Origin of the sequence: Roseburia intestinalis L1-82 (assembly GCF_900537995.1) — a bacterium.
Classification (GTDB): domain Bacteria; phylum Bacillota; class Clostridia; order Lachnospirales; family Lachnospiraceae; genus Roseburia; species Roseburia intestinalis.
The window spans coordinates 3,306,863-3,422,205 of sequence record NZ_LR027880.1 but is presented as its reverse complement, the minus strand read 5'-3'; the positions used below and the strand labels follow the sequence as shown (position 1 = coordinate 3,422,205).

88 protein-coding genes, 3 tRNA genes, 2 pseudogenes, 1 riboswitch and 1 other annotated feature (2 of these 95 running past the window's edge) are annotated in these 115,343 nt (G+C 43.3%); of the genes and pseudogenes, 78 read left to right on the top strand and 15 right to left on the bottom strand.

Annotated features, from left to right (window positions below):
• Nucleotides 1–580 carry the final stretch of a permease prefix domain 1-containing protein gene (locus RIL182_RS16055; RefSeq protein WP_242655469.1) on the top strand. It extends 743 nt beyond the left edge of the window, so 580 of the gene's 1,323 nt are visible here — the last part of the coding sequence; its start codon lies off the left edge, out of view; the stop codon is at nt 578–580.
• A gap of 27 nt (nt 581–607) precedes the next feature.
• Nucleotides 608–1,618 carry a dipeptidase gene (locus tag RIL182_RS16050; RefSeq protein ID WP_006855827.1) on the top strand — a complete coding sequence of 337 codons (1,011 nt, stop codon included), beginning with the start codon at nt 608–610 and terminating at the stop codon, nt 1,616–1,618.
• 146 nt (nt 1,619–1,764) lie between these two features.
• Here RIL182_RS16050 and RIL182_RS16045 read toward each other — a convergent pair whose 3' ends face one another.
• On the bottom strand, nt 1,765–2,784 hold the full coding sequence (locus RIL182_RS16045) for a sugar kinase (RefSeq protein ID WP_006855826.1): 1,020 nt from the start codon (nt 2,782–2,784) through the stop codon (nt 1,765–1,767).
• Nucleotides 2,785–3,132: 348 nt separating this feature from the next.
• On the opposite strand from RIL182_RS16045, the gene RIL182_RS16040 reads away from it, so the two are divergent.
• From RIL182_RS16040 to RIL182_RS16025, 4 genes are all read left to right on the top strand, one after another.
• Entirely contained in the window at nt 3,133–4,158 is a 1,026-nt protein-coding gene (locus RIL182_RS16040) for a sugar kinase (RefSeq protein ID WP_006855825.1), read from the top strand.
• A 222-nt stretch (nt 4,159–4,380) separates the two neighbouring features.
• The gene (locus RIL182_RS16035) at nt 4,381–5,193 is read left to right on the top strand and encodes a tyrosine-type recombinase/integrase (RefSeq protein WP_006855823.1); all 813 of its coding nucleotides are present in this window, start codon (nt 4,381–4,383) and stop codon (nt 5,191–5,193) included.
• A 137-nt stretch (nt 5,194–5,330) separates the two neighbouring features.
• Complete coding sequence (locus RIL182_RS16030; protein WP_006855822.1) at nt 5,331–9,116, top strand: Ig-like domain-containing protein; 3,786 nt, start codon at nt 5,331–5,333, stop codon at nt 9,114–9,116.
• 296 nt (nt 9,117–9,412) lie between these two features.
• Entirely contained in the window at nt 9,413–9,910 is a 498-nt protein-coding gene (locus RIL182_RS16025; RefSeq protein WP_015559818.1) for a CarD family transcriptional regulator, read from the top strand.
• A gap of 137 nt (nt 9,911–10,047) precedes the next feature.
• Here the strand turns inward: RIL182_RS16025 and RIL182_RS16020 are convergent, their stop codons facing one another.
• The 5 genes from RIL182_RS16020 to RIL182_RS16000 form a co-directional block, all read right to left on the bottom strand.
• Complete coding sequence (locus tag RIL182_RS16020) at nt 10,048–11,304, bottom strand: DUF4317 domain-containing protein (RefSeq protein ID WP_006855820.1); 1,257 nt, start codon at nt 11,302–11,304, stop codon at nt 10,048–10,050.
• A gap of 114 nt (nt 11,305–11,418) precedes the next feature.
• Nucleotides 11,419–12,216 (bottom strand): GDSL-type esterase/lipase family protein, encoded by a 798-nt coding sequence (locus tag RIL182_RS16015; RefSeq protein WP_243128702.1) that lies wholly within the window; start codon nt 12,214–12,216, stop codon nt 11,419–11,421.
• Between the two features lie 54 nt (nt 12,217–12,270).
• Entirely contained in the window at nt 12,271–13,623 is a 1,353-nt protein-coding gene (locus RIL182_RS16010) for an MBOAT family O-acyltransferase (RefSeq protein WP_006855818.1), read from the bottom strand.
• A 29-nt stretch (nt 13,624–13,652) separates the two neighbouring features.
• The gene (locus RIL182_RS16005; RefSeq protein WP_006855817.1) at nt 13,653–14,561 is read right to left on the bottom strand and encodes an RsiV family protein; all 909 of its coding nucleotides are present in this window, start codon (nt 14,559–14,561) and stop codon (nt 13,653–13,655) included.
• Complete coding sequence (locus RIL182_RS16000; RefSeq protein WP_022112532.1) at nt 14,558–15,067, bottom strand: RNA polymerase sigma factor; 510 nt, start codon at nt 15,065–15,067, stop codon at nt 14,558–14,560. Before RIL182_RS16000 ends, RIL182_RS16005 begins: the two co-directional genes overlap by 4 nt.
• Nucleotides 15,068–15,485: 418 nt before the next feature.
• Between RIL182_RS16000 and RIL182_RS15995 the strand changes: the two genes are divergently transcribed.
• From RIL182_RS15995 to RIL182_RS15935, 14 genes and pseudogenes are all read left to right on the top strand, one after another.
• The gene (locus tag RIL182_RS15995; protein WP_044998615.1) at nt 15,486–15,977 is read left to right on the top strand and encodes a GNAT family N-acetyltransferase; all 492 of its coding nucleotides are present in this window, start codon (nt 15,486–15,488) and stop codon (nt 15,975–15,977) included.
• A gap of 20 nt (nt 15,978–15,997) precedes the next feature.
• Nucleotides 15,998–17,176 (top strand): tetratricopeptide repeat protein, encoded by a 1,179-nt coding sequence (locus RIL182_RS15990; protein WP_006855812.1) that lies wholly within the window; start codon nt 15,998–16,000, stop codon nt 17,174–17,176.
• A 26-nt stretch (nt 17,177–17,202) separates the two neighbouring features.
• Nucleotides 17,203–18,447 (top strand): GTPase HflX, encoded by a 1,245-nt coding sequence (hflX, locus tag RIL182_RS15985; protein ID WP_006855811.1) that lies wholly within the window; start codon nt 17,203–17,205, stop codon nt 18,445–18,447.
• Nucleotides 18,448–18,560: 113 nt separating this feature from the next.
• Nucleotides 18,561–19,886 (top strand): dihydroorotase, encoded by a 1,326-nt coding sequence (locus RIL182_RS15980; RefSeq protein WP_006855810.1) that lies wholly within the window; start codon nt 18,561–18,563, stop codon nt 19,884–19,886.
• 29 nt (nt 19,887–19,915) lie between these two features.
• A complete protein-coding gene (locus tag RIL182_RS15975) occupies nt 19,916–20,692 on the top strand; it encodes a dihydroorotate dehydrogenase electron transfer subunit (protein ID WP_006855809.1) in 777 nt (258 codons plus the stop codon).
• Nucleotides 20,692–21,600: a dihydroorotate dehydrogenase gene (locus RIL182_RS15970; protein WP_006855808.1), complete on the top strand. Its 909-nt coding sequence runs from the start codon at nt 20,692–20,694 to the stop codon at nt 21,598–21,600. Before RIL182_RS15975 ends, RIL182_RS15970 begins: the two co-directional genes overlap by 1 nt.
• A gap of 20 nt (nt 21,601–21,620) precedes the next feature.
• Nucleotides 21,621–23,864 (top strand): DUF5722 domain-containing protein, encoded by a 2,244-nt coding sequence (locus RIL182_RS15965; protein WP_006855807.1) that lies wholly within the window; start codon nt 21,621–21,623, stop codon nt 23,862–23,864.
• Between the two features lie 24 nt (nt 23,865–23,888).
• Complete coding sequence (locus RIL182_RS15960; RefSeq protein ID WP_006855806.1) at nt 23,889–24,851, top strand: GNAT family N-acetyltransferase; 963 nt, start codon at nt 23,889–23,891, stop codon at nt 24,849–24,851.
• 81 nt (nt 24,852–24,932) lie between these two features.
• Nucleotides 24,933–27,245: a RelA/SpoT family protein gene (locus RIL182_RS15955; protein ID WP_134523412.1), complete on the top strand. Its 2,313-nt coding sequence runs from the start codon at nt 24,933–24,935 to the stop codon at nt 27,243–27,245.
• 104 nt (nt 27,246–27,349) lie between these two features.
• Nucleotides 27,350–27,979, top strand: a complete 630-nt coding sequence (locus tag RIL182_RS15950) for an MBL fold metallo-hydrolase (protein WP_006855803.1) — start codon at nt 27,350–27,352, stop codon at nt 27,977–27,979.
• 15 nt (nt 27,980–27,994) lie between these two features.
• Entirely contained in the window at nt 27,995–29,515 is a 1,521-nt protein-coding gene (hemZ, locus tag RIL182_RS15945) for a coproporphyrinogen dehydrogenase HemZ (protein WP_022112608.1), read from the top strand.
• Nucleotides 29,516–29,779: 264 nt separating this feature from the next.
• A pseudogene (locus RIL182_RS21375) lies at nt 29,780–29,896 on the top strand (DUF6075 family protein); the annotation flags it as partial.
• 72 nt (nt 29,897–29,968) lie between these two features.
• Nucleotides 29,969–30,139: pseudogene (locus RIL182_RS22200) on the top strand (IS256 family transposase); the annotation flags it as partial.
• 278 nt (nt 30,140–30,417) lie between these two features.
• Nucleotides 30,418–31,314, top strand: coding sequence for a helix-turn-helix domain-containing protein (locus tag RIL182_RS15935; protein WP_006855799.1), 897 nt, complete (start codon nt 30,418–30,420; stop codon nt 31,312–31,314).
• A 72-nt stretch (nt 31,315–31,386) separates the two neighbouring features.
• On the opposite strand, the gene RIL182_RS15930 is transcribed toward RIL182_RS15935, so the two are convergent.
• Nucleotides 31,387–32,250: an AraC family transcriptional regulator gene (locus RIL182_RS15930; RefSeq protein ID WP_015559873.1), complete on the bottom strand. Its 864-nt coding sequence runs from the start codon at nt 32,248–32,250 to the stop codon at nt 31,387–31,389.
• A gap of 199 nt (nt 32,251–32,449) precedes the next feature.
• Here RIL182_RS15930 and RIL182_RS15925 point away from each other — a divergent pair, with 199 nt between their 5' ends.
• The 3 genes from RIL182_RS15925 to RIL182_RS15915 all read left to right on the top strand — a co-directional run bounded on the left by RIL182_RS15925 (nt 32,450) and on the right by RIL182_RS15915 (nt 38,117).
• Complete coding sequence (locus tag RIL182_RS15925; protein WP_006855797.1) at nt 32,450–35,488, top strand: glycoside hydrolase family 2 TIM barrel-domain containing protein; 3,039 nt, start codon at nt 32,450–32,452, stop codon at nt 35,486–35,488.
• A gap of 167 nt (nt 35,489–35,655) precedes the next feature.
• Complete coding sequence (locus tag RIL182_RS15920) at nt 35,656–37,053, top strand: MFS transporter (RefSeq protein WP_006855796.1); 1,398 nt, start codon at nt 35,656–35,658, stop codon at nt 37,051–37,053.
• A 263-nt stretch (nt 37,054–37,316) separates the two neighbouring features.
• Nucleotides 37,317–38,117 (top strand): AraC family transcriptional regulator, encoded by an 801-nt coding sequence (locus RIL182_RS15915; protein WP_015559876.1) that lies wholly within the window; start codon nt 37,317–37,319, stop codon nt 38,115–38,117.
• An 84-nt stretch (nt 38,118–38,201) separates the two neighbouring features.
• Here the strand turns inward: RIL182_RS15915 and RIL182_RS22350 are convergent, their stop codons facing one another.
• A complete protein-coding gene (locus RIL182_RS22350; protein ID WP_006855794.1) occupies nt 38,202–38,360 on the bottom strand; it encodes a helix-turn-helix domain-containing protein in 159 nt (52 codons plus the stop codon).
• Between the two features lie 373 nt (nt 38,361–38,733).
• Nucleotides 38,734–40,461 carry an IS1634 family transposase gene (locus RIL182_RS15905; RefSeq protein ID WP_055195878.1) on the bottom strand — a complete coding sequence of 576 codons (1,728 nt, stop codon included), beginning with the start codon at nt 40,459–40,461 and terminating at the stop codon, nt 38,734–38,736.
• Between the two features lie 293 nt (nt 40,462–40,754).
• On the opposite strand from RIL182_RS15905, the gene hisS reads away from it, so the two are divergent.
• From hisS to RIL182_RS21460, 9 genes are all read left to right on the top strand, one after another.
• Nucleotides 40,755–42,005 (top strand): histidine--tRNA ligase, encoded by a 1,251-nt coding sequence (gene hisS, locus RIL182_RS15900; RefSeq protein WP_006855790.1) that lies wholly within the window; start codon nt 40,755–40,757, stop codon nt 42,003–42,005.
• 76 nt (nt 42,006–42,081) lie between these two features.
• A complete protein-coding gene (gene aspS / locus RIL182_RS15895) occupies nt 42,082–43,875 on the top strand; it encodes an aspartate--tRNA ligase (protein WP_006855789.1) in 1,794 nt (597 codons plus the stop codon).
• A 62-nt stretch (nt 43,876–43,937) separates the two neighbouring features.
• Complete coding sequence (locus tag RIL182_RS15890) at nt 43,938–46,262, top strand: family 78 glycoside hydrolase catalytic domain (RefSeq protein WP_006855788.1); 2,325 nt, start codon at nt 43,938–43,940, stop codon at nt 46,260–46,262.
• Nucleotides 46,234–47,421: a glycoside hydrolase family 88 protein gene (locus tag RIL182_RS15885; RefSeq protein ID WP_006855787.1), complete on the top strand. Its 1,188-nt coding sequence runs from the start codon at nt 46,234–46,236 to the stop codon at nt 47,419–47,421. The genes RIL182_RS15890 and RIL182_RS15885 overlap by 29 nt, the downstream gene beginning before the upstream one ends.
• A 10-nt stretch (nt 47,422–47,431) precedes the next feature.
• On the top strand, nt 47,432–48,355 hold the full coding sequence (locus RIL182_RS15880; RefSeq protein WP_006855786.1) for an AraC family transcriptional regulator: 924 nt from the start codon (nt 47,432–47,434) through the stop codon (nt 48,353–48,355).
• A 116-nt stretch (nt 48,356–48,471) separates the two neighbouring features.
• A complete protein-coding gene (locus RIL182_RS15875) occupies nt 48,472–50,925 on the top strand; it encodes a glycoside hydrolase family 2 TIM barrel-domain containing protein (RefSeq protein ID WP_134523409.1) in 2,454 nt (817 codons plus the stop codon).
• Nucleotides 50,906–52,270, top strand: coding sequence for an MATE family efflux transporter (locus tag RIL182_RS15870; protein WP_055193425.1), 1,365 nt, complete (start codon nt 50,906–50,908; stop codon nt 52,268–52,270). Before RIL182_RS15875 ends, RIL182_RS15870 begins: the two co-directional genes overlap by 20 nt.
• A gap of 82 nt (nt 52,271–52,352) precedes the next feature.
• A complete protein-coding gene (locus tag RIL182_RS15865) occupies nt 52,353–53,384 on the top strand; it encodes a LacI family DNA-binding transcriptional regulator (RefSeq protein WP_006855782.1) in 1,032 nt (343 codons plus the stop codon).
• Between the two features lie 200 nt (nt 53,385–53,584).
• Nucleotides 53,585–54,244 carry a hypothetical protein gene (locus tag RIL182_RS21460; protein ID WP_006855781.1) on the top strand — a complete coding sequence of 220 codons (660 nt, stop codon included), beginning with the start codon at nt 53,585–53,587 and terminating at the stop codon, nt 54,242–54,244.
• A gap of 22 nt (nt 54,245–54,266) precedes the next feature.
• On the opposite strand, the gene RIL182_RS15855 is transcribed toward RIL182_RS21460, so the two are convergent.
• Together RIL182_RS15855 and RIL182_RS15850 are read right to left on the bottom strand one after the other, a co-directional pair.
• The gene (locus RIL182_RS15855; protein WP_134523031.1) at nt 54,267–54,938 is read right to left on the bottom strand and encodes an IS630 family transposase; all 672 of its coding nucleotides are present in this window, start codon (nt 54,936–54,938) and stop codon (nt 54,267–54,269) included.
• Complete coding sequence (locus RIL182_RS15850) at nt 54,908–55,417, bottom strand: helix-turn-helix domain-containing protein (RefSeq protein WP_006855777.1); 510 nt, start codon at nt 55,415–55,417, stop codon at nt 54,908–54,910. The genes RIL182_RS15855 and RIL182_RS15850 overlap by 31 nt, the downstream gene beginning before the upstream one ends.
• Before the next feature lie 97 nt (nt 55,418–55,514).
• Here RIL182_RS15850 and RIL182_RS15845 point away from each other — a divergent pair, with 97 nt between their 5' ends.
• The 7 genes from RIL182_RS15845 to RIL182_RS15815 all read left to right on the top strand — a co-directional run bounded on the left by RIL182_RS15845 (nt 55,515) and on the right by RIL182_RS15815 (nt 65,273).
• Nucleotides 55,515–55,985, top strand: coding sequence for a carbohydrate ABC transporter permease (locus RIL182_RS15845; RefSeq protein ID WP_006855776.1), 471 nt, complete (start codon nt 55,515–55,517; stop codon nt 55,983–55,985).
• A gap of 18 nt (nt 55,986–56,003) precedes the next feature.
• Nucleotides 56,004–56,909 (top strand): carbohydrate ABC transporter permease, encoded by a 906-nt coding sequence (locus tag RIL182_RS15840; protein ID WP_006855775.1) that lies wholly within the window; start codon nt 56,004–56,006, stop codon nt 56,907–56,909.
• Nucleotides 56,910–57,013: 104 nt separating this feature from the next.
• Complete coding sequence (locus RIL182_RS15835) at nt 57,014–58,663, top strand: ABC transporter substrate-binding protein (protein WP_006855774.1); 1,650 nt, start codon at nt 57,014–57,016, stop codon at nt 58,661–58,663.
• Nucleotides 58,664–58,795: 132 nt separating this feature from the next.
• A complete protein-coding gene (locus tag RIL182_RS15830; protein ID WP_015521234.1) occupies nt 58,796–60,541 on the top strand; it encodes a glycoside hydrolase family 35 protein in 1,746 nt (581 codons plus the stop codon).
• Between the two features lie 44 nt (nt 60,542–60,585).
• Nucleotides 60,586–61,494 (top strand): glycoside hydrolase family 43 protein, encoded by a 909-nt coding sequence (locus RIL182_RS15825; protein ID WP_242655467.1) that lies wholly within the window; start codon nt 60,586–60,588, stop codon nt 61,492–61,494.
• A 1-nt stretch (nt 61,495) separates the two neighbouring features.
• On the top strand, nt 61,496–63,298 hold the full coding sequence (uidA, locus tag RIL182_RS15820) for a beta-glucuronidase (protein ID WP_006855771.1): 1,803 nt from the start codon (nt 61,496–61,498) through the stop codon (nt 63,296–63,298).
• 43 nt (nt 63,299–63,341) lie between these two features.
• The gene (locus tag RIL182_RS15815; protein ID WP_022112189.1) at nt 63,342–65,273 is read left to right on the top strand and encodes a glycoside hydrolase family 127 protein; all 1,932 of its coding nucleotides are present in this window, start codon (nt 63,342–63,344) and stop codon (nt 65,271–65,273) included.
• A gap of 9 nt (nt 65,274–65,282) precedes the next feature.
• On the opposite strand, the gene RIL182_RS15810 is transcribed toward RIL182_RS15815, so the two are convergent.
• Nucleotides 65,283–66,596, bottom strand: a complete 1,314-nt coding sequence (locus tag RIL182_RS15810; protein ID WP_006855768.1) for a glycoside hydrolase family 27 protein — start codon at nt 66,594–66,596, stop codon at nt 65,283–65,285.
• A gap of 190 nt (nt 66,597–66,786) precedes the next feature.
• Here RIL182_RS15810 and RIL182_RS15805 point away from each other — a divergent pair, with 190 nt between their 5' ends.
• From RIL182_RS15805 to RIL182_RS15715, 18 genes are all read left to right on the top strand, one after another.
• Nucleotides 66,787–67,362: a hypothetical protein gene (locus RIL182_RS15805; RefSeq protein WP_006855766.1), complete on the top strand. Its 576-nt coding sequence runs from the start codon at nt 66,787–66,789 to the stop codon at nt 67,360–67,362.
• Between the two features lie 107 nt (nt 67,363–67,469).
• Nucleotides 67,470–68,168 (top strand): response regulator transcription factor, encoded by a 699-nt coding sequence (locus tag RIL182_RS15800; RefSeq protein ID WP_022112191.1) that lies wholly within the window; start codon nt 67,470–67,472, stop codon nt 68,166–68,168.
• On the top strand, nt 68,168–69,715 hold the full coding sequence (locus tag RIL182_RS15795) for a sensor histidine kinase (protein ID WP_006855763.1): 1,548 nt from the start codon (nt 68,168–68,170) through the stop codon (nt 69,713–69,715). The genes RIL182_RS15800 and RIL182_RS15795 overlap by 1 nt, the downstream gene beginning before the upstream one ends.
• Before the next feature lie 119 nt (nt 69,716–69,834).
• Nucleotides 69,835–70,548, top strand: coding sequence for a hypothetical protein (locus RIL182_RS15790; protein ID WP_015521252.1), 714 nt, complete (start codon nt 69,835–69,837; stop codon nt 70,546–70,548).
• A 94-nt stretch (nt 70,549–70,642) separates the two neighbouring features.
• Nucleotides 70,643–71,551, top strand: a complete 909-nt coding sequence (locus RIL182_RS15785; protein WP_006855761.1) for a chemotaxis protein — start codon at nt 70,643–70,645, stop codon at nt 71,549–71,551.
• Nucleotides 71,552–71,624: 73 nt separating this feature from the next.
• Nucleotides 71,625–73,046: a hypothetical protein gene (locus RIL182_RS15780; RefSeq protein WP_006855760.1), complete on the top strand. Its 1,422-nt coding sequence runs from the start codon at nt 71,625–71,627 to the stop codon at nt 73,044–73,046.
• 2 nt (nt 73,047–73,048) lie between these two features.
• A complete protein-coding gene (gene hisH / locus RIL182_RS15775) occupies nt 73,049–73,654 on the top strand; it encodes an imidazole glycerol phosphate synthase subunit HisH (RefSeq protein WP_006855759.1) in 606 nt (201 codons plus the stop codon).
• Nucleotides 73,655–73,669: 15 nt separating this feature from the next.
• Nucleotides 73,670–74,431, top strand: coding sequence for an imidazole glycerol phosphate synthase subunit HisF (gene hisF, locus RIL182_RS15770; protein WP_006855758.1), 762 nt, complete (start codon nt 73,670–73,672; stop codon nt 74,429–74,431).
• A gap of 16 nt (nt 74,432–74,447) precedes the next feature.
• On the top strand, nt 74,448–75,125 hold the full coding sequence (locus tag RIL182_RS15765; RefSeq protein WP_006855757.1) for a uracil-DNA glycosylase: 678 nt from the start codon (nt 74,448–74,450) through the stop codon (nt 75,123–75,125).
• A 357-nt stretch (nt 75,126–75,482) separates the two neighbouring features.
• Nucleotides 75,483–76,274: a flagellar filament capping protein FliD gene (gene fliD / locus RIL182_RS15760; protein WP_242655466.1), complete on the top strand. Its 792-nt coding sequence runs from the start codon at nt 75,483–75,485 to the stop codon at nt 76,272–76,274.
• A gap of 287 nt (nt 76,275–76,561) precedes the next feature.
• Nucleotides 76,562–77,641: a tRNA 2-thiouridine(34) synthase MnmA gene (gene mnmA / locus RIL182_RS15755; RefSeq protein WP_044998573.1), complete on the top strand. Its 1,080-nt coding sequence runs from the start codon at nt 76,562–76,564 to the stop codon at nt 77,639–77,641.
• A 92-nt stretch (nt 77,642–77,733) separates the two neighbouring features.
• A complete protein-coding gene (locus RIL182_RS15750) occupies nt 77,734–80,184 on the top strand; it encodes a homocysteine S-methyltransferase family protein (protein WP_006855754.1) in 2,451 nt (816 codons plus the stop codon).
• 189 nt (nt 80,185–80,373) lie between these two features.
• Nucleotides 80,374–80,446, top strand: a tRNA-Val gene (locus tag RIL182_RS15745).
• 32 nt (nt 80,447–80,478) lie between these two features.
• A tRNA-Met gene (locus tag RIL182_RS15740) sits at nt 80,479–80,552 on the top strand.
• A gap of 130 nt (nt 80,553–80,682) precedes the next feature.
• Nucleotides 80,683–82,005, top strand: coding sequence for a ComEC/Rec2 family competence protein (locus tag RIL182_RS15735; RefSeq protein WP_044998571.1), 1,323 nt, complete (start codon nt 80,683–80,685; stop codon nt 82,003–82,005).
• A gap of 28 nt (nt 82,006–82,033) precedes the next feature.
• On the top strand, nt 82,034–82,579 hold the full coding sequence (ispF, locus tag RIL182_RS15730) for a 2-C-methyl-D-erythritol 2,4-cyclodiphosphate synthase (protein ID WP_006855752.1): 546 nt from the start codon (nt 82,034–82,036) through the stop codon (nt 82,577–82,579).
• Nucleotides 82,580–82,808: 229 nt separating this feature from the next.
• Nucleotides 82,809–84,002, top strand: a complete 1,194-nt coding sequence (locus RIL182_RS15720) for a transposase (RefSeq protein WP_243128698.1) — start codon at nt 82,809–82,811, stop codon at nt 84,000–84,002.
• A 314-nt stretch (nt 84,003–84,316) separates the two neighbouring features.
• A complete protein-coding gene (locus tag RIL182_RS15715; RefSeq protein ID WP_242655623.1) occupies nt 84,317–87,253 on the top strand; it encodes a fibronectin type III domain-containing protein in 2,937 nt (978 codons plus the stop codon).
• Nucleotides 87,254–87,326: 73 nt separating this feature from the next.
• Here the strand turns inward: RIL182_RS15715 and RIL182_RS15710 are convergent, their stop codons facing one another.
• Entirely contained in the window at nt 87,327–88,190 is an 864-nt protein-coding gene (locus RIL182_RS15710) for a GGDEF domain-containing protein (protein WP_242655622.1), read from the bottom strand.
• Between the two features lie 9 nt (nt 88,191–88,199).
• Complete coding sequence (locus RIL182_RS21785; protein WP_006858563.1) at nt 88,200–88,634, bottom strand: response regulator; 435 nt, start codon at nt 88,632–88,634, stop codon at nt 88,200–88,202.
• A gap of 184 nt (nt 88,635–88,818) precedes the next feature.
• Nucleotides 88,819–89,052: a binding site (T-box leader), on the top strand.
• An 85-nt stretch (nt 89,053–89,137) separates the two neighbouring features.
• Between RIL182_RS21785 and epsC the strand changes: the two genes are divergently transcribed.
• The 8 genes from epsC to RIL182_RS15670 all read left to right on the top strand — a co-directional run bounded on the left by epsC (nt 89,138) and on the right by RIL182_RS15670 (nt 96,892).
• Complete coding sequence (gene epsC, locus RIL182_RS15705) at nt 89,138–89,818, top strand: serine O-acetyltransferase EpsC (protein ID WP_172606748.1); 681 nt, start codon at nt 89,138–89,140, stop codon at nt 89,816–89,818.
• A gap of 90 nt (nt 89,819–89,908) precedes the next feature.
• Nucleotides 89,909–91,324: a cysteine--tRNA ligase gene (gene cysS, locus RIL182_RS15700; RefSeq protein WP_006858562.1), complete on the top strand. Its 1,416-nt coding sequence runs from the start codon at nt 89,909–89,911 to the stop codon at nt 91,322–91,324.
• A 16-nt stretch (nt 91,325–91,340) separates the two neighbouring features.
• Nucleotides 91,341–91,775, top strand: a complete 435-nt coding sequence (locus RIL182_RS15695; RefSeq protein WP_015521263.1) for a Mini-ribonuclease 3 — start codon at nt 91,341–91,343, stop codon at nt 91,773–91,775.
• A 12-nt stretch (nt 91,776–91,787) separates the two neighbouring features.
• The gene (gene rlmB / locus RIL182_RS15690) at nt 91,788–92,528 is read left to right on the top strand and encodes a 23S rRNA (guanosine(2251)-2'-O)-methyltransferase RlmB (RefSeq protein ID WP_006858561.1); all 741 of its coding nucleotides are present in this window, start codon (nt 91,788–91,790) and stop codon (nt 92,526–92,528) included.
• 137 nt (nt 92,529–92,665) lie between these two features.
• Entirely contained in the window at nt 92,666–93,292 is a 627-nt protein-coding gene (locus RIL182_RS15685) for a sigma-70 family RNA polymerase sigma factor (protein WP_006858560.1), read from the top strand.
• Between the two features lie 281 nt (nt 93,293–93,573).
• Nucleotides 93,574–93,697, top strand: a riboswitch (TPP riboswitch).
• A gap of 101 nt (nt 93,698–93,798) precedes the next feature.
• Complete coding sequence (gene thiC, locus RIL182_RS15680) at nt 93,799–95,103, top strand: phosphomethylpyrimidine synthase ThiC (protein WP_044999448.1); 1,305 nt, start codon at nt 93,799–93,801, stop codon at nt 95,101–95,103.
• Nucleotides 95,104–95,168: 65 nt separating this feature from the next.
• A complete protein-coding gene (locus RIL182_RS15675) occupies nt 95,169–96,548 on the top strand; it encodes a PIN domain-containing protein (RefSeq protein ID WP_006858559.1) in 1,380 nt (459 codons plus the stop codon).
• Nucleotides 96,549–96,819: 271 nt separating this feature from the next.
• Nucleotides 96,820–96,892 (top strand) — tRNA-Thr (locus tag RIL182_RS15670).
• Nucleotides 96,893–96,924: 32 nt separating this feature from the next.
• Here the strand turns inward: RIL182_RS15670 and RIL182_RS15665 are convergent.
• Nucleotides 96,925–97,068 carry a hypothetical protein gene (locus RIL182_RS15665; protein WP_015559901.1) on the bottom strand — a complete coding sequence of 48 codons (144 nt, stop codon included), beginning with the start codon at nt 97,066–97,068 and terminating at the stop codon, nt 96,925–96,927.
• Nucleotides 97,069–97,318: 250 nt separating this feature from the next.
• Between RIL182_RS15665 and RIL182_RS15660 the strand changes: the two genes are divergently transcribed.
• From RIL182_RS15660 to RIL182_RS15605, 13 genes are all read left to right on the top strand, one after another.
• Nucleotides 97,319–99,325, top strand: a complete 2,007-nt coding sequence (locus tag RIL182_RS15660) for an LTA synthase family protein (protein WP_006858558.1) — start codon at nt 97,319–97,321, stop codon at nt 99,323–99,325.
• A 26-nt stretch (nt 99,326–99,351) separates the two neighbouring features.
• Entirely contained in the window at nt 99,352–101,892 is a 2,541-nt protein-coding gene (locus tag RIL182_RS15655; RefSeq protein WP_243128701.1) for a YfhO family protein, read from the top strand.
• 61 nt (nt 101,893–101,953) lie between these two features.
• Nucleotides 101,954–102,418, top strand: coding sequence for an acyl-CoA thioesterase (locus RIL182_RS15650; RefSeq protein ID WP_006858578.1), 465 nt, complete (start codon nt 101,954–101,956; stop codon nt 102,416–102,418).
• Nucleotides 102,419–102,465: 47 nt separating this feature from the next.
• Nucleotides 102,466–104,256, top strand: coding sequence for an aminopeptidase P family protein (locus RIL182_RS15645; protein ID WP_006858556.1), 1,791 nt, complete (start codon nt 102,466–102,468; stop codon nt 104,254–104,256).
• Between the two features lie 21 nt (nt 104,257–104,277).
• Entirely contained in the window at nt 104,278–107,058 is a 2,781-nt protein-coding gene (polA, locus tag RIL182_RS15640) for a DNA polymerase I (protein WP_044999447.1), read from the top strand.
• Nucleotides 107,045–107,755 carry a dephospho-CoA kinase gene (gene coaE / locus RIL182_RS21780; RefSeq protein ID WP_006858555.1) on the top strand — a complete coding sequence of 237 codons (711 nt, stop codon included), beginning with the start codon at nt 107,045–107,047 and terminating at the stop codon, nt 107,753–107,755. Before polA ends, coaE begins: the two co-directional genes overlap by 14 nt.
• 12 nt (nt 107,756–107,767) lie before the next feature.
• On the top strand, nt 107,768–110,155 hold the full coding sequence (locus RIL182_RS15635) for a cell division protein FtsA (protein WP_006858554.1): 2,388 nt from the start codon (nt 107,768–107,770) through the stop codon (nt 110,153–110,155).
• Nucleotides 110,156–110,159: 4 nt separating this feature from the next.
• Nucleotides 110,160–110,957, top strand: a complete 798-nt coding sequence (locus RIL182_RS15630; protein WP_015521272.1) for an MBL fold metallo-hydrolase — start codon at nt 110,160–110,162, stop codon at nt 110,955–110,957.
• 205 nt (nt 110,958–111,162) lie between these two features.
• Entirely contained in the window at nt 111,163–111,447 is a 285-nt protein-coding gene (locus tag RIL182_RS15625) for an ACT domain-containing protein (protein ID WP_006858553.1), read from the top strand.
• A 14-nt stretch (nt 111,448–111,461) separates the two neighbouring features.
• Nucleotides 111,462–112,826: a PFL family protein gene (locus RIL182_RS15620; RefSeq protein ID WP_006858552.1), complete on the top strand. Its 1,365-nt coding sequence runs from the start codon at nt 111,462–111,464 to the stop codon at nt 112,824–112,826.
• A gap of 48 nt (nt 112,827–112,874) precedes the next feature.
• Nucleotides 112,875–114,068 carry a glycosyltransferase family protein gene (locus tag RIL182_RS15615; protein ID WP_243128700.1) on the top strand — a complete coding sequence of 398 codons (1,194 nt, stop codon included), beginning with the start codon at nt 112,875–112,877 and terminating at the stop codon, nt 114,066–114,068.
• A 207-nt stretch (nt 114,069–114,275) separates the two neighbouring features.
• Nucleotides 114,276–114,989 carry an IMP cyclohydrolase gene (locus RIL182_RS15610; RefSeq protein ID WP_015559910.1) on the top strand — a complete coding sequence of 238 codons (714 nt, stop codon included), beginning with the start codon at nt 114,276–114,278 and terminating at the stop codon, nt 114,987–114,989.
• Between the two features lie 47 nt (nt 114,990–115,036).
• Nucleotides 115,037–115,343, top strand: the 5' portion of a protein-coding gene (locus tag RIL182_RS15605) for a phosphoribosylaminoimidazolecarboxamide formyltransferase (RefSeq protein ID WP_260048031.1). 899 nt of this gene lie beyond the right edge of the window; 307 of the gene's 1,206 nt are visible here — the first part of the coding sequence; the start codon lies at nt 115,037–115,039; its stop codon lies off the right edge, out of view.

The window sequence follows — 115,343 nt, the reverse complement described above, 5'->3', positions numbered from 1 at the left end:
GAAAAAATACCTTGTAGAGCTGGCATTGCTTGTGGCTGGTATTCTGGGGGCTGGTGTGGCTTTCTTTTATAAGTATACGTTTCTGCCAAGCGGCTATGTGCTCGCCAGGCTTACGCATACAGGTGAATTTGGATATCAGAACAGAATGATAAAAGATGCAGTTGCTCGATACAGCCTGTTTGGAAACCGGACATTTCTGATGCAGGGGACAGGATCGGACGGCGAATATCTGCTGGGAAATATATTTTGTTATTTTGGGATCATAGCAGGTGTTCTTGTCGTTGCAGCATTTGTGTGGTTTTTGATCCATGCGCTGCGTCAGTCTCTACTACAGGGCAACCGGATGGGCTTTCTGTTGGGGATGGCGTGCAGTATCGGGTTGATCGTGCGTGTGATGGTAATTTATATTATGGTAAATTTTGGATATGGCGTAATTTATACAGTGGCAGTTCCTTTTTTTTCCACAAATGTGATCTTAGCGGCAGTCAACGGGATTTACGTCGGGTTGCTATTTTGTGTGCTGCGGAATAAAATGATATTAAAAGAACCGCGCAGCGAAAAGAAAAATGCGACGGTTTAAAGATCAGAAAGAAAGGGTATATCCGACATGAATTACATCGATATGCATTGCGATACGTTAGCGAAGGCAGCCGCACAGCAAAAAAAGACGGCAGGGGAACTAAGAAACACGATGGTGGATGCGAAAAGACTGCACCAGTGTGGCGCAAAGGCACAGTTTTTTGCCATGTTTTTACAGCAGAAAAGAGAAGAAAACTGGAGTGATCCGGGACTGGCATATACGGAAAAAAATAATCTCTGGTATACCGATGCAGAGATCCGGAAACAGATGCAGGATATGTACGAAGTATACCAAAATACCATGGAAACCTGTTCGGACATTATTGCACCGGCTTATAACTACGAAGGATTACAGTGCAACTGGCGGCAGGGAAAAGTTTCTGCCTTTCTGACTGTTGAAAACGGATGTATTGTGGATGGAAAAATGGAACGGATCGATAAGCTTTATCAGATGGGAGTCCGGCTGATTACGCTGACCTGGAATGATGATAACTGTTTCGGTCATCCGCATGCAAAAGAGGCAGAACGGATGCAGCTTGGACTGACACCGTTTGGCAGGAAAGCTGTTACATATATGGCAGAGCGTGGAATCCTTGTGGATGTGTCCCATTTGTCCGATGGTGGTTTTTATGATGTGGCAGAACTTGTGAGGGGCCCGTTTGTGGCATCACACTCAAACTGCAGGGAACTTGCTCCTGCAACGAGAAATCTGACGGATGATATGATACGGGTATTAGCGGAACATGGTGGTGTGGCGGGGCTTAATTTTTATCCACCGTTTTTAAATACAGATCCTGTGGATAAAGTGAGCCGGATCGAAACAATGTGTGAACATGTAAAGCGTCTGGTCAATGTTGGCGGGATTGAGTGTGTCGGAATCGGGACGGATTTTGATGGGATTGAGGGAAAATTTGAGATCGCTGACTGCACGGATATGAAAAAATTATTTGATGCACTGCAGAAAACAGGGTTCAGTGAGGATGCACTCGAAAAGATCGCATACAAAAATGTGGAGCGTGTGATCCGTGAAGTGATGTGAGAAAATGTAAAGATGTTGACACCAAATAGTGCATACAAACTTCAACATCTTGTAATGAAATAACAAACCGGAATATCCAGGGAAAACTGATATGGATATTCCGATTTTTTAATTCACGACAATAGAATGTTCATAGAGCGTGCATTCTATCGGTTCATCTCCGAATGATACCCCGTATTTTTGTGTTCTGCAATAATACTGTCGATCTCCTCAAGGTCGGTCGTGATCATATCTCCGATGACACTGTGCTTGATCGCTGCCATGGCATTTCCATATTCTAATGCTTTTCTGCAGTCCTTGTGTTTTAAGTAGCCGTAGAGAGCACCGGAAACATAGGCGTCACCGCTTCCGATACGGTCGACCACATCAATGTTGTTGTATGGTTCCTCGCGGTAGTAAGAATCATTTTTTGCAGAATAGATAATGGAAGTAAAATTGTGTTTCTTTGGAGTGATGACCGTGCGCTCTGTGGAGGCAACCACAGAGATAGGATATTCCTCGCAGAAAGACTTCTGGATTTCCTCGATCGTGCCTGTTTTGCCGAAAGTCAGGCGTGCGGTATCTTCGGAGCAGAAGAAGATATCTACATAAGGAAGAATCTGCTCGATGCAGGCTCTTGCCTCCTCGCCGGTCCAGAGATTGGCACGGTAGTTGACATCAAAAGAGATCAGGGTTCCCTGCTCTTTGAATTTGCGGATACATTCGATCGCAAATTTCTGTGCGTTGCCGCCAAGACCTAAGGTGATCCCACTGGTGTGGAACAGGCGTGTGTTATAAAACATGGTTTCCGGCACATCTTTGATGTCTATGTTATTGATGGAAGAATGTTTCCTGTCGTAGACGACACGCGGTTTGCGCGGATAGGAACCATATTCGTAATAGTAAACACCGATGCGGCTGTCATCTGCAGTGTCGGAGATCAGGTAATTTTCACTGACGCGGGAAGCGTTCATCTGGTTTTTGATGAATGCGGCGAGCAGATTGTTAGGAATCTTAGAGATCATTGCTGTCTTTAAGCCGAGTTGTCCGATCTCGGAAGCGATATTTAACTCGGCACCTCCTAAATGTTTCATTAAAGTATCGCCCTGTGCAAGACGTCCGTTGATCGGGGTGGAAAGACGAAGCAGAATCTCTCCTAATGTGATGACATCATATTTGCGGTCCATGGAAAATCCTCCTTAAAAATAGATAGTGTGATATATATGTATGCCTGATTTACGACAAAACATTTTGAAAAACATAAATCAGTGTTATCATATCCAATGGTTTCATATTACAAAACTAAGTTCTATATTATGAACCAATACATATGTATTATATAACATATTTCAAAAATAAAAAAGAGATAATTGCAAATATTTCACAATTTTTTTGAACCAAAATAACAGAACCTATAAAAATTGCATTAAAGTAAAAACATGTTTGACATTCTGTTTTTCGGTGTTATAATAAAAATATAAATTTTGAAACGCAGTTTCACAATGTGAAACATTATTTTTAGGAGGATTAAAATCATGGCAAAGAAAGTTGTTACATTTGGTGAGATCATGCTTCGTCTTGCACCGGAAGGATATTATCGTTTTGTACAGGCTACATCCTACGGCGCAACATACGGCGGAGGAGAGGCTAACGTTGCAGTTTCCTTAGCAAACTATGGTATGGATGCAAGCTTTGTTACAAAGCTTCCGGCACATGAGATCGGACAGGCTGGAGTGAATGCGTTAAGACAGTATGGTGTTGACACATCTGACATCGTTCGCGGTGGTGACCGTGTTGGTATCTACTTCTTGGAGAAGGGCGCAAGCCAGAGACCATCCAAAGTTGTATATGACCGTGCAGGTTCTTCCATTGCAACAGCTACAACAGCTGATTTTGACTGGGATAAAATTTTCGACGGTGCAGACTGGTTCCACTTTACCGGAATTACACCGGCACTTGGCGATAATGTGGCAGCAATCTGCTTAGAGGCATGTAAAGCTGCAAAAGCAAAAGGAATCACTGTAAGCTGCGACTTAAACTACCGTAATAAATTATGGTCCAAAGAAAAAGCAGGCCAGGTTATGGGTGAACTTTGCAAATATGTAGACGTATGTATCTCCAACGAGGAAGATGCAAACGACGTATTCGGTATCAAGTCTGAAGGTACAGAGGTAACTGCAGGCGAGTTAAATAAAGAAGGATACAAAGAGGTTGCACAGAAATTAACAGACCGTTTCGGATTCAAGAAAGTTGCAATCACATTAAGAACATCTATCTCTGCAAATGATAACCGTTGGGCAGCAATGCTTTACGAGGATGGACAGAGCTACTTCTCCAAAGAGTATTTAATGCACATCGTTGACCGTGTTGGTGGCGGTGATTCTTTCGGCGGCGGATTAATTTACGCATGCTTAAACGATTATGCTCCACAGGATACCATCGAGTTCGCAGTAGCAGCAAGCTGTCTGAAACATTCCGTAGAAGGTGACTTCAACATGGTAAGCGTTGACGAAGTTAAGAAATTAGCTGGCGGAGATGCTTCTGGACGTGTTCAGAGATAATAAAATTACGACAAAATCATTTTGTTAATTCCTTTCCCTAATTTAATATAACACCTGTGACAAGCAGGTAATGCGTGGTCTTTTTACCCATTTAGACTGTGCAGACAATGACGGACTGCCGTTTCATGAAGCCAACATGAAACGGCAGTTTTTTTGTTATTTTCCTCTGTATGATAATTTTATATTTTGTGGAAAAACTATTAGGAAAATGGAGGTAGTCATATGAAACAGTTTGAAGGGTATGAAGAATATTTAAAGCAGAGTGAACTTTCGAAACAGACCAGGCAGGTGTATCTGAGGGAGGCGGAAAAATTTGTCCGGTATTTAAATGGAAAGGAAATTACAAAAGATCGGACGATGCTTTACAGAGAAAAATTACGGGAGGAGGACCTTTCTCCTGCGACGATCAATCTTTATGTTATAGCGGTAAATCGATATTTAAGATATTTAGAATGCGGGCAGGCATCTATAAAGACATTAAAAGTGCAGAAAAAACGCAGTGTGGAAAATGTCATTAGCCGGAAAGAGTATCAGGAATTGTTAAATTATGCAAAAAGCAGTGGCAGGAAAAAATATTATTATATTATGAGGACATTGGCACTTACCGGAATACGTGTCAGTGAGCTCCAATATATTACAGTCGAAACATTAGAGACTGGAAGAGTGCAGGTTTATAATAAAGGGAAAATCAGAGACGTTTATTTACCGGATGTTCTGATCCGTGAATTAAAAAAATTTTGCAGAGAGGAAAAAGAAAATGATGGAATCATATTTCGGGGAAGAGGAGGAGATCCGATCAACCGTATCACTGTTTATAAAATGATCGCATATCTTGGGGATATGGTTGGGATTAAAAAAGAAAAGGTTCATCCCCATAGTTTTCGGCATTTTTTCGCAATCAGCTATATGGAGCGCTATGGAAACCTTGCAGAGCTTGCAGATCTGTTAGGGCATACGAGCATTGAAACGACCCGCATCTATACAACGTCTACCGTAGAAGAAAAACGTAGAAAGCTTAATAATCTTGGATTATAGATGCAACATAATATTGTATTATGTTACTAAACTCATATGTAGAAAGGTTATGTCTTAAATGCATAAAGACATAATGTATTTTCTGTGAAAATACGTGCATATGAAGAACACACACACATGGAAAGTGAGGAAAAAAAATGAGGGCAAAACAAGTAACAGCCTTAATGATGGCTGCAACGTTAGCGGTAACTGGTAACGGCGTTACAGCATTTGCAGAGCCGGTAGCAAATGTTGAAGCCGGGGATGCGGCAACAGAAGCTTTAAACGTTGAAACAACAGCAGAGGTTGAGACAGCAGCAGAGGTTGAGGTAACAGAAGATTCAGAAGACGTGACAAAGAGTGTACAGAAGGATGCTTCTTCCGATGTTACTGTAGAAACAAAAACAAGTGCAACTACAGTAAAAGCAGGTGCGACAGTTACTGTAACAACAACTGTCAAAGGGGATAAATTAACTAATGGTACTCTTACAGTAAAAAGCTATGAGTTGATTGCAACAAAATCTGCAGTTGACACAACAATTGCAACCAGTGCAGATGGTACATTTGTATTTGCACCAGAGAAAGATACGACGTACAAAGTAAAAGCAGTGTTCACACATGCAAGCGAGAAAAATGAATATTATGCAGAAAAAGCGCTTGATGCATTTACTATCGAAGCAGCATCTATCGCAACAAACAGACTTCATGTGCCGGAAGTTACTACCATTAGCAATAAAGATGGAGCTGCTTTAAATACTACAGCTGCTCCGGAAGTAACAGCAGCACTTGAGACAGCAAATAAGTTAGATGAAGCATATGGTAAGTGGACTGTGAAAGATGAGGCAGTTACAACAGCTACAAAAGAGATTGTCTTTACATTCACAGCAACAGACGGTGTATATACCATTGATAACAGTGATACTGCTGCAGTAGAGACAGATAAGACATATGAAAAAACAGTATCTGTTAAAGTTGTTCAGCTTGCTACAGGTGTTTCCATTGAGGATGAAAACGGTCCTATTTCAACTACAGTAGAGATGGCAACCACCGATAAGAAAGCTTTGACAGCAAAAGTTGCAGCAGGATCAGGAAGTGATACTGTTTCCAATGCAAAGGTTACATGGACATCCAGTGATTCCAGCAAAGTAAAAGTTACAGCAACTGGTGACAATGAGGCTGTTATCACAGCAGTTTCTAAAACAGAGGCTGGAAAAGAGGTAACAATTACCGCAACAACAACAGACGGAACCCAGAAAGTCGGCGAGATCAAAGTTGCTGTAAAAGAGGGAATCAATGCAGACAGCATTTCATTTGATTCCAAACTTCCTGAGATTACTTATGAGGGAGCTGGAGATCTTGAAGATTACTACAAAGATTATGTGGCTGCATTAAACAAAAAGACCACAATTGGTACTTACAGCATTAAAGATACATCAGAAACAATTGATTCTGTTGGCGGTGTAGATAAGACTTCAACTGTAGCTTCTTTGAAAACCAATACAGAAAATTCCCAGACAATCAAAAACGGTTTGACAATTGTTTTCACATTAAGTGATGATGCTGGTCTTACACCGGTTGATGGAAAAACAAAATGGGATACGAAAACAGTTGAGAAGACATACGATGTTGTAATCAACAGAGCAGTGATCAATCGTGATGCTTCTGCGGTAACTGGTAAGTTGGAGAGCAGTTATGCTGCCGGAGTAAAATTAAGTGAAATCTTAGCTGGAAAAAATGATACTGAATTTGACATCGAAATTCAGAAAAAAGTAGATGGCGCATGGCAGACAATCTCTGATGATACACCAAACATCGGTACACTTGCAAATTATCAGGTAAAATATTCTCTGAAAGACAGCGCAAAAAATGTATACACATTAAGCGGTGCAGATGCAAATGGATATAAATATGTATCCTTAAGCGGCGTTTCTATCACACAGCCTGTATTAACAGATGTTAAGGCAGAAAATAAATCTGAAAATTTAACAGCAGATAAATTTAAAGATAAAGATACGCTTACGCTGAAAGCATCTTACAATGAAAAGAAACTTGGAACTGCTAATTATACTGTTTCTTATCAGTGGTATAAACTGAATGAGAAAACGAATAAGTATGTAGCAATTAAAAGTGCAACATCTGATACTTATACGACAAGTACATTTGCTGACATCCCAGGTACATACTATTGTGAGATCACAGCAGATGTAAAAGGATCTGTAAAAGATTTCCTTCCGGATGCAACAGATGCTCAGGTTGAAGCATACAGCAAACTGGTAAAATCAACAAACAAAGTTACGGTTGAGGCTACTAAGATTACAGTTGATACTACTACTTCAGGTTTAGGCTTAAGCAAAACGGAAGCTACTTATGGTGCTACAGCAGATGTAAAGGCTATCGCAAAGGTTACTGCAGATGATGTTTCCGCTTATCGTGTATATTACAAACAGGTTACTACAGTAGCAAATAAACCGTCTTTAGGTGAAGCAAAAGACATCACAAAGAAATCCGTAAATGAAGATGAAGCTTTCCTGTTCAAGAGTGGAAGAACAATTTCCGAAAGCCTTGGTAACTTAGATGCTGGTACATACAGAATCTACTTAGAGGTTACAGCCGGAAAAGAGACAACAAGCTATGAGATCGGTGATATCAAAGTAGCTCAGAAAGAGATCACCGGATTAAATTCCAAGAATCTTAAAGTTGAGGATGCTACTTATGGTCAGAAGTTAAGCGATGCTAAGATCATTTACAATGACACAGAGATTGATGCAGCGTTAGATTTTGCATTTGTTGATAACACAGTAGCAGACGCTGGAAGCTATACAAGCAAAGAGGTAGCTGTTTCAGTTGTTGATCCAAACTACACAACAGATACAAAGGTAACATTAAAAGCAAATGTAAATGTTGCAAAAGCTCCTCTTTCCGTAACTGCAAAAGATGTAACGATCGAGCAGGGTCAGGAAGCAGCACTTGACGGAACCGTAAAAGGTTTAGTTGGCAAAGATACTGCAAAAGTTACTTATGCAGTATTAGGTACAGATGGAAAAGCTGTTCAGTCAACAAAGAACTTAGCAGTTGGTACATATAAGATCCGTGCAACTGTAGAAGATCAGAAAAACTACGATGTAACATCAGTAGTAGATGGAACATTAACTGTAAATGCAGTAGCAGCAACAGGTGTAATTGTAAACACAACTGCATTAAAGATCAATGTTGGTGAATCCAGACAGGTCAGCGCAACAGTAGCTCCTGCAAATGCAGCAGATAAGAATGTTACATGGTCTTCCGACAACACAGCAGTAGCAAAAGTTACATCTGATGGTGTGGTTTATGCAATCGCAGAAGGAACTGCAAATGTTACCGCTAAGACAGCAAACGGCAAGACAGCAACAATCGCAGTAACTGTTTCAACAGTAAAAGCTGATTCTGTAAAACTGAGCGCAAGCAAAGTAACTTTAACTTCTATCGGTGCATCTAAGACAGTAAAAGCAACAGTAAATCCGACAAACACAACAGATAAGACTGTTACATGGTCTTCTTCTAACAAGAAAGTTGCAACTGTAGATAAGAACGGTAAGATCGTTGCAAAAGGAAATGGTAAAGCAACCATCACAGTTAAGACAGCAAATGGCAAGAAAGCAACTGTTAAGGTAACTGTAAAACAGGCAACCAAGAAAGTTGTATTAAAAGTAGGCAAGAAGGTTGTAACAGGTAAGACCTATACCTTAAAGGAAGGTAAGAAAGCAACTGTAAAAGCAACTGTAACAGATGCAAAGGGCAAGAAAGTTACTTCCGGAAACCAGAAGATCAAATGGACTACTTCAAATAAGAAAGTAGCAACCATCAGCAAGAGCGGTAAGATCACAGCTAAGAAAGCAGGAACTGTAAAGATCACAGCTAAGACAGCAGATGGTAAGAAAGTAACATTCAAAGTAAAAGTTAAATAATTGAAAACCTGAAACATACGGACACATGACCTGAGATGCGATAATCCTCTGGTATCGGCATTGAGGGAAAAATCAGGGATCACGAACGGGCGGCATAAAGTTTTGTGCCGCCCGTTTTGTGTAAAATATGTCTAATATGGTACAGCCGGATGTGTTGCAGTTTTCACAAAAATAATTTGAAAACGCTTATTTTGCTGACTTTTTGGGGAAAATAATGGTATAGTAAAAATACTGGGTGGAGAATTACCTGTATGTTATCGTTTAAAATGGAAACTGGAGAAAGGAGAATCAGAAGAATGTTTGAAATCGGAGAATATGTTGTGTGTGGCGCGAAAGGTGTCTGTCAGATCAGGGATATTACCCATATTGATATGTCGGGAGCAGACAAAGAGAAGCTGTATTACGTTTTAGCCCCGGTCGGAGATAAGAATGGGACTATTTATGTTCCGACGGACAGTGAAAAGATTATAATGCGCAGAACGATTTCAAAAGAAGAGGCAGAGAGGCTGATTGACGAATTACCGCAGATTGAACTTCTGTGGGTGCCGGATGACAAACAGCGTGAGGAAACATACAAAGAGGCACTCCGTACCTGTGATTATCATGCATGGGTGAGCATTGTAAAGACTTTGTATCAGCGGAAAAAAGAGCGGTTGGCACAGGGAAAGAAAGCAACTGCAGTGGATGAACGCTATATGAAAGCGGCCGAAAATGGACTGTATGGTGAGTTGTCGCTGACACTTGGAGTACCGAGGGAAAAGATGGAAGATTATATCAGAGAGAGACTTTCGTAAGGAAGGGATTTGACCGGATAGTGAGTGTACAGACAGACGGATCGTCAGAAAAAAAGGTGGGCAGCTGGCAGAAATTTGATCCTGGGATCAATTCTGGAAGCTGTCCACCTTTTTTAGAAGGGATTGTTATGTAACTGTCAGATCGTCGTGTTCACGCCGTTAACGGCAGCATGTTCATCCTCGTCCATCGGGATGACAAGGCATTTTCTGCCATCGATGACCTGGGAGTGGATCTGGTCGACTTTTTCCGGTTTGACACGCAGAATGACGTCGTAGGTCTTGACTGCCGGGACGTCATCCCCGTCAGATTCTTCTACCGGAAGAGTGCGTGTTTCTTCTAACTGCTGTTTCAAATTTTCAACCTGCTGTACCAACTCTAATTTTTCTTTGCGTCTGGCATTTGCCTCCACCAGTTTCGGATCTACTAAATGTTCTGCGACCGGGACTTCTTCTCCAAATACATTTTCATAGGTCTGTTCGATCACAGCTGCCTGTTCTTCGGTCACACCGCTCTCTGCGAGTACGGAAGAGATTGTGCTCTTTGTGACAGGAACCGGTTCCGGTTCTGGTTCATCTTCTAAAGCAACCGGGATCAGGTCATTTAAGTTGTCCTGGATATCCATGAAAATGGCATCGCTTTCGTCATCATCTTCCCCGATGACTTCTTTTACAATGCTCTGGAACGTAAGTTTCTGTTCGGTAGCTGTAAATTTAGAGCCACAGCCAAGACCGGATTCCATAAATTCGGAGTGCGGTGTCTTGGTGTCTCTGGTGTAAAACATGACAGAGTGGATATCAGTGCTCCGGTCGGTAAAAGCAGGGAAAACAAATCCGGTGTCCGGAGCTCCAACGACCCAGTCGCGGATACGCGGTCCGATACGGTTTTCATCCTCACGGTAGCCAAGTCCCGGTTTGGTCAGGTTGACCGGGCAGATCGCGCAGAGCAGATACTCGTAAACTTCCTCGGACTCGTCTAATTTATTATTATCAGAAGTTTTTGTCATAACGTCGTAGGCATCGTGGAATACAAGGATCAGATAGTTTCCGACATAGTCGTAGCTGTCAATGACAAGATCATAAAATGCATCCATCAGATCATCATTTTTTAAGGCACTCTCGCGCAGTCCCATCAAAAACTGCTGTCTGCCGCCGGCAGCTTCCTCCGCAGTCGGAAATTCCAGCTCTAAAAGGTTATTTCCAATCGTACCGGACATTATTTTTTTTGCAATCTCTAAGTATTTGTAAAATTCCTCATCTTCCAGATTTAAAAATGTCTCCCCGAAAGAAGTTACCTTATTGTGGTCGGCATCCACATAGCAGCCGCACAGTCTTGTAAAAGTGCAGGCATCTTTCTTAAAACGCCGTTTTAATTCTAAAATATCTTTTTTGTTCATAAATCTATATCTCCGTTTCTGAGGGGATGCCATACAAAAGATAGCGCAGGCTGTTTCATGTCCCCGTAATCTGCAGGAAATATTATAACGAAATTTTAAAACCGGTGCAAGGGGTTATGATTTCCCGTCACGGACAACGGCGTGCTCCATTAACCAGTCACACCATACTGCGTAGTATTTTCCGAGGGGATGCGCATTATCATTGCTGTACTGTGTGCCGAGATTGCCGTTTGCATCGTCAAAAAGTTCATTGATGTCCAGATAATAAATGGTCCGTTGATCGGCTAATGTCGAAATTTTTTGATTAAAGGCGTTGATATTGGCATTATTGAATGTCTTATCCGAGTCTGAGCGCTGTGCAGTCACATGAAGATTTGCTTCAACATAAATGATCGCATCCGGCTGCATGGTTTGCAGAAAATTTACAAACGACGCATATTTTTCAAATGTCTGTGTGACATCGTAGCCAAGTTCATTAATGCCGAGCATCAGATATATTTTATGATAGGTATGGCTGGCTAAAAGATCAGAGATACTGACCTTTCCGATACCGTCCACCATAATTTTTTTGTTTTCCAGATCATAGATACTGAGACCCGAATCACAATAAAAGGTGGCATTGCCCAACGTACCATATTCTTTTAATCCGACAGTGCGGGAATCACCGATCATTAAAGCGTCATCGAAATAATCTGCATCAACAGTGGTCATTTCTGTCATCGGAACTTCTGTGTCCGGGATATCCTGCCGGTCTGTATTGTCAGATGGCGTACCGGAAGTGTCCGATGGTGTCGTGGTGTCCTGTTTTTGTGCGGCGGAGATAGAAGACACGGACAAGGACGTATTTTTGGCTGCATTTATGTTTAACGTTACATATAAGTAAATGAGTGGAATCAGAAGGCAGCTTATCAAAAAGAAAAAATAAAACAATATGGCAGATATTTTTTTTCGCATAGTGTTCCTTCGTTAAAATCTGAAATATAAAAATGGGTCATTAGAGCCAACGTAAATACAGTAAACAGAAGCCCAGAAAATTGCCAGATAGACAAAAATTTCTGGCACAGAGCCCCTGATTTTTTTTAAAAAGCGGACCGGAAACCTTGTAGAAAAAAGGAAGCCGGCAGGGATGATAAAGCGGAAATCATTTAAATTTTTCCAGAAATCATTCACATAAATAATGGCATCATCGGCGGAAAAAAATGGAAATAATTTCCGGGTGTAGACTTCGATACTGCCGGGATCACTGATTCCAAAGAGCATCCACGACAATGGGATCAGAACTGCCATATAAAGATGTCCGGCCAGCGCGTATCGGTCCGTCAATTTTTTCAACAGCAGTTTTTCTGTCAATACAATGACGAACAGGGAAAATCCCCACAGAATAAAATGAAATTCTGTGCCATGCCAGATTCCGGTAAGTATCCACACGACAAGCAGGTTGCGGATCCATTTGCAGGTACCTGTGCGGTTGCCGCCAAGTGGAATATAGATGTAGGTCTGAAACCATTGTCCAAGTGTAATATGCCAGCGCCGCCAGAATTCTGTCATGCTTGTGGAGAGATAGGGGTGCATAAAGTTTATGGGAAGCTTAAAACCAAGCATTCTGCCCAGACCTGCTGCCATCAGGGAATAACCATAAAAATCAAAGTAAATCTGGAAAGAATATGCGTAGATTCCAAGCCATGCAAGCGGCGTGGAGATACTTTCATATCCGATCGTGCCAACATTTGCCCACAGACTGCCAAACTGATTCGCCAGAATCGCTTTTAAGCCAAGTCCCCGGATAAAAAGTTTCATACCCTCCGCCAGATTTTCGGGCAGAAAGCGTCTTGCGCTGTGAAGCTGCCTGCGCAGCATCTCATACGGGGTAATTGGTCCGGAAATTAATTTTGGGAACATGCTGATGTAAGTACCGAATGTCACAAAATCCCGTTCCGGTAAAATACGTCCGTAATAGATATCAAAAAGATATGCAGTCAGCTGGAACGTATAAAAACTGATTCCGAGCGGCAGAGATAAATGTCTGGAATATTTAAACAAAAACAACCATAAAAAATCGAAAAAAATAACTTTTGTCAAAAAGAGTTTCTTTTTTCTTGGATTGTGTATCTGATAAAGGCAGATTCCGAACACATAATTGAGATAGGTCAGAACCATTAACAGAAACAGTGCATATGGCTGTTTGATCACTCCGGCTGCATAAAACAGGATGCTCCCTGCAAAGAGCGTACTGTTTCTGAAAGCAGCAGGTGTGACATAATAGGCAAACAGAAATAATGGCAAAAAAATAAAAATAAAGTTGAGACTGCTAAATACCATGCCAGGATCCTTTACTGCATAGACATTTCTTATTTTAAAATATCGGCGATCACATCGTGCGGGATCGTAAATTCCACAACACCCATAGACATCGGACCGACATCGCCCTCGTTGAAGCTGATGACGAGATTTCCGTCAGCATTAATATAGAAGGAAGTGTCATCGTTAATGGAGGTAAAGTTCCATTCAGGAACTTCCGTATCATCCAGCCAGTAGGAGACATTTTCATCGGCATCCATCTGCCCGCGCATCTGGGATTTGATGTTTTCACTGATCGGAGTGATATAGTCAGATCCCTCTTTAAAAAGATCTTTTAACGCAAGGCGTTCCCCGGTCTTTAAATCAATCGTGTAATAATAATCCATCTCATAACCGCTTCCGGCAGCCTGATAACACATTAGTTTTAAGGTAAAATAGTCGTCAGTTGTGTTGATGACCTCATGTTTGATCATGATATCCTGATAACCTTCGTTGTTCATGTTCTGTTTGAACTCTGCGATCAGGCTGTCGCTGATCTTTTCAATCTCCGCATTGATCTCATCGGTTGATTTCTTTAAATTTTCCCCAACCGGGTCTTCCGTTGTTTTTTCAGTGGAAGCGACAGTTTCCGGTACCAGTTGTGGAACATTGACATCGGCGTTGTTTCTGTCGCTGCTGTACTGGTAATCGCGGAATGTGACGACCTCGATCAAATTTCCAAGCAGTGGGATCTGTTCCATCGCATAGGCGACACTCGGTGAAGTATTTGGCAGGATGACAAACGCTGCGATCGCTGCGGCAGCGCCAACCCAGATTCTTGTGATAATGGTTTTATTGTGTTTGTTCTTCTTCTCGGCTTTCGCCTGATGCATTTTTTCTTTCATTTTTATGACCTCTTTTTCAGGCATTTGCGAGGTGTCATAGGATTTTTTTAATTCATAAAAATCATTGGTGTTCATTCGGTTACCTCCATTTTCAGTTTTAACTTCTGCATACTGCGGTACAGACGGCTTTTTATGGTATTGACATTTTCATTTAAGACGCGGGCGATATCTTCGATTTTTAAGTCCTCGAAATACCGAAGTTCCACGATCGCCTTATCCTCCGGGGACAAAGAATCGAGCGCAGTTCTAAGATCTAAGTCCTGATACTGGTCCGGTTTTCCCTCTGCGATCAGTGAATCCTCGTAAGAAATGGTATCCGGCCGCTTTAAATGATGAAAAATCTCATTTAACATGATGCGGTAAATCCAGGTCGCCGCATATTCCGGCTGCCTTAGGGAAGCACTGTTTTTGATCGCCAGATAAGCACCGTTTTGTACGATGTCACTGGCATCGTCGGGATTATGTACATAGCTGTATGCAAGATGATAGTAGCGGTTGTAATTCTCAAGCAGCAATCGTTCGATGAGATCATCATTAGATTCTGCTGTATGTTTTTTTTCTTTTCCGGAAAAGAATTTCAAGATCAGATCCTCCTTTGCAAATATTTGATTCTTTCGAATCATCTGACTATTAGATATAGCATAGCCACAAAAAGTTTCAAAATCAATGCAAAACATCAAAAAGGTATGGTATAATGTGCGTAAGCATTGAGCAGTGCCAACGAAGTGAACAATAAAAAATGACTGCTTGCAGGCACTTTTTTATTGTTTGCTTCGTTGATAGGGCGAAAGCCCGTCAGTCCGGAAAATCTCTGATTTTTCGGACATGCACTGCGGACTGGAGTGCAGCCAAATGATAAAAAAATGACTGCTTGCAGGCACTTTTTTATTGTTTGCTTCGTTGATAGGGCGAAAGCCCGTCAGTCCGGAAAATCTCTGATTTTTCGGACGTGCACTGCGGACTGAAGTGCAGCAAGAATTAAAAATGGAGACAAAAACAATGGACATAAGATTTGCAACAATAAATGATATAGATGCGATCACAGAGTTGGAAAGACAGTGTTTTCCACCGGAAGAAGCAGCAGAAAAGGATTCTTTTGAAAAACGCCTGACCGTATTCCCGAATCATTTCTGGTTACTGGAGGATTCCGGGAAACTGGCAAGCATGATCAATGGAATGACGACAGATATTCCAATCCTGCGGGATGAGATGTTTGAGGATGCCACAATGCACTGTGAAGAGGGACAGTGGCAGATGATCTTTGGAGTGGCAACGCTGCCGGAGTATCAGAAAATGGGATGTGCGTCGAAACTCATGGAGCGCGTGATCGCGGATGTCAAAGAGCAGGAACGAAAAGGGATCGTTTTAACGTGTAAAGAGAGTCTTATTCCATTTTATGAGAGATTTGGTTTTGTAAATGAAGGAAAGTCCATGTCAAAGCACGGGGGAGCCGTGTGGTATGATATGCGGCTGGTATTTGAAGAATTGTAGGGAAAAGGAATTATTATAATATGAAGAAACACAGATTGCCATACATGGTTGCAGGGGCAGTATTGTTTGCTGCACTTTTTACCGGATGTACCAATGAGCGCTTAGAAGATGAACTGGATTTCCGCAAGATTGGGATTAACAGTATGCAGTCCGGTGATTATGAAGGTGCAGTGGCTGCTTTTAACAGCGCACTATCCCAGTGTGTGGGGAAGATTACAGATACAGAACTCGACATCTGCTATTATAAGGCGGCAGCACAGTATGCCGGTGGAGATATAGAGGGAGCTCTTGCTACTTATCAGGCGATGATCGATTATGATGAGGAAAACGGCAACGCATATTATCTGCATGGATGTCTGAGTCTAAAGCAGCAGGATACGGATACGGCAAAAAAAGATTTTGCCAATGCTGTCAAATATAACCCGGATGATTATGAACTGTATGTTGGGATTTATGAGAACCTTGCCGGTAATAATATGACTGAGGAAGGGGAAGAGTATTTAAACAAAGCGTTTGATATCAAGGGAAATTCCGCAGAAAATCTTACCTGGCGCGGCAGGATTTATTATCTGCTCGGACAATATGATAATGCAGTCAAAGAGTTAGAAGGAGCAGTCAAAAAGGACAGTGCCAAAGCAAACCTTTACCTTGCACAGGTCTATGAAGCGGAAGAAGATTCTGCAAATGCGGAAAAATATTATCAGGCATATGTCGACAGTGGTACGGCGGACTCTGTGGCAATGAATGCGCTTGCCGAGATCCAGATGGAAAAAGGCAACTATGAAGCGGCGTTAGAGGATATCAGACAGGGACTTGCGATGGATAATGTCACAAATCAGCAGGAACTTTTGTCAAATCAGATCATTGCTTATGAGTACAGCGGTGATTTTTCATCTGCGTGGGATGTCGTTCAGCAGTACGTTTCCCTTTATCCGGATGATGAGGCGGCGCAGAGAGAATATATCTTTTTAAAGAACCGCCAGAATACGGATGCGGGCAGCGATACAGAAAGTACGGATTCTTCAGATGAAGGGCAAAACTCTACGGGAAATAGTTCCACGGACGATAGCTCTGCACAAAGTGATACCACGAATGATAGTTCTACAGGAGACAGTTCTGCGGAGAATCGTTCAGCACAGAGTGATTCGACAGGGGATAATACTGCGGGAGACAGTTCTTCACAGGATACAGGAAATTAGAATTAGAGACAGCAAGGGAGGAACACATGCCAGAACCCATTAAAATAGAAGAAGTAAAAGAGCGTGTCATTTTAGTCGGTGTCAGCGAACAGGATGGTGACGATGCGGAAGATTCCGTCGCAGAATTAGCAGAACTTGTAAAGACAGCAGGAGCAGTTACCGTCGGCACGCTGATCCAGAAACGTGAACTGATCCATCCGGGCACCTATGTTGGAACCGGAAAAGTGCAGGAAATCGCCGACATGATCGCGGAACTAGGTGCGACCGGTATCGTCTGTGATGATGAGTTATCGCCGGCACAGCTCAAAAACTTAGAGCAGATGTTAGATACAAAAGTCATGGACCGGACGCTGATCATTCTTGATATTTTTGCAGCGCGGGCAACGACAAGCGAGGGAAAGATCCAGGTCGAGCTGGCGCAGTTAAAATACAGACTAAGCCGTCTGACCGGTCTCGGGCGTTCCATGTCAAGACTTGGCGGTGGTATCGGAACCAGAGGCCCCGGTGAGAAAAAGTTGGAGATGGACAGGCGTCTGATCAAAGACCGTATTGCGCAGTTGAACCGTGAATTAAAAGAAGTGAGGAAACACCGTGAGATCACGCGCGCCCAGAGGGAAAAGAAACAGATTCCTGTGGCTGCGATCGTCGGATACACCAATGCGGGAAAATCAACACTTTTAAACCACTTAACGGGAGCGGGAGTGTTAGAGGAAGATAAGCTGTTTGCAACTTTAGATCCGACAACGCGTGTCTTAGAACTGCCGGGCAGACAGGAAATTCTTCTGACGGACACGGTCGGTTTTATCCGGAAACTGCCGCATCATCTGATCGAAGCATTTAAGAGTACCTTAGAGGAAGCCAAATATGCAGATTATATCGTGCATGTGGTGGATGCGTCCAATCCACAACGGGACAAGCAGATGCACATTGTGTATGATACACTCTATCAGCTCGATATCAGGGAAAAAACGGTTATTACCCTATTTAATAAGCAGGATCAGGTCACAGATGAGGAGCCGATCCGTGATTTTAAGGCAGATTATACATTGGCGGTTTCCGCAAAAAAGGGAACAGGATTAGAGGAGTTGAAAGAACTTTTCTGTACGTTGCTGCGGGATAATAAAATATTAGTGGAGCGTACAATCTCTTATCAGGAGGCTGGAATTTTACAGCAGATCAGAAAGAGTGGAGAACTTTTAGAGGAAGAGTACCGGCCGGAGGGCATTTTTATCCGCGCCTATGTCACGCCGGAAATCTATGGCAGTTTATAGAGGCTTTGTGTTTACGAAGATTTTTGCATATGGTACACTGATATAAAATTTGACAGAATACAGACAAAATTTTGCACAGAAGCGATGAAAGCGTGCTTCGGAATGGAGAAATTATGACAATATTAATTCAAAATGGACAGGTGATCAATCCTGCCACAGGGATGAATGAAGTTGCAGATGTATTGGTGGAAAATGGTGTTGTTTCTAAGATTGAAAAAGGGATCAAAGAGAAAGCAGACCGGAAGATCAATGCGAAGGGATGTTTTGTCATGCCGGGATTTATTGACATGCATGTGCATCTGCGTGATCCGGGATTTGAGGAAAAAGAAACGATCGAAACAGGCTGTCGGGCAGCAGCACACGGTGGATATACAACGATTCTTGCAATGCCGAACACCAAACCGGTTGTTGACAATCCGGATGTTGTAAATTATGTGCATAATAAGGCAAAAACGGTCGGACTTGTAAATGTATTACAGGTGGGTGCCGTGACAAAAAATCAGGAAGGAAAAGAACTTGCGGATATTGAGGGAATGGTAAAGGCTGGAATCCCTGCAATCAGTGAGGACGGAAAATCCGTCATGAATGCCCAGCTATACCGCGAGGCGATGGAAAAAGCTGCAAAATTGGGCATTGTGGTACTTGCACATTGTGAGGATAAAAATCTTGTCAATGGCGGTGTCATGAATGAGGATGAGCATGCAAGAGAACTTGGATTAAAGGGAATCACCAATTCCGTAGAAGATATCATTGTTGCAAGAGATATCATGCTAAGCCACGACACCGGGGCAAAACTTCATTTATGTCATTGCTCAACGGAAGATTCCGTCATGATGGTCGATCTTGCAAAGCAGAAGAATGTAAAAGTTACCGCAGAAGTATGTCCGCATCATTTTACACTGACTTCGGATGATATACGCAAGATCGCACCGGAAATGGATGTGGAAAAGAATGTGATTGCTGCGGATGCGGATGCAGATACTAATTTTAAGATGAACCCGCCGCTTCGTACTAAAAAAGACGTGGAGGCACTAAGAGTGGGACTTCGTGACAATATTATGGATGTGATTTCTACCGATCATGCACCGCATACATTTGCAGATAAAAATACCTCCATGAAGAATGCGCCGTTTGGAATCGTCGGACTTGAAACCGCAGCATGCTTAACCTATACAGAACTGGTACTTGGCGGTTATCTGACACCGATGCAGATGGCAGAAAAAATGAGTTATAATCCGGCGAAGATCGTCGGACTTGACAAGGGCGATATCGCTCCTGGAAAGACAGCAGATATCGTGATCTTTGATCCGAATGAAACTTATAAGATCGATAAAAACAAATTTGCAAGCAAGGGAAGAAATACCCCGTTTGACGGAAGAACGGTGACCGGAAAAGTAAAAATGACGATCGTTGGCGGTCATATCGTATATGAGGAATAAAAAAGCGGGTAGATAAAAGGAGAAAATTCATGCAGACAAAGGGCACAAAATTTGAGGAAACTGCGATCATCATCCGGCAGGAAGAAATCGCGGACGATATTTACAGTATGTGGCTGCGCACAGAGCACATCGCAGCACATGCAAAAGCAGGACAGTTTGTTTCTGTCTACTGCAATGAGGGAAGCAGACTGCTTCCAAGACCGATCAGCATCTGTGAGATCGACAGAAAGGACGGTGCGATCCGTCTGGTATACCGTGTGGCAGGAAAGGGAACCGCAGAATTTTCCGGCATGCGCACCGGTATGCAGTTAAAAGTGGTAGGACCGCTTGGAAATGGATTCCCACAGAAAAACAAAAAGGCATTTCTGATCGGTGGAGGAATCGGAATCCCGCCAATGTTAGAACTTGCCAAAGAGTTAGACTGCGAGAAACAGATCGTGCTTGGATTCCGGGATGAGCTTTTCCTGCTGGAAGATTTCCGTAACCGCGGACAGATCTATATTGCAACGGAGGATGGCAGTGCCGGAACAGAGGGAAATGTACTTGATGCGATCCGTGAGAACGGACTGGATGCAGACATCATTTATGCCTGTGGACCAACCCCGATGCTGCGTGCAATCAAAGAATATGCCGCAGAGCAGAACATCGAGTGCTGGATTTCCATGGAAGAGCGCATGGCATGCGGTATCGGAGCCTGTCTTGCCTGCGTGTGCAAGTCAAAAGAAAAAGATGCACACAGCAATGTAAAAAATAAGAGAATCTGTAAAGAGGGACCGGTATTTCTTGCACAGGAGGTAGAATTCTGATGAACATGAAAGTAGATTTATGTGGAGTGACATTAAATAATCCGGTCATGACTGCGTCCGGAACGTTTGGCGCCGGGGAAGAATATTCGGAGTTTGTGGATTTAAACCGTCTTGGTGCTGTTGTGACAAAGGGTGTTGCCAATGTACCGTGGGAAGGAAATCCGACACCGCGTGTGGCTGAGGTATACGGGGGCATGTTAAATGCGATCGGACTTCAGAATCCGGGTATTGATCTTTTCATTGAGCGCGATATTCCTTTCTTAAAGAAATATGATACCAGAATTGTGGTCAATGTATGTGGACATACAACGTCGGAATACATAGAAGTTGTGGACAGACTTGCAGACCAGCCGGTCGATCTTTTAGAGATCAATATTTCCTGTCCGAATGTAAAAGAGGGCGGAATTGCCTTTGGACAGAATCCAAAGATGGTTGAAGATATCACAAGAGAGATCAAGGCGCATGCAAAACAGCCTGTCATCATGAAACTTTCACCGAATGTAACAGACATCACGGAGATGGCGCGTGCGGCAGAAGCCGGCGGTGCGGACGGTTTATCGTTGATCAACACGCTGACAGGAATGAAGATCGATATCCACAGACGCACGTTTGCACTGGCAAACAGAACGGGCGGCATGTCAGGTCCTGCCGTGCATCCGGTTGCAGTGCGCATGGTATATCAGACCGCACAGGCGGTAAATATCCCGATCGTTGGTATGGGCGGGATCATGAATGCAGATGATGCGATCGAGATGATCCTTGCGGGAGCAACGGCAGTGTCTGTCGGAACAGCAAACTTTACCAATCCACAGGTAACCATGGAGATTGTTGACGGAATCCGCGATTATATGGAGCGTTATCAGGTAAAAGATATCAAAGAACTCGTAGGCGCAGTACACGATAGATAAATCACAGGGGAATGTAAGTTATGAAAATATTAAAAAAAATCATTTGTATCTGTCTCGTTGCAATCCTGGCAGCAGGGCTTTTTCCCGGTGCACAGACAGAGGTTTATGCAGCTGGAAAACCGGTACAGTTAGTATCCTGTAAAGTAAATTCAGTTGGAAGCAAGGTAACGGTAAAAGCAAAAGTTGCCGGAATACAGAAAGGAATGGGAAAAAAACTTTACCTGTTTTCGGTAGATGCCAATGTGAAAGAAAATGCAAAACTTGCCGGAAAACCGGTGGCTTCCGCTAACTTTAAAAAAGGTACTGTCACATTTTCTGTAAAATATAAGAGCAGCATGCTTTGCCAGAAATTTGTGGCTGCATACAAAAAAGGAAAAAAATATATAGCAGTCAGTGGTGCACAGTATATTACAAATCCGGAGGCACTGGCATCCTACACCGGTACCGGTGTTAAGACAACGTCTAAAAAAGGACTGCAGCCGGACTGGGCAGATCACACGTCGGTAAAGAAACTCCGTACGCAGCATGTTGTCTTAAACTGGTCGATCGAAGAAATTTTAAATAAAGACTGCGGAAATAAAGAGGTGTATAAATACCGCGGGAAAAAATATACATTTGACAGGGATCGTGTAAACTGGCTGCAGGATCAGGTGCGTCAGTATATTGACGATGGATCCAAAGTATATGTGATCCTGCTTCTTGGCAAAGACGCAAAAGGCCAGGCGGGCAAAATGAGTTATGGCGGTGGAAAAATATTCTCTTCCATTAAGACAACATCAGCAGCAGGATGCCGTACCTGGGAAGCATTTATGAGTTACATGGCAGAGAAATTTGGCAATGAACAGCATTTGGTGTCCGGATGGATCTTAGGAAATGAGGTTGACAGTCCTTATGACTGGAACTATGCGGGCGGAAAAAGCTTAAGTGCGTATATGGATGATTATGCGCGGGCATTCCGCATTGCATATAATGCTACAAAGAGTGTCAGCAGCCATTCAAAGGTATATATCAGCCTTGATTATAACTGGAATCAGGATGTCGATGGAGGCGGGAACAGCTTTTTCTCGACGAAGAATACACTGGACACATTTTATTCGAAACTGAAAGCGCAGGGTAAGATCTGTCCAAACATTGCATATCATGCATATTCACAGGGTCTTGTGGAGCCAAAATTCTGGGATGACTCTTTAGCAGGCAGTGGTGTGGATTCCAGGATCATTACCATGAAAAATATTTCTGTCCTGACGGAATATGTAAAAAAGAAGATCGGCAAAGATGCAACGATCATGCTTGCAGAGCAGGCGTTCAATTCGACACAGGGAGAAGAACTGCAGGCAGCAACATATGCGTATGCTTACTATATCAGCGAAGGCAATAAGATGATCGAATCCTTTATCTATGCGAGAGATACCGAACCGCAGTCGGATGTGGATCAGGGCTTTTACTGGGGACTTCGCGATATCAATGGCAGAGAGCGTAAAATATATAATACATTTAAAGTGATCGATTCAAAGGAGTCTTTGGATAAGACGAAGAATCTTCTCTCCTATACAGACTTAAGTTCATGGACACAGATTCCTGGAATTAAAAAGTCTACTTTTAAAAATAACCGTTCCATCAAAAACAAATGGCCGCTAGTACAGTCAACCAGCCTGTATGTGTGTCTTGCGGATGATAACTGGCAGAGAGAGACAACTTATGTCTACGACGGAAAGAAACATAAACCTGCAGTAACGGTAAAACGTAATTATACCGGAAAGACGGTTCCGAAAAAGAATTATTCCGTAAAATATCTGACAGACTGCAGGAGTATCGGAGTGCATCGTATTCAGATTAAATTAAAAGGTGATTTCCGCGGAACGATCATCCGGGAGTTTACGATCGCACCGCAGAATGCAATGCTGAATGATCTGGTGATGACGTCAAATTCTGCTACGGTAAGCTGGAATGTACCAAAGAAGACCAAAGAGCAGATTACCGGTTATATGATCCAGTATACGGATGGAGAAGGTGGTTTTTATTCGACACCGGAAAAAGATATCCATCTGATCAAGATCAAAAACAGCAATAAATTAAAATATACGATCAAGGGACTTACCAAGGGCAAACGCTATTTTGTAAGAATAACGACCTATAAAACAGTTATGGTAGATGGCAAACCAAAAGATATCATTGCCGGATGGGGATATGATGATATCAAATATGATTATGCCACAGATCCGGTCGTGCCGGAACCGGATACAGAAGAGGATACCTTAGAATAAGCGATTGAGGTAATGTGAAATACGATGCCGGAATTAAGATTTATAATAGCAGACAGACTCCCGGAGCGGGAACTGGATTATTTAAAACAGAATATCAGACCGGAACCGGATCTGAAACTGGTGGTAACAGGGAAAAATAATGCCAATCGCAGAGCAGAGTTTTCTCTGTTCCCGCCAGAAGAAAGTGTGCTCATCTCTACAGATGGGCACATTATTTCTAATATGGATCAGCTTGGAATGGCAACGCTGGGATATATCGGACCGGGCGGAGCAGAGAATGAGAGCACAGGAGAAGTACCGGACGATGTGATTACAGAAATTGGTAGTCAGAACGTGAATTGTAATGACAGCACAGATGAAGTGACGGAGGGAATCGAAGAACAGGGAATGCAGGCTGCGGTTATGTTAATCGAAGGTCTTGAGGAAGTGGATGAAACGTTTCTGCTTCGTGCGTATGAACGTAAACATGGTATTCCGTGGACGATCGTCACGACAGAACGCTGCATCGTGCGGGAGATCACGCTGGATGATTTAGACGGCCTGTTTGCACTGTATGCCGGGGAGGGAATGACGGAATATTTAGACCCGCTGTATGAATACGAAAAGGAAAAAGAGTATCAGCGGTCGTATATTAACTATATGTACCGCCTTTATGGGTACGGCATGTGGGTCGTGATCGAAAAGGCGACGGGAAAACTGATCGGGCGGGTCGGGATCGAGAATCGTGAGGCGTGTGACGGTGAGCCGGAACTTGGATATATGATCGACGTATCGTATCAGAGAAAAGGATATGCAACAGAGGTCTGTCTTGCTGTGATCGGTTACGCATGGAATTTTCTTGAATTCGATAAATTAAACTGTCTGATCCAGAAAGAAAATAAAGCATCGGAATGTCTGGCAGAAAAACTGGGATTTATGTTCCGGGAGGAAATGGATCTGGACGGAAAATGCATGAAACGCTATACCATAAGCAAAAGCGGGGCATGATATCATCAATAAACGTTGCATTTTCCATAAAAATAAAATATAATATAAACTACTAAAAAAGGGATAAAGTGGGTGAGGCACATGGCGGATTTTTCATCAGAATCACTGGATCTGCAAAAAAAAGTAAAAGAAGAGGACGATAACATCAAGCCGATGAAAGAGTTTGAGAGTCCGGAAAAACTATATGACGAACTGATCGCCAGCGTGCGAAAGTATCATCCATCGACAGATATATCGCTGATCGAGAAAGCATATCATGTTGCGAGGGATGCACATGAGGGACAGGCAAGAAAGTCCGGCGAGCCATATATCATCCATCCATTGTGTGTTGCGATTATTTTAGCAGAGTTAGAGCTGGATAAGGAGACGATCGTTGCAGGACTTTTACATGATGTTGTGGAAGATACTGTTATGACGGATGAACAGATTGCACAGGAGTTTGGAGATGAGGTTGCTCTTCTGGTAGATGGTGTTACCAAATTAGGACAGCTCTCTTATGATGCGGATAAAGTGGAGGTTCAGGCAGAGAATCTTCGTAAGATGTTCCTTGCAATGGCAAAGGATATCCGTGTTATCCTGATCAAGCTTGCGGATCGTCTTCACAATATGCGTACGCTCAAATACATGACACCTGAGAAGCAGAAGGAAAAAGCGCGTGAAACGATGGATATTTACGCACCAATCGCACAGCGTCTTGGTATTTCCAAGATCAAGATCGAGCTGGACGATCTCTCACTCAAATATTTAGAGCCGGATGCCTATTATGATCTGGTACATCAGATCGCACAGCGCAAGAGTGTCAGGGACGAATATGTACAGAAACTGGTGGAAGAAGTGCGTCAGCACATCAAAGATGCAGGAATTCCTGCACAGGTTGACGGACGTGCAAAACATTTCTTCAGTATTTACAAAAAAATGGTCAATCAGCACAAGACATTAGACCAGATTTATGATCTGTTTGCCATCCGCATCATCGTGGATTCCGTCAAGGACTGTTATGCAGCACTCGGTGTGATTCATGAGATGTATAAGCCGATTCCGGGACGGTTTAAAGACTACATTGCGATGCCTAAGCCGAACATGTACCAGTCACTCCATACGACTCTGATCGGACCGACCGGTCAGCCGTTTGAGATACAGATCCGTACCTTTGAGATGCATCGTACGGCTGAATATGGTATCGCTGCCCATTGGAAGTACAAAGAGGCAAGTAACAATGGCGGTGTGTCACAGCCAATGACCGTTACCGAAGAGGAAAAGCTGAGCTGGCTCCGTCAGATCTTAGAGTGGCAGCGCGACATGTCAGATAATAAAGAGTTCATGAGCCTGCTAAAGAGAGATCTTGACCTGTTTTCCGATACGGTATTCTGTTTTACACCGACCGGAGATGTCAAGAATCTTCCGACCGGTTCCACGCCGATCGACTTTGCTTACAGTATTCATTCCGCGGTCGGCAATAAGATGATCGGTGCAAAAGTCAACGGAAAACTGGTTCCAATCGACTACATCATCCAGAACGGTGACCGTGTGGAAGTAATCACTTCCCAGAATTCAAAGGGACCGAGCCGTGACTGGTTAAATATTGTAAAAAGCACCCAGGCGAAAAATAAGATCAATCAGTGGTTCCGCAGTGAGTTAAAAGAAGAAAATATTACACACGGCAAGGAACTTTTGATCGCATCGGCAAAATCCAAGGGAATCAATTTCCCGGATATCAATAAGCCGGAATATCAGGAGAAAATTTTAAGAAAATATGGTTTCCATGACTGGAATTCCTGCCTTGCAACGATCGGACATGGTGGTTTAAAAGAAGGTCAGATCGTAAACCGCATGTATGAGGAATACAAAAAAGACCATCTTGCGTGTATCACGGATGATGAAGTGCTTGAGACCATTGCCGAGAATAAAGATAAGGTCGTACAGAAACATTCCAAGAGCGGTATCATTGTAAAAGGACTTTATGATGTGGCAGTGCATTTTTCAAAGTGCTGCAGTCCGGTACCGGGAGACGAGATCGTTGGATTTGTAACCAGAGGCCGAGGTGTTTCCATCCATAGAACAGACTGTATCAACATTATCAATCTGTCTGATATGGAGCGTGAGCGTCTGATCGATGCCGAGTGGCAGCATGATGAAGAGTCCGGCAGCAGTGGCCTGTACCGTGCAGAGATCAAGATCTACGGCAATAACCGAACCGGTCTTCTCGTGGATATCACAAAGATATTTACAGAGCGTGAGATCGATATTGATTCGATTCACTCCAAAACAAGCAAGCAGGGAATTGCAACAATCGATGTATCTTTCAGCACGAAGGGCAGGGAAGAACTTACAAGCGTTGTGGAGAGACTGCGGCAGATCGAGAGTATCATTGATATAGAGAGAACGACGGGCTAAAAGAACTGGTTGTCAGAAGGTTGTGGGAAACATGAACCGCATCCAGATGGGCAGCCAGTTTTTCTGTAAAGAAAAAGATTTTGTCAGACAGGAAAGGGGAAACTATGGCACCACTGAAAGTAGAACAATATGTAGTTGGTCCGGTACAGACAAACTGTTATTTTGCGATCAACGATGACACAAAAGAAGTACTGGTTATCGATCCGGGGGCAAGTGCAGATCAACTTGCCAAGAAGATTCGTCAGGAAAAGCTGATACCGATCGCAATTTTGCTGACACATGGACATTTTGACCATGCGGGTGGAGCGGAGGAACTTGCAAAACATTTTGATATCAAAATATATGCCGAGGAGCATGAAAAAGAGACCTTAGATACGCCGTCTCTCAATTTAAGCGGCTGGGAAGGTGTACAAAAGACCTATCATGCGGATGTATTTTTGAAGAATGAGCAGGAGATCGACCTTGCCGGTTTTCATATCCGTGTATTCCATACACCGGGACATACGGTGGGTGGCTGCTGCTATTATTTCCCGTATCAGAATGTAGTTTTTTCCGGGGACACCCTCTTTTGCACATCGGTGGGACGCACCGATTTTCCAAAGGGCAGTGCAGCACAGATCATCCGCTCCATTAAGGAGAAACTTCTGCCGCTTCCGGATGAAACGACCGTGTACACCGGACACAATGATATTACAACGATTGGGACAGAGCGGATGTATAATCCGTATCTGTAAGTGAGAGGTTTTGGGATGATAGAAGTTTTATTAAATAAACTGGAATTTGAATATGATATTCATTCTCTGATCAAGGCATTTTTCCCGGAACAGTATGTGGGTGTGTCGGCAGAAAAAAAAGAATATGATGAAAAAATCGATATCCGCATGCAGGTAAACTACGGGGAAGATACGATTCAGATCACATGGCAGGAGATCGTGCATGCAAATGAGGATGCGCAGGCAAATGAAAAACCGGGTCAGGAAGAAGTAAAAGAGATACCGGGTGAGACAATTCAGGTAGATTTTTCGGATCGCGTGCGGACGAAAAATCAGCTGAAGCAGATGCTGTACCGTATGCTCTGTGATTATACGAAACGAACACTTCCATGGGGAAACCTGACCGGAATCCGTCCAACGAAGATTCCTATGAAATTGCTGGAGGAAGGAAAAAGCCGGGAGGAGATCTACCGGTATATGAAGGATACCTATTTGGCTTCCGATGAGAAGATTGAACTTGCAACCGATATTGCAGAACGAGAAAATGCGATCTTAAAGAAAATTGATTATGACAACGGATACAGTCTTTATATCGGAATCCCGTTCTGTCCGACGACCTGCCTGTACTGCTCGTTTACATCATATCCGCTTGTAAGCTGGAAGAACCGTGTGGATGCTTATTTAGATGCACTGGAAAAAGAGATTGATTATACGGCGGCAAAGTTTTATCACAAGCATTTAAATTCCATTTATATCGGTGGCGGAACGCCGACAACATTAGAGCCTTATCAGTTAGACCGTCTGATCCGTAAAATCAAATGTAGTTTTGATTTGTCAGACTGTCTTGAATTTACCGTGGAGGCCGGCAGACCGGACAGTATCACGAGAGAAAAATTAGAGGTGCTGCACAAATGGGGAATCACACGAATTTCCATCAATCCGCAGACCATGCAGCAGAGAACGCTCGACCTGATCGGAAGGCGCCATTCGGTAGAACAGACTGTGGAAAGTTTTAAGATCGCAAGAGAACTTGGATTTGATGATATTAATATGGATCTCATTATGGGACTGCCGGAAGAATCTTTAGAGGACGTACGCGATACATTAGAGCAGATCATGCAGCTAAAGCCGGACAATCTGACCGTTCACTCTCTGGCACTAAAACGCGCGGCGCGCTTAAATATGTTCAAGGAAGACTATAAAGATTATAAGATGGTCAACACGCAGGAACATATGGACCTGACCGCTTCCTATGCGAAGAAGATGGACCTGTTCCCTTATTATCTGTACCGCCAGAAGGGAATGGCGGGAAACCTTGAGAATGTCGGTTATGCGAAAGAAGGAAAAGCGGGAGTTTATAATATTCTGATCATGGAAGAGAAACAGACCATCGTAGCTTGCGGAGCCGGAGCTTCCACAAAACGTGTCTGGACAGAACCAAATCCGGACGGCACTCATCGGATCGAACGATGCGAGAATGTCAAGGATGTCGGGCAGTATATCGAGAGAATTGATGAGATGATTGAGCGGAAGCAGAAACTTTTTGCAGAAGAATAAAAGGGTTTTTCTTCCTGAAATAGTACATCAAATGAGGGTTAGTACATCAAAAAATTACCCAATAATACGGAATAACCTGTGAGATGTATTGAAACAACCTAATAACTGTGCCTGAAAGGACGAATTCATTTTAGAAGATGAGTTCGTCCTTTTCTGTTATAGTCAATTATTTAACACTATATGGTGCGGCAGCAACAGATAGTGTTATGAGCAAGTAGCAAAGCGGATTGCGAATATCCGTTTGACATCAAGGAGGAAAAGAACATGAACAACACAGCGTTAGGAGCAAAAAACACAAAGAAACAGGAAATTGTATTTATCAGTGAAGCACATGAAAAATTCTACTATGAAAAATTAAAAGAGGTGCGGTATCAGGATGTGGGAGTATCCCAAAGTTTGTGTAAACCTCCAAACTGATGTAAGATAAAATTACTCAGTTTGGAGGTTATTTTTATGGCAAGAAGAAAAGACAGCCCACAAAAAGCAGCAATGAGAGAAATGATGCGTGACATGATGTCTGTCCTTTTGGAAGGTGCTTTGGATGAAGAACTGGATGAGGAATTAGGATATTCCAAGTATGATTATCGTAACAAAGAAACAGACAAATTGAGACATGGAGAAGCGGTAAGAATGATTATAAATGGTGAATGTGGAGCGTTTTCTATGAAACTGCTTCAATGCTTTCTGGCTGCTGCTATGCGAAAAGAGTGGGTGCAGAAAGTAGAAACGGATACGGAAGCGTAATAGGATGCAACCTGGGTAATGGGAAAACAGAGAAATAGTATCTTATCATTTTTTTATGAAATTGGATGAGATTCTGCATGTATAATACGATTCTACCATTAAGGGGTGTACTTTTTGGGACAAAATAGATACTATAATTCTGAAAGGGGGAAGTATTTATGGACCTTGTGAAAATCGGAAGCTATATTGCAGAAAAAAGAAAAAAACTTGGTATGACTCAAAAACAGCTTGCTGAGAAACTGGGTAAGAGTGATAAGTCAGTTTCCAAATGGGAACGTGGGATTTGTTTACCAGATGTGTCTGTGTATTTAGAATTATGTGAAATATTAGGCATCAGTCTAAATGAATTTTTGGCAGGTGAAGATATTGAGGTAACTAATGTAGAAAAAAAATCGGAAGATACACTGATACAGATATCAAAAGATAGTAGTCATAAACAGCGTTATTTAAAGAAGATTATTGCTGTACTTCTTATTGCTGTGGGAGTATTTGTTATTACTCTTGGAATCATGGTATGTAATAAATTGCGGCAACCACAAAATTATATAGAAGCAGTAGATCCGGATAGTGTAGAAATGAAAACGGCTGAATTGTTGTCCGGAATTGATGGAACCATGATGTTTCGATACAATTCAAAAGATACATTTCAAGCATTATACGTTTACTTATCAGAATATCATTCTGGAAAACGAGTTTCTCATAAACGAGTTTTGGAACTTTCCTATGAGGACGTGAAATCTGCAAAAAAAGGATTGATTGTCATCACTCCGGATTTTGATAATTTTACTGCAAAGCTTATTGCAGCAGATGAATATTCAAAATATATGACAGAAACGCCAATCTTGGAAGGTGTTGCAAACAGAGAATATTATGGAAGATCTGCGACCTCTATAGAGAACAAAAGCACGATAGAGTACGGAACAGAGCAAGGATTGGCAGCACTGATCTATGGCGAACAAGGAGTGAGTTCGTTGCCGATACAGGACATTACAGGAGAATACATAGATACAGATAATGAGTATATGTATTATTATTCGGCTGAGTTTGTAAAATAAGAATAGCAAAAGTGAGAAGAGGATATTACAAATCATTGTTTTGATAATTCGGTGGTATCCTCTTTGTGGATTTCAGAATTTGTTTCTCAGCTTTCGGTATTCTCTCGGCGAATATCCTTTCAACTTGTGAAAAAGCCGACTGAAATAAAGCTGGTTATCATATCCGACAATCTTAGAAATCTCATTGATGGAATAAGTTGTTGTTTCAAGTAACATCTGAGCATTGTTGATGCGGATTCCCACAATGAATTGCATTGGTGTAGAACCGGTATATTTTTTGAAATTTCGGATAAACCAGCTGACACTCATGCCTCGTGAGGCAGCATAATCATCAATATTGATATTTTGATTGTAGTTTTCACTGAAAAAGGTAACAGCATTATCCATCTCATGATCAAGATATTCATTTTTTAATATGTGCTCTCTTGTCAGTTCCCGGTGGAAACTGATCAGAAGATGACGTAGCAAAAGGACAAGCATTTCCTCATAATTGTCTTGACAGCGTTGGAGCTCGATAATGATACGTTTGAAAATTTGTTCATATTCATTAGATGTACCCACTTGAAAGACACGTTCTTTATCCGGAAACCCATATTGACGTAAGATATTTTTCACATTGCTTCCTGTGAAGTGAATCCAGTATACTTCTGTCTTATCTTCTCCGTAATATTCATATTTTTGGAGTTCTTTCGGTCTGTACAGTACAATGTTGCCGGCTGGAACAATCGTTTCATTATTTACATTATCAAAATGAAAATGCCCACAACCAGCAGTGATATATATAATCTGATAATCCAGACGACCCCTTGGACGGTAGGTCGGAAGTTTGGGATGTCTGGAAAGACGGTAAGTACCACAGCTACCGACAATCAGCGGACGACTTTTGTCTTTGAAATCCATATGTGAGTGGTTCAAATAACCGGTGTTCAAATACATAGGAGGGCACCTCTTTTCGTACTTTTTATCATTGTATCATTTAGTGCATATTTTGTCTAATCCAATTCATAGACATATTTTGCGAATTAGGATAAGCTATATACAGCATAACTAAGGAACGTAAACAAAAAGTAAAGTATAAGGTTTGCTTTAGGAAAACAAAGAACAAAAAAGTATATGTATTGGAGGAGAACTATTTATGATCGTACCACGTTATTATGAAAATCTAAGCGTACTGCACGAAAACACAATGCCAGCCAGAGCCTATTATATTCCAGCATCCAGAAGAATGGATAACCTGGTGGAACACAGAGAAGAGTCAGATCGTATGCAGTTATTGAATGGAACTTGGAAATTCCAGTATTTTAACAGCATCTATGACATTCAGGATTCTTTCTTTGAGAAGAATTATGATACAGAAAATTTTGATGAGATTCAGGTTCCAAGTGTATGGCAGATGGCTGGATATGATACACACCAGTATACAAACATCCGGTATCCATTTCCGTTTGATCCACCATATGTGCCACAGGACATTCCGTGTGGAGTCTATGTACATACTTTTGAGTACAGTAGAGATGAGAAAGCGCCAAAATCTTTTTTGAACTTTGAAGGAGTAGACAGTTGCTTTTACGTATGGATCAATGGCTCTTACATAGGATACAGCCAGGTTTCGCATATGACCAGTGAGTTTGATGTTACCGATGTACTTCAGGATGGAACGAATACGGTGGCAGTGTTGGTAATGAAGTGGTGTGATGGTTCCTATTTGGAAGATCAGGACAAATTCCGTATGAGTGGTATTTTCCGGGATGTGTACATTTTGAAACGCCCAAAACAGGCAATCAGTGATTATCATATTAAAACAAGAATTGAGGATATGCTTGCGAAAGTAGAAATTGAAATGAAATTCTACTCTCCGTTAAATGTAAAAATTTCGATTGAAGATAGAAATGGAGCAGTTGTAGCACTAGGAAGTATTGCTGAAGAAGGGAAAGCTGTATTAGAAATCGCAAGTCCGGAACTTTGGAATACAGAAAATCCATATCTATATAAAATGATTCTTGAAACAGAGAATGAAGTAATTGTAGATCACATTGCATTAAGAAAGATAGAGATTAAAGACCAGGTTATTTATTTAAATGGACAGAAGATTAAATTCCGTGGTGTCAATCGACATGATTCTGATCCGGTTACTGGATTTACAATCAATACGGAACAGATTACAACCGATCTTACGTTAATGAAGCAGCATAATTTTAATGCGATCCGTTCCAGCCACTATCCGAACGCACCATTTTTCTATGAAATGTGTGACAAGTATGGATTCATGGTAATAGATGAAGCAGATATTGAAGCTCATGGTCCATTTATGATCTACAGAAAAGAAGACACTGATTACAATCGGTTCAAACGATGGAATGAGAGGATTGCAGATGATCCGGTATGGGAAGAGGCAATCGTTGATCGCGTAAAACTCATGGTGGAACGTGACAAAAACCGTTTCTGTATTGTCATGTGGTCAATGGGAAATGAGAGTGCTTATGGCTGCAACTTTGAAAAAGCACTGGAATGGACAAAGAATTTTGATCCAGACCGTATCACACAATATGAGAGTGCAAGATACCGTAATTATGATGAAACATATGATTACAGCAATCTGGATGTGTACAGCCGGATGTACCCAGCGCTTTCTGAAATTCAGGAATATCTGGATAAAGATGGAAGCAAACCCTTCCTTTTGGTAGAGTACTGTCACAGCATGGGAAACGGACCTGGAGATTTTGAAGATTACTTCCAGATGATTCAGGATAATGATAAAATGTGCGGCGGCTTTGTCTGGGAATGGTGTGACCATGCGATTGCTCATGGAACTGCTGAGAATGGAAAGACTATATATGCTTATGGGGGCGACCATGGCGAAGAAATTCATGATGGCAACTTCTGTATGGATGGATTAGTATATCCGGACAGAACGGTACACACAGGACTTTTGGAATACAAGAATGTTTATCGCCCGGCAAGGGTTATTTCCTATGACAAAGAAAGTGGAGAACTGGTGCTTCATAACTACCTGGATTTTGATAATCTGAAAGATTATGTGAAGATTAGTTATGAGCTGACCCAGGATGGTCTTGTGATCAGCAAAGGCATACTTCCGGAGTTTTCTGTGGCACCACACGGGGAAGGAAAAACAAATCTGAAGATCAATGTTCCAGAGAATGGGAAATGTTATTTAAAACTTATTTACCATCTGAAAAAAGAATTGCCACTGTTGGATGAAGACCATATTCTTGGATTTGATGAAATTGAGGTAAGTAAAGAGGATACAAAATGTAAACTTGCAGAGAAATGGATACCAAAAACAGTAGTGGACTCTGAATTACAGGTAAATGAAAATGATACACAGATTCATATCAAGGGGCGTGAATTTGCTTATACCATAGACAAACGTACTGCACTTTTTACAGAGATGAAATTCGCAGGGAGGGAATACTTGAACCATCCGATGGAATTAAATATTTGGAGAGCTCCAACAGATAACGATATGTACATCAAGTCTGAATGGAAGAAAGCCCACTATGATAAGGCTTACACAAGAGCCTATACGACAGAGGTTGTGCAGGGAAAACATGGTGTGAAGATTACAAGCCATGCTTCCGTTGTGGCAGAGACAGTACAGAAGATTCTTGATGTGACGATTACATGGAAAATAGAAGCTGCTGGAAAGATTGATGCAGATATTGCAGTAACAAAAGACGATGAATTCCCGGATCTTCCGAGATTTGGTGTGAGGATGTTCCTGGATAAAAAACTTTCAGCTGTAAGATACTTTGGAATGGGACCACAGGAAAGTTATTGTGATAAACATCAGGCTGCGAGCCACGGTTTGTACCGGGCAGATGTAGGGGATTTACATGAGGACTATATCCGTCCACAGGAAAATGGAAGCCATTATGATTGTGAATATGTAGAGCTTAACAACAGCCGATATGGAATTGTGGCATCCGCAGAAAAGGCATTTTCATTCAATGCTTCTTATTATACACAGGAAGAACTTGAGAAGAAAACGCATAATTATGAATTAATAGAATCAGATAGTGTAGTATTCTGTGTTGACTACGCATTAAATGGCATTGGTTCTAATAGTTGTGGTCCAGTTGTATTGGAGCAGTACCGATTTGATGATGTATTATTCCGGTTTCAGTTTACACTGATACCGTATGTAAAGGGATAATAAAGTTTCATGTAACCCGTAAACAAGGAAAGAGAGTCTGATTGTAATGTAAAGTCCGGATATACAGAGCAATCAGACAAAATCAGAGAAAAAAACAGAATTGGATATCATACGGTTAGCCATATTGAGATTCTAAGTGCGATGAAGATGAGGAGCAAAGAAATTCGATGGAAGAAAAAAAGTATTTGAAATGGTATAACAAAATTGGATACGGATCAGGTGATATTGCAGGTAATGTAGTCTATGCGTTCCTGACATCTTTTATGATGGTCTATCTGACGGACTCGGTAGGACTTGCTGCAGGTGTCGTGGGTACCCTGATTGCCGTATCAAAACTATTTGATGGTTTTACGGATATATTTTTTGGATCAATGATTGACAAAACACACAGTAAAATGGGAAAAGCGAAACCCTGGATGCTATACGGATATATTGGTTGTGCCATTACGCTGGTCTGCTGTTTTGCAGTACCGGTGAGTTTGGGAACAACGGCTAAATATGCATGGTTCTTTATTTCTTATACACTGTTAAATAGTGTGTTTTATACAGCAAACAATATTGCTTATTCAGCACTTACGTCACTGATTACAAAGAACAGCAAAGAGCGTGTACAGATGGGATCTTACCGTTTTATTTTTGCATTTTCAACAAGTCTTCTGATTCAGGCGATTACAGTTGGATTTGTAGATAAATGTGGTGGAGATGCTGCGGCATGGAGAACGGTTGCTATTATCTATGCAATCATTGGTCTGGTCGTAAATACGATTTCAGCACTTTCTGTTAAGGAACTTCCGGAGGAAGAACTTAATGAAGGAGAAGTAAAGAATGATAATGAAAAGTATGGAATAGTACAGGCATTCAAGCTTCTTGTCAAAAACAAATATTACATGATGATTTGTGGAACATATATTTTACAGCAGTTATATGGTGCCATGATTGGAGCTGGCATTTATTACATGACATGGGTACTGAAAAATAAGAATTTGTTTGGACAATTTGCATGGGCAGTAAATATTCCACTGATCATTGCCCTGATTTTCACACCGACATTAGTTGGTAAGTGGAAAGGTATGTATAAACTGAACTTAAGAGGTTACGTCTTAGCAGTCATCGGTAGAGCACTTGTTGTTGTTGCCGGATATATGGGCAGTGTTCCGCTGATGATGGCATTTACAGCTCTTGCAGCCTTAGGTCAGGGACCATGGCAGGGAGATATGAATGCAGTTATCGCATCTTGCTCTGAATACACTTATCTTACGCAGGGAAAGAGAATTGACGGAACGATGTACTCTTGTACTTCTCTTGGTGTAAAAATCGGTGGAGGTATTGGAACCGCTGTTGTTGGATGGATGCTTGAGTTCAGTGGATATGTCGGAACAAATGCAACTCAGCCACAGTCTGCACTTGATATGATGCAGTTCATGTATCTTTGGCTTCCGTTAATCTTTGATGTATTGATTATGTTTGTACTTTCAAGAATGAATGTAGAAGATGCAAATAAAAAACTGAAAGCAGAAAAAGGAATTGCTTCAGATGAAGTAACAGATGCATCAGACATAAATTAGAATTGACAGGAGAAAGCGTTGTCTGGTCGTTGCTCGATGAGACAGTGCTTTTTTCTATAAATAGTCCTTTTAGTATTTATACATGGTAAGGATGCTCAAAATATTCAGTGTAGAATACTAAAAGGTCATTCAGATATTTTTTTAGGTTGCTCATTTGCAATTCCTCCTTTCCTTATTTACAAGTTGATTATAAGATAGGTGTAAAAGGATTGCTTGCCAAATCGAAAGAAGATATAGACAAATGTTGCAAAGGGGAGTATTTCATGCAGTTAAAATATGTTGACACAAAAGAGGAGATTATAGCAATAAATAGGAAGTCAAAACATATTGAACCACATCTTCATAATGCACTGGAGATCGTTTGTGTAACAAGTGGATCATTAGAACTTGGTGTCGGACAGGAACTATACCATATGGAAAAAGGAGATATAGGCTTTGTATTTCCAGATGTTATTCATCACTATCAGGTACTGACACCCGGTGTAAATAAAGCGACTTATCTGATTGCATCGCCATTTGCGATAGCCAAATTTGCAGATATCATGCAATCCATGGCTCCTGAATACCCAATCATCAAAGCGGAAAAGGTTGAACCGGAGGTATATAGGGTTATAAATGCAATTTTAGAGACAGAACAGTCGGATATTACTGTTACACAGGCATATCTTCAAATTGTGTTGGCACGCTGCATAGGAAAATTAAATTTGGTAGAAAAGAGCAGTGTGGGGAGCAACGATCTTATTTACCAGACAGTTTCCTATATATCAGCAAATTTCAAGAAGAAGTTTTCGTTGGAAGAGATGGCAAAAGACCTGGGCGTGAGCAAATATGTTTTATCCAGACTCTTTTCCAAGACATTCCATAGAAACTTTAATCAATATCTTAACGATGCAAGGCTGAACTATGCATGCCATCGTTTGGAAAATACGAGTGATTCTATTACAAATATTTGTCTGGATAGTGGATTTGAAAGTCAGAGAACGTTTAACCGAGTATTTAAAGAAAGATATAAAATATCACCAAGTGATTATCGAAGTACTTGTGTGAAAGAGATGTTGTCATAAAAGGTTCTGTTGATCGAAATATTTACTTTGATTTTACAGTGCTATGTATTTGATTTCTTCACAGACTCCTTAAATCCTATAATTTCAAGCGTTTGCAAGTGCATTTGTATAGGATACTTGTTCCTGATATGCAGTAGGTAATATCTGAAATATATCTCGGAAGGCCGATGTAAATTTACTTTGGCTTTTATATCCCACAGCGGCGGCAATTTCCGAAATAGATTTATCTTTCTGCAACAGCATATTCGATGCCTACTTCATACGGTATTCTTTCATGTAAGAAGCGATGGGCATTCCATAGACTGCTTTGAAAACGGATTTCAAAGTAGTGGTGTTCATCAGGTACTGTTTTGACAACTCTTCAATTTTGGTAACTTTTTTGAAAAAATTTGGATTAGACCACCAGTTAGGGGCTAACCCTGTAACTTAACGAAATGACATTGAAGTAACATAAAAATAAGTTTTTTTGTACTGTACACAGGACAGTTCTTGACGTATACAACTGTGAAACGTATAATCTCATCTTTGACAGTTGATTAGTTAAAAAAGTGCCACAATCCCTGTAAATACAAGGGGCGTGGCACTTTTATCTGCATACACGAAATATAGTAATGTTTTATCTCCGCTTACTTTTTTTCTGAATTCCTTTCATTTTCCGTTTTGTTATGAATTGATAGTCCGTTCTGAATCCGCAGGTTTCATGGAGATCATCAGTGATTTCCTGACGTTCATATACCGGCATGAAGCCCTGTTCTTCTATATCCGTAAATTTTATGTCTTTTAAAGTGTGAAGTAATTGTTCTGTGGTATAAGTCCCTTTCAAGGAGCGGTTTAATAACCGGAAATGTAACAGAGCAAGAAAGCAGGTGAGGAAATGAGCTTTAATCCGATCTTCACGGTTTAAGTAAACGGGTCTGGCTTCAAAGTCTGTTTTCATAGTTCTGAAACAGTCTTCAATCTGCCATCTTCCTTCACTGACTTTTAAGATATCTGCAACGTCATCATCAAGCAGGTCTGTACATACCGCATAAAGTCCGTCATACATTTCTTCTTCAGCAATCTTATCCGTATCGAGATAATAGTGGATCTTAGCTTTTTCTCCTTCGTTGGTTACAGCTACCTTATTTACAAATCTTGCAGGATCATTTGGATTTTTACGCTGTTTTTTTAGAGAGCCATTTGCAACCATTTTTTCTGCCCGACAGATCTGCTCCGCACGGATGGCTTTCTGATAAGCGGCATATTTAGGGGAGTAGGTTATGATTAATTTTTGATCCAGTTTTTTTGTTGTCAATGGTTCGTCTTTATAATAAAGCTGGTTCTTGTCATCATCTGTCAGTTTTGTGAGATCAACAGGTTTATCATCTGAGAGACGTTTGAAGCCAGTTTTCTTTAAAGCCCATGCCCGATCTTCAGCAGGCAGCTTTTTGATGGACTGAGTGACAATAAATGCCCTCTGTCCCATGTGATTAAGAACACGGTTATCCTCAGAAGCAAGTCCGGCGTCACTACAATAGATAAACTTATCACAGCCGAATTGTTGGAGAATCTTTGTTTCTAAAGGTTTTAAGGATTTCTGCTCATTTTGGTTTCCAGGAAAGAGTGAGAAAGCCAAAGGTATTCCGTCACCATCTGTAAAGAGTCCCATTTGAATAATGGGATTCGGACGGTGCTCTTTGCTTTTTCCGTATTTTTTATCTCCATCTTCCTGTTCGATTTCAAAGTAGTAGTTTGTGCAATCATAATAAAGGATCCGATCCATTCTGTCACCAAGAAAAAAGCTGTTTTTATAAACTTCTGATTGAATAAAATCCATTTCAGAAGCAAGAACAGAAAGAGCTCGGTAAACATCATGAAGTTCATAAGTTGGAGGCTCAAGGAACTGTTTTGCTGCTCGAAAGGAAGAACTTTTGCTGGAAGGTTCCAGAACCCTTGTATAAATTAAATCAGATAAAATAGCATTAAGATCATACTCGAATTTATGTCGGCTTTTGATTTTTCGGCAGACAGAATCGAGCTTAAGTCCATAGTAAATAGACTGAAGAAAAAGATATCCGCCAGAAAAAAGTTTCTGCTTATTATAGTCCATGAGTCTGTTGGAATGAAATGGAATCATGACAGTAGCATCCTCTTTTTCACTTTTATATTTCAGTGTTTCAAGACGAGCCTGTTCATTTGCCCATTCAACAACTCCGTCACGATCCGTGTGGAGCTGTGCCGATAATTCAGCTAACGTACCTAATTTTCGGATGGTTTTGGAAGTACTTTTCCCATTGGCATTTGTATAGGACTGAGTGATGTAAAAGGACTCAGAATTTTTTGATTTTGATGTTGTTATACGCACAATAATCACCTCTGTCACTATTATACCACATATCACCAAATATTACTATATAATAAAAATAAAAATTTGACAAAAAAATAAGCCTATTTCAAGGCTTTGTGGTACTTTTTTGGATTTCAATGTGTCAAACTCCCGACCACCAGTTAGGGGCTAACCCTGTAACTTAACGAAATGACATTGAAGTAACATAAAAATAAGTTTTTTTGTACTGTACACAGGACAGTTCTTGACGTATACAACTGTGAAACGTATAATAGGCAAAGGATATTCAGACAGAAGATGGAGGAAATTTCATGGCATTAAGTAAAAAGCCGGTCAACGGCATGAAAGATATTTTACCGGAGGAGATGCAGATCCGGGATTATGTGCAGCAAGTCATCAAAGAGACTTACCGCAGTTTCGGATTTACGCCGATCGAGACACCTTGTATGGAAAATATTGCAAACCTGAGCAATAAACAGGGTGGAGAAAATGAAAAACTGATTTTTAAGGTAATGAAGCGCGGTGAAAAGCTGAAAGTCGCTGAAGCAAAAGAAGAAGCGGATTTAGTTGATTTTGGTATGCGTTATGATCTGACTGTTCCGTTAGTTCGTTTTTATTCAAATAATGCAAATGATCTTCCATCTCCGTTTAAGGCGATTCAGATGGGAAATGTCTGGAGAGCTGACCGCCCACAGCGTGGACGTTATCGTCAGTTTATGCAGTGTGACATCGATATTATCGGAGAGCCGACGAACCTTGCAGAGATTGAGCTGATCTTAGCAACAACTACAACAATCGGAAAACTCGGATTTAAGAATTTCGAGATCCGCATCAATGAGCGCCGGATCTTAAAGGCGATGGCAGCATACAGTGGATTTGCAGAGGAAGATTTCGATACTGTATTTATCATCTTAGATAAGATGGACAAGATTGGACTTGACGGTGTGGCAGAGGAACTCGAAAAAGAGGGCTATGCAAAAGAGTCGATCGAGAAATATCTTACACTTTTTAAAGGTGTTGAGGAAGCAGAAAACGGCATCAAATATCTTGCAAAGACTTTGGAGGGATATTTAGATCCTGAGGTGGAGCGTAATCTTTTAGAGATCATCGATACCGTGGAGGGTGCAAAGGCGGCTTCCTTTAAAATGGTATTTGACCCGACTTTGGTTCGTGGTATGAGCTACTATACCGGAACCATTTTTGAGATCTCCATGCCGGAGCTTGGCGCAGCCTGTGGCGGCGGTGGACGTTATGATAAGATGGTTGGCAAATTTACCGGACAGGATGTGCCGGCATGTGGATTTTCCATCGGTTTTGAGCGTATCATCCTTCTTCTGATGGAGAGCGGATTTACGGTTCCGACACAGCGTCCGAAAGTTGCATACCTGATTGAAAAGGGATGCCCTGCAGAAAAACTCGGCGAGATCATCGGAAAGGCACAGGAAGAACGTGCGGCAGGCAAACAGGTGCTGGTTGTCCGCATGAACAAGAATAAAAAATTCCAGAAGGAAAAATTAGACGCCGAGGGATACAAAGAGATCATTGAGTTTTTCAATAAATAAAGTTTAATGACAGAGTGAATAATCTCTTCGAGATTGTAGAATTTTTTAATAAGTAAAAGGAAAGAGGTTTGCAGTAATGGCAGAATCAATGAAAGGCTTACACAGAAGCCATAGATGTACCGAGGTTTCAAATCAGAATATCGGTGAGACCGTAACCGTCATGGGATGGGTACAGAAGAGAAGAAATTTAGGAAGTCTGATCTTTATCGACTTAAGAGACCGTTCGGGTATCTTACAGCTCGTATTTAACGAAGAGAGCGTCGGCAAAGAGGGATATGAGAAGGCAGAGCGTTTAAGAAGTGAGTATGTGATCGCGGTAACCGGAAAAGTTGAAAAACGTTCCGCAGCAGTGAATGAGTCTTTAAAGACTGGTGATATCGAAGTGATCGCAACCGATATCCGCATCTTATCCGAGGCAGAGACACCTCCATTCCAGATCGAGGAGAACAGCCAGACGAAAGACGAAGTCCGTTTAAAATACCGTTATTTAGACCTGCGCAGACCGGATATCCAGAAGAACCTGATGCTCCGCAGCAAAGTTGCATATCTGATGCGTGACTTTATGGCAAAAGAGGGATTCCTTGAGATTGAGACTCCGATGTTATGTAAGTCAACACCGGAAGGTGCAAGGGATTACCTGGTACCGAGCCGTGTCCATCCGGGACATTTTTATGCACTGCCGCAGTCACCGCAGCTTTACAAACAGCTTTTAATGTGTTCCGGTTACGACCGTTATTTTCAGATCGCAAGATGTTTCCGTGATGAGGATCTTCGTGCAGACCGTCAGCCGGAATTTACACAGGCAGATATGGAGCTTGCATTTGTGGATGTGGAAGATGTATTAGATGTCAACGAGAGACTGCTCAAATATATTTTCAAGGAAGCAATCGGTGTGGATGTGACACTGCCGCTACCGAGAATGCCATGGCAGGAAGCAATGGACCGTTTCGGTTCCGATAAGCCGGATACACGTTTTGGCATGGAACTCTGTGACGTATCCAAAGTTGTAGAGGGCTGCGGATTCTCCGTATTCACAGGAGCACTCGAAAATGGTGGTTCCGTCCGTGGTATCAACGCAAAAGGACAGGCCGGCATGCCGCGTAAAAAGATCGACAAACTGGTGGAATTTGCAAAAGGCTACGGTGCAAAAGGACTTGCTTACCTTGCAGTGAATGAAGATGGCACTTACAAATCCTCCTTTGCAAAATTCATGACAGAGGATGAGTTAAAGGCACTTGTTTCTGCAATGCAGGGAGAGCCGGGAGACTTATTATTATTTGCAGCAGACAAAAATAAGATTGTATGGAACGTGCTTGGAGCGCTTCGTCTTGAACTTGCGAAAGAATTAGATCTGCTTGATCCAAACCAGTACAACTTTTTATGGGTAACAGAGTTCCCGCTGTTAGAGTGGTCTGACGAGGAAAACCGTTTTATGGCAATGCACCATCCGTTTACCATGCCGATGGAAGAGGACTGGGACAAGATCGATTCTGATCCGGGCAGTGTGCGTGCAAAAGCATACGATATCGTATTAAACGGTACAGAGCTTGGCGGTGGTTCCGTGCGTATCCATCAGGATGATATTCAGGAGAAGATGTTTGAAGTGCTTGGATTCACCAAGGAACGTGCACATGAGCAGTTCGGATTCCTGTTAGATGCATTTAAGTATGGTGTTCCGCCACACGCAGGACTGGCTTACGGACTTGACCGTCTGGTCATGCACATGGTACACGCAGATTCTATCCGTGATGTCATTGCATTCCCGAAAGTAAAAGATGCATCCTGTCTGATGACACAGGCACCTGGTATCGTGGATAAAAAACAGTTGGAAGAACTGGGACTTGAAGTTGAAGAAGTGTCAGAAGAATAAGTAAAAATCTGGCAGGGCGTCGCATGGCGCCCTGTTTTTGCTTACTTATTGGAAAATATATTATGGGGGAAAATATGGGAGAGGAAGTTAAGAAAAATGAGTCATGGGATGCCAGATGGCTCACCATACCGGAGTTTGCTGATGCTGTGCCTCTTAATCTGTTTCATAAGGAACAGGTACAGCCGTCTGTTGAAGGCAGGAAAACGGCAGAATTTCAGAATGTCCATGTGTTTGTGCGCGGGTATTTTACTTTAGAGCGTGCACAGAAGATTTTCTGTAAGATCACAGCCGATGACCATTATAAGGCATATCTGGATGGAGCGTTTATGGGGGAAGGACCTGCCGCGGCATATCATACGAAGTATTATTACAATGTTTTGGAACTGGGGACACTTGCTGCCGGGGAGCATGTGTTGGCACTCCATCTGTATTATCAGGGACTTGTGAACCGTGTGTGGAACAGCGGGGATCTGCGTTTTGCCTTTGCGGCGGAGCTGTGGGATGAAAAGGGAAAGGAGATACCGGTTTCTTTTTGCTTTTTGAAAACGGACTGTTATGAGGGAGAGACAGTCGGATACGAGACACAGTTTTTAGAAAATTTTGACAGCCGGAAATACCCGTATGGGTGGAAAAATACCGGGTTTGATGCGGACGGCTGGGAGAAACCCGTTCCGGCGGTGTGGGCAGATTACACGCTGACGAAGCAGCCGACGGAGATGCTCTCTTACATGGAATATCAGTTGGGGACTATAAAGCTGCACGCTGGTAATGAGCATCCACTAGAACCGACAAAGCTGCACTCTGATGCCGTACAGCCATTGGAACCGGCAAAGCTAGAGCACAAGTGTGCAGATCATAACGGTCACATACATCAGATCACACCGTCCGTGATAAGACAAGATCCCGATGGTTCGATGCTTCTGGATGCGGGCGAGGAGATCACAGGCATGATCCTGCTCACCGCGGAGGGGAAAGACGGCGATCAGGTGAAGTTGTTTTACGGGGAGGAACTGGATGAAACGGGCAGTGTGCGCTATGACATGCGGTGCAACTGCTGTTACAGAGAAATCTGGACGCTGGCGGATGGCAGATGTGAGTTTGATCCGTATGATTACAAGGGATTCCGGTATGTTAAGATCGTGCCGGACGGGGGCGTTAAACTGTCGGATATCCGTTTTCTGGTAAGGCATTATCCGATGGATGAATCACTTTGTGAGTTAAAGACAGAGGAGAAAACATTAGAAAATATTTTTCAAATCTGCAAAAATGCAGTGCGTCTTGGAACACAGGAGAATTATGTGGACTGCCCGACGAGGGAAAAAGGTCAGTACTTAGGGGATGCGGTCGTGACGGCGCACGCGCAGGTACTTTTGACCGGAAAGACGGATATGCTGTTAAAATGCATCGATCAGTTTGCACAGACAGCGAGGGTCTGTCCGGGACTGCTTGCGGTTGCGCCGGGCGGCCTGATGCAGGAGATTGCAGATTTTTCACTGTTGTATTCGCAGCTCCTTTTGCTGTATTATCGTTTTACCGGGGAGAAAGAGACGGTGGACCGTTATTATGGAATCGCAGATGGGATTTTAAAACATTTTTCGCAGTATGCGAGGGAGGACGGTCTGTTAGAGCAGGTCGCTGACAAATGGAATCTTGTGGACTGGCCGGAAAATCTGCGGGATGGATATGATTTTCCACTGACGAGACCTGTGGTGGCGCTGGGCTGCCATAATGTGATCAATGCACTCTACATCGGGGCGATGGAGACACAGAATACGCTGGCAGAGATCTGTGGAAGGGAAATGCCGTATCAGACGAAAGAAATTAAAAAAGCATACCGGAACGCTTTTTACCGGGAAAAGACAGGACTTTTAGCGGACAGCGAGACGAGCAGCCACGCGTCACTGCATTCGAATGTTTATGCGATGTACTTTCATTTACTTCCCAAAGCGGATGAACAGAAAATACTGACATTTATGGAACAGAAGGGATTTTCCTGCGGCGTGATGCTGAGTTATTTTGTACTGCGTGTGTTCGCAGAACGCGGACAGTACGATACGGTGTATGAGCTGCTGGTCAATGAGGGGGAACACGGATGGGTCAACATGCTGCGCGAGGGTGCAACGACCTGTTTTGAGGCATGGGGGAAAGACCAGAAATGGAATACCAGCCTGTGCCACCCCTGGGCATCTGCACCGGTCCCGATTTTGATCGAGGAGATCGCGGGGGTACATATCGATGCGGCAGAGAAGGATGGATATTACTGGACACCGCACATCCCGGAGAAAATCAGGGAGTTTCGGCTCTGTGTACCGGTGAAAGGGAAAAAAATCATTGTTGAAAAGAAAATGGGGGAAGAATATGCAGTTATCAGAGAAGACAAAGAATAATTTAAAAGGCGTTATGCCGATTACAAAAGAGGAGCGCGAGGATGCGCTGGCATCTGCCTGCATGCAGGTAAAGCGTGTTCTGCCGGAATTTACGACAAAATTTCAGAATGCATACAGTGAAAATGGATTTTACCGTCCAATCGACAACGTGGAGTGGACGACGGGATTCTGGACGGGGGAGATCTGGCTTGCCTATGAATATGGCGGGGGGGACGTTCTGTTAAAGGCGGCAGAGATCCAGATGCAGGATTTCCTGCACCGGATCGAGCAGAAGATCTGTGTGGATCATCATGATATGGGATTTTTGTATACACCATCCTGTGTCGCAGGTTATAAGCTGACCGGTTCCGGGACGGGAAAAAGAGCGGCGCTCCTTGCGGCAGACCAGTTAAAGAGCCGTTTTCAGGAAAAGGGAGAATTTATCCAGGCGTGGGGCGCTATGGGAGAGCCGGAAAATTACAGGCTGATCATAGACTGTCTGCTCAACGTACCGCTGCTTTACTGGGCGTCACAGGAAACGGGAGATGAGAGTTACCGTCAGATCGCTGACCGGCATGTACATACCACACTTGAAAATGTGATCCGCCCGGACTTTTCGACCTGGCATACATTTTTCTTTGATCCGGTAACTGGAAATCCGGATCACGGGGCAACCTGTCAGGGCTACCGGGACGGTTCTGCCTGGGCGAGAGGCCAGGCGTGGGGAATTTACGGAACGGCACTCGCATACCGCTATACAAAAAGAGAGGAATACAAATATATTTTCCGTGGTGTCAGTAAATATTATATAGAGCATCTGCCGAAAGATCTCGTACCGTACTGGGATCTGGAGTTTTCGGATGGTGATGCACAGCCGAGGGATTCTTCCTCCGCCTCCATTGCAGCGTGCGGAATGCTTGAGATGGCAAAATACTTATATGATGAGGAGGCGGCATTTTACCGGGATCTTGCGGAAAAATTTATTGGTTCTGTATACCGGAACTATGCGGTAAAAGATTTTGAAAAATCCAACGGGATCGTACTGCACAGCACATATTCGAACCGTTCGCCGTATAATACCTGCAATACGTGCGGTGTGGATGAGTGCAATAGCTGGGGCGATTATTTTTACATGGAGGCGCTGACGAGGCTGCAGAAAGACTGGCAGATCTACTGGTAAAGGGGAAGAGATGGAATTTTACAGGATAAATGCGCAGATGCTCCCGAAGGTAAATTTTGTGGATGAGACAGAGATAAGACCGCCTTATGTCCACAGGAAACGCAGGGCGGGAGAACAGATCTTATATTTTATCCGGCACGGGGAGATGCATCTGCTTGAGGACGGAAAGCCTCTGATCTTAAAGCCGGGGGATGTCTGTCTGCTGGATAAGGATCGCACGCATGAGGGAACAAAGGCGACGACCTGCAATTATTATTATGTACATTTCATGCATGGGGAGATGGAACTGGTCGATGCAAAAGAAGAGGAAGTCGCCAGGCAGCAGTTTGAACGCCGGAGAAAGGCGATGGTAAAGGAGCCGTGTGAGCCTTATGGAAGTTATGATGAGAGCAAGATCTGGCTGCCGAAATACTGGCATATCAAAAAAGTCACCGACCAGATCCACATTGATGAGCTGATCAAGCAGGCGATCGCGGAGGATTACAGCACGTTTGAGAATCATAAGATCCTCTGTGCCTGCCGGATACAGGAGGCGTTGATCGAGATCGCGCGCTGTTTTGCGACAGCGGAACGCGAAAGGACTGCAGGCGGGTTCCCGGAAAGCTATTATAAAGTCCAGAAAATACAGGAATGGCTGAATGCGTCTTATGCGGCAGACATTTCGGGGGAGCGGTTAGAGGAGGAGTTTGACGGCAATTTTGATTACATGAACCGCATCTTTAAGCGCGTGACAGGACAGACCATTTTCCAGTATCTGACGGCAGTTCGCATGGAACATGCCAAGCGTCTGATCGCGCAGACGACGATGCATACCGGGGTGATCGGCCAGGAGGTCGGCTACCCGGATGAATATTATTTCAGCAAAGTGTTTAAGCGCAATGTCGGGATGTCACCGCGCGCCTACGCAGATTCTCTGTCAAAAAATAAATCATGAAAAGTCGCTAAAAGACAAAAAGTGTCACTATTCTCCATTGTATCATACCTCTGTTTTTTACTATGATGTGTTTAAAAGAAAACACAGACCGTAGTAAAACATGGAGGTATTTTATTATGATTATGAATAAAACAGAACTGTTATTAAATGAGGGATGGAAGTTTCATTTTGGGGAATGTGAGGAGGCATGGTATCAGGGATATGACGATCGTGCATTCGAGCGTGTCATGCTGCCGCACGACTGGGCGGTGGCTTATCCGTTTTCGAAGGAATATTCCAGCGGCACCGGATATCTGACGGGCGGGATCGGCTGGTACCGGCTGCATTTTTATCTGCCAGAGGAATATCAGGGAAAATCGGTCCGTCTGGTCTTTGATGGTGTGTATAAAAACAGCCAGGTGTGGGTTAACAGCTATTATCAGGGAAAACATCCGTATGGTTACACCGGATTTTACTATGATATCTCTGAGATCGCACATTTTGGAAAACAGGAAAATGTAGTCAGTGTGAAAGTGACACACACGGACATTGCGGATTCGAGATGGTACACGGGAAGTGGGATCACACGGAAAGTAACTCTTGTGGTGGAAGAACAGGTGCATCCGGCAGAATATGGCGTGACGTTTGTGACAGAGAAACTTGTGGCTGATGGGAAAGAGTTTCCGGAAGTGCAGGCGGCAGTCAGTATCCGTCATGAGATATGCAACCAGACGAAGGAGCAGAAAACATGTGTGGTCTGCACAAAACTGTCTGATCCGCAGGGAACGCCTGTGGCAGAGTGGAAAGAACAGGTACAGATCCCGGCAGAAAATATGGTATCCTGCAATATGTATGGCACTATCCATGATCCGCAGTGCTGGTCAACGGAACACCCGGATCTCTACCGGATGGAAACCTGGTATGAGACAACGGATGAGAATGGAAAGAAAATATCCTATCTTGCAGACACACAGAAAGTCGGAATCCGTGTGGCAGAATTTGATGCGGACAGGGGATTTTTCTTAAACAGTGTGTCGATGAAGATCAAAGGTGTCTGTGTGCATCATGATGCCGGCTGTCTCGGTGCAGCAGTAACGAAAGAGGTATGGCGCAGACGGCTTGCAAAATTAAAGGAATGTGGCTGTAATGCGATCCGGTGCAGCCACAACCCGCATATGCCGGAATTGTATGAGCTGTGCGACGCGATGGGATTTCTTGTGATGGATGAGGCGTTTGATGAGTGGGAAAATGCAAAAAACAAATGGTCCACGGGACACAATGTTTATCCGCCAAAACATCAGGGTTATTTTGAAGATTTTCCAGAATGGCACGAAAAGGATCTGCGTGCCATGGTAAGGCGTGACCGCAATCATCCGTCCATCATTTTGTGGAGCATCGGAAATGAGATCGACTATCCAAACGATCCGTATTGTCATCCGAGTTTTCTGGAGATGACCGGAAATAACGACGCGAACAAACCGGCGGCAGAACGGCAGTATGATCCGGCAAAACCGGACATGAGGAGACTGCTTCCAATCGCCGGGGAACTTTCCAGTATTGTAAAGAGTGAAGATGAGAGCCGTCCGGTCACCATGGCACTTGCCTACCCGGAGCTGTCTGCAAAGCTTGGTATGTTAGAGCATCTGGATGTGGCTGGCTACAACTATAAGGAACAGTATTACGAAGCCGATCACAAAGATTTCCCACAGATCCCGTTTTTAGGAAGTGAAAACGGGCACAGCTATGAGGCGTGGGATGCGGTAAAATCAAATGATTATATCAGCGGACAGTTTTTGTGGACCGGGATCGATTATTTAGGGGAGGCACATGGCTGGCCGGTTCATGGATCTGGAGCCGGAATTTTGGACTGTGCCGGATTTGAAAAAGCAAGATATTACCGCAGAAAATCATTGTGGTGTGAAGAACCGCAGCTTTATCTTGCCACAAGACTGTGGAGTGAGGAATCTGCAGAGTGGATCCCATGTCGGGAAAACTGGAATTACAAAGCTGGAGAAAAGGTCATCGTGATGTGTTACTCAAATCTGCCGGAGACAGCTGTTTTTATCAATGGAAAAGAGGCTGGCAGACAGATTGGCTATAACGACGACGGCGCATATCGTTTTGAGGTACTCTGGGAGGCAGGGATCCTAGAGGCGAGTGGTTATGATGAAAACGGAAATATCATAGAACAGGAGAGACTGCTTACAACGCAGAACGCCGCTGGTATCAAAGCTGAGGTCTATCAGCCGGAGGAGATTCCTTTTTCAGAGATACAGGAAAATGGATATCTCTATCAGGTCGCGCTCACACTTGTGGATCAAAATGGGCAGAAGGTTGTCTGGGATGACAGAAAACTGCGTGTGGCAGTGAGCGGGGCAGGCATGTTAGCAGGAATTGAGAACGGGGATCTGTCGGATGTGACTCCATATGCGGAAAACATGAGAAAGACAAAGAATGGAAGGCTCATGATTTATGTGAGAAGAATAAAAAAGGGAAAGATCCGTGTAGAAATTTCAGAGACAGACAGCATAGCACAAAAGAACTGCATAGCAGAAAAAGGAGGAATGCATCTTGAAGTGGAAATGGATTGATGCAGACTGCACCAGCGTTACCACGGCAGAGGGAACGCTGACGCTGAAGGGACTGTTTATCCCGTTGTTTATTGAACAGCTTTTGATGAATATGACCGGTACGGTCAATACGCTGATGCTTGGGCACTATGCGGATGATGCGGTCGCGGCAGTCGGTGCGGCAAACCAGGTGATCGGATTTTTGTACACGTTTTATGCGGTATTCAGCGGCGGCGCATCGGTCGTCATCAGCCACAGACTGGGGGCGGGAGATGAAAAAAGGGCGTCGGATGCAGCGTTTACCTCCATCGTGTGCGGAGGTGCAATCAGCCTGATCTTAGGAACGATACTGGCATTTTTTGCAGGTGCAGTCATGCGTCCGATGCAGTTAGAAACATCGGTGTATGAGATGGCGGTGGTATATTTTCGCATCTGTATCGGCTTTTCCGTACTGCAGGGCATTATTTCTGCTATCTCCGCGGTACTGCGCAGTTATGGAAAACCGAAACTTGCAGTGACGGTATCTTTGTTTATGAATATCGTGAATGCAGTGTTAAATTACGTTGTGATTTTCCAGCCGGTGAAAATTGTGCCGGAGGGCGTGGAAGGTATCGCAATGGCAAACGTGGCAAGCCATGGGACGGCACTTTTACTTGGCGTCTGGTTTCTGTTCCATTGCGGACTGCATCTTGATTTTGCATCGAAAAATTTAAAGACATTATCCTGCGTGGGTGGAATCTTAAAGATCGGATTGCCGGGAGGGATCAGTTCCCTGTCGTATTCCTTTTCACAGATCGTGTCAACATCGATCTTAGCAGTGCTTGGAACAGCGGCGCTCACCGCAAAGATCTATGTTTCATCCATCGTGTTTTATGTCTATGTGACCGGAATGTCACTTGGACTTTCCACGGCGATCCTGATGGGATGGATGACGGGGGCAAAGGAGTATGAAAAGGCATACCGGCTGAACCAGCAGGTGTTAAAAATCGCGGTCAGCTTAAATATCGTGCTTTCGGTTCTGATCTTTCTCTGCCATAGACCATTGATGCATTTGTTTACGCAGAGTGAGGAGATCATCGGGATGACGGGCGTGATCTTTTTTATCGATATTTTTGTGGAAATCGGGCGTGCATTCAACCATGTCGAGGACAATTCGCTCCGGGGAGCGGGGGATGTGTTCTTTCCGATGGTCATCGCCGTGATTTCCTGCTGGGGCGTCAGCATTTTGTTTGCATATCTGCTTGGGATACGCCTTAGGATGGGGCTGGCAGGATGCTGGATCGCTTTCATGCTCGATGAGATGTTCCGCGGAAGTATCTTTTTCATCCGTTTCCGCTCACGAAAATGGACGAAAAAAAGAATCTGACCCTATATTGACAAACCTGCAAAATCCCGATAAAATTAACTTGAAAACGTTTTCAAATATGACTTTTTAAGGGGGATGGCCGATGGGAAGTGAGTTAAATATTTATAAAATTGCACAGGAAGCGGGAGTTTCACCGGCAACAGTGTCGAGAGTCATGACAAAAAATGCGAGGGTGAGCGAGGAAAAGAGAGCGCGTGTGGAAGCAGTGATCCGCAAATATGATTACAGGCCAAACGCGCTTGCGCAGGGACTGATCAAGACGAAAACGAACGTCATCGGTGTGCTTGCTGCAGATCTGGTCAATCCTTATTATTCATCCATGGTGGAAAACTGTGAGAAGGAGATCATTGCGCGCGGGTATGTGCCAATGATCTGCGGAACATTAAGCAATCCGGATCTTGAGGTGGAATATATTCAGAAAATGTTTGACATGCGTATGGATGCGATCATCATTATCGGGGGAAAATCAGACAGCCTTGTCACGGAGCCGGAATACGCAGATCTGATCAACCGTGTCGCTGAATCCATCCCGGTCATCACAACAGGAAAGGTAGAGGGCGGTGAGTGCTGCCAGGTCACGATCGACGAGGCGGAGGGCATGAACCAGAGCATGGAATGTCTGATCGGTTTAGGTCACAGGCGCATTGCACTGATCGGCGGAGTCGAGGAGATGAAATCCACTTACGATAAGCGTATCCGCTACCGCAGTCTGCTGCGAAAGAACGGTCTGACCTACCGTGAGCGCTATGTGATCAATTCCAATTATTCGGTCGAGGGCGGTTATCAGGGGTTCGAGGCACTCTTTCAGGGAAATAAGACACTTCCCACGGCGGTGATCGCGATCAATGACTACAGTGCAGTGGGTGTGATGCGTTCCATCAAAGAGCATGGACTTAGGATCCCGGAGGATATTTCCCTCATCAGTTTTGATAATACGTTTATCGTAGATACCGTCATACCAAGGCTGAGCAGTATTTCCTATGATTATGAAGCATTTGGAAAGCTTTTGGTTGACACCGCATTAGATAAGATTGGCGGAAAAGAAGTACCGGAGGTACAGAAAGTAACACCGACTCTGATCATCAGAGAATCCGTAGCGGAGTTAAAACGGTAAAATCCGTTAGAATGACGGAAAAATAAAATAAATGTGAAATAAATATGTACAAAAAGTAAAATAACCTGTTGACAACTCATAATATGTATTGTAATATAACAATATGAAAAGGGTTTCAAATTAAAAAGCACTATAAAATACACAACTGGTGTAAAAGCCGGCTGCATGGATGGGATTTACGCAGCGAAGGTGTAAGATAAGTGCTGGAAACATGCAAAAAAGAAGATATAAAGGCGTTTCTGACACTTAAGATCAAAAAATATTACACCTTATGGAAGATGGCAGACAGTTTTGTGAAAAATATAAGTGCTTTGTTTTTACAAGGTTTTGAAATCGGTTTCAAGAAAACGTTGGAGAGGGGAAAATATATGAAAAAGGAGAACGGTGTTACAAAACAGGTTGGCAAAAAACTAAACTTCTGGCAGAAACTCTGGAAGTACCGTGTACTGACACTGATGTGTGTCCCGGCAATGATTTTTTTCTTTGCATTTAACTATATGCCATTGCCAGGAATCTATGTTGCGTTTGTTAAATACAATTACCGCGATGGTATTTTTGGTAGCAAATTTGTAGGGTTACAGAATTTTGAGTTCCTCTGGGAATCAGGAAAACTTTTATCACTGACGAAAAATACAATTTTATATAATCTGGCATTTATCCTTCTTGGAAATTTACTTGCGGTCGTGGTAGCGATCCTTTTAAATGAAATGAGATGTAAATGGTTCAAGAAAGTATCACAGACGATGATGTTTCTTCCATATTTCATTTCACAGGTTTTAGTCGGATTTCTGGTATTTAACTTATTAAATTATGATACCGGATTTGTAAATGAGATCCTTACTAGTGTATTGGCACATTGATTTTTAGCATTACAACAACTTCCTATTCGGAAGCTGTTGTAAACCTAGGATACAATGAACTCAACTTCACTCTTGCATCGGCAGTTCGGAACTGCCAATTAACTTTTGCTGCGACTGTATTACGCTCGACTTCCCACGCAGCTAACTCTCCACGAAGTTTTGCAATGTTTTCAATCCTTCGTGACAAACACTGTCTGGTCATTACATTCAGTTCTATTTCTGCAATGTCAAGCCAGCTTCCATGTTTGGGTGTATAGTGAATTTCCAAACGCTTGATAATTCGTCTTGCCTCATCTGCTGGATACCTTTTATACAAGGACGCCGTTTTATGGGTGTTAAGGTTATCCATAACAAGAATTACTTTTTCTGCATCAGGATACATGACATCAACGAGATATTTTATCTCTTCTGCCCAGTCAAAGGCAGTACGTTGTTCTCGCACGCTGACATGATGAGTGCCTCCAAGCGGTTCGACAAAAGCAAATATGCTGCAGGTACCATTCCTGACATATTCCGAATCTGTTTTCTGATTGTCACCCGGACGCATGGGCAGTGGTTTCCTTGCATCGCCCAGTAACTGGTAAGGCTTTTCGTCCATGCATACAACTGGTCTTTCAGGATTGTATGGGAGTTCATATACATCAAGGACATCTTCCATACATGCTATAAATTCGGCATCATCTTTTTTGGGGATGCACCAGTAGTCGTTTTTGTGAGGTCGAAGTTTGTTTTTTTTAAGGCTCTTCGGATTGCCTCACGGCTGACCGGAGTATCAAGAACAATTTTTGATTTCTCTTCCAGCAGCCGGATGGTCCACCTTGAATGTCCTTCCGGCACCGGACCACAGGCAAGTTCAATGATACGGGCTTCAGCACGTCCATCGAGCACACGCCTTGCATTATCAGAATTAACATTACGCTTAAACTCAGTTACTGCATCAATACCACCCTCAAAATATTTTTTCACAGTATTGGTTACTGTTGCCAGACATACACCATTTGATTTTGCAGACTGCTCATGAGTCAATACTTTTCCGTGGGACTCATCCAGGTCAATAATAATCTGGCATCTGCATCGGATTGTTTTGGATGTTTTATTTTTTCGGATGACAGATTTAAATTCTTTTAATTCATCATCCGTAAGTTTGATTTTGTACTTTTTTGGTCTTGCCATAGGATATCACCGCCGTTTCTTTTATTGTACCATAAAACGGCAATAACAGCCAGAAATATTTAACTAAATATCAATATGTCAGTACACTAGACTTGGAATGGAAAAATGGGGACCTTACAGTGATCCGCATGTATGGCCGGTACTTTTGGTTATCATTTATCTGTGGCAGCAGACAGGTTACAACTCCGTTGTATATTTTGCATCTATCTGCGGAATTGACGCAGAGATGATAGAGGCATCCAAGGTCGATGGAGCAAATGCATTTCAGAGGATTCGTTACATATTGCTCCCGAGTTTAAAACCTACCGTGATCATCCTGTTACTGTTTGCATTGGGCGGCATCGTAAAAGGTAATTTCGGATTGTTCTACAATATCATTGGTACGAACTCCTTATTATATGACACGACAGATATTATTGAGACGTTTGTTTACAGGGCTACGATGACAGATTTTAACTTCTCGACAGCGTCGGCAGTCGGTCTGTATCAGTCAGTCGTTGGTTTTGTGATCGTTATGATCGTGAACTATATTGTTAAGAAAATTGAACCGGATTATTCCCTGTTTTAATATCTATGGAGGTCGACTATGAAGAAAAATAACAGCAATAAAGTAAAACTTGGAGCTTCTGATAAGATTGTGCGGGGATTTGGATATGTAGTGATTACAATCTATGCACTGGCATGTATATTTCCATTCCTGTTGATTCTTGGAAGTTCATTTACGGCAGAAGAAGTGATCCGTACGGAAGGTGTACAGTTGATTCCGAAACAGTTTACACTGGCAGCTTATGAGATGGTCTGCAAGGGCGGTGGTATCTGGAAATCCTATCTGCTCACGATCATCCTGACGGTGGTCGGTACGGCGGTCGGACTGACAATCATAGCAATGACAGGTTATGCACTGCAGAGAAAAGATTTCCCGTTCCGCAACGGAATTTCCTTCTACATATATTTTACAAGCCTGTTTTCCGCAGGACTTGCACCGTACTATCTTCTGATGACACAGACTTACCACTTAAAGGACAGCTATTTTGCAGTTTTATTACCGCTTATGATGTCGCCGTGGCTGATCATCATGATGAAAAACTTTGTGAAGGCGATCCCGCATGAGATTACAGAGTCCGGCAAGATCGACGGCGCCGGGGATATGAAGATCTTTGTTTCCCTGATCCTGCCAATGTTAAAACCGGCACTTGCGACGATCGGATTATTCCTTGCACTGGGATACTGGAATGAATGGTATCAGTCCTCTCTCTTCTTAAGCTCGAAAGTGGATGTAAAACCGTTACAGTATACATTATATGAAGTTGTAAATAAAATGGATCAGCTTAAAAACTCCATTGCAGGACAGTATATATCATTGGCAGATATTCCGACAGAGGGAATCAAGATGGCAAATGCGATTCTTGCAACCGGACCGATCATTTTCCTGTATCCATTCGTTCAGAAATATTTTATCAGCGGTATTACCGTTGGAGCCGTAAAAGGCTGATCGATACGATTATCGCTCTGCATGGGGCAGAGTCATAATAAAAGCAGTTTTGTCTTAGAAAAAGACAGATCTGCTGCAAAAATAAATCATATGGAGGGTATGGTATGAAGAAAAGATTTAAGAGACTTGGGGCAATGTTACTCGCAGGTACAATGTTACTTGGCGCCACAGCCTGTGGCGGAGGAAGCAATTCTTCCACAACAGGAAATGCAGCAAAATCGGAAGACAGTGCATCCACTACGGAAACAGGGGGAACGACAAGTAGTGGTGACATTGACACATCCGAACATGTAGTGATCACTTATATGGTGACCGGTGATAAACCGGATGGTAAGAGCGCAGAGCGTCTCGATGAGATGATGGAAAAACTGAATGCGATCCTGACCGAAAAAGTAAATGCAGAACTTGAGATTTATTACATCGGATGGACAGATTATCTCTCCAACTACAATCTGACACTGGCACAGATGGATGGTTCTGTCGACCTTGTCGGAACTGCTTCTGACTGGATCGATGCCTGGCCAAACGCAAAGAACGGAGCATTCTTAGAGCTTTCCGAGGATATGTTAAAGACCTACGCACCAAAAACATGGGAGAGCGTAAGCCAGGATCACTGGGATCTGTGTAAATATAACGGCTCAATCTATCTGATCCCGGAGGATAATTACGCACAGTGGACCAACCATGGATTCATCTATCGTCTTGACTGGGCAAAAGAAGCAGGACTGACAGATGGTGTCAAGAGCTGGGAAGACCTTACAACTTACTTTAAATATGTAAAAGAAGCATATCCGGATGTGATTCCATGGGATTCTGACGGTACACAGTATGCACAGATGGCAAACGGCTGGATCACCTCCCACAGCAATTTTGTTGCAATCGACGGTGTCTGTTCCGGCGCATTATGGGGCGGTACAAAAGATGACCTTTACACGATCACAACACCTGCATACACAGACACAGATATGATGGTTGAGTATGCAAAATTAATGAAAGAATGGGATAACATCGGCGTATGGAAGACAGATGTATTAAACAATACTGCTTCCTCAAACCGTGATGATTACCGTATCGGTCGTGTTGCAGCAGAGCAGCACCACACACAGACCTGGACAGATCTTTGCAGTGCAACTCCGTCAAATACGATTTATCAGGATGATCCGGATGCAGAGTCAGGTTTCTTCTACTTCGGAGAAGAGACCGGAAACGTGGTAGCACTTTCCATCACACACGGTGCAATGGCAGTTTCCGCAGCAAGCAAGAACCCGGAAAGAGCACTGATGGTATATGATTTATTAAGAAATGACGAAGAATGCTACAGATTACTCTGCTATGGTATTGAAGGCGTATCTTACGAGATCAACGATGAGGGACTCCGCACAACTCCGGAAGGCTACAACTCAGACACAGACAACATCAACGGTATGACCAACTGGTGGTGGGGGCGTAACGACGATCTTGAGATCAGAGACGCTACAAGAAACTGGGATGCAATTGACAAACTTTACAGTGAGTATGATTCCTTAAAGATTGATTATCCGTATGGACAGTTTGTACCGGAAGTTGATGATATCCAGTCTAAGATCGATAACATCAACGAAGTATATACCAACTATACAAAACAGATCTCTTATGGTAAATATCAGGGAACTGCGGAGGAGATCGTTGCAGAGATGCAGTCAGCATTAAAACAGGCTGGTATTGAAGAAGTAACCGCAGCACTGCAGGAACAGTTTGATGCATTATACAAATAGGTATACAATAAAGGCATGATGTGCCGCTATTGAACAGAAGGTGTTGATTCTAAGAAATAGGGGATCAACACCTTTTGTTATAGGAAAGAACTGATACAAAAGGAACATTTTGTGAAAAAGAGGAGAGATGGCATGGGCAATTTTGAGATCACAGACAATTTTTATCTGGATGGAAAACCGTTTCAGATCATATCGGGTGCAATTCATTATTTCAGAATCGTTCCGGAATACTGGCAGGACAGACTTGAAAAATTAAAGGCAATGGGATGCAATACAGTGGAGACATATATCCCGTGGAACATGCATGAACCGAAAAAAGGTGAATTCCACTTTGAGGGGATGCTTGACATAGAACGATTTGTAAAAACGGCGCAGGAACTTGGGTTATATGTGATTTTAAGACCGTCGCCGTACATTTGTGCGGAGTGGGAATTTGGCGGACTGCCGGCGTGGCTGTTAGCGGAAGATGGAATGAAACTGCGCGTTTCCTATCCGCCGTTTTTAAAACATGTGCAGGATTACTATGATGTATTATTGAAAAAAATCGTGCCGTATCAGATTAATTACGGCGGGCCGGTCATTTTGATGCAGGTCGAAAATGAATACGGATATTATGCAAACGACAGGGAATATCTGCTTGCAATGAGAGATAAAATGCAAAAAGGCGGTGTCGTTGTCCCGCTTGTTACCTCGGACGGACCGTTTGAAGAAAACTTAAACGGGGGTCATTTAGAAGGCGCGCTGCCGACCGGAAATTTTGGATCTAAGACCGAGGAGCGCTTTGAAGTCCTGAAAAAATATACGGATGGCGGACCACTCATGTGTACGGAGTTCTGGGTAGGCTGGTTCGATCACTGGGGAAATGGCGGTCATATGACAGGCAATCTGGAGGAGAGTGTCAAAGATCTCGATAAAATGTTAGAACTTGGCCATGTCAATATTTATATGTTTGAGGGCGGTACGAATTTTGGATTTATGAACGGCTCGAACTACTATGATGAGCTGACCCCGGATGTGACATCGTATGACTATGATGCTCTTTTGACAGAGGATGGACAGATCACAGAAAAATACCGCAGATACCGTGATGTTATTGCGAAGTACAGAGAGATACCGGAAGTCACATTTACAACTGAGATCAAAAGGAAAGCATATGGAAGTCTGCCGTTAAAAGAAAAAGTAAGCCTGTTTTCGGTGCTGGATGATATCAGTGCTCCGGTGGAGAGCAGTTTCCTGCAGAGCATGGAAAAACTGGGGCAGAATTACGGCTATATTTTATATCATTCCACATTAGATACGGAGGAGAAACTCGAAAAACTCCGCCTGTGGGAGGCAAACGACCGTGCCAATATTTTTGTGGATCAAAAACCGGTCACAACACTTTACGATCTGGAACTTTTAAAAGAAAAAGAGCTGGATGTCACGTTTGAAAGGGGAGCAGATTTTGATATCCTGATGGAAAATATGGGGCGTGTCAATTTCGGACCGCGCATGGAACACCAGAGAAAAGGCATTGGTCAGTGTGTGCAGGTCAACGGACATATGCACAACCACTGGAAACAGTACACGCTGCCGCTCGACAATATCGAAAAAGTTGACTTTTCCAAAGAATACAAAGAAGGGCTGCCGGGATTTTACCGTTTTACGGTGGATATCGACGAGACAGCAGACACATTCCTGGATTTTGAGGGATGGGGAAAGGGCTGTGTCTTTGTAAACGGATTTAATATCGGAAGATTCTGGGAGATCGGACCGCAGAAAAGACTCTATATCCCGGCGCCGCTGCTGAAAAAGGGCGAAAACGAGATCATCGTATTTGAGACAGAGGGAAAGACCCGCGATACGATCGTGTTGAAGGATGAGCCGGATATTGGCTGAGTGTCCACGAAAATAAAAATCAAGTAATATGAATGGAGCAGGGTATGGCAGGATATTTATTTGTACACTTTACCGGGGAACAGAAGGACGGCGAGCAGATCTATTTTTCCGTGAGCCGGGACGGACTGCACTGGACGGATCTAAACGATGGAAAACCGGTACTGTATTCGCATATCGGCGAGTGCGGCGTGCGCGATCCGTTTCCGGTAAAAAATCCGCTGAATGGACGTTATTATCTGATCGCAACCGATCTTCGAATCGAAAAGGGTGAGGGCTGGCAGGCAGCGCAGGAGCGCGGCAGCAGGGATATCATCATCTGGGAATCAGAAGACCTCGTGCACTGGGAAAAGGAGCGCGCCCATACAGTCGGCATCCGTGAGGCTGGCTGTGTCTGGGCGCCGGAGGCTGTGTTTGACGAGGAAGAACAGGCATTTTTAGTCTTTTTTGCATCCAAAGTAAAATGTGATGGGGAAGAGACTGCAAAACACCGCATCTATGCCGCTTATACAAAGGATTTTGTCACATTTTCGGATACATTTTTGTATATGGAACGTGAGCGGGATGTGATCGATACCACGATTTTAAGGAGTAACGGAAAATATTACCGGATCTCAAAGGATGAGACCGACAGCAGGCTGATCTTAGAGGAGTCAGACAGTCTCCGCGGGGATTTTAAGCGGATCTCCTGCCCGGTTTTTGAAAAATTAAAAGGCATGGAAGGCCCGGAGGGCTATCTTTTGCCGGAGGGCAGGAGCTGGTGTGTGATCGCAGACCAGTTTGCCGAGGGAAAAGGGTATCTGCCGATGATCACGGAAGATCTGTCATCGGGTGATTTCACGATTTTGGAAAAAGAAAAATATGATCTTGGCAGGACGAAAAAAAGACACGGCGGGGTGCTGGAATTAAGTGACGCAGAGTATGAGAGATTAATTAAGGCAGAAATGGAGGGGTAACATGTTATATCCACAGGAAAATAAGATTCGTGGGATCATTGATTTAAACGGAGTGTGGGATTTTGCACTTGGGACAACGGAGGAACCGAAAGATACGGTAACATTGCCGGATCAGATGGAGCCAATTGCAGTTCCGGCATCTTACAACGATCAGAAGGATGATATTGCTTACCGGAATCATTACGGTTATGCGTATTACCGGAGAAATATTACAGTGCCTTCTTATTACAAGGGACAGAGACTGGTGCTTCGCTTTGACGCAGTAACACATTTTGCAAAAATTTATCTGAATGGGGTATTGCTCACACAGCATAAAGGAGGATTTCTTCCATTTGAAGTGGATATCACTGACAAATTATGTGCAGGGGAGAGTGCGGAACTGGTCGTTGCTGTGGATAACCGCATCAATCACAGCACGCTCCCGGTCGGCAATGAGGAGGGGACCTCATTTATGGGAGCGGACAATGCAGGCGTGCCGGGTGTCGAGGCGGCAAAGCGCTGGAGAAAACCACAGAATCTTCCTAATTTTGATTTCTTTAATTATGCAGGGATCAACCGTCCGGTCAGAATTTATACGACACCGAAGGCGTATATCAAAGATGTAACGCTTGTGACAGATATCCGTGGAACAGATGGCATTGTGAATTATCAGGTTAAGACTTCAGATACAGATGGACAGGAAGTTGTACTGCAGATCTTAGATGCCAATGGAAATGAAGTGGCACAGGCAAAAGGCACTTCCGGGGAGATCGTGATACCGGATGCAAAACTGTGGGAGCCATATCCGGGAACACCGTATCTGTATACGGCAGCAGTCACGTTCGGTGATGATTATTATGAGGAGCCGTTTGGCGTGCGTACGGTGCGCGTGGAGGGGACTTCATTTCTGATCAATGGAAAACCATTTTACTTCAAAGGATTTGGAAAACATGAGGATTCCGCATTTCACGGACGCGGTATGGACGTCTGCCTGGATGTCAAAGATGTCAATCTGATCCACTGGCTGCATGCAAATTCCTTCCGTACCAGCCATTATCCATATGCGGAAGAAATGTACCGCCTGTGCGACCGTGAAGGAATCGTGATCATCGACGAGGTTCCGGCAGTCGGGATCGGTGCCGGAGCAGGAATCAATCCTTATGAGACATTTCCTATCCGTGAACACCATGAACAGGTCATTAAGGACATGATCGCGCGTGACAAAAACCATCCATGCGTTGTCATGTGGTCACTTGGAAATGAACCTGATACGGAGAATTTCCCGGAGTCAGCATACGAGTACTGGCATTCCCTCTATGAACTGGCACATGAGACAGACCCGTCTGACCGTCCAGTCACTTTAGTCTGCTGTCAGAACAATTATGAAAAAGACATTGTCACAAGAAGCATGGATGTCGTCTGCATTAACCGTTACTATGGATGGTACAACCTGTCCGGAGATCTTGACGCTGCCTGCTATGGATTAAATCTTGAACTCGACTTCTGGGAGTCACAGAATAAACCGGTCATGATCACCGAGTACGGTGCCGATGCTGTAGCCGGCATCCATGAGTGTGTGCCGGAAATGTTCTCGGAGGAATTTCAGGTGGAGTTTTACAAGAGACAGAATGCGCAGTTTGATAAGAGGAAGTTCTTTATCGGTGAACATGTCTGGAACTTTGCGGATTTTGCGACTGTGCAGGGATGCATGAGAGTCGATGGTAATAAAAAGGGACTGTTTACGAGAGAGAGGAGACCGAAAATGGCGGCGCATTACTTTAAAGAGAGATGGGGAGAGATACCTAATTTTGAGTATAAGGGTTAGGTGGTAAAGCACAAAGCGGGAGCCACAAACTAAAGGAGGACTCATGTCAAAAAATATTCGTGAAATCAACATCAACCAGATAAAAATCCACGACCCATTCTGGTCTGCCATGCAGCACCGCATGACAGACACCGTCATTCCGTTTCAGGAGAAAGTATTAAATGATGAAGTGCCAGGCGTGGAAAAAAGCCATGCCATTGAAAATTTTCGTATTGCCGCAGGTTTAAGCGAAGGAGAATTTTACGGTATGGTCTTTCAGGACAGTGACGTCGCAAAATGGTTAGAGGGTGTCGCCTATTCGCTTGCGGTAAAGCCGGACAATGAGTTGGAAGCGCGTGCGGATGAGATCATTGACATCATCGAAAAGGCACAGCAGCCGGATGGCTATCTTGATACCTTTTTTATTGTAAAAGAACCGGAACACCGCTGGCAGAATTTGCAGGAGTGCCATGAACTTTATTGTGCCGGACATATGATGGAGGCAGGAGTCGCCTACTATCAGACAACCGGAAAAGACAAACTGCTTCATGTGGTGGAGCGTCTTGCTGACCATATTATTTCCATGTTCGGGGAAGATAAAGAGCCGGGGATTCCGGGGCACCAGGAAGTTGAGATCGGACTGATGAAACTTTACCGTGCGACCGGAAAAGAGAAATATAAGGATATGGCACGGTATTTTTTGGAAGAGCGCGGAAAAAATCCAAATTACTTTTACGAGGAAAAGAAAAAAAGAGGCTGGCAGCACTGGGGGCAGTACAGCTTAGAGCCGTTAGATCAGAGATATACGCAGACACATGCCACGATCTATGAGCAGAAAGAGGCGGTTGGGCACAGTGTGCGTGCCGTTTATATGTACACGGCGATGGCAGACCTTGCCGGGGAAGATAAAGATCAGAGACTTTATGAGGCGTGTCAGACTCTGTGGGATAATATTGTAAAGAAAAGAATGTACATCACCGGCGGCATCGGTTCTACGGTTGAGGGCGAGGCATTTACGATTGACTATGATCTGCCAAACGATATGGCATATGCGGAGACCTGCGCGTCGATAGGAATGATCTTTTTTGCAAAGAGAATGTTGGAAATAAAACCCCTTGGAATTTATGCCGATATCATGGAACGGGAATTTTACAATGGAACCATCAGCGGTATCCAGTTGGATGGAAAACAGTTTTTCTATGTGAATCCGCTTGAGGTAAATCCGGGAACATCCGGCACGATCTTTGGTTATAAACATGTATTGCCGACCCGTCCGGGCTGGTATGCATGTGCATGCTGTCCGCCGAACCTGGTACGTCTTGTAACTTCACTGGGAACTTATGCATGGAGTGAGAGTGAAACGACGCTCTATTCACATCTGTTTCTGGGACAGACCGCGGATTTTGATAAAGCGGTGATTACGGTAGAAAGCAGTTATCCGTGGGAAGGAAAGGTATCCTATCAGGTAAAAGCAAAAAAAGAAAAGGCGTTTGAACTTGCAATTCATATCCCATCCCATATTCGTCCGGACACACTTGCTGTGACAGTAAACGGAGAAAAAACAGATGACATGTCTTTTGTGAAAGATGGTTATCTTTATCTGAAGAGAAACTGGGGAGAAAATGATGTGGTTGCACTTACATTTGATCTTCCAGTACGAAAAATTTATGCAAATACGAATGTGCGTGAAGATGAGGGCTGTGTCGCGTTGATGAGGGGACCGGTCGTTTACTGCTTTGAAGGTGCAGACAATGGTGAGTGCATTCAGGCACTTCGTATACCAAGAGAGATCAAAGCTGAGACGGAACTTTGCAAAGAAGGTGTATTAGCGGGAAATGTGCTGATCCATCTGCCGGGATACCGGATGGAGAGCAGTGATGCACTTTACTCCGAGGAACGCCCGAAGCGGACAGATGTGACGCTGACCGCAATTCCTTATTATGCGTGGGCGAACCGGGGAGAAAACCAGATGCGTGTCTGGATGCCGGAGGAGTGATCTTTCCGACTAGTTTTCTACACGAAATACCAGACATCCGTGTGCTGGCGGTGTGACAGAAATGGCACTGCCGGATACGGATGTTTTTTCTTTGCTCCAAAGTTCCGTCAGGCTGGCATCTTTGTGGGCACAGGGTTCATCGTCGACATGGAGCGTTTCGATGTCACAGTGGATCGTCTGTGTCTCATCCGATAGGTTGAAGAAGGCGGCAAAGTGTTCATCGGTAACTGCATTGTATGCACACCAGATGGCTTTTTCATCGTCAAGACATACCTGATGCGGCTTGCAGTCCGGGGTTAACATGGACAGCACATCGCGGTTAGTAAGAAGGGCAAGTGTGGCGTCATCTAACTTTGTCAGTTCACAGCCAAGCATCAGAGGGGAACCGAAGAGACACCAGAGCGTTAACATGGTATGCTGTTCCTCCGGTGTAAAATTAGTGTACCATTCATGACCGAATCCTTTTCCAAGCCAGCCGAGCGGAAGCATATCGCAGTCCGGGTAACATCCTTTTGCCACATGGTTCTGCCAGAGCTCACAGCGGTGGAACATATCTTTTAACAGATCCCATTTATCCCAGAAATCATCGGTGATACGCCACATATTTGCATAAGTCTCATAGTGCCATGCGTGTTCGATCAGTGCAGGTCCCGGAGAAAGGGATAAAACGATCGGCCTGCCACAGCGTGCGATCGCCTTTGCGAGCATTTCTATCTCATGGCGTGCAGAATAAGGATTGGCCGGATAGATATTGGTATTGCAGATATCATCGCACTTGATGAAATCAACACCCCAGGAAGCATAAAGTTCCATCAGGGAATCATAGTAAGCCTGTCCTGCCTCCGTATCGCGGACACCGTACATATCCGGGTTCCATCCACAGATGGAGGAAGGATTTGCGACCATATCGGCAGTCACGTTGCTGCCCTTGATCTTACAATGGTTATGCGCAGCAGTTCTTGGGATTCCGCGCATGATATGGATACCGAATTTTAAACCGAGACTGTGGATATAGTCAGCAAGGTGGGTAAAACCGGTTCCGTCCGCAGAAGATGGAAAACGTGCCGGATCCGGCTGCAGTCTTGAAAATTCATCCATGGCAACATCCGCAAACGGGATATACTGGAACTGATTGCGCATGGAACCGGCACCGATCGCGTACCATTCGATATCAACGACGATATATTCCCATCCAAACTCCTTTAAATGTGCAGCCATGTAATCTGCATTTGCTTTCACGGCATCTTCTGTCACCGTGGTGTCATAGTAATCGTAGCTGTTCCAACCCATAGGCGGCAGCGGTGCAAAATTATTTTTGTTCATAAAAAACCTCCAGAATTGATTTCCTAAGCCGATTATACTATATAGAAATTACAATACAATACGCATTGCATTTCTTTTCACATTTTTTTATAATGAAAATAATGTTGGAACCGTTATTTGATTCTGACATTATTAAAATCAGAATGACAAAAGACATATCACGATAATAAGAAAAATAAGAGGAATAATCATGTCCGAAAAGAAAAAAGTAAAGATAAACGGTTTTGTTTTTACGGATGAAGCGGAAGCAGAGCAGGCGAAAAAGGAAGCACATGGGATTCATTATGTGGAAGAACGCGCAGATATGCATCATCCGGAAACGGTGCTTGAAATATATAATAAAATGGTGAAGCAGGAGCTGTTTGAAACAGCGGTTGGATTTACATACTTAAAAGAACTACAGGAATATCTGATTCAGAATCCGTCCATTAATAACAGTGATATTCTTCCGATTTCCGTGACACATCCGGTGTTAGAGGAGAGCCTCCGGAAAAAATTAAGGATTTCTGCAAAAAACAGGGCGAGCGAAAAGAAGGCGTCAAAAAAAACGGATGGATACCGCAAAAAATATGAGATCACGTTATTTATATCTGTGATACTGGCAGTCAGCGTGATCGGAATGTTTATCGTTGCATCGACGAGCGACAGTCCGACGATCATCAATTATGAAAATAAGCTGATTGATAAATATGCGGCGTGGGAGCAGGAACTTGATGAGAGGGAAGCCGCGTTAAAGGAACGTGAACAGACGGTGGAAGAACCATAGAAGACATCACATTTATTTCATAATTATCTGTTAGGATAACATGCAGGTTTGTACTCTGGCACAAATTTGAGATGTGCAAAAAAGCAGCGCAGAAATGAGGAACAAAGATGGAAAAAATTAAAATATTAGTTGTGGATGATGAAAGCAGAATGAGAAAATTAGTCCGTGATTTTCTGGTCAGGGAAGATTATGAGGTGTTAGAAGCGGGAGATGGAGAAGCGGCACTCGATATTTTTTATCAGGAAAAAAATATTGCATTGATCATTTTAGATGTCATGATGCCAAAGATGAATGGATGGGAGGTCTGCAGGGAAATCAGGGAGACTTCGAAAGTGCCAATCATCATGCTGACGGCGAAGGGCGATGAGGAGGACGAGCTGACAGGGTTCGAACTTGGAGTTGATGAGTATATCTCAAAACCGTTTTCTCCGAAGATCTTAGTTGCGCGTGTCGGTGCAATCTTAAGAAGAAGCGGAAAGGCACCGGAGGAGGGAAAACTTCTTTCCATCGGCGGCATCGTGATCGATCAGACTGCACATACAGTGACGGTGGATGGCAGACAGATCGAATTAAGCTTCAAGGAATTTGAACTGCTTACCTATTTTATGGAAAACGAAGGCATTGCACTTTCCAGGGAAAAGATTCTTAATCATGTCTGGAACTATGATTATTTCGGGGACGCCAGAACGATCGATACACATGTCAAAAAACTGCGTGCCAAGATCGGTGAAAAAGGAGATTACATAAAAACCATCTGGGGCATGGGTTACAAATTCGAAGCAGAAGAAAATGGCAGTGATAAGTAATGATGAAAAGCAGGAAAAAAGAATTTAAAAGAAAATATTTTGGTTCACTGACACACCAGTTGATCCTGATCAGTATCTGTCTGGTTACGGGAACACTTCTTTTGTGCTGGTTTATCAACACGGTTTTTTTAGAACCGTACTATGTGATCAATAAACAAAATACGCTGCTTTCCGGATTTGAGACGATCGATGAAGCGAGTGAGGCAGGGACACTTGATGACAGTTCTTTTGATGTGACATTTGACAATCTCTGTGCAAATGGGAATATCACCGTCATGATCATAAGCTCCGACCGGACGATCGTGCGGTCTTCCGTCAATGATACGCAGAAAATGATGCTGGAATTTATGAATATCATTTTTGGCGAAAAACAAAATGAAGTGACGGTGATGATGCAGTCGGATAATTATATTATTCAAAAACAGACGGATACCAGGTTAGATTCAGAGTTTCTGGTCCTTTACGGAACACTTTCAAACGGCAATCTGATCCTGATGCGTACCGCACTTGAGAGTATCAGGGAAAGCGTCAATCTGTCCAATACATTTCTGGCATGGGTGGGTGTTGTCGCTGCAATCATCAGTGCAGTCGTGATCGTGTTTGTCTCAAGAGGCATTACAACACCGCTTCTGCGTCTGACCGATATCTCAAAACGCATGACGGAGCTTGATTTTGAGGCAAAATACCAGCCGGGGCGCAGATACCACAACGAGGTAGATGAGTTAGGCGAATATATGAATGTCATGTCGACCACGTTAGAGCATACGATCTCAGAACTGAAAAGCGCAAATAACCAGATGCAGATCGATATTGACAAAAAGACGCAGATCGATGAGATGCGCAAAGAGTTTTTATCCAATGTATCGCACGAGTTAAAAACACCGCTTGCACTGATCCAGGGCTATGCGGAGGGATTGAAAGAATGTATCAATGATGATGCGGAGAGCAGGGATTTTTACTGCGAAGTCATCATGGACGAAGCGGACAAGATGAATAAAATGGTCAAAAAACTGCTCACTTTAAACCAGCTCGAATTTGGCAATGAGGTCATCACCATGGAGCGGTTTGACCTGACAGAACTGATCCGGGGGGTGATCAATTCGTCTGCGATCCTTTTGAATCAGAATGAGATCACATTGGACTTTACACAGCAGGAACCGTTATATGCGTGGGCGGATGAATTTAAGGTGGAAGAGGTAGTGACCAACTATCTGAGCAATGCGATCCATCACGCAGAGGGAGAAAAGCGGATCGATATCAGCTGTGTACAGAAAGGGGACAAAGTCCGCGTCAGTGTTTTTAACACGGGAAATCCGATACCGGAAGAAGATGTGGACAATATCTGGATCAAATTTTACAAAGTGGATAAAGCGAGAACCAGAGAATACGGTGGCAGCGGCATCGGTCTGTCAATCGTCCGGGCAATCATGGATTCGTTCCATCAGAAGTGCGGCGTGATCAATCATGAGGACGGAGTGGAATTCTGGTTTGAACTAGAAACAAATAATGGAAATTTTTCAGTTGATAAATCATACCAAAAATGCTAACATATGGGTATAGTTCGTGACAATAGAATGTTCGCAGAGTGCGCATTCTGTTGTTCATGATAATAGAATATTCGCAGAGCGTGAGTTCTATTATTTACAGATATTTTGAGAGGAATGCCATGAAAAGAACGGGAATGAGATTAACGGCAGTGGCAGCAGTGACAGCGTTGCTGCTCGGTGGATGTGGAGAACAGCCATACAGTTTAACAGAAGATGAGGAAGGCATGATTGTGGATTACTCGGCACACGCTGTGGCAAAATTTAATACGAGCCAGCCTGACGGTCTTGCAAATGTGAGCCGCAATGAGCAGGAAACAGAGGCAGTGGATGAGTCACAGACGACGGAGACGGAGAATAAAATCACACTGGATGCATCCGGCAATGCAGCTGCAGGAGACCAGAGCACAGAGAATAAAACAGCAGAGCCGTCGACACTGGATGAACTGTTTGGAGGAGAAAATCTGTCGGTCACATATACCGGAGCAGAAATTGCAGCAAATTATATGGAGGGCGGTTATTATTCGCTGGATGCAGAGCAGGGCAAGACATTTGTGATTGTCGGTATTGATATTACAAATTCCGGAGCGGATGAAATAGCGATAGATAACTTTGCAAAGACACCGAAGTTCTCTGTTATGGTCAATGGTCAGGAAAAAGCAGAGGAAGAAAATACAATACTTCCATCTGATTTTGCACTGTATCAGGAAACAGTCCCGGCTGGAGTAACAGAAAATACTATCTTATTGTTTCAGGTGCCGGACAGTGTGACCAGTGTGGACAGTCTGGATCTGTTTGTAAATATCAGCGGTACAAATTATCAAATTACTTTGTAATGATATTAGTAATGTGCTATAATAAATGCAGTATTTATGCAATGGAAAAAGAGACGAATTGCGTAGCAGATGATACGCGGGAGGAGAGACAGGAATGGATACAAATATACTTTTAGAGTCAGGAACAAATGAACTGGAGGTCCTGGAATTTACATTAGGAAATAATCATTATGGAATCAATGTTGCAAAGATCAGAGAGATATTGACGTATCAGCCGGTTACACCAGTACCAAATTCTCATCCAAGTGTGGAAGGTATTTTTATGCCGCGTGATACGATGATTACTGTTGTTAATCTGAAAAGATGCCTGGGAATGCCGGAGGACGGAGAAAACAAAGGACTTTTTATCATCACGAACTTTAACAAATTAAATATTGCGTTTCATGTAGATGCCGTGATTGGTATCCATCGTGTATCATGGGAATCCATCATCAAACCGGATTCAACGATCAATACGGAGAATAACAGTGCATCCACAGGTGTCATTAAGATGGATGACAAGCTGATCATCATCCTTGATTTTGAGAAGATTGTATCCGATATCAGCCCGGAGACAGGACTTAAGGTATCAGATGTTGATAATATGGTAAGCCGTGAACGTTGTGACTCTCCGATCCTGATCGCTGAGGATTCACCGCTTCTTAGCCGCTTGATCACAGATTGTCTGAAGAAGGCAGGATACACCAATCTGATTGTGACAATGAACGGTCAGGAAGCATGGGACAAACTTACTGAATTTGAAAAAGCAGGCAATGTGCGTGACAAGGTTCACTGTATTATCACGGATATCGAGATGCCGATGATGGATGGACACAGACTGACCAAACTGGTTAAGACAAATGATAATATGAAGAAGATACCGCTCATTATTTTCTCATCTTTGGTCAATGAGGAAATGAGAATTAAAGGCAAACAGTTAGGGGCAGATGCTCAGTTGACAAAACCTGAAATCGGCAATCTTGTAGAGGCTATTGACAATTTAATTGATAAAAGCATTGATTAGGTTGAAGCGAAGAGGGGGATGTGATGTATTGTCACATCCCCAAATTAAGTTATAGGCTTGACGGAGGTATCGGATGAGCGGGACAGAAGATTATCTGGATGGACTGTTAAATTCCATATCTGAAAAAGATTTGGATACAAAGAAAAAAACCGGGAGTGAAACGATGCAGACAGAGGAAGATATTATGAATGATATGGAAAATGATTTACTTTCCAAAGAAGCGGAAGATAATTTTTTAGAACAGTTTGAAAAAGAATTGCAAAATGAGAAGTCGTCACCGGAAGAGGAAAAAACGGATGATTTCTTTAACAGTTTAGATCAGATTGTGGATGGAGCAGATCATAATAATAATGATGATGATTTCCTGATGGATACGCTTGGAGATATCCCGGGTATCGATGATGTGACAAAAACAGAAGATTTGTCACAGGCACAGACGATGGAAAAAGAGCCGGATGAACAGTCTGAAGATACAGCAGAACCGGCACAGGCGTCAGATGATGCCGGAAGTGATACTTTTGGTATGGATGATGCAGGCAGCACAGGACTGGATGATTTTGGAGACCTTGGCGGGGCTGATATGTTTGGAGACAGTGAGGCAGAAGAAACCGAAATTACTCCGGATGGCATAGAAGAAACTCCGAAAAAAGAAGGTTTTCTAAAAAAATTATCACGCATTCTTTTTGGGGAAGATGATGAGGATGAAAAAGGTGATTCTGTCTCATCTCAAAAAGAACCGCTAACAGGAGAAAATGCGGGTGACATTGATTTGTCAGATCCAAATATGCAGATATTGCAGGAACTGGGAGATATTCCGGATATATCGGATGCACCGAAGGAAGAAGAAAAGCCGGATCCGAAAGAAGAGAAAAAGAAGAAAAAAGAGAAAAAGAAAAAAGAAAAGAAGCCAAAGAAAGAAAAGAAACCAAAGCCAAAGAAAGAAAAGAAGCCAAAGCCGCCAAAGGAACCGGATCTGACTCCTCCATTGCCGAAGGTGCCGGTAATTCTGATCTTTGTAATGGTATTCTCATTCCTTATTCTTGTGGTGTTAGCAACAAATCTGGTCGGCTATTCAAGCAGCTTTTCAAATGCAGAAGACGCATATGCAAAGGGTGATTATGAGCAGGCATTTCAGGATGTGGCAGGTCTTGAAGTGAAAGAGAAAGATCAGGATACCTACAGAAAATACCGTATTCTGGCATATACAACAGGTCAGTACAGAGCATATCAGAATCTGGTGAACCAGAAAATTTATGATATGGCACTGGATTCACTGATCAGCACGATCGGAAGATGTGAAGAATACAGCAGTGATGCCAAAGAACTTGGATGTGAAGGAGAGATTTCAGACATACAGGCAAAGGCAGAGGAAGCATTAGAAGCATTTAAGATTGATACGGAAAAAGCACTTGAAGTATATGACATGAAGGATCGGACTGCATATTCAAAAGAGATTTATCAGATACTGGATGATGCAGGACTTAGTGAGGAATAAAAATGATAGCGATCATTGACTATGATGCAGGCAATTTAAAAAGCGTACAAAAGGCACTTGACTTTTTACATCAGGAATGCGTGATAACGAGGGATTTTCATGAAATCCGTCAGGCAGACAAGGTGATCTTACCGGGGGTTGGTTCTTTCGGTGAGGCGATGGCCCAGTTAAAAAAATATGAACTGGATAAAGTGATACAGGAAGTGGTGGAGGAGAAAAAGCCATTTCTTGGCATCTGCCTTGGTCTGCAGCTTTTATTTGAGGGCAGTGAGGAAAGCAGCGGAGTGGAAGGTCTGCATTTGTTAGATGGGCAGATTCTGCGTATACCAGATACAGAGGGATTAAAAATACCGCATATCGGATGGAATTCACTGGATCTATGGAATAATGGAAGGCTCTTTGCAGGATTGCCGGAGCATCCATATGTTTATTTTGTTCATTCTTATTATCTGAAAGCAAAAGATGACAGAATTGTGAAAGCAACTACGGAATATGGCACACATATTCATGCTTCCGTGGAACAGGACAATATCTTTGCATGTCAGTTCCACCCGGAAAAGAGCAGTACAGTCGGACTTAAGATACTAGAAAATTTTGCCGGGATTTAAGACAGGAGGATAAAAATGTTTACAAAACGAATTATTCCGTGTCTGGATGTGAATAACGGACGTGTGGTAAAGGGTGTTAATTTCGTAAATTTAAGGGATGCAGGAGATCCGGTTGAGATCGCAGCGGCTTATGATAAGGCGGGGGCAGATGAACTGGTATTTCTCGATATCACAGCAACCTCAGATGCCAGAGAGACGGTCGTGGATATGGTGCGCAAAGTGGCAGAAAAAGTGTTTATTCCATTTACTGTAGGCGGCGGTATCCGTACTGTGGATGATTTCAAGGCATTACTCCGTGAGGGTGCGGACAAGATATCGATTAATTCTTCTGCAATCAACCGTCCGGAACTCATCAGTGAGGCGGCAGATAAGTTTGGCAGCCAGTGTGTGGTGGTAGCGATCGATGCAAGAAAGCGTGCAGACGGTTCGGGCTGGAATATTTACAAGAACGGTGGACGTATTGATGTCGGAATTGATGCTGTGGAATGGGCAATGAAAGCGGACCGGCTTGGCGCAGGAGAAATTCTTCTGACCAGTATGGATTGTGATGGAACCAAGGCAGGTTATGATCTTGAACTGACCCGTATGATCGCAGAAAATGTTTCTATTCCGGTGATCGCTTCCGGTGGAGCGGGGACGAAAGAGCATTTTTACGATGCGCTGACGGAGGGAAAAGCGGATGCAGCGCTTGCTGCTTCTTTATTCCATTACAAAGAACTTGAGATCTGTGATCTGAAAGATTATCTGGCAGAATGCGGTGTCTCTGTCAGAAGATAATAAGAGGGTAAATATCATGGCAATGATTACGAATGACTGGCTCCCGGCAATTCAGGGAGAGTTTAAAAAGCCATATTACAGGGAACTATTTCAATTTGTAAAAGAAGAATACAGCAGGGCGGTCATTTATCCGCCGGCAGATGATATCTTCAATGCGATGCATTTTACACCGCTTAGTGAGGTAAAAGTACTGATCTTAGGACAGGATCCGTATCACAATGAGAATCAGGCACATGGTCTGAGCTTTTCCGTACTGCCATCACAGAAGGAGATCCCGCCATCTCTGCAGAATATTTACAAAGAGCTTCAGGATGATCTGGGATGCTATATTCCGAACAACGGATATTTAAAAAAATGGGCGGATCAGGGCGTACTGCTTTTAAACACGGTGCTGACTGTCCGTGCACATCAGGCGAATTCCCATCAGGGAAGAGGCTGGGAGCAGTTTACGGATGCAATCATACAGGCAGTCAATGCACAGGACCGGCCAATCGTATATATGTTGTGGGGAAGACCGGCACAGAGCAAGATACCGATGCTGACAAATCCGAAGCATCTGATTTTAAAAGCGCCACATCCAAGCCCACTTTCTGCATACAGAGGTTTTTTTGGATGCAGACATTTCAGTCAGGCAAATGATTTCTTAAAAGCAAATGGGATCGAGCCGATCGACTGGCAGATCGAAAACCTGTAAGTTCCCATAAATGAGGAGTGCCCAGACACCTTTCGGCGCCCGGGCTATTATGAAAAAAATTTATCAAGTATATTATAACAAGTTGTCTAAGTATTTTTTAACTGTATTTAGTATATCAATCATATATGAACAAAGTGTGAATAATAAATTAACAATTTTTTAGTAATTTAAAACAAAAAAACAGAAAAAAATACAAAAAAATTGGTTAGGTTATCCATACACCTGAAAAGACGGTTTTACCTGTGGAAAATGCTTGAAAATATAAAGAGAACGGCCTAAAATGACGATATAAAAGAAAACAGGGATGTTTGATTCATAACGAACAGGTTATTGTATTATTTCAAAGGAGTGAGATATATGGCAACAATTTCTGGCTATAATTCATATTCAATGGGAGTTTTGTTTTCTGGTCTAAACACTACATCATCTAAGAATTCATTGTTTTCGAACAGTATGTCAGGAAGTGATATACTTGGAATCAATTACAGTGACTGGGCAACAATCAGATCGGGCAGCTATTTTAAATTGTTAAATGCGTATTATGGGAAAGGTGGACAGGTCAGTGATTCAGACGATACAACATCTTCCTCAACGTCAACATCCAAAGACAGCACCAGGACACTCGCTGTGATTGAGAGTGATGCGAAGAGTGTGGAGAAGTCGGTTGCAGCTCTTCAGGAAACAGGGGATAAATCCTTGTTTAACGAAGTGACAAAGACAGATGAAAATGGAAACAAGACAACCGGTTATGATACGGATGCTATCTATAAAGCTGTTAAAAACTTTACAGACAGCTATAATAGTCTGATCGATGAAGTGGGCAATTCCAATACAAAGAGTATTTTAAGAGCCGGTGCCAGCATGGTGAATGTGACAGAGGCAAACCGTAAATCACTTTCTGATATCGGTATTTCCATAGGTGCAGACAACAAGCTTACCATTGATGAAGAAAAGTTTAAGAAGACTGATATGAGTAAGGTAAAGGCAATGTTTGCAGACAGCAGCTACTATGGAACAGAAGTGAAACGGCAGGCAGGCCGTGCAGAGTCTTATGCAAAGAGTGAGGCCGCAAAGGCGAATACCTATCAGAAATCAGGTTCTTATACCTATAATTACAGAACAGGCGAACTTTATAACTCTACGATCTGATCGCAGAGCTGCAGAAAAATATGCTGCTGTTTTCATACATTTTGAAAGCGGACAGCAGCGGTCATACTGGTATGATGTGATCCGGACGGTGGAAGGATTATATCACGCAATCATTTATGAGAAACTCGGATTGGGTTTCTCATAAATTTTGCAAAAAAATAATCAGTGCACCGGAAAAAAAGATTGCACAATGGGGCGATGTATGGTCAAATAATATATAGTGTAAAAATGGATGTTGACATCTGGCAGAATAGAAAATATTTGAGATAGATGAAATGGAGAAAAGAATGGCAGCAAAGAAAGTAGTAGTCGGTATGTCAGGCGGTGTGGATTCCTCTGTGGCAGCATATCTTTTGAAGGAACAGGGATATGATGTGATCGGTGTGACCATGCAGATCTGGCAGGATGAGGATGAATTTGTGCAGGAGGAGAGTGGCGGATGCTGTGGTCTTTCGGCAGTGGATGATGCCAGAAGAGTGGCAGACCGTCTTGGAATTCCTTATTACGTCATGAATTTCAAACAGGAATTTAAGAAAAATGTCATGGATTATTTTACTGCGGAATATTTAAAAGGCAGGACGCCAAATCCGTGTATTGCATGCAACCGTTATGTAAAATGGGAAGCATTGTTAAATCGGAGTCTTGCGATTGGTGCGGATTATATTGCAACCGGGCACTATGCGAGAATCGAGCAGCTTTCCAATGGAAGATATGCAATTAAAAATTCCGTGACAGCAGTCAAAGATCAGACGTATGCACTTTACAATCTGACACAGGAACAGTTGTCACACACATTGATGCCGGTCGGCGCCTATCATAAAGATGAGATCCGTAAGATTGCAGAGGAGATTGGTCTTATGGTTGCACATAAAAAAGACAGTCAGGAGATCTGCTTTATCTCTGACAATGATTATGCCGGATTTATTGACCGGGAATGCGGCGATCAGGTACCACCTCCGGGAAATTTTGTTCTGACAGACGGAACTGTAGTCGGAAAACATAAAGGGATTACGCATTATACGATCGGACAGAGAAAGGGACTCGGAATTGCATTCGGGCATCCGGTATTTGTCACGGAGATACGGCCGGAGACAAATGAGGTCGTACTTGGTGAGAACAGAGATGTGTTTACTTATGAACTGGATGCAGATCATATTAATTTTATGTCCATCCCGGATATTCAGGATGAGATGCTTTTGAAGGCAAAAATCCGTTATTCCCACAGCGGGAGTATGTGCAAGGTGACAAGAACCGGAGAAGATACGATACACTGTGAATTTTTAGAGCCGGTGCGTGCGGTGACACCTGGACAGGCAGTCGTATTATATGATGGAGAATATGTTGCCGGAGGCGGCACGATCCTTTAGAAAAGCGATATGACGGAAAGCCGCTGGATGGTAAAAAAGACAGCAGATTACACAAGATAAAAATGACGTGAAAAGGAAAGGAACTGGCAGCAATGACAAGAGAAGCGTTTAGGGAGCTGGTAAAAAAAGGCCCGGTACTGCTTGATGGTGCAACAGGAACGAATTTACAGAAGGCAGGAATGCCGGTCGGAGTATGTCCGGAGCAGTGGATCCTGGAAAATTCAGAAGTGTTGATCGATCTGCAGAAACAGTATGTAGAGGCCGGAACCGATATTTTATTTGCGCCGACCTTTACCGCGAGCAGAATAAAATTAAAAGAATATGGTTTGGAAGATCATTTAGAGGAGATGAACCGCAAGCTTGTCGCACTCTCAAAAGAGGCTGCAAAGGGTACAAATGCGCTGGTTGCCGGAGATCTTACCATGACAGGAGAACAGCTTTATCCGTTGGGAGATCTGATGTTTGAGGATCTGGTGGATGTTTATAAAGAGCAGGCGAAAATTATTGCGGAGGCCGGAGCAGATCTTTTTGTGGTTGAAACGATGATGAGCCTGCAGGAATGCCGTGCGGCTGTGCTGGCAATCCGTGAAGTATGTGACCTGCCAGTCATGGTTTCATTGACTTATAATGAAGACGGAAGAACACTGTATGGAACAGATCCGGTGACAGCGGTTGTTGTGATGCAGAGCCTTGGTGCGGATGCGGTCGGAATGAACTGTTCGACCGGACCGGAGGCAATGTTAGAGCCGATCGCGAAGATGGCAGAGTATGCAGCGATACCACTTCTCGCAAAACCAAATGCCGGAATGCCGGAGCTGATCGATGGTCAGACCGTCTTTAATGTAGAGCCGGAAGAATTTGCCGAAGTCGGGAAAAAACTGGTCGAAGAGGGTGCTGCCATCATTGGAGGATGCTGTGGAACAACACCGGAGCACATCCGTGCTTTAAAGGAGGCAGTAAAAGGTATCCCGGTCAAAGCACCGCTTCAGACGAAGAGAAGAATGCTGACTTCAGAGCGTAAGTCTGTAGAGATCACGCTTGATGGACGTTTTATGGTCATTGGAGAACGTATTAACCCGACCGGAAAGAAAAAGCTGCAGGCAGAGTTAAAAGAGGGTTCCTTAAATCTTGTTCGTACCATGGCATTAGAACAGGAGGAAAATGGAGCATCGATCCTTGACATCAATATGGGTATGAACGGTATTGATGAAAAAGAGATGATGCTGCGTACCATTTACGAAGTGACTTCGACGGTGGATTGTCCGCTTTGCATTGATTCCAGCCATGTGGATATTATTGAGGCCGCGCTCCGCATCTATCCGGGACGTGCACTCATCAATTCGATTTCACTGGAAAAAGAAAAGTTTGAAAAACTGCTTCCGATTGCAAAGAAGTACGGGGCAATGTTTATCCTGCTTCCCCTCTCGGATGAGGGACTGCCAAAAGATTCTGCTGAGAAACATGGCATTATCCGCACGATCATGGATGAGGCGGTGAGGATCGGCATGGCAAAAGAAGATATCATTGTGGATGGACTGGTTGCCACGATCGGAGCAAATCCGAATGCAGCGTTAGAGTGTTTTGAGACATTTTCCTATTGCAAAAATGAACTGGAACTGCCGACAGCATGTGGACTTTCTAATATTTCATTCGGACTGCCGGAACGTACTTATGTCAATACGGCTTTTCTTACAATGGCGATCGCAAATGGTCTTACGATGGCGATTGCAAATCCGTCACAGGAACTTCTGATGAATGCCGCATTTGCGTCGGATATGCTGTTGAATAAGAAAGAAAGCGACATCCGTTATATTGAGCGCATGAATTTCCTGTCAGAAAAATATGCCGGTATGGAACGTGTCATGGTTCAGAAAACACCTGCAGGTACATCTGCGGCTGGCGGCGAAACCAGGAAAGAGAGTACGGGAAGCGGCGTATTTCAAGCAGTTTTAAAGGGAAACAAAGAACATGTATTAGAAGAAGTAAAAAAGATGCTGGATGGCGGAGCCAAACCGGATGAGATTATCAATGAGCATCTGATCGCTGCGATCAATGAAGTAGGAGAATTATTTGATAAAAAGAAATATTTCCTGCCACAGCTGATTTCTTCCGCTAATACGATGAAACTTGCAATCGAGTACTTAGAGCCGATGTTAGAGCGCAGTAATACAGAGGCAATGGCTACGATCGTTGTTGCGACAGTTGAGGGCGATATCCATGATATCGGAAAAAATCTTGTGGTTCTGATGTTGAAGAATTACGGTTATCATGTGATCGACCTTGGCAAGGATGTTCCGGCAGATGTGATCGTGGATACCGCAATGAATGAAGGTGCGAAGGTGATCGGACTTTCCGCACTGATGACGACCACAATGATGCGGATGAAAGACGTTGTGGAGCTGGCAAAAGAAAAAGGCTGTACGGCGAAGATTGTAATTGGAGGAGCGGCGATCACGGAGAGTTTTTCGGATGAGATCGGAGCAGATGGCTATTCGAAAGATGCAGCGGAATGTGTGAAACTGGTCGAACGCTTACTGGCATAAGACACTTTTAGTATAGCATAACATGTAAAACGAGTCTTGTAGCTTGTTTTACATGAAGTGCCAGTATAGAAAGCTGGATGTGTTGTTATGTTTTTGAAATTTTTAGGAAAATATGAAAAAAAGTGTTGACTTTCATCTTCTGTAATAGTATACTTTAGAAGTCGGTTGCAAAAAGCAAAGGACAAAAATGGGATCTTAGCTCAGCTGGGAGAGCATCTGCCTTACAAGCAGAGGGTCATAGGTTCGAGCCCTATAGGTCCCATTACATCAGAAGTTCTGATGACAATTTAATATGGCGGAATAGCTCAGTTGGCTAGAGCATACGGTTCATACCCGTAGTGTCGAGAGTTCGAATCTCCCTTCCGCTACTTCAAGACCTCAGAGATTCTGAGGTCTTTTGTTGTATACCGGCAAAATTTTTTATATAATAAGTTTATGATACGAATCCTATACAGGCAGAATTCAATTTTACTTTTAAAGATGCAGGAGAGGAGAACTATGAAACAAAAATATAAGAAGCTGGCATTTTTCATATTATTACTAAGTATGCTTACCGGCTGTATGTTATTGAGTGGCTGTACGGAAAATACAGAAAATGGATCACAGAGCAGCTATATTGTAGATTCGGATGAGCTGCAGGATACAGAAAATCAGATGGAATTCGTACCGGGTTCTATGAAAGGTTCAAAACAGGAGGAAACGTCGGAAAACGAAGAACAGGGTCAGACAGAGCAAAGTCGTCAGACTGTCGCGGAAGAAAATGATGCGGAGCAGGCAAAGACGGCAGGTAATCTGGAAGTACATTTTATAGATGTGGGACAGGGGGATGCGACTCTGATCAAATGTGATGGCCATTCTATGCTGATCGATGCGGGAAATAATGATAAAGGTACACTTGTACAGAATTATCTGCAGCATCAGGGAGTGGAGACTCTTGACTATGTGATCGGCACGCACCCGGATGCAGACCACATCGGAGGAATGGATGTCGTTCTTTATAAATTTGACTGTAAGACGATCATCATGCCGGATGTTGCAAATAACACGCGCACTTATGATGATGTTGTGCAGACGATGAAAAATAAGGGATATAAGACCACTTATCCGGTTGTCGGGGAGACATACACGATCGGTGGAGCAGCATTTACGATCATTGCTCCAAACAAAGAGTATGGAAATGATATGAATTCCTGGTCGGTCGGCGTCCTTTTACAGAATGGAAACCACCGGTTTTTGTTTACCGGGGATGCGGAAGAGGGAGCAGAACAGGATATCCTGCAGAATGGCATCGATATCTCGGCGGATGTCTATAAGGTTGCACACCATGGAAGCAATACGGCAACATCCCAGGCATTTCTTGATGCAGTACATCCGACGTATGCGGTAATCAGTGCTGGGGAAGGCAATTCTTATGGACATCCGCATGCGGAAGTATTAAACAGACTCCGTGCAGCCGGAGTATCTGTTTTCCGCACGGATGAGCAGGGAACGATCGTTGCCTCGTCAGATGGGACAACACTTACCTGGAATATGTCTCCATCAGAGAGCTGGCAGGCAGGGGAAGCAAAAAAGAGTCAGGACACAGAAAAAAGTGAAAAAGCAGCTGACAGCCAGAATAATGCAGAAACAGATGCAGCCGTAAGTAATCCGACGGACCAGACGGATGGAAATTCGGATGTGATCGTTCACATCACGAAAACGGGAGAAAAATATCACTCTGCCGGATGCCAGTATTTAAGAAAAAGTGATATTGAAGTGACCTTATCAGAGGCAAAAGCAAGAGGGCTTACACCGTGTTCAAAGTGTAATCCGCCACAGTAAAAATATTAATAGAAGGGAAAAGAAAAATATGCGCGTAGGAATGGGATATGATGTTCATAAATTAGTGGAGGGCAGGGACCTGATCATTGGAGGGGTAAAGATCCCACATACATTAGGACTTTTGGGGCACTCGGATGCAGATGTACTGCTTCATGCCATTATGGATGCACTGCTTGGGGCAGCAGCACTTGGAGATATCGGAAAGCATTTTCCGGATACGGATCCGAAATATAAAGGGATTTCAAGCATGAAACTGTTGGAACATGTGGCGGGACTGATCGCCGAAAAAGGTTATATTGTGGAAAATATCGATGCGACGATCATCGCACAGAAACCAAAGATGCGTCCGCATATCGAACAGATGGAGAAGAATATTGCAGCAGCACTTAAAATATCAGAAGATCAGATCAATGTGAAAGCGACCACAGAAGAGGGACTGGGATTTACCGGAACGGAACAGGGAATCTCTGCACAGGCAATCTGTGCGTTGACAACGATCTATGAGAGCAGTGTCAGCGTGGCGGATTCTGCAGGAGGCTGTGCGGGCTGTCCCGGACGTGCCTGTGGAAGATAAAAGTATAAATAAAATATCAGAGATTTCGCTTTAAAAAATAAAAGCCCCTGTTCTGCCTGTGAATTCCAGGCAAAGCAGGGGATATCAATTTTGGGTATCAAATTACTGTTTTTTTCTGTATAATCACTCAAAAAGGACACCTTTTATTGTATAATTATGTTATGGAACAAAACATACGAAAGAAGGTGTCCTGAATGAAAAATTAGCATTGAAGAAACTGCTAACTTATATGAAGAGTGTATATAAAATCCCGCAAAAAATCAAGTGTTTAACGGACGAAAGAAAAAGAAAATCTATTCCATTGTTTAACATTGTCATGCCGGTACTGCTTTTTCTGATGCTGCAGTATGAAAGTTTCCATACCATTTTTTCAGCCCCTGAAAGCATGTCGAAAAGACTGAAAAACTGTATCAGTGGAAGGATTCCAAAAGTTGATGCAGTCCGCGACCTTCTCTCCAGAATAAACCCGGATGAAATACGCAGCATACATGAAGAAATGATTGATATCATAAAACGTAACCGGGTATTCCGGGAAGGAACGATAGGCGGATATGTTGTGGCAGGTCTCGATGGTGTGGAATTATTCAGCAGTACAAAAAAATCCTGTCCGAACTGTCTGAGCCGAAAAAAACACACAGGGGAAACCGAATACTTTTACCGGAGTGTGGTGTGCATGATTATAGGTAAATCGCCACACGTAATTCTGGGGCAGGAAATGTTAAAACCAAGGGATGGTTCTGGGAAAGACGAAGGAGAACTGACAGGCGGAAAAAGGTTGATTGAGCGGCTGAAGAAACGGCATGGACATTTTGCGGATGTGATTGTGGCGGATGCGTTATATCTGAATGCTCCATTTATCAACACTCTGAAGGAAAATGGTCTGGAAGGGGTGATACGCCTGAAAGACGAAAGAAGAATGATTTTTCAGGATGCAGAGCGTCTGTTCAAACAGGATGAGGGAAAAAAGGCATCTTTCTGGAAAGGGAAAAAGAAGATTGAAGTATGGGATCTTTCTGGTTTTAAGATGGAAGGGTGTCCATATAAACTGCGTGTGGTGCGGTATCATGAGCAGTGGGAAGAAAATGGAAAAGAAACAGAGCGTTTCATGTGGCTTGTAACGACTCTGGAAGCGGCAGACTACCGAGTCTTATGGGAAATGATGCACCGCAGGTGGGACATTGAGGAGAATGGTTTCCATCAATTGAAAACGTATTACCACGCAAAGCACTGTTACTGTCGAGATGCGGTTGAAACCATATTTAATCTGATAATCATAGGCTTTAATGTAAGAGAGTTATATTTGTACCGAAGAAGCCGGAACTTTGCAGGAAGTGGTATAAGCCGAAAGAGCATAAACCGGATTTTTTGCGATGAGCTGCTAACAGAAAAAGTGAAACAGATTTTATGTGAAAAAGGCGGATAGAAAATCAGCAGAAAAAATATATAGGGAAAAAGCAGGGGGAATTTTGCGCGTATTGACCAGGAACGAAGGGTAACCGCAGATGGAATGCTGATAACTGGATTATTTATAAAAATGCATAGATAAAAAAGTTAAAAGCGAAATCCCTGATAAAATATAAAATGTATTGACACGATCATAAAAATAAGATATGATAAACCATATTTTGGTGAATTGAAATGAGACTCAGATATATTTTTTGTAAGGACATCAAGGGATATTCAAAGCAAAGATATATGCTGGGTCTTTTTATGTACAAAAGAAGGGAAAATGAGTTTATGAAAAAAAGGATGATACGTTTCTGTTGTGGAGTTATGGCTGCGGGACTGCTGCTTTCCGGCATACCGGTTCCGGCAATGAGCGGGAATATGCAAAAGGTAGCAGTGTCGGTGCTGGCAGAAGATGCGGTGATCGTGACAGATTACGATGAATTTGCGAATGCTTTAAGCAGTGGAAAGAAGAATATTGTAGTAGAAGGCAGTTTTACGATCCGCGATGATAAATTGACGGAGACAGATGGTTCCATTAAGGGACAGATGAAACCTGTTCAAATACCGGGGGGGACAACCATTACAGGAAATGGAACGGGGAGTATCACCTGTAGTCATCCAATTCAGATCATGGGGGATGATGTAGAGATACGGGATATACAATTGGTGTTTAATTCTAGTAATGGACTTGGCAGTGTTCCGCACCGTGAGATCTTTTTAGCAGGACATAGTCTTGTACTGAATAATGTAAGTACATATCTGGCAGGACCTGATAAGCCGAATCCGATTGTAGGCACAGAAAAAGAACTTCTTCCAACTGTGTATGCAGGAGGATATCACAGCAATACTGCAGTGGGAACAAACGCTTCACTTACTGTCACAAATGAGAACAATAAGACTATGTTTCAGGATATCTATCTGGGACATGAAGCATCAGCCGGACAAAGGACTGCTTATACGGGCAGTGCAAAATTAGAGCTGGATGCTGATGCAAAGATACGTGGGACTGTTTCAGCAGAAAACACATCTTTAGCGTCTTTAGATTTTTTGGGTGATCAGAAGGGATATGATGAAATCACTCTTTCAGAAATTAAAGGAAATGATAAAACTGTAATGACGGTAAAAAATTGTGCTGTTCTGGGTGTGGTGACAACGGGTGTCAAAGATATCCTATTGGATGCAGGAGGAAGACTGCAGCCGAAAGATGGGACGGCACAGTTAAATAATATTACACTGAAAAATGGGGGATGTCTGGATCTCACACAGGTGCTGGATGCTTTGGTAAAGGGCAGTTTTACAGGTAGTGATGATAATGCAGCAAGAGGAAAACTTGTTCTCAATAAAGATGGATATGTTCAGATTGATGGGCAGATAAGTGGGGTTACGCAGTTTCAGACGGTGAGTCATGTCATACCGGGAACGATTTTAAGTGGACATGCATATATTGCGTCGGAAAACGGAACAGCAGGAAGTTTTGTCTTATCAGACACAGCTATAAAAAATAATTACAGTCTGATCCGTAAAAATGGAACATGGACGCCGTATATTAATTATGTACCGGTGGAGCGTGAACTTGGAAGTATCGAGGTAAAATCTTATCCGAAAAATGTTGTTATTAACCATATACCGACAAACATGGAGGATAAAACAGGTGATAGTCCGTATTTGAATGTAATATGGAAGGATCAGGATGGAGAAGCCTATACATTTGATGATGTGGTAAATTATGAATCATTTTATGATAATATGGTATTAATCCGTTCGGATTACTGGAATAGTGACGACGAAGAGATACAGCAGAAAACAGACTGGATAAATCCGATTCGCTTAGATGTAGATGAAAATGAACCGGATCATTATTATCTGATTGCATATGGTAAGGTGCAAACAGGAAAATATACACTTTTATTCTGTTTAGAACCGATAGAAAGACATCCTGATACTGTGGCAGATGTAAAAGCACTGAAAGATACCGTGTTGGCAGAAAAGGAAATAATATTCACAGATGAACCAGGTGTATCACATCAGCATGTGGCGGGCGAGCCGGTAAAAGAAAACGAGATAGCTGCGACCTGTACCCAAAAAGGAAGCTACGATAAGGTAGTTTATTGTAAGGATAAAGGCTGCGGGGAAGAACTTTCCCGTGAGAATATAACGGTTCCGGCATCAGGACACAAAAAAGGAGAGCCGGTCACTGAAAATCGCGTGGAAGCGAAAGTGGGTGTGGACGGAAGTTATGATAAAGTAGTATACTGCACCAGATGTAAAGAAGAACTCAGCCGTGAAAAAGTGGTGATCCCAGCTCTGAAGGAGCCTGATAAGGAGGAGCCGACAGAGAAGCCGACGGAGAAACCAATAGAGAAACCGACAGAGAAGCCGACGGAGAAACCAACAGAGAAGCCGACGGAGAAGCCGACAGAAACACCGACAGAGAAACCGACAGAAACACCGACGGAAACGCCAACAGAGAAACCGGTGCACAAACACAGTTATGTGTTGAAAAAAACGACAGAGGCAACCTGCATGAAAGAGGGAGAAAAAATTTATTCCTGTGCATGTGGGGACAGTTATACAGAAAAAATTGCAAAGAAGTCCCATACACCGGAGAAAAAACTGACACCTGCAAAACCGGGCAGCAATGGAAAGAATGTGACCATGTGCAGCTTGTGCAAAACAGTATTGAAACAGGTGAAAATCAATGCACCAAAGACGGTAAAATTGTCGAAAGATCATTATAGTTATGATGGAAAAGCGAAAAAACCTGCCATCAAAGTGACGGATAATAAGGGAAAAGTGATTTCAGGCAGCTTTTATAAAGTCTCGTATCAGAATAATAAAAAAGTCGGAAAAGCAACAGTGACCGTGAAGTTTCAGGGAAATTATTCGGGAATACTGAAAAAGACATTTGAAATCTGTCCAAAGGGAACTTCTATTTCAAGTGTAAAATCCGGGAAAAAATCCATGACTGTGAAATGGAAGAAACAGGCATCACAGACGAGCGGCTATGAGATAGTATATACAGCAGATGCATCGTTTGGCAAAAAAAATACGAAGACGGCTGTGATCAAAAGTAATAAGACGACAGTTAAAGAAATCAAAGGATTAAAACCGGGAAAGAAATATTATGTAAAAGTACGTACATATAAAGAAGTAAAGTCCGGTACAAAAAAAGTGAGGATCTACTCAGACTGGTCAAAGAAAAAAGCAGTTCAGATAAAAAAATAGTTCAGATAAAGAAACCGGATGAAAGAAAAACAATGGTCAGATGAATGATAAGTAACATCTGACCGTTGTTTTTTTACAGGGTTTGATGTTTTTTGATACGTCTTTTTATGCTTTCCACATCAATCGGTTCAAAAATGAGATCATTGATCAGATCAGATAATATGGCATTTCGAATCTGAGTCAGATTACCCTCTTTGCAGATTGCGATAATGGGAGTTGACGAAGCCCAGGACTCATGACTTAATTCATCCCACAATTGCCTGCCATCATCTCCGGTTTCGGATACATCTATGAAAACGGCAGGAACATGGTTATTTTTATCCATAATGGCATAGCGTATTTCCGTAACGGAAGATACTTTTATGAGTCTGTCCGGGTAAGAATATGCAAATTTTAAAGTGGAAGCAACATTTCTGGAATGTGTATATAATAAAATATTTTTCATGGCAGTGTCTGGTTTCTGTGCAGAAACACCATACTCGGAAAAACATTGTTTCCCGGATTTTTTTGAATTCCCAAGTGCAGTGTCTGCTTTCTGAAAAAGTGTTGTGTAGGAAGTTTCATAAGGCTCTGTGAATGCAATACCGATACTGATCGTAACGTTTTCAGGAATGGATAAAGCTTCTTTATCTAAAATTGCATCTAAAAGTTCCTGTGCTTTTTCATAGACAGCCTGTCTGGAGGCTATATCCCGCATAAAAGCAACAAATTCGTCTCCGCCGATGCGTCCGATAATGTCGGAACCGGAAAAATGAGATGCAAGAATACCGGCTACGACAGAGATTGTATGATCGCCCATTTTATGCCCAAAGATGTCATTGACAGCTTTGAAATTGTCGATATCTATGGCAAACAATGCATGTAATTCTTCCGGAGTGGATAAAAGTATGTGGGAAATGGCGTGCTCTGCTGTGGCCTTATTCAGCAGATGCGTCATCTCATCCACTTATGATTTAATCCGCAGAGCTTCCTGTTTTTGTAAAATATGATTCAGTCTGCGGTTCGTCTTTAAAATATTGTCAATACGGTGACGTGCAATGGCAGGTTCAGTGGGTTTACTGAGAAAGTCGCTTGCGCCTAATTCGAAAGCTTTCGTCTGTACTTCCGGAGTGTCGGTGGTTGTCAGAACCACGACTGGAATTTGTTTAAACTCCGGCATTTCCTGGCGGTGTTTTAAAACATCGAAACCATCCATTCCCTGCATGACAAGATCTAAAAGGACAAGGTCAATCATATTTTTTTTATCTTTGATCATCTGCAGACATTCCTCACCGGAAGATACTTCAAGAATATTGAAGGCCGGAGAGAATATTTCATTTAAAACGGCACGCTGTAAGCGTGAATCATCTACGATTAGCAAAGTTTCTTTTGACTGTTCCATATTAAAAAATCCTTCGTATCAGTTATAAATTATCCCCCTGGAAACCACAGGATACTATCTATAATGTAACATGGAAAATGGTTGTGTGCAATGAGAAAAAGACTGAGAAAAAATAAAACCGTTGACAAATCGGGGGTAAGTGCATAAACTAGAGTAAGCGAATCAACTTACCAGTAAAAATATGATAAGGGCGTTGAGCGGGAAGAGTAAGAAATCAGAGTGCTGACAGAGAGAAACTGCCATCGGCTGCAAGCAGTTTTCAGAAAGAGATTTCCGAAGTGCCTCCGTGAGCCTGTCCGGGGAAACGGTTTGTCTGCCAGTACAGTATCCGGATACGAGTAACACGCGTTAAGTGTATTGAGTGAGGATCAAAAGATCCTTAAGTTAGAGTGGAACCACGGATCATTTCGTCTCTTAGAGATGAAATGATCCGTTTTTCATGATAATAGAATGTTCGCGGAGCGTACATTCTATTATTTGGTTAAGGAAAGGGGATGCCAGTTTTGGGAATCATCAGTCATATTAAGGAAGAATTTACAGTGATAAAGGAGCGGGACCCGGCGATCAAATCGCCGATGGAGGTATTGCTTTATCCGAGTTTTCGGGTTATGTTGAGCTACAGACGTGCGCATAAGCTGTATTTAAAAGGACATTTCTTCTGGGCGAGATTTATTTCACAGCGGGCAGCGAGAAAAACAGGAATTGAGATACATCCGGGAGCAACGATCGGGAAAGGATTTTTTATTGATCACGGAAGTGGTGTGATCATTGGAGAGACGGCGATCGTTGGGGACAATGTTACTCTGTATCAGGGTGTGACACTAGGCGGTACCGGAAAAGAGACCGGAAAACGTCATCCGACGATCGGGGATAACGTTATGATCAGTGCGGGTGCAAAGATCATCGGTTCCTTCACCGTTGGAGAAAATTCCAAGATCGGAGCGGGAAGTGTGGTCATAGAGGAAGTGCCGCCAAACTGTACCGTAGTTGGTGTTCCGGGAAGAATCGTAAAACGTGACAATGTGAAGATGCCGCGCAGTGATATGGATCAGTGCCATCTGCCGGATCCGGTCAAAGAGGATATTACTGTACTGCAGAGGGAAAATGCAGAACTGGTCAACCGTGTGCTTGATTTAGAGCAGGCAGTCCGGATTTTAAGTGCTGATGCACAAAAAACAAAATAAATTGCATTTTGTTCCGCAAAACAAGGAGTAAAATCCTCTGCTCATCAGAGGATTCGCATTTTGCTTCGCAAAACAAGGAGGATTATTTAAATGGAAAATAAATTTCAATTTTACAACACACTGACAAGAAAAGTAGAAACGGTGATCCCGCATGAGGATGGAAAGATCGGCATGTATACCTGTGGACCGACCGTATACCATTTTGCACATATCGGCAACCTCAGAAGTTACATCATGGAGGATGTATTGGAAAAATCACTCCGCTATGTCGGATATGATGTAAAACGTGTTATGAATATCACGGATGTGGGACATTTATCTTCCGATGCAGATACCGGGGAAGATAAAATGTTAAAAGGTGCAAAAAGAGAGCACAAAACAGTGATGGAGATCGCAAAATATTATACAGACGCTTTCTTTAGTGACTGTAAGAAGTTAAATATCAAGACACCGGATGTTGTGGAGCCGGCAACGAACTGTATCCCGGAGTTCATCCATATGATCGAGGTGCTGCTCGAAAAAGGTTATGCTTATGTGGCAGGTGGAAATGTTTATTTTGATACATCCAAATTAGACGATTATTATGTATTTTCTTCCCAGAGCGAAAAAGAGCTGTTAGTCGGTGTACGCGACGATGTGGAAGAGGACGTAAATAAGAAAAATAAAAATGATTTTGTACTCTGGTTTACAAAGTCAAAATTTGAGGATCAGGCGCTTAAATGGGATAGCCCATGGGGCGTTGGATATCCGGGATGGCACATTGAGTGCTCATGCATCAGTATGAAACATCTGGGCGAGTATGTAGATATCCACTGCGGCGGTGTAGACAATATTTTCCCGCACCATACCAATGAGATTGCACAGTCAGAGAGTTACCTTGGCCATACATGGTGTAAATACTGGTTCCATGTACAGCATTTAAATGATAAATCCGGAAAAATGAGTAAGTCCAAAGGGGATTTCCTTACCGTATCCCTGCTGCAGGAAAAGGGGTATGATCCGATCGTATACCGTATGTTCTGTCTGCAGTCCCATTATAGAAAACCGTTGGAGTTTTCCTATGAAGTATTAGATAATATGGCTGCAGCTTATAAAAAACTGACCAAACGAATCGCAGAATTAAAGGATGAGGGAACAGTACAGCAGGATAAATTTGATGCTTATAAGGCAAAATTTGAGGATGCGATCAGCAACGATCTAAATACATCGATGGCGATCACGATCATTTATGATCTGCTCAAAGATGATATGAACGATAAGACAAAACTTGCGCTGATCAATGATTTTGATAAAGTATTATCCTTAAATCTGACAACGGCACAGGCAGATGCAAAAGAGGAGATCGATGCAGAATTAGAAAGCTATGTACTTGCAAAGATTGAAGAACGAAAGGAAGCAAAGAAAGCAAAAGATTTTGCAAAAGCAGATGCAATCCGCGATGAACTGCTTGCAAAAGGCATTGTACTGAAAGATACCCGAGAAGGTGTGATCTGGCACAAAGCGTGAGAGAGAGGAAATGCCAATGCAGAAAGGAATAGACTCTTATATCAAAGAACAGTTCGGAATCAGTGAAGTGGATATCCGGACATATTCGCCTCTTACGTTAGCCTATATCGGAGATGGAATATTTGATCTGGTGATCCGGTCTGTTGTCGTAGGAAAAGGAAACACGAGAGCAGGAGAACTTCACAAGCGGACAAGCCAGATCGTAAAAGCACACACACAGGCGGAAATGATTGAAAAATTACTTCCGATGCTGACGGAGGAAGAAGCAGAAGTGTACCGTCGTGGAAGGAATGCAAAATCGCCGACAATGGCAAAAAATGCCACAATGTCTGATTACCGGAAAGCAACCGGATTTGAGGCGCTGATGGGATACCTGTATTTAAAAGATGAGTTTGAACGTCTGGTGGAACTGGTAAAGACCGGTGTGGACGAACTTGCACTTAAAATGTAAAAGGAGAGAGTAATGGGCTACGAAGAGCTGAAAATAGAGGGACGCAATGCCGTGTTAGAGGCATTCCGTTCCGGAAAAACAATTGACAAATTATTTGTGTTGGACGGCTGTCAGGATGGTCCGGTGCGCACGATTGTCAGAGAGGCAAAAAAACATGACACGATCGTGCATTTTGTGGAAAAAGAGCGTTTAGATCAGCTTTCTGAGACAAAAAAACACCAGGGAGTGATCGCAGTTGCTGCAGCATATGAGTATGCCGAAGTGGAGGATATGCTAAAATTGGCAGAGGAAAAGGGCGAGCCGCCATTTTTATTCATTCTGGATAATATCGAGGATCCGCATAACCTTGGCGCTATCATCCGTACGGCAAATCTTGCCGGTGCGCATGGTGTCATTATTCCGAAACGCCGCGCGGTCGGTCTGACGGCAACTGTGGCAAAGACATCCGCCGGAGCAATCAATTATACACCGGTTGCAAAGGTGACAAATCTGACTGCAACAATGAAAGAGTTAAAGGACAAAGGAATGTGGTTTGTCTGTGCGGACATGGATGGAACCTGCATGTATGATCTGGATTTAAAAGGACCGATCGGTCTTGTCATCGGCAGTGAAGGCGAGGGTGTTGGCAGACTGGTGCGCGAGAACTGTGATTTTGTGGCATCCATTCCGATGAAAGGGGATATCGATTCCCTGAACGCATCGGTGGCAGCAGGTGTGCTTGCCTATGAGATTGTGCGGCAACGCATGCGGTAGAAGACACCGCAGCGGTAGAAGACACCGCAGCGGTAAAAAACACAGCAGCAATAAAAGACGTCGCAGGTGGTAGAGAACACCGCAACGGTAGAAAAAAACGCCGTGGTAGATATTGTATCAGGAGTCTTGGGAGGAACATGTTAGAGTCATATCGGGATTTGACAGACGAACAGCTGATTGCGGCATTAAAAAACAGCGGTGATCCGGACGGAAAGATCATGGATTACATTTTAGATAAATATAAACCGCTGGTCCGCAAAAAGGCAAATGCAGTATTTCTGATTGGCGGTGAGACGGATGATCTGATCCAGGAGGGAATGATCGGTCTGTTTAAGGCAATCAGAGATTACGATGATACGAAAGAAACATCTTTTTTTCATTTCGCAGAATTGTGTATTACGAGACAGTTATACAAGGCAGTTGAGGCGTCGAACCGGAAAAAACATGCGCCGCTCAATTCCTATGTTTCTTTCTACTCAGAAAACAGTGAAAACGGATATCCTCTGGCGGAAACGCTGACCATGGACGGAATCGGAAATCCGGAGCAGATGATGATCGATCAGGAAAATGTGGCACAGTTCTGGGAGAAGCTCAGGACGCATTTAAGTAAGATGGAACGGGAAGTATTAGACCAGTATCTTGCGGGATTTCATTATCAGCAGATTGCAGAAAAAATGGGAAAATCACCAAAATCTATTGATAATGCGCTCTCCCGTATTAAAGCAAAAATTCGGGAGACGAATCCTGAAATAGGGAAGATGTAGAAGATTCGCCTTCTTTTTTGTAGATAGTCACGAAAAATACCTGTGCATATTGCATAAAAAATAAATGAGAAAATTGTAACATTTGTGAACACTTATTGAGAAAATCATGCTATTATAATCACTGTAAAAACCCCCCAATACATTATATATAGTTTTTGCTATACCCCATAGTAAAAATACCTTCTCCTAAAAAAGACAGCAGTGGCTGTCTTTTTTGTTGTACAAATATTGACAACCGTCACAGATTAGGCTAGACTGAACAAGTCGATAAAACTTAATAGAAAACAACGCAGAGGGACTGCATGTCCGGGAGAATGCCCGGAGGGATTGCAGTTGAGAAGGTTAAAACCTGACTCTTTGAACCTGTCAGTTAATACTGTCGTAGGGAGCGTATTGGGAAGATGCTATCTCCTGTCGCGCTTGCGGCAGGAGATTTTTTGACGTGGAGAATTCGTTTGCCAGACAGTGGTTCAAGCAGTCCCCCATGCGAAAAAGGAGAAAAACGTATGGAACAGTATACCACACAGATGGATGCCGCACGCAGAGGCATCGTGACCAAAGAATTAGAAATTGTAGCGAAAAAAGAGCGCATGACCGTAGAAGAGCTGATGCCGCTTGTAGCAGAGGGAAAAGTAGCAATCTGCGCCAACAAGCATCACACCTGCATTGATCCGGAAGGTGTAGGATCAATGTTACGCACGAAGATCAATGTCAATCTCGGTGTGTCGAGAGACTGCAAGGATTATGATGTGGAGATGGAGAAAGTGATGGCGGCTGTCAGCATGGGTGCACATGCCATCATGGATTTATCTTCCCACGGCAATACGATTCCGTTCCGCAGAAAACTGACTGCAGAATGTCCGGCAATGATCGGTACCGTGCCGATCTATGATTCTGTGATCCATTACCAGAGAGATCTTGCGACACTGACCGCAAAAGATTTTATTGATGTGGTGCGTCTGCATGCGGAAGATGGTGTGGATTTTGTGACACTGCACTGCGGAATTACAAGAAAGACAATCGAGCAGATCCGGAAACATAAACGTAAAATGAACATCGTTTCCCGCGGCGGTTCCCTTGTATTTGCATGGATGTGCATGACGGGGGAGGAAAATCCGTTTTATGAATATTATGATGAGATCCTTGAAATCTGCCGTGAGCATGATGTTACCATTTCACTTGGAGATGCCTGCCGTCCGGGATGTCTCGCAGATGCATCCGATGTCTGTCAGATCGAAGAGTTAGTAAGACTTGGAGAGCTGACAAAACGCGCATGGGAGAAAGATGTACAGGTCATGGTAGAAGGACCGGGACATATGCCGATGGATCAGATCGCAGCAAATATGAAGATCCAGCAAAGCATCTGCATGGGAGCACCATTTTATGTGTTAGGACCACTTGTCACTGATATCGCACCGGGATATGACCATATCACATCCGCAATCGGCGGGGCGATTGCAGCACAAAACGGAGCAGCATTTTTATGCTATGTCACACCGGCAGAACACTTGGCACTTCCAAATGTGGAGGATGTAAAACAGGGAATCATTGCATCAAAGATCGCGGCACACGCTGCAGACATCGCAAAAGGAGTCCGTGGTGCGAGAGAGATCGATGATAAGATGGCAGACGCAAGACGCGTCTTAGACTGGGATGCGCAGTGGGAATGTGCGATTGATCCGGAAACCGCAAAAGCAATCTGGAACAGTAGAAAACCGGAGCATGAGGACACCTGTTCCATGTGTGGAAAATTCTGTGCAGTGCGCAGTATGAACAAAGCGCTTGCAGGAGAATATATTGATATTTTGTAAAAAAGAGTGGAGGCTTCATTCCGTCTTATGTTATAATAAAACTGTTTCAATCAGCCGGTGATCAGATGAAAAGAATATATTTGGTTGACAGTGAGAATGTAGGCGATATATGGGTGCCGTTACTGGTAGCATCACAGCCCGATGAGGAAGTGATCGTATTTTATACGCAGAAAAGTCCGCATATGAATTACGAAAATGTGAGGTTACTGAAGGAGACGGAGAAAGAAGCAGAGTTTATAAAATGTTTTGAGGGAAGCAATGCACTGGATTTCCAGCTTGTTACACAGCTTGGATACTTGTTGTGTGAGAATCAGGCAAACAGCTATGTGATCGTTTCAAATGATACCGGATTTGATGCAGCCGTACGCTACTGGAAACAGCGTAACATGCCGGTGCAGCGTTTGAGCGGAAAGGAATTAAACCGCAGACTGCAGCAAAAAGCAAAGACGAATGGAGAAAGAGAAATTTTCTTTGAAGCGGAGGAGAAGAACGCCGGGGACGTGGCTGGAAGTCTGGCAGATGAAGCTGAGATTGTGACAGCAAAGATGAATGAGATGACAGAAACGGATAAAAGCGAAGAGCCGGGTGAGGTCGAAAAGCTGAATGGAGTTTCAGAGTTAAATGAAGTCTCAAAACTGAATGAAGCCTCAGAAATGATGGAGACTGCAGAACTGACCGGAGTGTTGGAGCAGGGAAAAGCCGGAAAACCGGATGAGACGGCAGAACCGGGTGAAGCCGGAAAACCGGATGAGACAGCAGAACCGGGTGAAACCGGAAAACCGGATGAGACAGCAGAACCGGGTGAAGCCGGAAAACCGGATAAAATGGCAGAACCGGAGGAAACTCTAGAGCAGGTGGAAACAGCAAAAATAAAAGAAACGGCACAGACGGAAAAAACTGCAGGAACAGATGAACAGTCAGAACCGGGAGAAATCCAGATGGAGATACCGGATGAAATCATGAGGCCGGATGAAACTGTAAATGCGGATCAGAAACTGCCATTTACAGATCCGCGTAAGGAAGCAGTTGAAAAGACAGAGATCTCACAGGAACAGGACGATGTCATTCGCAGTCTGCTTACCTGCATCAGTAAGGATCGGCTTGCAGATTTTCACAATGCGCTGGTATTGTTCTTTGGTGAAGATATTGGAAAAGAACTTTATCAGGAGGCAAAAAACAGTTCTGCGTATGCAATCTGTCGTGTAAATCAGACTGCGATCAGTGAGGAAGAGAAGTTTGATGTTTACTGTCAGACGGTATTTGCTTACAGTGATCCGAAAATGGACTGTCCGGAAGATTTTTCTTCGTTTTTGTATAAAGCAAATACAAAGAGAAAGAACCTTAATTCATTAAGAGCAGCATTGCAGGGACATTATGGCAAGGATAAGGGAATGAAATATTATTCTCTTTTTAAGTCACACATCAAGATTATGAATCGGATGTAAAGAAGGAGAGGCTGGTTGAAGCGAAAACGGGAAGAACATAACGGATGTGGTGGCGGAACACCAGGTAGCCAGAAGACCCGAAGAACAGCACCCCCGGATGCGTATTTTGTACGCATCCGGGGGTGTTGTCAGGTGGTTAAAGTTATTTCAAACCCCCGGAAATGTTGAATAAGTATAAATATTTTGAAAAATTACAAAAATTTCTTGGATTTTATGCTTGACAATCGGACGATCCTATTGTATAGTAATACAGGTGTTGAGAAAACATGATGCTGCTGTGGCTCAGTCGGTAGAGCGTCGCATTGGTAGTGCGGAGGTCACGGGTCCGATTCCCGTCAGCAGCTTTTTTTTATGCCAGAAAAGTTTAAGTGATAACTTAATTCTTTTCTGGCTCTTTTTCTTTCTGACCGGAAATAAAATGATCAATGAGAAGATTGATCGTATGTTGCTGTGTCTCGATGATTTTTTGGAATGTTTCATTTTCTTTTGCCAGACGGGTGATTTCAGCTTCGCTATTCATATTCATTTTCCTTTTTACGCCATTCAAATCGATACATCATATATGTTTTATGTTAAAAAATATTCCCTGAAATGTCAAGACAATAAAGACGTCTGTGGAGAAACATTGTTACTTTATTAACATAAAGCGTCAAAATAACTGCCGGATTCGACATAATATGCAAAAATCCAGACATACAAATTTAGATTCAGGGAAAATACGCAGTAATATTTAGGAATTTATGAATTTTTTACGAACGGATGTTATTTGTATGAGGAATGTGCTAAAATATCATTCGGCTAAAGATCCGGGGAAAGTAGATTCTCCCTTTGAAGTGAGGTTTGATATGAATGCGAGCAGAAAAAGAAAAAATACAAAACCGAAAGGTTTTTTTGAAAAATTAAAGGAGCAGAGAAATCAGAGAAAGGCGGACAGGGCAAAACAGACGGACAGGAAAACAGATATCTTAAAAAAGACAGGGAGTGGGATTGTTACATTACTGCTTGTCATTTTACCGCCGGCAGTTTGTTTTTATCTGATGGAGTGTTATTCGCACAATCCATTTGCAGTGGTACGTCCGTGGGCACAGTTTTTTAATATCGTGCTGTTTGAACTGGTAACAGTTTTCCTGTTTGTGCTGACGGGAAAATTAAAGGCTGCGCACCGGATCGTATACATTGCAGCAATGGTTTATGGAATTGCGAACAGTTATGTGGTGCGTTTCCGGACGAATCCGATTGTGCCGTGGGATATTTTTTCCTGGAAAACGGCTGTGAGCGTTGCAGATAATTATGATTTTATGCCGGATACGCGCATGGTCGTTGTGACACTGGTATTTTTTGCAGCAATCGTATTATTTCGTTTTATAAAAGTAAAAGTGACACGTTTGGTATTCTGGAAACGGCTGATTCCGGCAGCGCTGGTGGCTGTGGTTCTTTCATTGTTTGCGGGAACACTGCAGCAGGAGAACTTTCAGAACAGCCACAGACTTTACAATAAACTGTTCACGCCGGTCTACATGACGGATGTGGATGGTATGGCAGTCACATTTGTCATGAATCTTGCCTATATGTCGATCGACAAACCGGAGCATTACAGCGCCGCTGAGGCACAGGCGGTGCTTGATTCCTACGGGGAGGACGGTGCAATGTCGGAGAAATCAGGCTCTAAGGCAGAAGAAGACGATACACAAAAGGAGGAAGATCTTCCGAATATCATTGTAATGATGAATGAGTCATTTTCGGATCTGTCCGTGTTAGGTGATTTTGAAACCAACGAGGATTACATGCCGTTTATCCACAGCTTAGAGCAGGGGGAGAAAAATACGGTTACGGGAATGTTAAACGTATCTGTCTGCGGTGGAAATACCGCGAATACAGAGTTTGAATTTCTGACCGGCAATACAATGGCATTCCTCCCGCAGGGGAGCATCCCGTATCAGCAGTACATCAATGGAGATTTGAAGGCACTTCCGGATTATCTGAAGACTTTAGGATATCAGACCATTGCGACACATCCTTACAATGCCGGCGGATGGGAACGCGATACGGTCTATCCGATGCTGGGATTTAATGAGAGCGTGTTTAAAGATGATTATGTGAATCCGCAGTATGTCAGACAGTATATCAGCGATGAGAGCTGCGTGGATAAGATTATTGAATTTTATGAAAATAAGGAAAAGGATGCGCCGCTGTTTGTGTTTAATGTGACCATGCAAAATCACGGTGGATATCAGGATCAGTACGGCAATTTTACACCGGATATCTCGGTGAAAGATTCTACAAATTTTTCACTGCAGCAGTATTTATCCCTGGTAAAACTTTCCGATTCCGCGTTAGAACATCTGATCTCCTATTTTGAAGAGGCAGATGAAAAAACAGTGATCGTTTTTTTCGGAGATCATCAGCCGAGTGATGCCGTTGCATCTACGGTTCTTGCAAAGAACGGGATGTCCTGGAATCACTTGACAGAGGAACAGCAGAAACTGCGTTATCAGGTTCCTTATGTGGTGTGGGCAAACTATGATATTGGAGAGGAAACGGGTGCAGACACGAGCGTGAACTATCTGGCAGCGGAAGTCTTAGAGCACGCCGGTGTTCCATTGGATGAATATCGTTCGTATCTGTTACATTTAAAATCAGAATACCCGGTTATTTCCGCGGTGCGTACAGTAAAAGCGGATGGCAGTGAAGTCCGCGCCTCGGATGAAAAAGATGAGATGGATATTTACCGGAAATTGCAGTATTATGAACTGTTTGATCATGGAACTGTTAATTAGGAAATGATAAAAAGAGAGGTTTTGTTTTGAAAAGAGAAAAGAAACTCCAAAATCAGTTGTGGAAAGAAAGAATGCCGCTTATTGCGTCGTTCTTTCTGCCGTTTTTTATTCTGACTGTGATCTGCATTCTTCATGACGTCTATCCGTTTGGAGAGCAGTGTATTTTACATATCGATATGTATCATCAGTACTGCCCGTTTTTCACGGAGCTGATGGATAAGATCAAACATGGCGGCAGCATGTTTTACTCCTGGAATATCGGACTTGGAGCAGATTTTATTTCACTGTACGCCTATTATCTGGCAAGTCCCTTAAACTGGCTGCTGCTACTCTGTCCGCAGAATCATGTGATCGAATTTATGACCTTGCTTGTGATTTTAAAAATTTCATTGGCGGGACTGTTTTTCGGATATTATTTAAAGGAACATTTTGAAAAAAATCATGCTGCAATCAGCATTTTTGCAACAGCCTATGCGTTGTGCGGATTCTCAGCAGCCTATGCATGGGATATCATGTGGTTAGACTGCATGATGCTGGCACCACTTGTCGTTCTTGGACTCGAACAGCTGATCAAAGAGAAAAAAGTACTGCTTTATTATATTTCACTGTCTTTATGTATTATCAGTAATTATTACATTGCGATCATGGTCTGCATTTTTCAGGTGATCTGGTTTGTGATCACATGGCTGGAAAATAAAGAGACCGGGATCGGTGCGTGGATCCGTTTCGCAATTTATTCCCTTCTGGCGGGCGGGACGGGAGCGATACTGATCATTCCTGAGGCGATCACCCTTGGAGCGAGCGGCTCACAGAATATTTCATTTCCGGATACAATGGAATGGTATTTTAACATCATTGCAGAGCTGGGGAGACACTCGGTGATGACAGAACCTTATACGGGCAAAGACCACTGGCCGAATATTTACTGTGGCGTATTTGTGCTTCTTTTGTTTGTACTGTATCTTTTCAACCGTGAGATCTCCTGGAAAAAGAAGCTTTCACGCGGACTTCTGGCAGCATTTTTTGTCATCAGTTTTTCGAATAATATACTTGATTTCATCTGGCATGGCATGCACTTCCCGGATTCCCTGCCGGGCAGACAGACCTTTTTATATGCATTTCTGATGCTTGCGGTATCCTACGAGGCATTTTTGCATTTCAAAGGAACGAGATTTTTAGATGTGATCGCAGCGGGAGTGGCATCGGTTGGTCTGATGGCAGTTTCCTATCATTTTTCCGATGGGACGATCTTAGGAGAGAGCGCGGCAACGGCAACTTATGTATTTCTGGGCAGCTATATTGTGGTGCTGCTGATCTATTTTTATGCGGAGGAATGTATCCTGGAAGATGTGGTAAAAAAGATTGGAAAGATCAAAAAGGCGACCAGGGAAGAACTGAAAAAAATCATGCTCTCGTTTGGCTGTGCAGCGATGCTTTTAGAATTATTTTTTAACTACAATGTGACCGGATTTGATACGACGAGCAGGACTGCCTATGTGAAATCCATGGATGACTATCATGCAGTGCTTGCAGAGGCGGAAAATCAGGCACAGGATAAGGGCATATTATTTTACCGCACGGAAGAATTAGAGCGCAAAACGAAAAATGATGCGGCGCTGTATGGATATCGTTCCGCAACGCAATTTTCATCGCTGATGAATCTGGATGTCAGTCATTTTTACCAGGCAGTCGGAATGGAAGGCGGCAAGAATTTCTACTGTGTAAACGGGGCAACACCGCTGTTATCAGCAATGATGTCCCTGCGCTATGTGATCGCTGATAACGCAATGGAAGCAAACCCGATCCGCACCCTTGTGGCAGAGAGCGGAAATACGTATCTTTACGAAAATAAATATGTGCTCCCACTTGGTTTTATGATGGATGAGGATGTGATTGATGCGTGGGATTATTCTGATTTAGATGAAATTGAGGCACAGAACAGACTTGCAGAGCTTCTTGGTGCAGATGAGCCGATGCTGACGGAGATCCCGTCCGAATCTGTGGTCGGGGAATCAACGATTGACGTGCAGGAGGATGCATACATTTTTGCAACCTATGAATCGACGACTGTGGACAGCATGACGGAAGAGATCAGTGACGGCAGGACAAAGTCTTTCACAAAAGTTTCGCATGGCTATACACTTGATCTTGGATACTGTACGGCGGGCACACAAGTGAGGATTAAAAACAGTAATGAAGAAAGAGTGAATATTACGGCATATGCCCTGAATCTCGATGCAGCAGATACGGCTTATCAGACGTTAAATGAGCAGACGATGGAGATGACTTCCTTTTCCGATACGAAAATCACTGGAACCATTGATGTGAAAAAAGAAGGACGACTGATTTTTGCGGTGGCGGATGATGCCGGATGGAAATTATATGTTGATGGAGAACAGACGGATCCGGAAGTGTTTGGTGAGGCGTTTATCAGCACATATCTTACCGAAGGAACACATACGGTCGAGCTGCGCTACCGGACACCGGGATTTATGGTGGGAGCCGGGGTTTCCCTTGCCTGTATTCTGATCGTGATACTGATCGCATGGATAAAAAGGCACCATTGAAATTAAAACGTTTCTGTGAGATACTATACGTTGGAGGAGTTTGAGAAAGGTAGTGATTTATATGTCAGACAAAGAGATAGAAATTTATAATGAAAATGCCGATGAAATCAAAATCCGCCCATATGAGCATCATGCAAAATATTATGAGACGGACCAGATGGGAATCATCCATCATTCAAATTATATCAAATGGATGGAAGAAGCGAGGATGGATCTGATGGATCAGATCGGACTCAGCTATAAACAGATGGAGGAGATGGAGATTATCAGTCCGGTGCTCTCTGTATCCTGCGAGTATCACAGTATGGTACATTTTGATGATACGGTCGTGATCGAGACGAAGATCACACGCTATAATGGTATCAAGATGGATGTGGAATACCGGATGACAGACAAGGAGACCGGAGAACTCCGCACGACCGGAAAGAGTTCCCATTGCTTTTTGAACCGTTCCGGAAGACCGATCTCATTGAAACGTTCTTACCCGGAGATCGATACGAAGTTCTTTGAGTATACGGATGCCTGACAAACGGGTGTGATATTAGAAATATATAAGAAAGAGGAAATAAAAGAATGATACAGGAAAGATTAAAGGCACTGCGTGCGGAGATGGAAAAGAGAGGCATCACGGTATACGTTGTGCCGACTGCTGATTTTCACGAATCAGAATATGTAGGAGATCATTTTAAGGCGAGAAAGTTTATTACCGGATTTACCGGTTCTGCGGGAACTGCCGTTATCACTTTGGATGAGGCAGGGCTCTGGACGGACGGACGCTATTTTGTACAGGCAGAGAATCAGCTGAAAGACAGCACAGTCACACTCTACCGCATGGGCGAAGAGGGCGTGCCGACAGTCGATGAATTTGTAAAGGATCGATTAAAAGAGGGCGGATGTCTCGGATTTGACGGACGTGTTGTAAACGGTACCTGGGGCGGCAGACTGGAAAAGATTGCAGCAGAAAAAAATGTGTCCATGCATGTGACAGAAGACCTGATCGATCTGATCTGGGAGGATCGTCCGGCATTGTCCAAACAGCCTTTATTTATTTTGGAGGAAAAATATTCCGGAAAGAGTACTGCGGATAAGATCGGAGATCTTAGGAAAGCTATGAAGGAGAACGGTGCAGATGTTCATATTCTGACATCTCTTTACGATATCGCATGGCTTTTAAATATCCGCGGCAACGATATTGATTATGTGCCGGTCGTATTATCCTATCTTGTGCTGAACGAGACAGAGTGTATCTGGTTTTTACAGGAGGAAGTAGTGGATGATAAAATCCGTGCTTACCTGGAGGAAAACCATATCACGACAAAGCCGTATGATGCGATCTACGATTATGTACCGGAGATTCCGGCAGACGCAGTCGTGCTGATGAACCGCGGGACGGTCAACTACCGTATCGTGAACAGTCTTGATAAAGCAATCAAAGTTGTGGACAAACCAAACCCGACGGAACTTATGAAAGCTGTAAAAAATAAGACGGAGGTAGACAACACCAGAGCTGCACATGTAAAAGACGGTGTTGCCTTTACCAAATTTATGTACTGGCTCAAGACCAATATCGGAAAGATCCCGATGACGGAGATCTCTGCTTCTGACTATCTTGAGGCGAGAAGAAGAGAGCAGGATAACTTTATTGAGTTAAGTTTCAACACGATCTGTGCTTACGGAGCTAATGCGGCGATGATGCATTATGCTGCAACACCGGAGTCAGACGCTGAGTTAAAACCGGAGGGATTTTTACTTGTGGATTCCGGCGGACATTACTTTGAGGGAACCACAGACATCACAAGAACCATGGCACTTGGCCCGATCACAGATGAGATGCGTCTGCACTTTACGACCGTCTGCCGTTCGAATATGAACCTTGCGCATGCGAAGTTTTTATATGGATGTACCGGTTTGAACCTGGATATTTTATCCCGCGGTCCACTCTGGGAGATGGGCATTGACTATAAATGCGGCACCGGACACGGGGTTGGTTATGTGTTAAATGTACATGAGGGACCGAATGGTTTCCGTTGGAGAGTCGTACCGGAGCGCCATGACAACGGTGTCTTAGAAGAGGGCATGATCACGACCGACGAGCCGGGCGTTTATTTAGAGGGTAAATACGGTATCCGTACCGAAAATGAGCTGGTATGCCATAAAGCTGAGAAAAATGAGTATGGACAGTTCATGGAGTTTGAGAATATCACCTATGCACCGATCGATCTCGATGCGATTGACCCGGATCTATTAAGTGCACGTGAGAAAAAGATGTTAAACGATTATCACAAGATGGTATATGATACCATTTCCCCGTATATGACAGCGGAGGAAAATGAGTGGCTGAAACGCTACACAAGAGCGATCTAAAGGACAAGAATGGAGAGAACAATGGGCGAAAAGCTGGTATTGATAGATGGACACAGTATTTTGAACAGGGCATTTTTCGGAATCCCGGATTTGACAAATTCGGAAGGATTACACACGAATGCGGTCTATGGTTTTTTAAACATTATGTTCAAGATTTTAGAGGAAGAGCAGCCGGATTATCTTACGGTTGCATTTGATGTGTCAGAACCGACTTTCCGCCACAAAATGTTCGCAGAATACAAAGGCACGAGAAAACCGATGGCACAGGAACTGCGGGAACAGGTTCCGCTCATGAAAGAGATGTTAAAAGCGATGGGAGTTACCACGATCGAAAAAGGCGGCTATGAGGCGGATGATCTGCTTGGAACCATTGCAAAACAGAGTGAACAAAAAGGGCTGACAGTTTCAGTGGTATCCGGTGACCGTGACCTCTTACAGCTTGCAACGGATCATATTAAGATCCGTATCCCGAAAACAAAGCGCACAGGCACGGAGATCGAGGATTACAATGCCGCTGAGGTACAGGAAAAATATCAGGTTACGCCGATAGAGTTTATTGATGTCAAGGCGCTGATGGGCGATACGGCAGACAATATTCCTGGGGTGCCTGGAATTGGTGAAAAGACGGCAACAGCGATCATTGCGCAGTATGGAAGTGTTGAAAATGCCTATGCGCATGTGGACGAATTAAAGCCACCGCGTGCGAGCAAAAATTTAAAAGAGTATTATGACCTGGCACAGATGAGTAAGACGCTTGCGACGATCGAGATCCATGCGGACATTGATTATGATCTTTCCGGTGCAAAACTTAATGGTATTTCCAGCCTGTACACGGAGGAGGCATACCTGCTCTGCAAACGGTTAGAGTTTAAAAATCTTTTGAATCGTTTTGCGGTGGAAACTCCAAAAAATCAGGCGGCAGAACATTTTAAACTTGTGGAAGACCGTAAGGAGGCAGAGAAAGTATTTGCAAAGCTGCGCGGAAAAGACTGTGGTTTTTATATTGTTTTCGGAGATAAAAAGAGGGATAGCCACGAGGAAGCAGACGGGCAGATGAATCTGTTTGCGGCAGGAGATATGCCGGGGGCAGACAGTGAGCCGTCCGGCATCGTAGAAAGTGCAGAAAATGATGCAGTGGAGTGCTGCCTTGGAGCTGCCATTTCAACTGGAGAGGAAGAAACCTTTTTCATAAAAGCAGGGGAAAATCTTCCGGCAAAGCAGATTCTTTCCATGTTTACCGCAAGTGAGGCTGCGTCCTATGCGACACTGGATTTAAAACCGCAGCTTGCGGCGCTTGGCTTACTGGAGCGACAGGTAAACGGCAATATTGGCCTGTCGAATCTTTTTGACGGTGTGCTTGCAGCATATCTTCTGAATCCGCTGAAAAATGAGTATCCATATGAGGATATTGCAAAAGACTATATGGGACAGATGATACCGTCAAAGGCAGATCTTCTTGGAAAACTGACCATAGAGCAGGCAATGAAAGATGCACCGGAAGCATTTTTAAATTATGTATGCTATATGGCATATGTGGCACAGGCATCGAAAAAGACGCTGGAGACAGACTTAAAGGAAGAGGGCATGGATCATCTGTTTACGGAAATCGAGATGCCGCTCGTATTTACTCTTGCCGATATGGAAAATGAGGGTATCATTGCGTGCAGGGAGGCGCTCACGGAGTATGGGGACAAACTTGCAGTGCGTATCGCTGAACTGGAAAAGCAGATCTATGAGGAAGCGGGAGAAGAGTTTAATATCAATTCTCCAAAACAGCTCGGAGTGATCCTATTTGAAAAATTGTCCATGCCGTATGGAAAGAAAACAAAGACCGGTTATTCCACGGCGGCGGATGTGTTAGACCGCCTTGCACCGGAATATCCGATCGTTTCTGATATTTTAGAGTATCGTCAGCTTACCAAGTTAAAGTCCACTTATGCGGACGGATTGGTAAACTATATCGCTAAAGATGGCAGGATCCACACCAGTTTTAATCAGACGATCACAGCTACCGGGCGTTTAAGCAGCACGGAGCCAAACCTGCAGAATATCCCGATGAGGATCGAACTTGGCAGACTGATCCGCAAGGCATTTGTGCCAAAAGAGGGATTTGAGTTTATGGATGCCGATTATTCCCAGATTGAGCTTCGTGTTTTAGCACATATGTCCGGGGATGAAAAGCTGATCGAGGCATACCGGGAAGCACAGGATATCCACAGGATCACGGCGTCCCAGGTATTTCACATTCCATTTGATGAAGTGACAGACCTGCAGCGACGCAATGCCAAGGCAGTCAATTTCGGGATTGTATATGGAATCAGTTCGTTTGGACTGAGCCAGGATCTAAGCATCAGCAAAAAAGAAGCTGCAGAGTATATTGAACGGTACTTTGAAACTTATCCAAAGATCAAGACGTTTTTAGATGGGCTTGTGGCAGAGGCAAAAGAAAAAGGCTATGTAACGACGATGTTTGGAAGAAGACGTCCGGTACCGGAACTTTCAAGCAGCAATTTTATGCAGCGTTCCTTTGGAGAACGTGTTGCCATGAACTCACCGATTCAGGGAACTGCGGCAGATATCATCAAGATCGCAATGATACGCGTGCATGACAGACTGTTAAAAGAAAATCTAAAGTCACGCCTGATCTTAACCGTGCATGATGAGCTTTTAGTGGAGACGGCGATCGAAGAAGAGGATGCGGTTCGAAAGATTCTCGAGGAAGAGATGCATGGAGCGGCAGATCTTGCGGTTACACTTGAAATTGATGCACATGTCGGCAAAAACTGGTATGAGGCAAAATAAAGATCTGTCATCATTTATGAGGGATGATGCGTTGGACTGCATATGTCCGGATGGTACGAGAGAAAAAATGGATGCGGGGAGCATGGAACGGATGAAATTTATCGGAATTACCGGCGGCGTCGGTGCGGGAAAATCAGAAATACTTCATTATCTTGAAACAAAAGATGGTGTAAAAGTCATGTTGGCGGATGAAATCGCGCATGAGCTGATGCTGCCCGGGACAGAATGTTATCAGAAATTAAAAGACATGTTTTCGGATGAGGATATCTGGAATGAAGATGGTTCGTTTGACCGGAAAAAGTTAGCAACAGTCATCTTTTCAGATGAAAAAAAACGGGATGCATTAAACGGAATCGTACATCCGGCAGTCAAGAAATATATCAGAACTGTTGCGGATACAGAGCGGGAAAATGGAGTGCTGAAAATTCTGGTTTTAGAGGCAGCATTGCTGATTGAAGAACATTATGATGAAATTTGTGACGAACTTTGGTATATTTATACCAGAGAGGATATAAGAAAAGAACGACTTATGAGATCGCGCGGATATTCCCCGGAGAAAGTACAGCAGATTTTTGACAGTCAGTTACAGGAAGCGGTTTACCGGAAATACTGTAAAGTGGTGATCGATAATAATGGAACGGTGGAAGATGCCATAAGGCAGATTGATTTGGCAATCACAAATATGGAAAATGAGTAGGAGATACTGCAGATGAGCGACGGAAAAGACATGGAACAGCCATTGGTGTTCGGACTTGATATTGGAACGAGAAATGTGGTAGGAACGGTAGGTTACCGTACCGAAGATCAGTTTATCGTTACTGCTCAGTATATCATGCAGCATGATACGAGAGCAATGTTAGATGGACAGATCCACGATATAGGGCGTGTATCAGGGACGATAAGAAAAGTAAAAGAACAGCTGGAAAAACAGATCGGAAAAACGCTGACGGAGGTATGTATCGCTGCCGCAGGCCGTGTGCTTAAGACAGTTACAACGAGTATCAGTTACGATTATCCAGAGGAGAGCGTAGTTACCGGGGAAGACATTCATACACTGGATCTGCTTGGAATTGAGAAAGCGCAGAAAATTTTACAGGAAATGAATGATACCAACTATAAGTTTTACTGTGTTGGTTATTCTGTAGTCAAATATTTCTTGAATGATGAACCGTTTTCTAATATTGAATCCCACAAGGCAGACCGTATTGGTGAAGATATCATCGTAACGTTTTTACCGGAGGATGTTGTGGATGGACTTTATGCAGCCGTAAATCAGGCCGGGCTTGAAGTGGCGAATCTGACATTGGAGCCTATTGCGGCGATCAACGTCGCAATTCCGGAAAGTTATCGTCTGCTGAATATCGCTTTAGTCGATATCGGAGCGGGAACATCCGATATTTCCATCACCAAAGACGGAAGCATCATTGCCTATGGTATGATCCCTCTTGCTGGAGATGAATTAACGGAACTGATCGTGCAGAATTATCTGGTTGATTTTAAAACGGCTGAATATATCAAGCTGCAGAGTACAACAGAAGAGGAGATCACTTATAAAGATATCATGCTGATCGAGCATAAGATTCCGGCAAAAGAAGTGTGGGAACTGACTGCGCCGGTAGTGGATGAGATGACGACTGCGGTAGCTGCGAAAATCAAAGAATTGAATGGCGACCAGACTGTCAGCGCAGCATTTATCGTTGGCGGTGGCGGTAAGATCCATGGTTATACGAAAATGCTTGCAGAGAAATTAGATCTTCCGGACGTACGAGTGGCACTGCGTGGTGAAGAAGTACTGCAGGAAGTGGTATTTGAACAGCAGGATATCAAGAAGGATCCATTGCTTGTTACGCCGATTGGAATCTGTCTGAATTATTATGAACAGAGAAACGGATTTATTATGGTGCGTTTCAATGGAGAGCGCCTCAAATTATATGATAATGATGGATTAACGATCGTGGATGCCGCATTGCAGGCAGGTTTTCCGAATGAGGATCTTTTCCCGAAACGTGGACCGGAACTTACATTTTTTGTAAATGGAGCAAAACGTATCATTCGTGGAGAGCAGGGAGAGTCAGCAGCAGTTTATATGAATGACAGACCAACAAATCTCAATGCGGCATTAGAGCCGAATTGTGAGATTATCATTGAGCCATCTACGGCTGGCAAGCCGGCAACCTGCACATTAGATCAGTTAGAGGAATATACGACAGATTCCGTAGCCTTTGTGGTTAATGGAAATATTATAAGATGCCCGAAATTCTTAGAGGTCAACGGTAAATTAGAGTTTCCTTCCTACCAGATCCAGGAGGGAGACCAGGTAGAAACAAGAAGCTTTTACACAGTAGGCCAGCTTGCAGAATTTATGGATGTGGAAGTGAATGTGGAGCATGTGATTCTGGTAAACAACCGTCGTGCAACGCTCGACTCACTGATCTATGAAAACTTTACAATCGAGTGGACAGTGCGTTCCTATGGCAAACCGTCCTTTCAGCCGGTAGAGCAGGAAGAAGTTCAAACACCGACTGTCGGGGAATATAAGGAAGAAGAGATACCGGATATTGTGGACACGGAAATGAGCGCAGAGGCAGATGGCGCAGAAGTTCAGAATCCTGAAGTACACAATGCTGTGACTGCGGAGGATACAGACGATGCCGGCAATGCGGGCGCAAAAGAAAAGGATTCTGCAGTTACAGATGATGCCGCTACGGTAGAGGAGAGCAAAACGATTACAGACAGTACAGCAGGCGTTAATGGATCTGTTGCAGGAGAGAATGCAGCAGGCATGGATGAAACAGATGTAACAGAGGAGAATGCTGACGGCATGGCTGAAGCAGTGAAAAAAGTTACAGCAGAAGAAAACAGTTCGCCAGCTGCAGAGGAAGACGGCAGCATGGTTCTGGTATACATCAACGGACAGCCGGTAAAACTTACCGGAAAACCACAGTATATATTTGTAGATATTTTTGATTTCTACGAATTTGATCTTACTGCCTCAAATGGCAGAGCAATCATTACCAATTTAAATGGTGAGAATGCATCGTATTCTGCAGTCTTAAAGACCGGAGATACAATCGAACTTAGATGGAAAGAGAATTAAAAAAATGGAATTATGCAGCATAGCAAGCGGCAGCAGTGGAAACTGTATCTGTGTGGGATCAGATGAAAATCATGTACTCATCGATGCGGGGATCAGTGGAAAACGAATTGAAAACGGACTCAATTCGATCGATTTGAAAACAGAAGAGATGCAGGGGGTTCTTGTAACTCATGAACACATCGATCATATTTCTGGACTTGGCGTGATCGCCAGGCGTTACGGACTTCCGATTTATGCCACGCAGGGTACGATAGATGCTATTTTAAATACAAAGTCAGTCGGCAAAATAGAGGAATCTTTATTTCATGCGATCACGCCGGATCAGCCTTTTGAAATCGGGGATCTTTTGATTGAACCGATTTCAATCTCACATGATGCGGCAGATCCGGTGGCCTATAAGATAAAAAATGAGGAGAAAACGGCGGCGGTAGTGACGGATCTTGGCACATATGATGAAAACATGATTGATAAAATAAAAAATCTGGATGTGCTTTTACTGGAAGCAAATCATGATGTACATATGCTGCAGGTTGGAAGTTATCCGTATCCGTTAAAACAGAGAATTCTTGGGAAAAAAGGACATCTCTCTAACGAACTGTCCGGTCAGCTTTTGGGAGAAGTGCTCCATGACCATTTCAATACGGTTATTTTAGGGCATCTCAGTAAGGAAAATAATTATGCAGAACTTGCATATGAGACTGTCCGGTTAGAGGTGACGATGGGAGAAAATCCATATAAAGGCGATGATTTCCCAATGTATGTGGCAAAGCGGGACGCGCCGTCGGAGAGAATCATTTTTTAGTTTATGATAATAGAATGTTCGCGAAACACGTATTCTATTATATATGACAATATTTTTTTACAGAGTGTGGCCGCTTATGAAGCTTAGTAGAAAAAGTTATAAATGTGCATCTATTTAACAGTGGAAATTATAAAACATGTATGATATGATGATTGATAATAGATTTGCGCTGATTTAGTAAAGCAGAAAAGTGAGGAGAGCAGAGATGGAGAACACAGCAGACAAGACAATTATTACAGTAGTGGGTAAAGATACGGTTGGTATCATTGCAAAAGTATGTACTTATCTTTCCGAAAATGGCGTCAATGTACTTGATATTTCACAGACAATCGTTTCCGGATATTTCAATATGATGATGATCGTTGACATGAATAAATCAACCAGATCATTTGTGGATTGTCAGAAAGATCTCGATGAGATCGGTGCACAGATCGGTGTATCCATCAAGTGCCAGAAAGCTGAGATTTTTGAAAAAATGCATCGTATTTAGAGAGGAAAGCGGCAATGATTAATATATTTGAAGTAAAAGAGACCAACAACATGGTGGAACATGAAAACCTTGATGTCCGCACCATTACGATCGGTATCAGCCTGCTTTCATGCATTGATTCCGATTTGAAAAAATTAAATGAGAACATTTATAACCGTATCACATCAGTTGCCAAAGATCTTGCAAAAGTTGCAGGGGAGATCGAAGCTGAATACGGTATCCCAATTGTCAACAAACGTATTTCCGTTACTCCGATTGCACTGATCGGTGGTGCAGCCTGCAAGACACCGGAAGATTTTGCAACGATCGCAGATACAATGGACCGTGCTGCAGAAGCAATCGGTGCAGATCTGATCGGCGGTTATTCCGCACTGGTATCAAAAGGCATGACAAAAGCAGATGAGATGCTGATCCGTTCTATCCCGATAGCACTTTGCCGGACGAACCGTGTCTGCAGTTCCGTAAACCTTGCGTCCACAAAGACCGGTATCAATATGGATGCGGTGCGTCTGATGGGAGAGATTTTGTTGGAGGTTGCAGAGCGCTCAAAAGACCGTGATTCTGTGGATTGTATGAAGCTGGTTGTATTCTGCAACGCACCGGATGACAACCCGTTTATGGCAGGAGCTTTCCACGGTGTGACAGAGGCTGATGCAGTGATCAACGTCGGAGTCAGCGGACCGGGTGTTGTAAAGACAGCACTTGAGAAAGTGCGTGGCGAGAATTTTGAGGTACTCTGCGAGACCATCAAAAAGACCGCATTTAAGGTAACAAGAGTCGGACAGTTAGTCGCACAGGAGGCATCCAGACGTCTTTCAATTCCGTTTGGTATCATTGACCTTTCCCTTGCTCCGACTCCGGCCATCGGTGATTCCGTCGCAGATATCCTCTGCGAGATCGGTCTGGAATATGCAGGTGCACCGGGAACAACTGCAGCACTTGCCATGTTAAATGATCAGGTCAAAAAGGGCGGCGTTATGGCATCTTCCTATGTCGGCGGCTTAAGCGGTGCTTTCATTCCGGTCAGTGAGGATCAGGGAATGATCGATTCCGTACAGGCTGGTGCTATCACATTGGAAAAATTAGAGGCAATGACCTGTGTCTGCTCTGTAGGACTTGATATGATCGCAATTCCGGGAGATACCAAGGCAACCACGATCTCCGGTATGATCGCAGACGAGATGGCACTTGGTATGGTAAACCAGAAGACAACAGCTGCACGTCTGATCCCGGTAATTGGAAAAGGCGTTGGCGATACGGTAGAGTTCGGTGGTCTGTTCGGTTATGCGCCGATCATGCCGGTCAACAAATATTCCTGTGATGATTTTATTAACCGTACCGGAAGAATCCCGGCACCGATCCACAGCTTTAAAAACTAACTGCGCGGATCACTGGCAAACATGAAAGTGATTTTAATAAAAAATGCAGTGGAAACACTGGGATATTTTTCAGAACAGTTAGCAGAAACGTTTCAGGAGATGGGGCATGACACCTATTTTGTGGATTACGATGATCTGGTAAATACGGTAGATGGCATCAGCCGGTTTGCCGTGCCAGAGAAAACGGTACTGTGTACGTTTAATTTTATCGGACTTTCCGGGGAAGAGGTCTTTATCGAAGAGAACGGGCGTTATATCTGGGAAAACCAAGGTATCGCGTGCATCAATATCCTGGTGGATCATCCACTGTATTATCATTCAAAACTGGCAAAGCCTCCGGTGCCGGAAATGCGTGTTTTTTGTATTGACAGAGAACATGTGGCATACATGAAGCGCTTTTACCCGGCATTGCCGGTGGAGTTTCTGCCGCTGGCGGGAAACTGTATCTTAGAGCGGAAAGTACCTTCCCCAATAGAAGGCTGCCATGGGCAAAAACAGAAACATAAAAATATACCGTATCAGAAACGGAAATACGACATCGTATTTACCGGGAACTATACACCGGTGGAACACCTTTACCGGGAAATCGACAGGCAGGGTGCGGAATATCGGACATTTTATTATGAGATTCTGGAGGATATGAAAGCACATCCGGCGGTGTCCATCGACCGGATGTTAGAGGCACATATCAGAAAAGAACTGGGTGCAGTGCCGGATGAGGAGCTTCGCGCGGCGATCGCAGGAATGGTGTTCATCGATATCTGTATGCGGAGTTATTTCCGCGGGGAGATCATAAAATGTCTTGCGGAGCATAAAATCCCGGTACATGTGTTTGGCGCCAACTGGGAGAAATTAGACTGTAGCAGCCATGACTACATTATAAAAAACGGCAGGGAAGTGGATTCTGTGACCTGCGCGGAGGCAATCGCAGATGCAAGGATTTCTTTGAATGTCATGCCATGGTTTAAAGATGGAACGCACGACCGCGTATTTACGGCGATGCTGCAGCATACACTTTCGCTGACCGATGACAGCGGGTATCTGCGTGAGAATTTTACGGACAAAAAAGAACTGGTTTTCTATTCGCTGGAGAAGCGTGAAGAACTGCCTGAACTGGTGAAAAAGCTTTTGGAAAAACCGGAGAAATGTATGGAAATCGCAGAGCGGGGATATGAGAGTGCTGTGCGGGAACATACATGGAAACAGAGGGCAGAAGCAATTTTGATGGATTTGGTAAAATGACCGCTTAACTTGTAATATGTACTCCTTTCACTGGAAGTCCAGTACAAGGTGGATATATTAGGTTTGGGCGGTTATTTTTATAAATAAATATATTAATAAAACTTATAAAATTAAGTAAATAAATTCATGACGCTAATAATTGTAAAAACAGGATCAAAATGATAAGATAAAGAAAAACAGCAAACCGCACACATGAAGGAGGAAATCATGGAGAAAATGTCATTAAAAAATGAACTTTCAGGCAATTCCTATCCTGGAAGAGGAATCATTATCGGAAAATCTGCAGACGGAAAACATGCCATCACTGCTTATTTTATTATGGGCAGAAGTGAGAACAGCAGAAACCGTGTTTTTGTTGAGGATGGAGAGGGAATCCGCACGCAGGCTTTTGATCCTTCCAAACTGACAGATCCGAGCCTGATTATCTATGCACCTGTCCGTGTGCTTGGCAATAAAACGATCGTGACAAACGGAGACCAGACTGACACAATTTACGAACTGATGGATAAACAGCAGACTTTTGAGCAGGCGCTGCGCACAAGAGAATTTGAGCCGGACGCTCCAAACTATACACCGAGAATCTCAGGTATTATGCACATTGAAAACGGAAAATTCAACTACGCAATGTCTATTTTAAAGAGTAACAACGGGGATCCGTCCTCCTGTAACCGTTATACATTTGCCTATGAGAATCCGAAAGCAGGTGAGGCTCATTTTATCCATACTTATATGGGAGATGGCAATCCGCTGCCAAGTTTTGAGGGAGAGCCGGCACCGGTTGCAATCGAGGGCGACATTGATGCGTTCACCTCATTTGTATGGGAAAACTTAAATGAGGACAACAAAGTTTCTTTATTTGTCCGTTATATTGATATTGCGACCGGAGCTTACGAGAGCAGAATCGTCAATAAAAATAAATAATAGGCATCAGGCTTGCAAGATGCGGCAAAGAAGCATGAATTTCACAGATCAATGAGAAATTTAAAGGAGAAATTATGAAAGAATTAGAATTAAAATATGGCTGTAACCCAAATCAGAAACCATCCAGAATCTATATGGAAAACGGTGAACTGCCGATTCAGGTATTGAACGGAAAACCGGGTTATATCAATTTCCTGGACGCATTTAATGGCTGGCAGTTAGTCAGCGAGTTAAAAAAGGCAACCGGACTTCCGGCAGCTACATCTTTTAAGCATGTATCACCGGCCGGTGCTGCAGTGGGACTTCCACTCAGCGATGTGGAGCGTAAGATTTACTGGGTTGACGATATGGATA

What these genes read in the sequence shown, in the direction of transcription:
- RIL182_RS15970 (WP_006855808.1), top strand. Translation starts at nt 20,692, where the DNA reads ATGAACATGAAAGTAGATTTATGTGGAGTGACATTAAATAATCCGGTC.
- RIL182_RS16045 (WP_006855826.1), bottom strand. Translation starts at nt 2,784, where the DNA reads ATGGACCGCAAATATGATGTCATCACATTAGGAGAGATTCTGCTTCGT.
- fliD (WP_242655466.1), top strand. Translation starts at nt 75,483, where the DNA reads ATGGCAACAATTTCTGGCTATAATTCATATTCAATGGGAGTTTTGTTT.
- RIL182_RS15810 (WP_006855768.1), bottom strand. Translation starts at nt 66,596, where the DNA reads ATGAACAAAAATAATTTTGCACCGCTGCCGCCTATGGGTTGGAACAGC.
- uidA (WP_006855771.1), top strand. Translation starts at nt 61,496, where the DNA reads ATGTTATATCCACAGGAAAATAAGATTCGTGGGATCATTGATTTAAAC.
- cysS (WP_006858562.1), top strand. Translation starts at nt 89,909, where the DNA reads ATGGAAAATAAATTTCAATTTTACAACACACTGACAAGAAAAGTAGAA.
- RIL182_RS15935 (WP_006855799.1), top strand. Translation starts at nt 30,418, where the DNA reads ATGGACCTTGTGAAAATCGGAAGCTATATTGCAGAAAAAAGAAAAAAA.
- RIL182_RS15620 (WP_006858552.1), top strand. Translation starts at nt 111,462, where the DNA reads ATGATTAATATATTTGAAGTAAAAGAGACCAACAACATGGTGGAACAT.
- RIL182_RS16035 (WP_006855823.1), top strand. Translation starts at nt 4,381, where the DNA reads ATGAAACAGTTTGAAGGGTATGAAGAATATTTAAAGCAGAGTGAACTT.
- RIL182_RS16020 (WP_006855820.1), bottom strand. Translation starts at nt 11,304, where the DNA reads ATGAACAAAAAAGATATTTTAGAATTAAAACGGCGTTTTAAGAAAGAT.
- RIL182_RS15665 (WP_015559901.1), bottom strand. Translation starts at nt 97,068, where the DNA reads ATGAATAGCGAAGCTGAAATCACCCGTCTGGCAAAAGAAAATGAAACA.
- RIL182_RS15955 (WP_134523412.1), top strand. Translation starts at nt 24,933, where the DNA reads ATGGCGGATTTTTCATCAGAATCACTGGATCTGCAAAAAAAAGTAAAA.
- RIL182_RS15965 (WP_006855807.1), top strand. Translation starts at nt 21,621, where the DNA reads ATGAAAATATTAAAAAAAATCATTTGTATCTGTCTCGTTGCAATCCTG.
- RIL182_RS15995 (WP_044998615.1), top strand. Translation starts at nt 15,486, where the DNA reads ATGGACATAAGATTTGCAACAATAAATGATATAGATGCGATCACAGAG.
- RIL182_RS16040 (WP_006855825.1), top strand. Translation starts at nt 3,133, where the DNA reads ATGGCAAAGAAAGTTGTTACATTTGGTGAGATCATGCTTCGTCTTGCA.
- RIL182_RS15715 (WP_242655623.1), top strand. Translation starts at nt 84,317, where the DNA reads ATGAAAAAAAGGATGATACGTTTCTGTTGTGGAGTTATGGCTGCGGGA.
- RIL182_RS15840 (WP_006855775.1), top strand. Translation starts at nt 56,004, where the DNA reads ATGAAGAAAAATAACAGCAATAAAGTAAAACTTGGAGCTTCTGATAAG.
- RIL182_RS16050 (WP_006855827.1), top strand. Translation starts at nt 608, where the DNA reads ATGAATTACATCGATATGCATTGCGATACGTTAGCGAAGGCAGCCGCA.
- rlmB (WP_006858561.1), top strand. Translation starts at nt 91,788, where the DNA reads ATGGGCTACGAAGAGCTGAAAATAGAGGGACGCAATGCCGTGTTAGAG.
- RIL182_RS15780 (WP_006855760.1), top strand. Translation starts at nt 71,625, where the DNA reads ATGAGCGGGACAGAAGATTATCTGGATGGACTGTTAAATTCCATATCT.
- RIL182_RS15850 (WP_006855777.1), bottom strand. Translation starts at nt 55,417, where the DNA reads ATGGCAAGACCAAAAAAGTACAAAATCAAACTTACGGATGATGAATTA.
- hemZ (WP_022112608.1), top strand. Translation starts at nt 27,995, where the DNA reads ATGATAGAAGTTTTATTAAATAAACTGGAATTTGAATATGATATTCAT.
- RIL182_RS15685 (WP_006858560.1), top strand. Translation starts at nt 92,666, where the DNA reads ATGTTAGAGTCATATCGGGATTTGACAGACGAACAGCTGATTGCGGCA.
- RIL182_RS15890 (WP_006855788.1), top strand. Translation starts at nt 43,938, where the DNA reads ATGGGGGAAAATATGGGAGAGGAAGTTAAGAAAAATGAGTCATGGGAT.
- RIL182_RS15885 (WP_006855787.1), top strand. Translation starts at nt 46,234, where the DNA reads ATGCAGTTATCAGAGAAGACAAAGAATAATTTAAAAGGCGTTATGCCG.
- RIL182_RS15990 (WP_006855812.1), top strand. Translation starts at nt 15,998, where the DNA reads ATGAAGAAACACAGATTGCCATACATGGTTGCAGGGGCAGTATTGTTT.
- hisH (WP_006855759.1), top strand. Translation starts at nt 73,049, where the DNA reads ATGATAGCGATCATTGACTATGATGCAGGCAATTTAAAAAGCGTACAA.
- RIL182_RS15800 (WP_022112191.1), top strand. Translation starts at nt 67,470, where the DNA reads ATGGAAAAAATTAAAATATTAGTTGTGGATGATGAAAGCAGAATGAGA.
- RIL182_RS15845 (WP_006855776.1), top strand. Translation starts at nt 55,515, where the DNA reads ATGGAAAAATGGGGACCTTACAGTGATCCGCATGTATGGCCGGTACTT.
- RIL182_RS15880 (WP_006855786.1), top strand. Translation starts at nt 47,432, where the DNA reads ATGGAATTTTACAGGATAAATGCGCAGATGCTCCCGAAGGTAAATTTT.
- RIL182_RS15785 (WP_006855761.1), top strand. Translation starts at nt 70,643, where the DNA reads ATGGATACAAATATACTTTTAGAGTCAGGAACAAATGAACTGGAGGTC.
- RIL182_RS15865 (WP_006855782.1), top strand. Translation starts at nt 52,353, where the DNA reads ATGGGAAGTGAGTTAAATATTTATAAAATTGCACAGGAAGCGGGAGTT.
- RIL182_RS15625 (WP_006858553.1), top strand. Translation starts at nt 111,163, where the DNA reads ATGGAGAACACAGCAGACAAGACAATTATTACAGTAGTGGGTAAAGAT.
- RIL182_RS15830 (WP_015521234.1), top strand. Translation starts at nt 58,796, where the DNA reads ATGGGCAATTTTGAGATCACAGACAATTTTTATCTGGATGGAAAACCG.
- RIL182_RS16005 (WP_006855817.1), bottom strand. Translation starts at nt 14,561, where the DNA reads ATGAACACCAATGATTTTTATGAATTAAAAAAATCCTATGACACCTCG.
- RIL182_RS22350 (WP_006855794.1), bottom strand. Translation starts at nt 38,360, where the DNA reads ATGCTGTTGCAGAAAGATAAATCTATTTCGGAAATTGCCGCCGCTGTG.
- hisF (WP_006855758.1), top strand. Translation starts at nt 73,670, where the DNA reads ATGTTTACAAAACGAATTATTCCGTGTCTGGATGTGAATAACGGACGT.
- RIL182_RS15675 (WP_006858559.1), top strand. Translation starts at nt 95,169, where the DNA reads ATGAAAAGAATATATTTGGTTGACAGTGAGAATGTAGGCGATATATGG.
- RIL182_RS21785 (WP_006858563.1), bottom strand. Translation starts at nt 88,634, where the DNA reads ATGGAACAGTCAAAAGAAACTTTGCTAATCGTAGATGATTCACGCTTA.
- RIL182_RS15805 (WP_006855766.1), top strand. Translation starts at nt 66,787, where the DNA reads ATGTCCGAAAAGAAAAAAGTAAAGATAAACGGTTTTGTTTTTACGGAT.
- RIL182_RS15790 (WP_015521252.1), top strand. Translation starts at nt 69,835, where the DNA reads ATGAAAAGAACGGGAATGAGATTAACGGCAGTGGCAGCAGTGACAGCG.
- RIL182_RS15835 (WP_006855774.1), top strand. Translation starts at nt 57,014, where the DNA reads ATGAAGAAAAGATTTAAGAGACTTGGGGCAATGTTACTCGCAGGTACA.
- RIL182_RS15630 (WP_015521272.1), top strand. Translation starts at nt 110,160, where the DNA reads ATGGAATTATGCAGCATAGCAAGCGGCAGCAGTGGAAACTGTATCTGT.
- RIL182_RS15825 (WP_242655467.1), top strand. Translation starts at nt 60,586, where the DNA reads ATGGCAGGATATTTATTTGTACACTTTACCGGGGAACAGAAGGACGGC.
- aspS (WP_006855789.1), top strand. Translation starts at nt 42,082, where the DNA reads ATGGCAGAATCAATGAAAGGCTTACACAGAAGCCATAGATGTACCGAG.
- RIL182_RS15695 (WP_015521263.1), top strand. Translation starts at nt 91,341, where the DNA reads ATGCAGAAAGGAATAGACTCTTATATCAAAGAACAGTTCGGAATCAGT.
- polA (WP_044999447.1), top strand. Translation starts at nt 104,278, where the DNA reads ATGGGCGAAAAGCTGGTATTGATAGATGGACACAGTATTTTGAACAGG.
- RIL182_RS16025 (WP_015559818.1), top strand. Translation starts at nt 9,413, where the DNA reads ATGTTTGAAATCGGAGAATATGTTGTGTGTGGCGCGAAAGGTGTCTGT.
- RIL182_RS15960 (WP_006855806.1), top strand. Translation starts at nt 23,889, where the DNA reads ATGCCGGAATTAAGATTTATAATAGCAGACAGACTCCCGGAGCGGGAA.
- RIL182_RS16030 (WP_006855822.1), top strand. Translation starts at nt 5,331, where the DNA reads ATGAGGGCAAAACAAGTAACAGCCTTAATGATGGCTGCAACGTTAGCG.
- RIL182_RS15660 (WP_006858558.1), top strand. Translation starts at nt 97,319, where the DNA reads ATGAGGAATGTGCTAAAATATCATTCGGCTAAAGATCCGGGGAAAGTA.
- mnmA (WP_044998573.1), top strand. Translation starts at nt 76,562, where the DNA reads ATGGCAGCAAAGAAAGTAGTAGTCGGTATGTCAGGCGGTGTGGATTCC.
- hisS (WP_006855790.1), top strand. Translation starts at nt 40,755, where the DNA reads ATGGCATTAAGTAAAAAGCCGGTCAACGGCATGAAAGATATTTTACCG.
- hflX (WP_006855811.1), top strand. Translation starts at nt 17,203, where the DNA reads ATGCCAGAACCCATTAAAATAGAAGAAGTAAAAGAGCGTGTCATTTTA.
- RIL182_RS15925 (WP_006855797.1), top strand. Translation starts at nt 32,450, where the DNA reads ATGATCGTACCACGTTATTATGAAAATCTAAGCGTACTGCACGAAAAC.
- RIL182_RS15815 (WP_022112189.1), top strand. Translation starts at nt 63,342, where the DNA reads ATGTCAAAAAATATTCGTGAAATCAACATCAACCAGATAAAAATCCAC.
- RIL182_RS15795 (WP_006855763.1), top strand. Translation starts at nt 68,168, where the DNA reads ATGATGAAAAGCAGGAAAAAAGAATTTAAAAGAAAATATTTTGGTTCA.
- RIL182_RS15875 (WP_134523409.1), top strand. Translation starts at nt 48,472, where the DNA reads ATGATTATGAATAAAACAGAACTGTTATTAAATGAGGGATGGAAGTTT.
- ispF (WP_006855752.1), top strand. Translation starts at nt 82,034, where the DNA reads ATGCGCGTAGGAATGGGATATGATGTTCATAAATTAGTGGAGGGCAGG.
- RIL182_RS15920 (WP_006855796.1), top strand. Translation starts at nt 35,656, where the DNA reads ATGGAAGAAAAAAAGTATTTGAAATGGTATAACAAAATTGGATACGGA.
- RIL182_RS15930 (WP_015559873.1), bottom strand. Translation starts at nt 32,250, where the DNA reads ATGTATTTGAACACCGGTTATTTGAACCACTCACATATGGATTTCAAA.
- RIL182_RS15635 (WP_006858554.1), top strand. Translation starts at nt 107,768, where the DNA reads ATGAGCGACGGAAAAGACATGGAACAGCCATTGGTGTTCGGACTTGAT.
- RIL182_RS16010 (WP_006855818.1), bottom strand. Translation starts at nt 13,623, where the DNA reads ATGGTATTTAGCAGTCTCAACTTTATTTTTATTTTTTTGCCATTATTT.
- RIL182_RS15750 (WP_006855754.1), top strand. Translation starts at nt 77,734, where the DNA reads ATGACAAGAGAAGCGTTTAGGGAGCTGGTAAAAAAAGGCCCGGTACTG.
- coaE (WP_006858555.1), top strand. Translation starts at nt 107,045, where the DNA reads ATGAGGCAAAATAAAGATCTGTCATCATTTATGAGGGATGATGCGTTG.
- RIL182_RS15720 (WP_243128698.1), top strand. Translation starts at nt 82,809, where the DNA reads ATGAAGAGTGTATATAAAATCCCGCAAAAAATCAAGTGTTTAACGGAC.
- RIL182_RS15950 (WP_006855803.1), top strand. Translation starts at nt 27,350, where the DNA reads ATGGCACCACTGAAAGTAGAACAATATGTAGTTGGTCCGGTACAGACA.
- RIL182_RS15645 (WP_006858556.1), top strand. Translation starts at nt 102,466, where the DNA reads ATGATACAGGAAAGATTAAAGGCACTGCGTGCGGAGATGGAAAAGAGA.
- RIL182_RS15915 (WP_015559876.1), top strand. Translation starts at nt 37,317, where the DNA reads ATGCAGTTAAAATATGTTGACACAAAAGAGGAGATTATAGCAATAAAT.
- RIL182_RS15610 (WP_015559910.1), top strand. Translation starts at nt 114,276, where the DNA reads ATGGAGAAAATGTCATTAAAAAATGAACTTTCAGGCAATTCCTATCCT.
- RIL182_RS15975 (WP_006855809.1), top strand. Translation starts at nt 19,916, where the DNA reads ATGCAGACAAAGGGCACAAAATTTGAGGAAACTGCGATCATCATCCGG.
- RIL182_RS15710 (WP_242655622.1), bottom strand. Translation starts at nt 88,190, where the DNA reads ATGACGCATCTGCTGAATAAGGCCACAGCAGAGCACGCCATTTCCCAC.
- RIL182_RS15735 (WP_044998571.1), top strand. Translation starts at nt 80,683, where the DNA reads ATGAAACAAAAATATAAGAAGCTGGCATTTTTCATATTATTACTAAGT.
- RIL182_RS15765 (WP_006855757.1), top strand. Translation starts at nt 74,448, where the DNA reads ATGGCAATGATTACGAATGACTGGCTCCCGGCAATTCAGGGAGAGTTT.
- RIL182_RS15980 (WP_006855810.1), top strand. Translation starts at nt 18,561, where the DNA reads ATGACAATATTAATTCAAAATGGACAGGTGATCAATCCTGCCACAGGG.
- thiC (WP_044999448.1), top strand. Translation starts at nt 93,799, where the DNA reads ATGGAACAGTATACCACACAGATGGATGCCGCACGCAGAGGCATCGTG.
- RIL182_RS15650 (WP_006858578.1), top strand. Translation starts at nt 101,954, where the DNA reads ATGTCAGACAAAGAGATAGAAATTTATAATGAAAATGCCGATGAAATC.